Raw genomic sequence first — 112,854 nt, 5'->3', positions numbered from 1 at the left:
CACTGACCCTGGGCGTCGATCTCGGTGCGGGCATTCTCGCCTTCGATGCTGCTGGCGATCTTGACGATGCGCCCATGGTCTACCAGCAGGTCGGCGTCGAACTCGCGTCCTTCATTGACCAGCCGGGCGTTGCGAATCAGCACGCTGTTCATGTTCAGAACTCGTTCTGCAGGGCTTTGTAACCGCGCACCAGATCGACGTTGGTGCGCGCCACGTCTTCGGAAAACTCCGAGGCGCTGACGCTGACCGGCGGGAACTGCGAGAGGTCGGTATTGGGCCCGATACGGGTGGTGGAGGGCACGTAGAAGCCTTGCGGCAGGTCGCGGCCATCGACCACCGAGTTGTGTCGCACCACGCTGCCGCCGCCGACCGCGCAGTTGAACAGCACGCTGTTGAAGCCGATGAAGACCCGGTCGCCGACCGTGCACGGGCCATGGACGATCGAGCGGTGGGCGATGGAGGTGAACTCGCCGATGGTCACCGCCGCGCCGGATTTGGAGTGGATCACCACGCCGTCCTGGATGTTCGAATTGGCGCCGATGACGATCGGGTCCATGGCGCCTTGCTCGTTGACTTCGTCGGCACGGATCACCGCGTAGGGGCCGACGAATACGTTCTCGCCGATCACCACCTTGCCGCAGATGATGGCGGTCTTGTCGACATAGGCCGACTCGGCGATGACCGGCAGATCACCGGAGGGGTTCTTGCGAATCATGCTGGGGTTTCCTGTAGCGGCGCGCTGATGACCTGCACCGCACCGTCGCGAATGGCGTTGTAGAAACAGTTGGGGCGCCCGGTGTGGCAGGCCGGGCCTTGCTGGTCCACCAGCAGCAGGACGGCGTCGCCGTCGCAGTCCAGGCGCGCTTCGAGCAGACGCTGGCGATGCCCCGAGCTTTCGCCCTTGCGCCACAGTTGCCGGCGCGAGCGCGACCAGTAGCAGACCTGCCCGCTGGCCAGGGTCTCGGCCAGCGCCTTGCGGTTCATCCAGGCCAGCATCAGCACCTCGCCGCTGTCGTGCTGTTGGGCGATGGCGGCGATCAGGCCGTCGGCGTTCCATGGCAGAGCATCGAGCACGCTGGTGAGCGGCCAACGGCTGCCCAGGGGCGCGCTTTCCAGGTCGAGCATCGACAGCGGTGGGCGCTTGTTCATGGTTGGCTCAGGGCGTCGTACAGGGTGTTCAGGTTGTATTCGAACAACCCGGTGAAGGTGCTGGCTGGCCCTGCGCAGCGAGGGCGTCGGAGTACAGGGTGCCGCCGATATGGGCGCCGCTTTCGTCGGCGATCTGCTTGAGCAGGCGCGCGTCCTTGATGTTCTCCATGAACACCGCCTTGACCTTGGCGTTGCGGATCTGGGTGATCAGCGCCGCGACTTCGGCGGCCGAGGGTTCGCGTTCGGTGGACAGGCCTTGCGGGGCCATGAAGTCGATGCCATAGGCCTGCCCCAGGTAACCGAAGGCGTCGTGGGAGGTGACGATCTTGCGATTGCCCGGCGGCAGCGCGCCGAACTTGGCCTTGGCTTCGGCCAGCAGCGCGTAGATCCGTTTCAGGTAGGCCTGGCTGTTGCGTTCGTAATCAGCTTTGTTCGCCGGGTCGGCGGCGACCAGCGCCTTGGTGATGTTGCTCACATAGAGTTTGGCGTTCGCCAGGTTGTGCCAGGCGTGCGGGTCGGGAACGGTCTCGCCGTCCTCATCCAGCGAGCGCGGGATCACTCCGCGACTGGCGGTGATCACCGGGGCCCGGGTGCCGGTACTGGCCACCAGGCGATCCAGCCAGGGCTCGAAACCCAGGCCGTTCTTGATGATCAACCGGGCCTTGAGCAGGGCCTTGGCATCGTCCGGTGTCGGTTCGTAGGTATGGGCGTCGGCGTCCGGACCGACCATGTCGGTGATCTGGATATGCTCGCCGCCGACCTGGCGGGTGATGTCGGCGAGGATGCTGAAGCTGGTGACCACAGCGAGTTTGTCCGCGGCCTGGGCGGGCGACAGCGACAACGGCAGCAACAGACTGAAGAGCACGAGTAGGGCGCGCATCGGGGAACACCTCATGGGGATGTGAGCAAAGGCGGGCGGCGCAGCAGACCGTGCACCGGACCGAACACCACGGACAGCAGGTACAGGCCGCCCGCCACCAGGACGATGGCCGGGCCGCTGGGCAGCGAGTAGTGGAACGACAGCAACAGGCCGAGCCACACCGAGAGGCAACCGAGCAGCGCGGCAATGCCGATCAGCACCGGCAGGCGCCGACTCCAGAAGCGCGAGGCGGCGGCCGGCAGCATCATCAGGCCGACCACCATCAAGGCGCCGATGGCCTGGAAACCGATCACCAGGTTCAGCACCACCAGGGTCAGGAACAGGCCGTGGGCGAGGGGGCCGAGGCGGCTGACGCTGTTGAGGAACAGTGGGTCGAGGGTGTCCAGCAGCAACGCTTTGTAGATCAGCGCCATGGCCAGCAGGCTGAACCCGGAGACCCAGAGCATGCCCTCCAGGGTCGGCCCATCCACCGCCAGGGCCGAGCCGAACAGCAGGTGCAGCAGGTCCAGGCGTTTGCCGGCGAGGCCGAGAATCAGCACGCCGCTGGCCAGGGAAATCGGGTAGATCGTGGCCAGGCTGGCGTCCTCGCGCAAGCCGGTGCGCCGGGTAATCCAGGCGGCCAGGCCGGCCATGCCGAGTCCGGCGCCAAGGCCGCCGAGCGTCAGTGCCGGCAGGCTCAGCCCGGCGAACCAGAAGCCCAGCGCCGCGCCGGGGAGAATGCCGTGGGCCACGGCGTCGCCGATCAGGCTCATGCGCCGCAGGATCAGGAACACCCCCAACGGTGCGGTGCTGCATGCCAGCGCCAGGCCGCCGAGCAATGCCCGGCGCATGAACACGAACTCGTGGAAGGGCTGCCAGAGCTGGGCGGCGGCGAGCATCAGGCCACCTGCATCTGAATGGGCTGGACGATCAGTTCCTCGCTGCTGCCGAACCGGCAACCGCTGGCTTTGATCAGCAGGGTCTGGGGGATGTGCTGGCGCACGGCGGCGAGGTCATGGCAGACCACGATTTGCGTGCGACCTTGCTGCTGCCAGGTGTGGATGTGTTTCCACAGCAGGGCCTGGCCCAGTTCGTCCAGGGCGGCGTGGGGTTCGTCCAGCAGCAACAGCGGGGCATCGGCGAGGCTCAGGCGGGCGAGCAGGGCACGCTGCAATTCGCCGCCGGACAAGGCCATCAACGGGCGTTGTTCCAGGCCGCTCAGGCACCAGTCTGCGAGCACCTGCTGCAAACGTCCGGCACGCTGTTGCGCGCTTTGCCGATCGCCCCAGAAACCGGCGGCCACCAATTCCTGCAGGGTGATGGGGAACTGCCGGTCAAGGTACTGCTGCTGCGGCAGAAAGGACAGGCCGCCACGGCGAGGGACCTGCAACTTGATCTTCCCGGCCAAGGGCTTTTGCAGGCCGGCGATGACTTTCAGCAGGCTGCTTTTGCCCGAGCCGTTGGCGCCGATGATGGCGGTCAGGCTGCCGGGCTCCAGCTCAAGGTCGAGTGCTGGCGTCAGCGGTTGGCCGGGCGCGCCCCAACGTAGCGATTGCAGGCTGATCATGCGAGCTCCCAGTTCCAGCGGCTCTCGGCCACGGCGTCATGGGCGTGCAGGCTTTCGGCGTGAACCACGCGCACCTGGAAGGCGCGGATGCCTGGCGAACGTTGCAAGGCGAGGTTCAGGCGGCGCGCGGCGTCTTCGCAGAACATCAGGTTTTGCCCGTTGGCCAGGGCGAAGGCTTGTTCGTCGGCGCGTTTCACCGCGGTTTGCACGGCGGTGCCGAGGGCGGCTTCGGCGTCGTTGATCGCCGCCATCAACGGCAACTCGTCGAGAAAGTCATCCAGGCGCAACTGCAATTGCGCGGTGCTGCGCTGGCTGTGGGGCGTGGCGACTATGCCTTTCGAGGAACCGAGCCAGGTCAGGATGTCTTCATGGTGCAGCGCCCGGTTGGCGAAATCATCGATGAATTGTTGCTGAATCAGCTGCCTGGAAAGCGCGGCGGAACAGGGGCATGTCGAGGAATAAGGCACCTCGATTTTTAGTTCCACGTGGAACATTGCGTTTTTCAGGTGCGCTTCGATGCTCACCGGATAGGTTTTCCAGCCGGCCAACGGGCTGATCAAGGCGGGGCGTTTCAGTAGCAGATCGGCATGAATTCGTAGGTAGGCACTGCTGGACAGCCCGTCGTGGCTGTCGAGAAAGCGTTGCAGTACCTGGCGCATCAGGGCCGGGGTGAGATTTTCCTGTTCGAGCATTTCCAGCGCCAGATACAGGCGCGACATATGAATGCCGCGGGCTTCGCCGTCGTCGAGGCTGACGCCGGCATCCGCTGTTGCGCCAATCCGCTGGCCATCAAACAACACAGGTAAGGCAATGCCACACATGCCCACCCACTCAAGGGGCAGGGCCTGGCGTGCGGCCTGCGCGGCGATATCCGGCAGAGTCAGCGCATTCATGAGCAGGTCCATCGTTGGAAACAATTTGCCATGTTATATTATAACAATGCAGTCAATGAAACCTTTTTCCTGAACGTTTTTTCACCAAGCCTTTCGAGTACGGATGCTCCTCAATCTGCGGTGTAAGTCATGCACAGACGTCAGTTGCTCAACCTGCTGTTGGCCAGCGCGGCCTTGGTTCTGCCTTTGGGGGTGTCCGCCACCCAGATTCGCAACCTGCGTTTATGGAACTCGGCCGACAAGCTGCGCCTGGTGCTCGATCTGAGTGGGCCGGTGCACTACAAGACCTTCTCTCTCAGCGCGCCGGAACGGCTGATCATCGACCTTCGCGGCGCGCAGCTCAGTGGCGATTTCAGCCAACTGGCCCTGGCCAATACGCCGATTCGCTCGATCCGTTCCGGGCACTTTGGCCAGGGCGATACGCGGATCGTCCTCGACCTGGCCGAACCGCTGCGGCTCGACAGCTTCTTGCTGCCGCCCCAGGACGGCCAGGGCCACCGCCTGGTGCTCGATCTGAGCAACGCCAGCCGCGTCCCGCAGCAGATCGCGGCGGTCGCCGCTCCCGCTTTGCCGCGTGAAACACCGGCGGACCGGGCGCATCCCAAGCGCGACATCATCGTCGTGGTCGACCCGGGTCACGGCGGCAAGGACCCGGGGGCGGTCGGCGCCCGTGGCGAACGGGAGAAGGATGTGGTGCTGGCGATCGCCCAGCTGTTGGCCAAGCGGTTGAAGCGTGAGAAGGGCTTCGATGTGAAGCTGGTGCGCAACGACGATTTCTTCGTGCCGCTGCGCAAGCGGGTGGAGATCGCCCGCAAGCACAAGGCCGACATGTTTATCTCGGTGCATGCCGATGCGGCGCCACGCCTGACGGCGTCCGGGGCTTCGGTTTACGCGCTGTCGGAAGGTGGTGCGACGTCGGCCACCGCACGCTTCATGGCGCAGCGGGAGAACGGCGCCGACCTGCTGGGCGCCACCAGCCTGCTCAACCTGAAAGACAAGGACCCGATGCTCGCCGGGGTGATTCTCGACATGTCGATGAACGCCACCATCGCCGCCAGCCTGCAGTTGGGCGGCACTGTATTGGGCAGCCTGGCGGGCATCACCACCCTGCATCAGAAGCGCGTGGAACAGGCCGGTTTCGCGGTGCTCAAGTCCCCCGATGTGCCCTCGATCCTGGTGGAGACGGGCTTCATCTCCAACAGCCGCGACAGCCAGCGCCTGGTCACCGCGCGGCACCAGCAGGCGATTGCCGATGGGCTATTCGCGGGCTTGCAGAGCTACTTCCAGAAGAATCCGCCGGTGAACAGCTACATGGCCTGGTTGCAGGAACAGAAAAAAGCCCAGGCCTGACGCGGCCCAGCCTTCTATAGGAGCACAGCTTGCGTGCGATGAAGACGCTGCGGTGTATCAGCTATACCGCGTAAGCGTCGATCGCGGGCAAGCCTCGCTCCTACAAAATGCTTTGCTCAGCAGCCGCTGATCCGGCTGCAAGTGAACTTGCCGCTGCTGCCGCCGGAGCTGGAAAAGCGGTTGCGGGTGGTCCAGCCGACGCGCTGGCTATAGCCGACCCAGGCTTCGCCGTCGGAGGCCAGGCCGGTAAAGAAGGTCAGCTGGCCATAACGGCTGTTGGTCTGCGCCCAATAACGTTTGCCGGCGACCTCGAAACCCCGCAGATAGGTTGTACTGCCCGCGGCCGCGACGCTGTAGGCGTTGCCTTCGGCATCCACGCAGGCCAGCAGGTTGGCGCTGCGGGTGCAGGTGGCCAGGGCGCTGGGCACTTGCGCGATGGCGGTGTCCGCGACCAGCAGGGACAGGCTCAGCAGCGTGTATTTCAAGGCGTGGCGCATGGGGTTTCTCGGCAGGGGAGGCTCAAGCATCCCGCCCTTCGTCGCGGGCGGCAAGAGAGGGTTGGCTTATTTGTATTGTTATGCTATAACATTAAATAAAGCCTGACCCGTGACCCACCATGACTGAACGCCCGATGACCGAAGCGCAACTTCTCGCCCAGCCCGAGGCGGACTACATGAACGACGTCCAGCAGGCCTATTTCCGTGAGCTGCTGCTGGCGCAGCGCGTCGAGCTGCAAGAACGCATCGATGGCGAGTTCGAGGTGCTGCGCGAGCAGGAGCCCCACAGCGACCTAGCCGATATCGGCAGCGCCGAAGAGCAGCGTCAGTGGCAACTGCGCCTGCTGGAGCGGGAAAAGAAGCTGCTGGACAAGATCGACGAAGCCCTCGAACGCCTGGCCCGTGGCGAGTACGGCTGGTGCCGTGAAACCGGCGAGGCCATTGGCCTCAGGCGCTTGCTGCTGCGGCCCACCGCCACCCTGTGTATCGAAGCCAAAGAACGCCAAGAGCTGCGCGAACGCCATCAACGGGCGATCTGACCCAGCCACCCAGCCCCCGATGAGGATCACCTGATGACCGACCGTCTTCCCGTTACCGTGCTGTCCGGCTTTCTCGGCGCCGGCAAAAGCACGCTGCTCAACTACGTTCTGCGCAACCGCGACAACCTGCGGGTGGCGGTGATCGTCAACGACATGAGCGAAATCAACATCGACGGCAGCGAGGTGCAGCGCGATGTCAGCCTCAACCGCGCCGAAGAAAAACTGGTCGAAATGAGCAACGGCTGCATCTGCTGCACCCTGCGCGAAGACCTGCTGGAAGAGGTCGGCAAGCTGGCCAGGGACGGGCGTTTCGATTACCTGCTGATCGAGTCCACCGGCATTTCCGAGCCGCTGCCGGTGGCCGAGACCTTCACCTTTCGCGACGAAGCGGGGCAGAGCCTGGCCGATATCGCGCGGCTGGACACCATGGTCACCGTGGTCGACGGCATGAACTTCCTGCTCGATTACCAGGCCGCGGAAAGCCTGGCGTCCCGCGGCGAAACCCTGGGCGAGGAAGATGAACGTTCGATCACCGATCTGTTGATCGAGCAGATCGAGTTCGCCGACGTGATCCTGATCAGCAAGATCGACCTGATCGGCAGCGACGAGCGCCAGGAACTGATCGCCATCCTCGAACGCCTCAATTCCCAGGCGGAAATCATCCCCATGGTGATGGGCGAAGTGCCGCTGGCGAAGATACTCAATACCGGTCGTTTCGACTTCGAGCGCGCTGCCCAGGCGCCGGGCTGGCTGCAGGAGCTGCGCGGCGAGCACGTGCCGGAAACCGAAGAATACGGCATCGCCTCCAGCGCCTATCGGGCGCGCCGACCTTTCCATCCACAGCGCTTTTTCGACTTCATCAACCGCCCCTGGAGCAACGGCAAGTTGCTGCGTTCCAAGGGCTTTTTCTGGCTCGCCAGCAAGCACCAGGAGGCCGGCAGCTGGTCCCAGGCGGGGGGGCTGATGCGTCATGGTTTCGCCGGACGCTGGTGGCGTTTCGTGCCGAAGCAACACTGGCCGCAGGATGCGGAAAGCACCGCGGCGATCATGCAGAACTGGACCGCCGCCACCGGCGACTGCCGCCAGGAACTGGTGTTCATCGGCCAGAACATCGACTTCGCCCGGCTCACCGCCGAGCTCGACGATTGCCTGCTGACGGACGACGAAATGGCCCTGGGCACGGAAGGCTGGCGCCTGATGCGCGACCCGTTCGGCCCCTGGCATGAAGAGGCCGCCGCCTGATGCTCTACCAACCACTGTCCCCTGTGGGAGCGCACCTGCTTGCGAAGCCGCTCCTGCGGCCAACCCTGCAAAAACCGATACGCCGCGAGGCTTGCGGCCCGGCCCCTATCGTCCTCGCCGAGGTGCTGGACGACGAGGTCAACCTGGCCCTGTGGCAGCGCCAGTTGCCGGCGCATATCGCCGATTTCGGTGCCTTGCTGCTGTCGCTGAACGAGCCGCTGGCCGAGTCGCTGTCGCTGGAACTCGACACCGAGGACGCCGAGCCGAACCTGCGCGGCCTGGCTTCTGGCTTCAGCGATCTGCAGGGCTACGATGGCTTTATCGCCGATGTCGCCTGGCTGGTCAGCGCCTTTGCCTGCCTGCTGGGCGCCAAGCGCGTCGGCCTGCGCCTGCGGGTGCTGGATAAGGCCATGTGCCCGCGTTTTCATGTCGACCATGTGCCGGTACGGCTGATCACCACCTATGCCGGCGCCGGTAGCCAATGGCTGCGCGAGGGCGCGATGGATCGTCGGCAACTGGGCCAGGCCGAGGCCGAACCCACGGATGCCGCGCTGATCCAGCAGATGGCCAGCGGCGAGGTGGCCCTGTTCAAGGGTGAGAAATGGCTGGGCAACGAGGGTTTCGGCCTGATCCACCGCTCGCCGCAACCGGCCCCCGGCGAGCGCCGGCTGATCCTCACCCTGGACTGGCTCGGCTGACCCTGTAGCTGCCGCAGGCTGCGATCGGCTCCGCAGGAGACGTGCTCTTGAGGCCCTCGGAAGGCGCTGCGCGCCTTATCGCAGCCTGTGGCAGCGGCTACGGGAATTTCGCTGCCGCGGGTTAGCGCGTAGGATCAATCACCTCCTTTCCGAGCGTTCCCCCCATGCTGCACAACATCCCCACCCACGTCATCACCGGCCCCCTCGGCGCGGGCAAGACCAGCCTGATCCAGCACCTGTTGGTGCAGCGTCCGGCCCATGAGCGCTGGGCGGTGTTGATCAACGAGTTCGGCCAGATCGGCCTGGACGCGGCGCTGCTGGCCCGGGACGAGGACGGTATCGCCCTGGGCGAAGTGGCCGGCGGCTGCCTGTGCTGTGTCAACGGCGCGCCATTCCAGGTGGGCCTGGGGCGCCTGCTGCGCAAGGCCCGGCCCGACCGCCTGTTTATCGAACCTTCCGGCCTGGGGCACCCGGCGCAACTGCTCCAGCAATTGCGCGAGGCGCCCTGGCAAAAGGTCCTGGCCGTGCAACCTTGCGTGCTGGTCCTCGATGCCCAGGCGCTGGCGGCCGGCAAGCCGCTGCCGCAGGCCCAACAGGAGGCGCTGCCCAGTGCCGGCCTGTTGCTGCTGAACAAGGACGAAGGGCTCGACGCGGCGCAGCGTCAGGGCATTCTCGAGCAGTTGCCGGCCTGTCCGCTGCTCTGGACTACCCGCGGGACCTTGGCGCTGGAGCGCTTGCCTGGCCTGGAGGCTCGCGCGGGGGCTGCCATTGAGGCCTTCGAAGTACCCAAGGGATTGGCACAGCTGCCGGCGATCTGGACCGATCCGGCCCGGCCCATCTGCCTGAGCCAGGCCCAGGAGGGCGGCTGGAGCATCGGTTGGCGCTGGCACCCGAGCCGGGTGTTCGAGGTCGGGCACGTCGAGCAATGGCTGGCGAGCCTTGATTGGCGCCGGGCCAAGCTGGTGATCCACGGTGCGCAGGGCTGGGTCTCGGGCAACGCCCTGGATAACGCCGCGCTGCACTGGCAAGCCAGCGAGTGGCGCCGCGATTCACGTATCGAGTTGATCTTCAGCGAGCCGCAGGACGTGGCCACCCTGCAACAGTCCCTGGCTGAGTGCTGCCAATAATCCAACCCCTGCTTCTGTAGGAGCGGCCGGTCGACGCTCGATTGCCCGCGAAAAACTCGTCAACGATGACGCGTTTTGCCAGGAAAAACCGCCGCTTCGCGGCTATCGCGGGCAAGCCTCGCTCCTACAGGAGTGCATAGGCGGTTGGCCTTACTTGCTGCGTCCTTCGCGCCATTGGCTCAGTTCGATCACTTCGGCGCTGTGTGTCGGCACGGGTGGCGGCGCGGGCGTTGCAATCGGGTAGGGCGCCAGCTCGATCTGCGCGCTGTGGGCGCCGAACTGGGTGATGGTCCCTGCATGGCGGGTTTCGCCGGTGACGGTGAATTCGAAGGTGTAGATCCGGGCCAGGCGCCGGCGACCACTGGCGTCCCTGACGAAACCGATGCGCTTCAACGCCACGTTGCCGTCCAGCAGCTCGATATCGAGCCGCGCGCAATGCTGCTTGACCCTCTCCAGCGCCCGCTCGCGCAGGCCGTGGTTGTGCCATAGCCAGGCGGCGCCGGTCGCCAGCAGCATCAGCACGAAAATGTTTCCAAGGGTCAGCATGAGGTGCGCTCCAACGAAGTCGCACCAGCTTAACTGCGTCTTCGGTCTGTCGTACAGGTTGCGTTTAGTCGCATACTGCGCGGCTCGAATTTCAATCGTTTTACGGAATGACCCGAATGAAACGTACGCCTCATCTGCTTGCGATCCAGTCCCATGTGGTCTTCGGCCATGCCGGCAACAGCGCCGCGGTGTTTCCCATGCAGCGGGTCGGGGTGAATGTCTGGCCGCTCAATACGGTGCAGTTCTCCAACCACACGCAATACGGCCAGTGGGCCGGCGAGGTGCTGTCACCGCACCAGATCCCGGAGCTGGTGGAAGGCATTGCCGCCATCGGCGAACTGGGCAACTGCGACGCGGTGCTGTCCGGCTACCTGGGCAGCGCGGCGCAGGGGCGGGCGATCCTCGGTGGCGTGGCGCGGATCAAGGCGACCAACCCCAAGGCCCTGTACCTGTGCGACCCGGTGATGGGCCACCCGGAAAAGGGTTGCAGCGTGCCCCAGGAGGTCAGCGACTTCCTGTTGGAAGAGGCGGCGGCCGTGGCGGATTTCCTCTGCCCCAACCAACTGGAGCTGGACAGTTTCGCCGGGCGCAAGCCGCAGTCGCTGTTCGACTGCCTGGCCATGGCCCGGGCGCTGCTGGCGCGTGGTCCGAAAGCGGTGCTGGTCAAGCATCTGGATTACCCGGGCAAGCTGCCGGACGGCTTCGAGATGTTGCTGGTGACCGCCGAAGGCAGCTGGCACCTGCGTCGTCCGCTGCTGGCATTCCCGCGTCAGCCGGTGGGTGTGGGCGACCTGACTTCGGGCCTGTTCCTGGCCCGGGTGCTGCTGGGCGACAGCCTGGTGGCGGCGTTCGAGTTCACCGCCGCGGCGGTGCATGAAGTGCTGCTGGAAACCCAGGCCTGCGCCAGTTACGAACTGCAACTGATACGGGCCCAGGACCGGATCACCCATCCACGGGTGCGGTTCGAGGCGGTACCGATCGAGCTGTAACGGGTTGCGCAGGGGTTTATCGCCAACAGGCTCGCTCGGTAAAAGCGAGCCTGTCTCGGACGATCAGGCGTCGGCCTTGATTTCCTGATAGCGCTTTTCCAGCTCCTGGCGGATCTGCCGGCGTTGCTGGGCCTGCATGAAGCGGCGCTTGTCTTCGCTGGTTTGCGGTTGCAGTGGCGGCACGGCGGCGGGTTTGCGCTGGTCGTCCACGGCCACCATGGTGAAGAAGCAACTGTTGGTGTGGCGCACCGAGCGCTCGCGGATGTTCTCGGTGACCACCTTGATACCGACCTCCATCGAGGTGTTGCCGGTGTAGTTGACCGAGGCCAGGAAGGTCACCAGTTCGCCGACGTGGATCGGCTCGCGGAAGATCACCTGGTCCACCGACAGGGTCACCACATAACGGCCGGCATAACGGCTGGCACAGGCGTAGGCGACTTCATCGAGGTACTTGAGCAGGGTGCCGCCGTGGACATTGCCTGAGAAGTTGGCCATGTCAGGGGTCATCAATACCGTCATCGACAGCTGGGCGTTTCCGGGTTCCATAGCACACTCACGGGTTAAGGCAGGGGTTGCGGGGCGCACCTCTGCGGGTGCTTGGTCAGCGTTTCAAACCATCGATAACGGGACGCTGCGCCCGCGATCGCCGTCACGCGGCGATCTATCTGTTTCCATATATTGCACCGCCTTTCTGGCACAAGTCGCGATGTTAACCTTCAAAAGCCCGTCCCAAGGGCTTTTCCCGCTGGCCGGCAGGCTGCGCAACGCCTCCGCGCCGCCCGCAAGAACACGACCCCAAGGAGCCCCACGCCATGCATGCCATCAGCTTTATTCAGGACCTGGCAGTGATCATGCTGGTCGCAGGCGTGGTGACCATTCTCTTCCACCGGCTCAAGCAGCCGGTGGTCCTCGGCTATATCGTCGCCGGCTTCATCATCGGCCCGCACACCCCGCCGTTCGGCCTGATCCACGACGAAGACACGATCAAGACCCTGGCCGAGCTGGGGGTGATTTTCCTGATGTTCTGCCTGGGCCTGGAGTTCAGCCTGCGCAAGCTGTTCAAGGTCGGCGCCACGGCCTTTATCGCGGCGTTCATGGAAATCGTGCTGATGATCTGGATCGGCTACGAGATCGGCCGCTGGTTCGGCTGGAACACCATGGACTCGCTGTTCCTCGGCGCGATCCTGGCGATTTCCTCGACCACCATCATCGTCAAGGCGCTCAACGACCTGAAGATGAAGAACCAGCGCTTCGCCCAGCTGATCTTCGGTGTGCTGATCGTCGAAGACATCCTCGGCATCGGTATCATCGCCTTGCTCTCGAGCATCGCGGTCAGCGGCACCGTCAGTTCCGGGGAAGTGTTCTCCACCGTCGGCAAGCTCTCGCTGTTCATGATCGTCGCCCTGGTCATCGGCATCCTGCTGGTCCCGCGGCTGCTGGCCTACGTGGCCAGGTTCGAAAGCAACGAGATGCTGCTGATTACCGTGCTGGGGCTGTGCTTCGGCTTCTGCCTGCTGGTGGTCAAGCTGGAGTACAGCATGGTGCTCGGCGCCTTCCTGATTGGCGCGATCATGGCCGAGTCGCGGCAATTGCTGAAGATCGAGCGGCTGATCGAGCCGGTACGCGACATGTTCAGCGCCATCTTCTTCGTCGCCATCGGCCTGATGATCGACCCGCAGATCCTCTTGCAATACGCCTGGCCGATCGCGGTGATCACCGTCGCGGTGGTGCTGGGCAAGATGTTGTCCTGCGGCCTGGGCGCCTTTATCGCCGGCAACGATGGCCGCACCTCGCTGCGGGTCGGCATGGGCCTGTCACAGATCGGCGAGTTCTCCTTCATCATCGCGGCGCTGGGCATGACCCTGCAGGTCACCAGCGACTTTCTCTACCCGGTGGCGGTCGCCGTATCGGCCATTACCACCTTGCTCACGCCTTACCTGATCCGCGCCGCCGACCCGCTGTCGCTGAAGCTCGCCGCCGTGATGCCGACCCGCCTGAGCCGGGTGCTGGGCATGTACGGCGAATGGTTGCGCAGTATCCAGCTCCATGGCGAGGGGGCGCTGCTGGCGTCGATGATCCGGCGGATCCTGTTGCAGGTCGGGGTCAATCTGGCGCTGGTGGTGGCGATCTTCTTCTCCGGCGGTTATTTCGCCGCGCGCATTGGCGAATACCTGCAGGACTGGATCAGTGATCCGAGCTGGCAGAAGGCATTGATCTGGGGCGGGGCGCTGCTGCTGTCGCTGCCGTTCCTGATCGCCGCCTATCGCAAGCTCAAGGCCCTGTCGATGCTGCTGGCGGAGATGGGGGTGAAGCCGGAAATGGCCGGGCGTCACACCCAGCGCGTGCGCCGGGTGATCGCCGAGGTGATTCCGGTGCTGTCGCTGCTGGTGATCTTCCTGCTGCTGGCGGCGCTGTCTTCGAGCATCTTGCCGACCACCGAGCTGCTGGTGCTGATTGCGGTGGTGACGGCGGCGGTGGCCGCGCTGCTGTGGCGCTGGTTCATCCGCGTGCACACCCGCATGCAGGTGGCCTTGCTGGATACCCTGGATAACCACAAGGAAGACAATGGGCACTAATTGCCCGGTGATGCACAACTCAGCGGTTGGTCGCGCCAGTGTCGCCAGGCTTCGACCCAGCCCTGGTCGTGGGTGACCCCGGGCAGGCTGACGGATTGTACGCAGAAGGCTTTCGTCCCCAGCGCCTGTCGGTAGGCGGGGTAGAGGCTGGCAGGCACGCTGCGGTCGGCCTGGCCGAGCAGATGCCGTTGCGCTACCAGGGCCAGCTTGGGAGCCTGGTCCAGCGGCTCGAGGGAGCCGTGCAACGGGCTCAGCCCCAGCGCACTGACCCATAGCCGAGGGCTCAGGTTGCCGGCCAGGGTTTGCACCTGGGCAATATCGTCTCGCCGCGCGGCCAGCAACAGGGCCAGTGCCGCGCCACCTGAATAGCCGATCAGCTCGAAATCCTGATTGCCATAACGCAGCTTGAGGCGGTCGAGGGCCTGGTCGAGGCTGCGCAGTACCGCTGGGGAAAAGCGCTGGTCGGTCCAGATGGCCGCCGTGCAGTCGGCCGCGCTGACGAATTGGCAGGGGCGGGCCAGATAGACGCTGGGACGGGGATCGCTCAGCGCCAGTTGCACCATCAGCAGGTGCTGCGGACTGGGGTCGAGGCTGGGTTGGCGGGCTGTCGCCCAGGCATGGCCGTCGCCTTCAAGGTAGACGCGCAGGCGGGGTTGTTTGGACAAATGCAGGGGTAGGCTGCTGGCGAGCGGGAAGGGTGAAGTGGGCAGGACTTCGACCTGATGGGCGTACTGCGTGCTCAGGTTTTGCAACTGAGCCATGGGCGACTGACAACCCGCCAGCAGGCTGCTGGCGAGTAGTGTCAATGCGGCGATCGACCGGGTGGCGCGACCGCTTGTGAACGTCATGCAACGGGTGGCAGTCGATCCATGCGCCCGCGCCCGCGGGGCGAAACCGCGCAAGGCCGATCAGCTTTCCAGCCAGACGTCTCGCGCCCAGTGCCACACCGATTCCCAGGATTCTTCGGTGATCAGCTCTTCTTCGCCGGACCACAGCACCACGGTGCCGTCTTCCTCGACGCAGTAGTAGTCATCACCGTCCTGGCAGATCGGGATCAGCTCGCGCGGCACGCCCATGTCCCAGGCGGTGGCGGCCACTTCCGGCAGGTAGGTGTGGGACTGCGGGTCGGTCACGGTGACCGGCTCCAGGCTGCCGTAGACGACATCGCTCACGGTCAACAGGAACTCTTTGAAGACGAACGGGATATTGATGAACAGCTGTTCTTCGATTTCCACCAGCAGGTCTTCATCCGGCAGTTCCAGGGGAACGGGTACCGGTTCGTTTGCTTCACGGAGTTGCTCGATGACTTCTTCCACGGCCTGGGTCCTCTTAGCTCTATGGCGCGGTTTAATAGACGGCGGTTTATACAGTAGCTCGCTATAAGTGCAATCGTGAAATGCAAAACCCCGACCTGAGCCGGGGTTTTGCGATTACCGATGTGACACTGGAGAGAATCAGCCGTTCTGGCGGATACCTGCAACCAGCCAAGGCTGATTTTCGCCCTGGGCGCGCTCCATGTTCCAGCTTTCGCTGAACACTTCGCCCTGGTCGAAACGCGAGGTCTTCGACACGCCGGTGAAGGTCAGGGTTGCGATGGTCTTGTCGGCGCGGTCGTCGACGCCTTCCAGTTGCACATTGAGGTTGTCGATGTAGGTCGACTGGAAGCCGTCGCCCAGATCGGCACGTTCCTGCTTCAGGAATTGCAGCATCTGCGGGGTCACGAACTCGGCGATCTTGTCCATTTCGTTGGCGTCCCAGTGTTGCTGCAGGGACTGGAAGTGGTTGCGCGCGGCTTCGACGAAACGCTCTTCGTTGAACCAGGCTGGCGCGTTGATTACCGGACGGGCCGCGGCGGCAGGTGCAGCCGAACCACCGAAGATCGAACCGGAGGCAGGTTTTGGCTCGAAGGCTTCACGCTGCATCGGTGCGTGGCCGGCTGGAGCGTACTGCTCCTGCTGCTTGCGACGACGGGCGGCGATAAAGCGGAAGACCAGGAAGGCGATGACCGCCATGATCAGGATGTCGAAGATCTGCATGCCCTGGAAGCCGTCGCCCATGAACATGGAGGCCAGCAAGCCGCCTGCGGCGATACCGGCCAATGGGCCGAGCCAGCGCGAAGCGCCGCTGGCCTTGGTGGCAGCGCCCGCGGCACCGGCAGCGCCGGCGGTCGCGGCAGTGGAACCCATGCCGGAAGAGGACGGAGCCATCTGGCTGGTCTGGTGGGTCGGCGCGGCGCCAGCGCTTTTGCCGCCACCGAAGCGCTTGGCGTTGGCGTCGAGGCTCATCGTCAGGCCGATGCACAACGCCATGGCGATGCTAAGAAAACGTTTCATAAAGGGAATTCCCATTTGTGGATGGCACGCGCGCCATGTTGCACAGGTGAAGTGTCACTGGCTAGCGGCAGAGTGTTTCGGGCTTTTGCCTGACAGCCACGGTTCAGCTTGGGTCGAGGCAAGTGGGCCCTGTACAGGTTTGTCCGTTGGGCGGATGCAACGGCTCAGTGGCCGGTCAGCCCGATTTTGCCCCATGCCGCGGGGCATGCTTCTGGTTCAGAAGCATCGCCCCGGCATGGCGAAGGAGGTCAAGGCGTCAGATGGCTTCGAGCTTGGCGTAGCCGAGCATCAGCCACTTGCTGCCTTCGCTGAAGTTCACCTGGACCCGGGCCTGGGCGCCGGCGCCTTCGAAGTTGAGGATCACACCGTCGCCGAATACCGAGTGGCGTACCGCCTGGCCGAGGCTGAGGCCGGTGTCCGGGATCTCGCTGCCGCCGAACAGGCTGCTGGTGCTCTGCGACTGGCCACCGCCGAACGGACGGCTGACGCTGTTGGACAGGCGCACTTCCTGGATCAGCCCCTTCGGCACCTCCCGTACGAAACGCGACACCTTGTTGTAGGTCTCGCTCCCGTACAGGCGTCGGGTTTCGGCGTAGGTCATCACCAGGTTCTGCATCGCCCGGGTGATGCCGACGTAGGCCAGGCGACGTTCCTCTTCAAGGCGGCCGGGCTCTTCCAGGCTCATCTTGTGCGGGAACAGGCCTTCTTCCATGCCCACCAGGAACACGTAAGGGAATTCCAGGCCCTTGGCGCTGTGCAGGGTCATCAGCTGGATGCTGTCTTCGTGCTCGTCGGCCTGGGTGTCGCCGGCTTCCAGCGAAGCGTGGCCGAGGAAGGCCGCCAGCGGCGTCAGTTCCTGGTCTTCTTCGGTGTGCTCGAAGTTGCGCGCGGCGCTGACCAGTTCCTCGAGGTTTTCTACCCGAGCCTGGCCTTTCTCGCCTTTTTCCGCTTCGTGGTAGGCGATCAGGCCGGACTGCTCGATAACGGTCTGGGTCATCAGGTGCAACGGCATCTCGGCGGTTTTCGCCGCCAGGTGCTCGATCAGCTCCATGAAGGCGCCCAGGGCACCGGCGGCGCGCCCGGTCACGCCTTTATTGGCCACCAGTTGGCGCATCGCTTCCCACATCGACACATGGCTGTGGCGCGCGTGTTCGCGAATCGCTTCGACGGTCTTTTCGCCAATGCCGCGGGTCGGCACGTTGATCACCCGCTCCAGGGCCGCGTCGTTGCCGCGACCTTCGAGCAGGCGCATGTAGGCCATGGCGTTCTTGATTTCGGCGCGTTCGAAGAAGCGCTGGCCGCCGTAGATGCGGTACGGAATGCGCTCGCGCAGCAGCGCTTCTTCCAGCACCCGCGACTGGGCGTTGGAGCGATAGAGGATGGCGATATCGCTGCGGGCCAGGCCGGTTTTCAGGGCGCTTTCGATGGTTTCCACCACGTAGCGCGCTTCATCGTGTTCGTTGAAGGCGGCGTACAGGTTGATCGCTTCGCCTTCGCCGCCGTCGGTCCACAGCTCCTTGCCCAAGCGCCCGGTGTTATTGGCGATCAGGGCGTTGGCGGCCTTGAGGATGCCGGCGGTGGAGCGGTAGTTCTGCTCCAGGCGGATCACTTCGGTGTCCGGGAAGTCTTCGGAGTACTGGTGAATGTTCTCGATCTTCGCGCCGCGCCAGCCGTAGATCGACTGGTCGTCGTCGCCCACCACCATCAGGCTGTCGCCGCCCTTGGCCAGCAGGCGCAACCAGGCGTACTGCACGGCGTTGGTGTCCTGGAATTCGTCCACCAGCACGTGGCGGAAACGCTTCTGGTAGTGCGCCAGCAGGCCCGGATGGTCGCGCCACAGGTCCAGGGCACGCAGCAGCAGCTCGGAGAAGTCGATGACCCCGGCGCGCTGGCAGGCGGCCTCGTAGGCTTCGTAGATGCCGCGCATGGTGGCCAGGAACAGGTCGCCGCTGGCCTGAATGTGTTGCGGACGCAGGCCTTCGTCCTTCTGCCCGTTGATGAACCACTGGGCCTGCCGGGCCGGCCAGCGCTGCTCGTCCAGGCCGAGGTCGCGGATCACCCGCTTGACCAGGCGTTGCTGGTCGTCGCTGTCGAGGATCTGGAAGGTCTGGCTCAGGCCGGCCTCTTGCCAGTGCGCCCGCAGCAGGCGGTGCGCCAGGCCGTGGAAGGTACCGACCCACATGCCGGCCGGGTTGATACCCATCAACTGCTCGATGCGCTGGCGCATCTCGGCAGCGGCCTTGTTGGTGAAGGTCACCGACAGGATGGAGTGGGGTGAGGCGTTCTCGACCTGGATCAACCAGGCGATACGGTGCACCAGCACTCGGGTTTTACCGGAGCCAGCACCGGCCAGGACCAACTGACGACCCAAGGAGGCGGCTACGGCCTGGCGTTGGGCATCGTTGAGGGAGTTCAGCAGAAGGGAGAGATCATCGCGCATCGGGGCATTCTAGGGGGCTGGCGCACACCGGGCAAACCAAGCTTTGGTTTAGCCGATAAAAGAACGCCGGGGACGACCGGTCGGTCACGGGCTGCAGCCGTTGGCCGGGCTTGGCTGGAGGAATTTCGCAGGGATCGGCGCTCGCGCGGATTTGCCGATTTTATGATTCCAGGCAGTTTGGTCCGGGCGGTTGCTTGTGTATGCTCCGGCGACGTTTCGGGCTCAATCATTATAAGAACACTGCCTATGACACTCAGCACTGGCCCGTCCGGACCCTCCGTGGAGCCTCGGGTTGTTCGCAAGCAATACGCCATGGAGATGGCGGTAGAGCGCACGCGCCTGCTTTATCAGGGCTCCCTGTTGCCCACCCTGTTCATGCTGCTCAACGGCCTGGTCTGCGCCTGGCTGCTGTGGAGCCCCGAGCGTTATTGGCTGGTCAGCGTGTGGATGGTCTGGTTGCTGGCCCTGGTCGCCCTGCGGGTGATCCAGGTGGCGGCGTTCGACTCGGCGATTCCCAGCCGCCAGGCGCAGCCGGTCTGGCGCCGCATGTTCCTGCTCGGCTCCGCCGTCAGCGGCCTGACCCTGGCCTGCGCCGGCATTGCCCTGATGCCCACCGACAATTTCCTGCAGCAGGCCTGGGTCTTCGGCCTGATCGGCGCGGCGATCCTCTCGGCCAGCGTGGCCTACGCGGTCAGCCTGCCGGCCTTCCTGTCCTTTACCTTGCCCTGCCTGTTGCCGGCGATCGGCTACCTGTTCTGGGGCGGCGACGAGCAGCAGCGAGGCTGGGGCTGGCTGGGCTTGATCCTGCTGGTGTCGCTGAGTGTGGTGGCCTGGCAGGTCAACCGCCTGATCCAGATGGGCTTGCTGAGGCGTTTCCAGAACCAGGCCCTGATCGAACACCTGCAACAGGCGCAGAGCCGCAGCGAGCAGCTCAACAGCGAGCTGCTGCGGGAAGTCGAGCAGCGCCGCCGCGCCGAAGAAGAACTGCGCGAAGCCCAGGTCGGCCTGGAAAGCCGGGTGGCCCAGCGCAGCCTCGAGCTGGATGCGGCCAACCAGGCCCTGAGCAAGAGCGAAGCGCGCCTGGCCCTGGCTCTCAAGGCCAGCCAGCTGGGGCTGTGGGACTGGAACCTGCAGACCGACGAGGTCCATCACAGCCATATCAAGGAGCTGTTCGGCCTGGAGCCGGAGTTCGTGCGGGCGATGCTCAGCCACCTCAAGCCGCTGCTGCATCCCGAAGACCTGCCGCTGCTCAAGCGCGCGCTGGTGGAGCACCTGAAGGGGCGCACCGAGGATTACCTGGTGGAATATCGCGTGCGGCATGCCGATGGCCACTGGGTCTGGATCGAGGACCGTGGGCGCGCCGTGGAGCGCGGCCCAGGCGGGCGGGTGCTGCGCATGGTCGGCACCCGGCGCGATATCAGCGCCAGCAAGCAACAGGAAGAGCAGCGCCGCCTGGCGGCGATGGTGTTCGAGGCGGCCAGCGAGGGCATCGTGATCCTCGACCCCGATTACGTGCTGCTGGCAGTCAATCAGGCGTTCAGCCGGGTTACCGGTTACCAGATCGAGGACATGCTCGGGCGCAATGTGGTCGACCTGCCGTGCAGCCGCGACGCACGGCGGCACTTTCCGGTGATTCATCAAGCCCTCGAACAGCATGGCAGCTGGCAGGGCGAACTGGTGGAGGCGCGCAAGAACGGCGAGCTGTACCCGCAGTGGCTGCAATTGAACGTGGTGCGAGATACGCGGGGAAAGGTCAGTCATATTGTGGGCTTCTTCGCCGATCTGTCGGCGCGGCGCGAATCCGAGGAGCGCATGCGCTACCTGACCCATTACGACGAACTCACCGGCCTGGCCAACCGTTCGCTGTTTCGCGAACGCTTGCGCGAAGCCCATCAACGGATGCGCCAGGGCGGCCGCAGCCTGGCCCTGGTGCATATCAACCTGGACCGTTTCAAGCTGCTCAACGACAGCCTGGGCCACGACATCGCCGACCAGCTGTTGCAGAAAATGGCGCGGCGACTGGTCAACGCGCTGCCGGAAGCCGACACCATTGCCCGCTTGTCCGGCGATGAGTTCGCGGTGCTGTTCGATGCCTATGGCAGCCTGTCGAGCCTGACCCGGGTGGCCACCCGCTTGTCGGCGAAGCTGCGCCTGCCGATCACCGTGGAAGGCCACGAGCTGGTGGTCAGCGCTTCCATGGGCATCAGCATGTTGCCCGACAGCGCGCGGGAAATTCCGGCGCTGATCAGCCAGGCGAACATCGCCATGCAACACGCCAAGCACCTGGGCGGCAACAACTTCCAGTTCTACACCGCCAGCCTGCAAGCCAGCACCCTGGAGCGCCTGCAACTGGAGAACCAGCTGCGCAAGGCGGTCGAGGAGCATCAGCTGAAGGTGTTCTACCAGCCGAAACTGTGCCTCGCCACTGGGCGCTTGAACGCCGCCGAAGCCTTGGTGCGCTGGGACCATCCCGATCTGGGTCGGGTGCCGCCGGGGGACTTTATCGGCCTGGCGGAAGAGATCGGGCTGATCGGCCCGATCGGCGAATTCGTCTTGCGCCAGGCCTGCTGGCAAGCCTGCGAGTGGCAGCGCCAGGGGCTGCCGGCGATTCGGGTCTCGGTGAACCTGTCGGTGCATCAACTGCGCCAGGGCAAGCTGGTCAGCCAGGTGCGCAGCGTGCTGGAAGAGACCGGGCTGGCGCCGCACTTCCTCGAGCTGGAGCTGACCGAAAGCCATCTGCTCGACAGCGTCGAACACATCGTTTCCACCTTCCAGCAACTGCGTGACCTGGGGGTGAAACTGGCCATCGACGACTTCGGCACCGGTTATTCCTCGTTGAGCTACCTCAAGCGGATTCCGGTGGACTACGTGAAGATCGACCAGGCGTTCATCCGCGGCCTGAGCGAAGGCGGCGCCGACGCGGCGATCACCCGGGCGATCATCGCCATGGCCCACGGGCTGTCGCTGAAGGTGGTGGCCGAAGGGGTGGAGCATCCGGAGCAGCTGGCATTTCTCAAGGAGCAGAAATGCGATGAGGTGCAGGGCTACCTGATCAGTCGGCCGGTGGAAGCCGAGGGGCTTGCGGCGCTGTTGCGGGCCGAGACCCTGTAGCCGCTGCCGCAGGCTACGATCGGCTGCGCAGCGGCCGCAAAAGGCCAGGAATATCTGAAGTTTTTACGAATACCGGCTGCCCGGCTCCAGCAGCTACAAAGAGCAGGCGAGGCTAAAACAGTGGGGCGCAAAGGTGATTCAGTTACGCATTGAGCAGGCAAAAAGCGAATTCATGTAGTATAACTACAAAATTGCTACATCCTTGGGCGTCTGCCCCATAACAATGAGTCCAGCCCTTTGAATCTGTTGCAGCACATTGCCCAATCACGCCATCTCTTGCGCAAGTCGGAGCTCAAGGTCGCCGATCATGTGCTGCTCGACCCTGCGGCTGTGATGCACAGTTCCATGGCCGACCTGGCCCACAGCGTGGGTATCAGCGAGCCGACCATCGTGCGCTTCTGCCGCGCCATCGGTTGCTCGGGGTTCCAGGACCTGAAACTCAAGCTGGCCCAGAGCCTGGCCGCCGGGGCGAGCTTCGGCCAGTTCGCGATTCATGAAGACGACTCGGTCGCCGACTACAGCCTGAAAATCTTCGACACCACCCTGCACACCCTGATGGAGGTTCGCGAGAAGCTCGATCCGGTGGAGTTGCAACGGGCTGTGACCCTCATGTCCCAGGCCCAGCGCGTGGAGTTCTACGGCTTCGGCGCCTCGGGTGCGGTGGCGGCGGACGCCCAGCACAAATTCTTCCGCCTGCTGCTGACCGCGGCGGCCTATTCCGACCCGCATATGCAGGCGATGTCGGCGGTGACCCTCAAGCCCACCGACGTGGCGATCTGCATTTCCCAGTCCGGGCGTTCCAAGGACCTGCTGATCACCGCCAACCTGGTGCGTGAAAGCGGTGCCTCGCTGATCACCCTGTGCCCGAGCCAGACACCGCTGGCCGAGCTGTCGACCGTCAACCTGGCGATCGACGTGCACGAAGACACTGAGATCTACACCCCGCTGACCTCGCGTATCGCCCACCTGGTGGTGATCGACGTCCTGGCGATGGGCGTGGCCATGGCCCGCGGCCCGAGCCTGGTCAACCACCTCAAGAGCGTCAAGCGCAGCCTTCGCAGCCTGCGCCTGTCGCCCAAGTCGGTAAAAGCCCTGGACGACTAGCCCGGTCTTCCGTAGGAGCGAGGCTTGCCCGCGAAGAATGATGACGCGGTGGGCCAGAAGCCCAGCGGCGGGGCCTTCGCGGGCAAGCCTCGCTCCTACAGGCGGTGGGGGCAACTTTCATCATCCTGTAACCGACCCGCAGCCAAATCGTCATTGGCAGGCGTCATCGTGAAGCTCCCGTACTCGCATTGGGAGACTCGAAATGGCCCGGCCTTACGAAGAGAGCAGCAGCGCAGTCAAGACCCGTCGTCAACAGGAAGACCAGCGCCGCATGGAATTTCGCCGCGCGATCGAACATCGCTGTGAGCTGCGCCGTCTGCAGCAGGAAATCAACGACTACCCCGAGCTGGACGCCGTCAATTACTGGCAGGCAGCCTCGGCAGCTTCCCGTCAAAACGTTCAACAAGCCCGCTGATCTGCACCCGTTCGCTGCGGATAAACCCCAGGAACGCATGCGCTACCGGTGACAGGCGTTTAGCCTTGGCCTGCACCAGGCACCAGCTGCGATACAACGGCAGCTCTTCGACCGGCAACTCGATGAGTCCCCCGGTCGCCAACTCAAGGTTCAGGGCGTGGCGCGTCAACAGCGCCACGCCCAGACCCGCCAGCACACACTCGCGCTGCGCCTCGGCCGACGACACTTCCAGGGTCTGGGTGAAGTGCACGCGCTTTTCCTTGAAATACTCCTCGCAGGCCAGGCGCGTGCCCGAACCCTGTTCGCGCACCAGCAGGTTGTAGGGTTCCAGGTCCTGCAGGCGCAGCGGCCCGAGGTGGCACAGCGGATGGTCGGGCGGCGCCACGGCGACGATCGGGTTATTGAGAAACGGCAGGAATTCCAGGCCCATGTCCTGCGGGACCATGGACATGATCACCAGGTCGTCGCGGTTGTCCGAGAGGCGGCGGATCACCTGGCCCCGATTGACCACCGTCAGTTGCAGGTTGACCTCCGGGTGCTGGCGCTTGAAGGCGGCGAACAGGTGCGGCACGAAGTACTTGGCGCTGGATTCCACCGCCAGTTTCAGCTGGCCCTGCAAGGAGCCCTGCATGTCCGACAGTTGCATGTCGAGGTTTTCCAGGCGCCCGAAGATGTCGCGGCTGGCCCGTTGCAGCGCCTCGGCGGCCTCGGTCATATAGAGCTTCTTGCCGACGTAATCGAACAGGGGCTGGCCGATCAGCTCCTCCAGCTGGCGAATCTGCAGGCTGACGGCGGGCTGGGTCAGGGACATTTCGTCGGCCGCCCGGCTGTAGGAGCGCAGGTCGCAGACCTCATTGAAAATCTGCAATTGGCGTAATGTCATACGCATCAAGGACTTACGCATTATCTAAGGTCTCGCGCCGAAGGCTGTCGGATCAACTATAAGTCTTTGCTTATGAGCGACCCAATAATTATTGATTTTTGTTAATTCATCGACAGGAATAGTGTGGGCCTGCGACTGGCTTGAAACATTTGGTCACGCGCCGACCCGGTCTAGCGGGTCTTTTGTTCCAACGGCTCAAGGGTACCTCCAAGTGATAAAAAAGATCCTGATCGCCAACCGTGGTGAGATTGCCGTACGAATCGTGCGTGCCTGCGCCGAGATGGGCATTCGCTCGGTCGCGATCTTCTCCGACGCCGATCGCCATGCCCTGCATGTGAAGCGCGCGGATGAAGCCCACAGCATCGGTGCCGAACCCCTGGCCGGCTACCTGAACCCACGCAAGCTGGTGAACCTGGCCGTGGAAACCGGCTGCGACGCGCTGCACCCCGGGTACGGCTTCCTTTCGGAAAACGCCGAGCTGGCGGACATCTGCGCCGAACGTGGGATCAAATTCATCGGCCCATCGGCTGAAGTGATTCGCCGCATGGGCGACAAGACCGAAGCCCGCCGCAGCATGATCAAGGCCGGCGTGCCGGTCACCCCGGGCACCGAAGGCAACGTCGCCGATATCCATGAAGCCCTGAGCGAAGGCGACCGCATCGGTTACCCGGTGATGCTCAAGGCCACTTCCGGCGGTGGCGGCCGCGGCATTCGTCGCTGCAACAGCCGGGACGAACTGGAACAGGCGTTCCCACGGGTGATTTCCGAGGCGACCAAGGCGTTCGGTTCCGCCGAAGTGTTCCTGGAAAAGTGCATCGTCAATCCCAAGCACATCGAGGCGCAGATCCTCGGCGACAGCTTCGGCAACGTGGTGCACCTGTTCGAGCGCGACTGCTCGATCCAGCGCCGCAACCAGAAGCTGATCGAGATCGCCCCCAGCCCGCAATTGACCCCGGAACAGCGCGCCTACATCGGCGACCTGTCGGTGCGCGCGGCCAAGGCCGTGGGCTACGAGAACGCCGGTACCGTGGAGTTCCTGCTCGCCGACGGCGAGGTGTACTTCATGGAGATGAACACCCGGGTGCAGGTGGAACACACCATCACCGAAGAAATCACCGGCATCGACATCGTTCGCGAGCAGATCCGCATCGCTTCCGGCCTGCCGCTGTCGGTGAAGCAGGAAGACATCCACCACCGTGGTTTCGCCCTGCAGTTCCGGATCAACGCCGAAGACCCGAAGAACAACTTCCTGCCGAGCTTCGGCAAGATCACCCGTTACTACGCGCCCGGGGGCCCCGGCGTGCGGACCGACACGGCGATCTACACCGGCTACACCATTCCGCCGTTCTACGACTCTATGTGCCTGAAGCTGGTGGTCTGGGCCCTGACCTGGGAAGAGGCGATGGACCGTGGCTTGCGCGCCCTGGACGACATGCGTCTGCAAGGGGTCAAGACCACTGCTGCCTATTACCAGGAAATCCTGCGTAACCCGGAATTCCGTAGCGGCCAGTTCAACACCAGTTTTGTGGAAAGCCACCCTGAGCTGACCAACTACTCGATCAAGCGCAAACCCGAAGAGCTGGCCCTGGCCATCGCCGCCGCCATCGCCGCCCACGCAGGCCTGTGAGGAAAAGAACAATGAGCAAGAAGATCTTCGTTACCGACACCATCCTGCGCGACGCCCACCAATCGCTGCTGGCGACCCGCATGCGCACCGAAGACATGCTGCCGATCTGCGACAAGCTCGACAAAGTCGGCTACTGGTCGCTGGAAGTCTGGGGCGGCGCGACCTTCGACGCCTGCGTGCGCTTCCTCAAGGAAGACCCGTGGGAGCGCCTGCGCAAACTGCGCGCCGCGCTGCCCAACACCCGCCTGCAAATGCTCCTGCGCGGGCAGAACCTGCTGGGCTACCGCCATTACAGCGACGACGTGGTCAAGGCCTTCGTCGCCAAGGCGGCGGTCAACGGCATCGACGTGTTCCGCATCTTCGACGCCATGAACGATGTGCGTAACCTGCGGGTGGCCATCGAAGCGGTGAAAGCCGCCGGCAAGCACGCCCAGGGCACTATCGCCTACACCACCAGCCCGGTGCACACCATCGAGGCGTTCGTGGCCCAGGCCAAGCAAATGGAATCCATGGGTTGCGACTCGGTGGCGATCAAGGACATGGCCGGCCTGCTGACCCCTTATGCCACTGGCGAACTGGTCAAGGCGCTGAAGGCCGAGCAGTCGCTGCCGGTGTTCGTCCATTCCCATGACACCGCCGGCCTGGCCGCGATGTGCCAGCTCAAGGCCATCGAGAACGGCGCTGACCATATCGACACCGCGATCTCCAGCTTCGCCTGGGGCACCAGCCACCCGGGCACCGAGTCGATGGTCGCCGCCCTCAAAGGCAGCGAATTCGACACCGGCCTGGACCTGGAACTGCTGCAGGAGATCGGCCTGTACTTCTATGCCGTGCGCAAGAAGTACCACCAGTTCGAAAGCGAATTCACCGCGGTCGACACCCGGGTGCAGGTCAACCAGGTGCCGGGCGGGATGATTTCCAACCTGGCCAACCAGCTCAAGGAGCAGGGCGCCCTGAACCGCATGAACGAAGTGCTGGCGGAGATCCCGCGGGTGCGTCACGACCTCGGCTACCCGCCGCTGGTGACCCCGACTTCGCAGATCGTCGGCACCCAGGCGTTCTTCAACGTGCTGGCCGGCGAGCGCTACAAGACCATCACCAACGAAGTGAAGCTGTACCTGCAAGGCGGCTACGGCAAGGCACCGGGCGAGGTGGACGAGAAGCTGCGGCGCCAGGCCATCGGCAGCGAAGAAGTGATCGACGTGCGCCCGGCCGACCTGCTGAAGCCGGAAATGACCAAGCTGCGCAATGACATCGGCGCCCTGGCCAAATCCGAAGAAGACGTGCTGACCTACGCCATGTTCCCGGACATCGGGCGCAAGTTCCTCGAAGAACGCGAAGCCGGCACCCTGACTCCGGAAGTGCTGCTGCCGATTCCGGAAGCGGGTGGTGTGACCTCGGCCGGCGGCGAAGGCGTACCGACCGAGTTCGTCATTGACGTGCACGGCGAGACCTACCGCGTCGACATCACCGGTGTCGGCGTGAAGGCCGAAGGCAAGCGCCACTTCTACTTGTCCATCGACGGCATGCCGGAAGAAGTGGTGTTCGAGCCGCTCAACGAGTTCGTCGGCAGCGGCAGCAGCAAGCGCAAGCAGGCCAGCGCGCCGGGCCATGTCAGCACCACCATGCCGGGCAACATCGTCGACGTGCTGGTCAAGGAAGGCGACACCGTCAAGGCCGGCCAGGCGGTGCTGATCACCGAAGCCATGAAGATGGAAACCGAAGTCCAGGCGGCCATCGCCGGCAAGGTCACCGCCATCCACGTGGCCAAGGGCGACCGGGTCAATCCGGGCGAAATCCTGATCGAGATCGAAGGCTGATTTTCAATCCTTCATCGGTAACGTTTTACCTCGGGGGGGCACATGCCCCCCTTTTTTTGCCTGTTGCCCGGGGGCGGCGGGGAGCGATGCGCGTGCCGCTACAGGCGGCTTGAGGGACATTTCCAGGCTGGAACGAACATCATGCGAGTGTATTTTAATGCACTTATTCCGTTATAAATTTTATATATCTGTATTACAATGCATTTAAATGCCTTATGGTTCATTAAAAGTGCACTAAAATGCAGGTGACAAAGTGCTTCGGCTGACTTTGCAGCTCTACTGCGCAGGGGCATGGAACGACGCCATGACCCTGACCTTCGACAGGCCCGAAGAGGGCTTCGCCAGCCCCTGCCGTTTTGGTTATGTCCAGCAGTACCTGGTGGATAACCTGGAGGCTGTCGCCAGCCCGCTGGCCAGGTCGGTCAGTGCGCAGATCCCATTGGGCTGGGAGTCGTGGCGGGAAGAACGGGCCCCGGCCTTTCTCTATGACCTTGCCCCGGCGGCAGCGACCGGGCGCTTCCTGCTGCGCCAGATTGGCCACGAGCGGCCGGACGGCATGGGCGTCGAGTTGTTCCTCTTGAGTCGGTCCACCGCGGCGCCCATCGGTAACTTGCGGATCAAGGAATCGCTGGCGGGCTTGCGCAGGCGTCCGGCGCTGGGGTTTTCCCGGGACCAGGTGATCGTCCTCGATAATCGCTTTCTCGAGTACGCCCACGAGCAGGGCGCGGCGTTCGGCGGTACTGCGAGCATCGGCGGCGAAGCGCCCAAGCTGCTGCTGACTCAAAACCGCGAGGGCTTGCTGTACCCCGATGCGCTGCTCGACGACGCCTCGGCGGCGCGCCACTGGTGGGTGAAGTTTCCCCGTAACCCGGCCACGCAGAATGACGGCGACATCCTCAGGAGCGAATTCCACTATTACCGGGCGCTGCAACAGTTGGGCATCGATACGCTGCCGGCCGAGGGCCTGGCCCTGGAAGAAGGACCCAGGCCCAGCCTGTGGATGCAGCGCTTCGACCGTCGGGTAACGCCGATGGGGGTGGAGCGCCTGGCGGTGGAGTCGATCTATTCCCTGGCGGGGCTGGTGGGCCATGGCCAGGGCATGCGGCACACCGAGGTGCTGGGGATCCTCGCCGAACTGTGGCGAGCCACGGGCCAGGAGTCGGCGATCCCCGAGCTGGTGGCGGATTACCTGCGCCGGGACCTGCTCAACAAGATCCTCGGCAACTCGGACAATCATGGACGCAACCTCTCGATCATCCGCACCGACAGTCGGGTGCAGCTGGCGCCGATCTACGATCTGGCACCCACGGTCATGGACGATGAGGGCATTACCCGGACCATCAAATGGCCCGGGCGCATGGAAGTGGCGGGTGATGTGGACTGGCGCCTGGTATGCGCGAGCCTGAAGCCGCTGCTCGACCCTGAAGCCGCCCTGACGCGCCTGCGGGAGGATGCCGAACGGCTACGGGCCTTGCCGGACCTGTTGCACGCCAGCGGCTTGCCCGACGCCACCCTGAATCACCCGCGCATTCACTTGCGCCACTTGGACCGACGCCTGCAGGAGTGGGGACTGCGATGAGTACAACCCTGGAAGAACGCGGCGCGCTGATCGACAACATCCAGCAGGAGCTGGCGGCCGGCCGCTTGCCGCTTGGCGATGCGGTCAGGCGCCTGCGCAGCGAAGTCACGGGGCTGCACCAGAGCCAGTTCGCCAGGATGTGCCGGATTTCCCTGCGCACCCTGATCCACATCGAACACGGTGACGGCAACCCGACCCTCAAGTCGTTGAACGCGGTGTTCAAGCCCTTCGGTTTGCAGATGGGGGTACTGGCCGTGCAGAAAACCAGTCGCGCCCGCTCGCTGCTCAGTGATCTCGATCGCCTGGAAAAGGGCCCGGGTACGCCCGGGCCCTCGGCACCCCACTGAGCCTCAGTCGAGCTCGGCGTAAGCCTTGCCGTAATGCCGCTCCATCCGCGCCTGGATCAGTTCCAGGCCGATCGACAGCAGCCAGTAGATGATCGCCGCGGTGCTGAGCATTTCGATGTAGCGGTAGCTGGAGCGGCCGTAGGACTGGGCCAGGAACATCACTTCCCAGACGCCCATCACCGAGATCAGCGACGAGTCCTTGAGCATCGAGATGAACTGGTTGGTGGCCGGCGGGATGATGGTGCGCATGGCCTGGGGCAGGGTCACCTGCCAGAAGATCACGCTGTCACTCATGCCCAGGGCCAGGGCCGCCTGGCGTTGGCCGTGGGGCACGCCGAGGATGCCGGCGCGGAAGATCTCGCTGAGGTAGGCGCCGTAGTTCAGCGACAGGGCGATGATCCCCGCGGCGATGGCGCCTGGCACCACGCCCAGTTGCGGCAGGCCGAGGTAGATCAGCAGGATCTGGATCAGCAGCGGCGTGCCGCGAAAGAACGAGGCGTAGAAGCTGGCGATGCCAAAGGCCACGGCGCTTTTCGACAACCGGGCCAGCGCGGTGACGAAGCCCAGCAGCGACGACAGCACGATCGAGCAGAGGCAGAGGAACAGGGTCAGCGCCGCGCCTTGCAGAAAACCGTTGGGGGCCAGGGTGATGCCGAGCAGGTTGGGCAGCTTGTCGAGGATGATCGAGAACTTCAGGTCGAAGCTCAGGAAGAAACTGGCGAACAGGCCGAACAGCACCGCCCAGGTCAGGTACAGGCGGGTGCGGAAACCGAAGAGGCGTTTGACCAGCGGCTCGGCCAGCGTTTGCGGTGGCCGGGGCGGTTGCGAAAGAGAAGTCATTGGCTGATGTCGGCGCCGATCCATTTCTGCGAGAGCTTGCTCAGGGTGCCGTCCTGCTTCAGTTGGGCGAACACTTCACGGACCTTGGCATGCCACTGGGCGTCGCCTTTCTCGATGGCCACCGAGTTGGGTTCGGCGTACAGCGGCTCGCCGGCGAGCTTGAAGCGCGGGTCCTGGGCCAGGCGCGGCTGGGCCGTTACCAGGTTGGTGAGGATCGCGTCCAGGCGCACGCCAGCGCCCAGGCCGAGGTCCTGGAAGGCCACATTGTCGGTGTCGTACGGAGCGATCTGCACGTTGTCGAACGGGTACTGCAACCGGGTGTCCTCGGCACCCTCGATCACCAGGTTCTTGTTCAGGTAGCTCTCGTAGCTGGACGCGCTGGTCAGGCCGACCTTCTTGTCGCTCAGGTCCTTGGCGCCGTGGATACGATCGTCCTTGGCGTTGACTACGATCACCGCTGGCGAGGCGTAGTACTGCACCGGAAAGTCGAAGACTTCGGCGCGGGCCTTGCTCGGGGTCATGGAGCAGATGCAGATGTCGTAGCGGCCGCTCCAGCGGCCGGCGGCGATCACGTCCCAGGACGGCGTTTCCAGGCGCAGCTTCACCCCCAGTTTGTCGGCCACGGCCTTGGCCACGTCGACGTTGAAGCCATCGAGCTGGTTCTGATCGTTGAGGAAGGAGAAGGGCGGGTAGCTTTCCATCAGCACGCCGACCAACTCTTTTTTCTGTTCGATACGGTCCAGGGTGGCGCCGGCAAAAGCCTGGCTGGAGGCAGCGAGAATCGTCAGGCCCAGGGCCAGCAGCGGTTTGAATTTCATTGGAATCCCGGGCAGAAAAAAGGTTGTTATTAACTGAACGGTGCGTATTAAATAGTTATAAGAACGACTCAGATAGTGAGTTATTTTCATAAGCATATGAGTAAAGAGCATATGGGCGCAGGCAGCAGGGTAATTCTGGATGGCGGCATGGGTCGTGAACTGCAACGCCGTGGGGCGCCGTTCAGGCAGCCCGAGTGGTCGGCGCTGGCCCTGAGCGAAGCACCGCAGGCAGTGGAAGCGGTGCATGCGGCTTATATCGAAAGCGGTGCCAACGTCATCACCAGCAACAGCTACGCGGTGGTGCCGTTCCACATCGGCGAAGCGCGTTTTGCCGCCGAAGGCCAGGCGCTGGCGGCCTTGGCCGGCGAACTGGCGCGGCGCGCGGTACAGGCTTCCGGCAAACCGGTGCGGGTAGCCGGTTCGCTACCGCCGCTGTTCGGCTCCTATCGCCCGGACCTGTTCGAGGCCGATCGCGCCGCCGAGTTGCTGGCACCGCTGGTCAACGGCCTGGCCCCGCATGTCGACCTGTGGCTGGCGGAAACCCAGAGCTCCACGGTCGAGGCGCGGGCGATCCACGCCGGCCTGCCCAAGGACGGCAAACCTTTCTGGCTATCGTTCACCTTGCACGATGAGAACCCTGACCAGGTGCCACGCCTGCGCTCCGGCGAGCCGGTGGCGGACGCGGCGGCGGTGGCCGCCGAGCTGGGGGTGGAAACCCTGCTGTTCAATTGCAGCCAGCCGGAAGTGATAGGCGCGGCGATCGACGCGGCGCGGGCAACCTTCGAGCGGTTGGGGGTGACGATCCATATCGGCGCCTATGCCAACGCCTTCCCGCCGCAACCGAAAGAAGCCACGGCCAACGATGGCCTCGACCCGCTGCGCGACGACCTAGACCCGCCGGGTTACCTGCAATGGGCGGCCGACTGGCGGCAACGCGGCGCCAGCCACCTGGGCGGTTGCTGCGGTATCGGGCCGGAGCACATTGCAGTGCTGGCGCGGCAGCTGACTTAAAAGCCTCGCGGGCAATCGAGCGTCGACCGGCCGCTCCTACAAGGCCGGATGCTGAACCTGTAGGAGCGAGGCTTGCCCGCGATGACGTCGGATCAAACACCGCCTGACAAGGGTGTTACCCCCGGCACTCAGCCAACCCCTTCAACTGCCCTGAGCCGCTCTGGTTGTCCTCGCTCAACCAGCGCTCGAACCCGGCGCCGACCTTTGGCCATTCGGAATCGAGGATCGAATACCAGGCGGTATCGCGGTTCTCGCCCTTGACCACCATGTGCTGGCGGAACACCCCTTCGAAACTGAAACCCAGGCGCTCGGCCGCATAACGCGAGCGGGCGTTGGCGTTGTTGCACTTCCACTCCAGGCGGCGATAACCGAGGGCGAAGGCTTCCTTGGCCAGCAGGTACACCGCTTCGGTGCTCTTGGGCGAGCGTTGCATGGGCGCGCCGAAGGTGACGTGGCCGATCTCGATGCGGCCCTGGGCCGGGACGATCGACATCAGGCTGAGCAGGCCCTGCACCTGGCCGCTGGCCCGGTCGACCACGCTGAAGAAATACGGGTCGCTGTTGGCCGCATGGTTGTTCAGCCAGTCATTGAAGGCGCTGCGCTCGGTAAAGGGCCCGTAGGGTAGGTAGTCCCACAGCTTGGGGTCGGCGCCCGGGCCCTGGAAGGCGTGCCACAGGTCGTCGGCGTGGCGCGCCGGGTCGAGTTTTTCCAGGCGGATAAAGCGCCCTTCGAGCAGGGTGGTGGACGGCGGCGGTACGCCTTTCCAATCGGCGAGTGAGGTCGGCATGGGTTCTCCTTGAACGCTTAAAGGGCTTTGCGAAATTGAATGAAACCCGGGCGTTCAGCGATCCGCTCGTAGAGCTGGATGGCAGTGGCGTTGGTTTCGTGGGTCAGCCAGTGGACCTTGCAGCAGCCGTCGGCCTTGGCGGTGGCGTAGACGAATTCGATCAGTTGGCGACCGACGCCGGTACCGCGTTGCTCCGGGACCACCAGCAAGTCCTGCAGGTAGCAGGAGTTCTCGATGCTCCAGTTGGAGCGATGGTAGATGAAATGCACCATGCCCACCGCCTGCTCGCCGTCCCAGGCCAGGGCGGCGTGGGTCGGCTCGGCGGGATCGAGGAAGCGCTGCCAGGTGCTGCGGGTGACCGCGTCGGCCAGCTCGGTCTCGTAGAAACGCAGGTAGGCCTGCCACAGCGGCAGCCAGGCTGCGTGGTCAGCGGCGGTGACGGGACGAATCTGGATCTGGCTCATGGCTGCTCCTGGCGCATCAGTTGGGAAATGCTCTGGTCATGGGGATCGGCGCTGGCGGCCAACCCTTCGCGCACGCCGGCGATGTCGGCGGCGGTGCGGTTCTGGCTGAGTTTGCGCTTGCCCTCCAGGCGCTGGATCGGCAGGGCGAAGCCGACGATGGCGCGCAGCATGCTGTCCATGAACTCGGCGGGGGCGTCCTCGAATTTCCAGGGGCTGGCGCGGCCGGCTTCATGCTGGTCGGTCAGGGCGCTGACCACTTCGCGGATGCGCTGCGGATCGTGGAACACCTCGGCCACGCCGTAGGCATGCACGCTCACGTAGTTCCAGGTCGGCACCACTTTGCCGTGCTCGGCCTTGCTCGGGTACAGCGACGGGCTGACGTAGGCTTCGGCGCCCTGGAAGATCAGCAGCGCCTCGGCGCCGCTGGCCAGTTCCTGCCATTGCGGGTTGGCCCTGGCCAGGTGGCCGTAGAGGGTGCCGTACGGGCCCTGGTCCGGGGCGAACGACAGCGGCAGGTGATTGGCCTGCAGACCGCGCTCCCCGTAGGTCACCAGGGTGGCAAGGCGGGTTTCCCCGATCAGCTGGTGCAGGGTAGGCAGGTCTTCTTCGGCGAAAGCGCGGGGTAGGTACATGGAAAAATATCCTTGGCGAATGGCTGCATCCTAGGCAGGCTATTGGTCTGTTGTAAGAGCCATCTTCAGTCATTTTCATAGGTCCATTGGCGGGTCCATTCAGCCGGCCGGGGGGAGTCCATGAACAGCCCGACATTGCCGCTTTCCTTCAACCCCGCCGGTATCGAGCTGGACCGCGGCCAGGGGCTCAGCCGCCAGCTGTACCATGCGCTGCGCCAGCGGGTGCTGGACGGCCGGCTGGCCAGCGGCACGCGCCTGCCGGCCAGCCGCGACCTGGCGGCGGCCCTGGAGATTTCCCGCAACAGCGTGGTGCGCGCCTATGACCAGCTGTACGCCGAAGGTTTTATCGAAGGCCGGGTGGGCGATGGCACCTACGTGGCGCAATTGCCCGAGAGCCGGCTACCGATCAAAAAGTCGGCGAGAAATTTATCCACAAAAGTATCCACAGGGTTATCACCAGGCTTATCCACAGGGTTATCCACAAAATGCCTGGATTTACCTGGGATTACATCCAGTAAAGTTATCCACAGCGAGGCGTTGGAACGGGTCGAACAGCACCATTTGGCGACTCCGCAAAGCGGTCCGCCACGGGCTTTTCGGGTGGGGATTCCGGCCTTCGATCTGTTTCCGTTCGAGGTCTGGGCCAAGCTGAATGCGGCTTTCTGGCGCAAACCGGATCTGGGCCAGCTGTGTTATGGCGATTCGGCCGGTGAGGAGCGCCTGCGCGGATTGATCGCCGCCTACTTGCGCAGTTCGCGCGGCATGCAATGCAGCGCTGAACAAATTGTGATCACCAGTGGTGCACAACAGGGCATAAGCCTTTGTGCACAGTTGCTGGTGAACCCTGGCGACGGGGTGGCGGTGGAAAATCCCGGCTATCGGGCGGCGGGGCATGCCTTCGCGATTGCCGGCGCGCGCCTGCACGGGGTGGCGGTGGATAACGAGGGCTTCGACTGCGGGGCGCTGGCAGCCCTGAGCGATTGCCGACTGGTCTACGTTACGCCGTCCCATCAGTACCCCACCGGGGTCACCCTGAGCCTGGCCCGGCGCCTGGAACTGCTGGCCTGGGCCGAGCGCAGCAACGGCTGGATAGTCGAGGACGACTATGACGGCGAGTACCGCTACAGCGGCGCGCCGCTGGCCCCCCTGGCGGCGCTCGACCGGCAGGGCCGGGTGCTGTACGTCGGCACTTTCGGCAAGGTCGCGTTCCCGGCCTTGCGCCTGGGTTACCTGGTGCTGCCGCCGGCGCTGGTGCAACCCTTCGCTCAGCGCCGGGCGCTGGATGTGCGCCATTCCGAGGTCAGCACCCAGGCGGTGATGGCCGAGTTCATGGCCGCCGGGCATTTCCAGCGGCATATCCGGCGCATGCGCCGCGCCGCCCTGAGTCGGCGCAATGCCTTGCTGGCCGGCTGGCCTGTGGATATCCCCGGGGTGGGCAAGTTACCGAATGTGGCGGCGGGCCTGCACCTGACGATCCCGGTGCAGAGCCTGGCGCGGGAGCGCGAACTGGTGGAAAAGGCCGCCGCCGTGGATGTCGAGATCAACGGCCTGAGCAACTACTGGCTGCCGGACTCGCCCCAGCCGGCGGACCAGCGCGCTGGCCTGGTGCTGGGCTTCGCCGCGGTGCCCGAGGCCGCTATCGCCTGTGCCCTGGAGCGTCTGCGCCGGGCCTGGGGCGTGTGACGGCTATACTCGCGGCCATTGTCTTTGTCGAGAACCCTTATGAGCCTGACTCTTTCCGCGACGCCCGAACGCAAGTTCGGCGCGCCCTTGTTCGCTTTGATCGTGCTGCTGGCCGGCGCTGTATTCCTGCAGGCCCAGGTCGGCTCGCGCCAGGTGTGGCTGTTGCTGCTGGGCGCGGCCCTGGGCCTGACCCTGTATCACGCCGCCTTCGGTTTCACTTCGGCCTGGCGGGTGTTTATCCGCGATCGTCGCGGCGCCGGCCTGCGGGCGCAGATGGTCATGCTGGCGCTGGCGGTGCTGCTGTTCTTCCCGGCTCTGGGCGCGGGCAGCCTGTTCGGTTCGCCGGTCACGGGGCTGGTGGCGCCGGCCGGCGTCTCGGTGATTGTCGGTGCGTTCATTTTCGGCATCGGCATGCAGCTGGGCGGTGGTTGCGCGTCCGGCACGCTGTTCACCGTGGGCGGCGGTAACGCGCGGATGCTGGTGACCCTGCTGTTTTTCATCTGCGGTTCGCTGATCGCCACCCACCATGTGGACTGGTGGTTCGCCTTGCCGTCGCTGCCGCCGGTGTCCATCGTGCAGCGCTTCGGCGTGGCGCCGGCATTGGGGCTCAGCCTCGGTCTGTTCGCCCTGATCGCCCTGGTTACGGTACGCCTGGAGAAGAGCCGCCACGGCACGCTGGAAGCGCCGGTCGACAGCGCGCACCAGGGCTGGCGCCGCCTGCTGCGCGGGCCCTGGCCATTGGTGTGGGGCGCGGTCGCCCTGGCCCTGTTGAACTTCGCCACCCTGGCCCTGGCCGGCCGGCCCTGGGGCATCACCTCGGCGTTTGCCCTGTGGGGCGCCAAGGTCGCCAGCGGGCTGGGGGTGGATGTCGGCAGTTGGGTGTTCTGGCAGGGCGCGGCGAACGCCAAGGCCCTGGCCGCGCCGGTGTGGCAGGACATCACCAGCGTGATGGATATCGGCATCGTCTTCGGCGCCTTGCTGGCGGCGGGCCTGGCCGGGCGTTTCGCGCCAAGCCTGAAGATTCCCGCGCGCTCGCTGGTGGCGGCGGTGATCGGTGGTTTGCTGCTGGGTTACGGTTCGCGCCTGGCCTACGGCTGCAACATCGGCGCCTACTTCAGCGGCATCGCCTCCGGCAGCCTGCACGGCTGGCTGTGGCTGGTGGCGGCCTTTATCGGCAACGGCGTGGGCGTGCGCCTGCGGCCGTGGTTCTTTGCCGAGGAGCGTCAGTCGCAAGGGCTGACGGGCTGCTGAGCTTCCGTAGGCGCGAGGCTTGTCCGCGATGAACGATAACGCGGTGTAGCCGATACACTGCGGCGCCCCTATCGCGGGCAAGCCTCGCTCCTACGGACGCCGGGTAATCAGGTCCCGGCCTTGATCTTGGTCCAGGCCCGGGTCCGCGCCCGTTCCGCGTCCCGTGGCAGCGGCCGCAAGGTGTACAGCGTGCTCATCGCCGCGTCGGTCGGGTACAGGTTGGGGTTGTTGCGGATCGACGGATCGACCTGCTCGGTGGCGTCCCTGTTCGGGTTCGGGTAGCCGACGAAGTCGCTGACCGGGGCGATCACCTTGGGTTGCAGCAGGTAGTTGATGAAGCGGTAGGCATCGTCCGGGTTCTTCGCGCCTTTGGGGATCGCCAGCATGTCGAACCAGATCGGCGCCCCTTCCTTGGGCAGGCGCATGTCTACTACCACGCCGTTCTTGGCTTCCTTGGCGCGGTTGGCGGCCTGGGAGAAGCTGCCGGAATACCCCACCGCCACGCAGATGTCGCCATTGGCGATGTCGGCCATGTACTTGGACGAGTGGAAGTAGGTGACGTAGGGGCGGATCTTCAGCAGCAGCGCTTCGGCCTTGGCGTAGTCCGCCGGCTGCTTGCTGTTGGGGTCCAGGCCCAGGTGCTGCAGGGCCAGCGGCAGGATCTCCGACGGCGAGTCGAGCAGGGCCACGCCGCACTGCTTGAGCTTGCTGATGTTCTCTTCCTTGAAGATCAGGTCCCAGCTGTCCACCGGCGCGCTCTCGCCGAGGGTGGCCTTGACCTTGGCTGGGTTGAAGCCGATCAGGATGGTGCCGTACATGTAGGGCACGGCGAACTTATTGCCCGGGTCGTTGGCCTCGATCAGCTGCATCAGCTTGGGATCGAGGTGGTTCCAGTTCGGCAGCTTGCTGCGGTCCAGCGGTTGGAACACCCCGGCCTCGATCTGCTTGGCGAGGAACACGTTGGACGGCACCACCACGTCGTAGCCGGAGTTGCCGGTCAGCAGCTTGGCTTCCAGCGCCTCGTTGGTGTCGAAGATGTCGTAGACCAGCTTGACCTGGCTGTTCTCGGCCTTGAAGTCTTCCAGGGCCTTGGGGGTGATGTAGTCGAACCAGTTGTAGACGCGCAGGGTGCGTTCTTCAGCCTGTGCGGCACTGCCCAGCAGCGCCGCGCAGAGCGCGGGCAAGAGGTAGCTTTTGAGCCTGTTCATGTGGCGGGTTTCCTTCACTGGGCGTTTTGAAAGCCTTCGAGAACGTTGACGGCGTTGATGCCGATCTCTTCCACGGCGTAGCCGCCTTCCATGACGAACAGCGTCGGCGTGCCCAGGGCGGCAATGCGTTGCCCCATGGCCAGGTAGTCCGGGCTGTCGAGCTTGAACTGTGAGATCGGGTCGTCCTTGAAGGTGTCCACGCCCAGCGATACGACCACTATGTCGGCGCCATAACCGCGGATTTCCTCGCAGGCCTGTTCCAGCGCCGCGCTCCAGCTGTCCCAGCCGCTGCCGGCGGGCAGCGGGTAGTTGAAGTTGAAGCCCTCGCCGGCACCTTCGCCGAGTTCGTCCGCATACCCCAGGAAGAACGGGAATTCGGCTTCCGGGTGGCCGTGGATCGAGGTAAACAGCACGTCACTGCGTTCGTAGAAAATCGACTGGGTGCCGTTGCCGTGGTGGTAGTCGACGTCGAGGATCGCGACCTTCTTGTGGCCCTGGTCGAGGAAGGCCTGGGCGGCGATGGCCGCGTTGTTCAGGTAGCAGTAGCCGCCCATCAGGTCGCCGGCGGCATGGTGTCCCGGTGGCCGGCACAGGGCGAAGGCACTGCGCGCGCCGCGCTGGATCACCGCCTGGGCGGTCAGGGCGACTTGCGCGGCGCTGTAGGCCGCCTGCCAGGTGCCGGCGGTGATCGGCGCGCCGCCGTCGAAGCTGTAGTAGCCAAGCTGGCCGTGCAGGCTGGTGGGGATCACGCTGCGCAGGGTGCGCGCCGGCCAGGTGTAGGGCAGCAGGTCGCCGTCGATGCCCTGGGCGGCCCAGCGGTCCCAGGCGCCCTTGAAGAAGTCCAGGTAGGCGCGGCTGTGGATGCGTTCGATGGGCCCCAGGCCGAAGTCCCTGGGCGCCTCGACCGGGCCCAGGTTGCGATACTTCACGCGGTCCAGCACGTGGTCGGCGCGCGACGGCATTTCGAAGCAGGGCATCAGTTGCCCGTCGATCAGTTCGCAGCGGCCGTGGTGCAGGTGGTGATCGTCCGAGTAGATCGTCAGCATTTCTTGTTCTCCGCAGGCTGGTTCGGTGCTCACAGTCTTGCGGCGCCGGGGCTTTTGGAGAACGGCAGGAGCGGCCAAAAGGGGATCGATATGGCCAAAACCTGTGTCCGCAATTCGCCCCTTGAAACAGCACGGCGCCCCATTGCGGGGCGCCAGCGGGGTCAGCTTGCGGGCGGCGCTTGATCGAAGCGCTGCAGCACCTGGAGCATGTCCTCGCGTTTTTTCCGGGTGAGGATACCCAGCAGCAGGGCGCGGCTGTTTTTCTCGCAGCGCTGGCCGGCATTCGGATCTGCGCCTTTCTCCAGCAGCAGGGTGAACATGTCCAGGGTCTCCTGCTGGCTGACAGTGGGGGACTTGTCGTCGGCGGAGGTCTTGTCGGCGACGAACGTCAGCAGGCTCTGGCCGCCGGGTTGCTGGTTGGAGCAGGTGCCACGACCGTAGTTCAGGTTGAGATTGGCACCGGCTTCGATCAGTTGCCTCATGGCCGTGTAGTTGTTGCCCCAGAACGCCCGGTACAGTGCGGTTTCGTTGTCATCCACGGTGCGCAGTTCGAGGTTCTGCGGGTGTTGCAGCAGCCAGGTGAAGCCTTCGAGGTTGCGTGTCTGCTCGGCCAGTTGCATCAGCGGGGTGTAGCCCCGGCTGTTTTGCTCGTCGACGGCGACCCCGGCTTCCAGGAGGAATTTGAGGCGCCCGCCCTGGTTCAGGTCGGGGCTGTCCTTGAGGTCGCGCTCCATGGCCTGCAGGGCCAGGGTGGTCCATTTGTACTGGCCGCTGGTATGGGCGCCGTGGGCCAGCAGCAGTCGGGCGATCTCCAGGTTTGGCGCATCCAGGGCGTGCAGCAGGGCACTGCGCCCGTCGTCGGCCATGACTTCGCCACTGACGCCGCTGGCCAGCAAGCGCCGGACCTCGGCCGCGTCGCCGGCATCCACGGCGGCCACCAGCGGCCAGAAGCCCTGGCACGCCTGCGGGTTGGCGGACTTCAGGCCCAGGCGCTGCAATACGCGCGGCGGCACGCTCAACTGGCGTTGCAGGCGCAGGCCGCAATACAGCCGATAGCGCTCGATGGCGCGGCCCTGGTGGATGTTGTCCAGCGGCCGTTGTTCGAACTGGGCCCAGTCCAGGTCGGCCAGGTTGAGGTAGGTCGGCATGCGCCCGGGTTCCCGGCGCAGCACCTCCAGCAGCCAGGGGCGGGCGGTTTTCAGCTGGCCGGCCTCGCTGGTCCAGTAGGCGATGTCGTTGAGCAGGCCCGGGTATTCGCTGTGGTCCTGGGCCATGGTGCGAAAGTCATGGGCGGCGAAGAAGTCTTCTACCTGGCGGATGCCCGGCCCCTTGTCCTTGGCTTTGCGCAGTTGCTCGTGGAGTTCGCGGAACCGCGCCCAGACGTCATCCGCCGTGGCCGCTGGCACATAGGCATTGAAGGTGATCGGACCTGCGCCGCTGCTGAAGGGCCGGAACCACGCAGGAAAGCGCTGCAGGGCGTACAACCACTGTTGCTCGATCTCGGTGCCGATCGGTTGCAGTGGCGTGAAGTCCATCTGGGTCAGGTCGCGGCGGTGACTGATGGCCAGCATCGGCTGCTGCGGATAGCGCTGGTCGATCAGCAGATAACGCTGGCTGAGCTGCCAGTCCGGGCTGATGCAATTGAAGCTCAAGGGCGTCAGGCTCAGCCCGACTTCGAGCTGATTGCTCGGCGGCCAGTTGTCCGAGACCTGGATCGGGTCGTCCGGCGAGACGCAGGCCCGCAGTTCCTCGGGACTGAACAGCGGCAAGGGCGGCGACTTGTAGATGCGCTGCTGGTACTGCGCGTCCTGGTAGGCGTTGAGATAAAACAGCCCGCGGTACTGGCTGAGCACGATCCGCGCCGGCAGTTGCTCAAGGCCTGGCAGGGGGAACGGCTTGATCTGCAGGGTGGCGGTTTCCGGCTCGTCCAGGACGATACCGCGGGAGACTTGCCACCATTTGATCTTGGCCAGGTCCAGGTCGAATGCCTGGACGGCGGGGGCGATGGCGAGCATCAGCAGCGCCAGGCCGTTCGCGCAAAAGCGGATGTGCCTGGCAACGATGCCTGTAAAGAAGTTCACGTTTGCAGTCCCTTGCCGGTATGAAAGGCCGGCAATGTAATGCAATCGGCGGTTTTATGCCGGGGTTTGTGTCAGGGCCGGAACTGGCTCGGGGCGACGCCGCTCCAGCGCACGAAGGCATGGCGGAAGCTCGCGGTTTCGCTGAAGCCCAGGGCTTCGGCGATGCGGTAGATCGGCAGGTCGTCCTCGCAGAGCATCTGCTTGGCCCGCTCGAAGCGCAGCTCGTCGAGCAGTTCCTGATAGCTGCACCCCAGGTCCTTGAGGTGCCGGCGCAGGGTGCGGGCCGAGCAGTTCATCTGTTCGGCCAGGCCTTCCAGTCCCGGCGCGGCGTCCAGTTGCGCCGCCAGCAGCTGGCGGATACGCCCCAGCCACGCCTGGCGCCCGGTGAATTCGGTGTTCTGCTTGCGGCAGCGTTCGGCCATGGCCTGGTGGGTGATGGCGTCCGCCAGGGGCAGCGGCTGTTCGAGCCAGCGCCGGTCGAAGGCGAAGGCATTGCAGGTTGCATCGAATTGCAGCGGGCAGTCGAAGCGCTCGGCATAGCGGCGCTGGTAATCGGGGGCGGGGTAGTCGAAGCGGGCACCGCGCAAGGGCAGTGGATGGCCCAGCAGGTCGTCGCAGATGACCTTCATCGACACCAGGCAGAACTCGATATTGAAGGTCGCCAGCGCCGGGTTCTCGCGGTAATCCGCGGCGGTCAGCCAGATCAGCTCGCCATCCGTTTCCAGGCTCAGCTCGAAAAGTGTTCCCAACAGCGCCGGATAACGCAGCGCCAGGCGCAAAGCGTCACCTAAGGTGGCACTGGTGAGCAGGGCATAACCGAGCATGCCGTAGCTGGAGACGTGCATGCGCCGGCCCAGCTCCAGGCCGATATCCCGTTGCAGGGCCACGGCGTTGGCGCACACCAGCATTTCCTGGTTGGTGGTGATGCGGGTGTCGGCGCGGCTCAGGTCGGCGGCGTTGATGCCGCTGCCGGCCAGCAGCGCGTCACTGGGCAGCCCTTGGTCCTTGAAGGTGTTGAGCACCAGCGAGACGGCGTTGAGGGTGGTGAGGTGGGAGTGCAGCATGTCCGTTTCCAGCCCGGGGGATGCTGAAAACGGAGCAATTTGTATGCCGCGCCTGCGACAAATTCCAACGATGGCGTGGGGCGGCGGCTGGATCGCCGCGTTGCGGCTATCGCGAGCAAGCTCGCTCCTACAAGGGACTGTGGAGCTTCTGTAGGAGCGAGCTTGCTCGCGATGAAGGTGAACGATGACGTGCTGTCAGCTCAGCTCGCCGCACAGGTCCAGTTCCACCAGGCGCCGCACTTCGGCGCTGTCCAGGCCGGCGCCCAGCAGGGCGTTGAGCTTGCCGAAGGCCGCTTCGCGGGTCATGCCGCCGCCGGACAGTACGCCGACGCCGCGCAGGCGGCTGCCGGCCTCGTAGATGTCCAGCTCCACGCCGCCTTCATGGCATTGGGTGATGGCGACCACCACGATGCCCTGTTCCCGGGCGCGTTGCAGGCTGGCCAGGAACTGCGGGTTATCGCTCGGCCCGGTGCCGCTGCCGAAGCACTCCAGCACCAGCGCCTGGATGCCGCTGCCCAGCAGGGCGTCGAGTTGTTCGGCGGCGATCCCCGGCACCAGCGGCAATACGCCGACCCTGGCCAGTTGCTTGGCCTGGCGGTAATCCAGCTGCGCTGGAATCGACGTCGCCTTGGCTGCGCCGCCCTGGCGCTGCAACGCCGCGAACGGATGACGGCCGAAGCTGCGGATTTTCGCGCAGCGGGTCGGCGCCAGCAGTTCACCGTGGAAGTACAGATGCACGCCCGGCGCCAGGCCCTGGCCGAGGGCGACCAGGGCGCCGCCGAGGTTTTCCCAGGCATCGCTGTCGGTCACCCCGGCCGGCAGCATCGAGCCGGTGAACACCACGCGGGCGGGCAGGCCCAGCAGCTGGAAGCTCATGGCCGCGGCGCTGTAGGCCAGGGTGTCGGTGCCGTGCAGGATCAGCACGCTGTCGCAGCCTTGCACATCGACCGCATCGACCACGGCTTCGCGCAGGCGCTGCCAGTAGGCGGGGGTCATGTTGGCGCTGTCGATCAGTGGCGCCATCTCGCGAAAGCGCCAGTCGGGCACCACCAGCTCGGGCTGGCTGTGCAGGTAGTCGCGCATCCGCGCCTCGAAACCCGAGGCCGGGGCCAGGCCGTGGGCGCTGGCCTGCATACCGATGGTGCCGCCGGTGTAGAGCACCATGACGTTCTGCGCGGCAGGATAGGTGTTGGCATTCATTGGGGAGTCTCCGGAACGATGACAGCGTGCGGTCGAGCATGAAGCTGACAGCCGCTTGTGTCACGCCGGGCGCAAGACATGCGCCCGGTTTTTACCCGATCAGCGTTGCGCTGCGGGAATACCTTGCGGCTGAACGTCGGCCTCGGCAGCAACCGACGGGCTGGTCGGCCAGGCCTTCAGGTCCAGGTCCAGATCGGTAAATTTGCTGGAGTCGAACACTGGCTGGCTGACGCCGGCGCGGCGCTGCTCGTCGTAGTCGCGCATCACGCGCAGGCCGACCTTGAACAGCATGGCCAGGGCCACCAGGTTGACGAAGGCCAGGCAGGTCATGGTGATGTCGGCGAAGGCGAACACGGTCGACAGGTCCTGCATCGAACCCCAGACCACCAGCGCCAGCACCAGGCCGCGGAAAGTCATCAGCGCAGCGCGGTTGCGGGTGAGGAACTGCAGGCTGTTCTCGCCCAGGTAGTAGTTGTAGAGGATGCAGGTGAAAACGAACAGCGACAGCGCGACGCTGACGAACATGCGGCCCCAGTCACCGACCACGGCGGCCAGCGAGTTCTGGGTCAGGACGATGCCGTCACCTTCGAAGCCCGGGGTGTAGAAGCCCGACAGCAGGATCAGCAGCGCGGTGCAGGTGCAGATCACGAAGGTGTCGAGGAACACGCTGAAAGCCTGGACCACGCCTTGGGCGCCCGGGTGCTTCACGGCGGCCACGGCGGCGACGTTCGGCGCACTGCCCAGGCCCGCTTCGTTGGCGAATACGCCACGCTTCACGCCCATGACAATTGCGCTGCCGAGCAAGCCGCCGAAGGCCGGGTCGAGACCGAAGGCGCTCTTGAAGATGGTTTCCAGCATGGCTGGGACCTGTTCGATCTGGGTGCCGATCACGTACAGGGTCACGCCGATATAGGCCAGAGTCTTGATCGGTACCAGCAGGTCGGACACCGATGCGATGCGCTTGATACCGCCGATGAAGGTGATGGCCAGCAGCACCGCCAGGACGATACCGGTGTGTTGTGGGTCGAAGGCAAAGGCGTTCTGCAGCGAGTGGGTCACGGTGTAGGACTGCAGGCCGATGAAGGCGAAGCCGTAGGTGACCAGCAGCAGGATCGAGAACACCACCGCCATGCCTTTGAGCTTCAGGCCGTGCTGGATGTAGTAAGCCGGACCTCCACGGTACAGGCCGTCGCCATCGGCGCGCTTGTAGACCTGGGCCAGGGTACATTCGAAGAAGCTGCTGGACATGCCGACCAGTGCGGTCACCCACATCCAGAACACCGCACCCGGACCACCGAGGGTCACGGCGATGCCGACACCGGCGATGTTGCCTGCACCGACGCGGCCGGCAAGGCTGAGCATCAGGGCCTGGAACGAGCTGAGTTGCCCGGCGCTGCCTTTGAGGCTGTCGCGGAACACCGCGAACATGTGGAAGAAATGGCGCAATTGAACGAAACGCGAGCGGATCGTGAAGTAGCTACCGAGCCCGACAATGAGCACGATCAGTACTTTCCCTGAGAGGAAGTCGTTGATGACTTCGAGCATGGAGTATTCCTCGCTGTTTTTTGTAAAGGCAGAAGCTGGGCGGTCCGAAACATCGAGTTACACACCGTCGCGCGGGCAGCACGACAGGTGGGGCGAGTGTTCGTCCCGGTTCCAATTCGCGGGTTGTTATTAGTTCGGGTTTCCCATGGGGTTGAGCCTCGTTACCGACGGCTGTCCATGTGAAGAGGGGGCGCACTATACCGGTGCGCGCGCCCGCCGTCTGCATATAGCGCGTCGAGCCGAGGAACGGCAGACGGGGAAAGGGGCTGAATCGAGCGCCTCGGCACGCTTTATCGCCTCCGTAGGAGCGAAGCTTGCTCGCGATGAACGTCAACGAAAATGCGGCGCGGTCCGGCAGGCCTCAGAAGTAGTAGCCGATATTGACGTTGGTCCGGTAGTACCACTGGTTGCTGCCCACCGAGCTGGTGCTGGTGAAGCCGCTGCCGTTCTCCGCGCCACCGTAGGGGTTGGCGTTCCGGGCCCAGGTCAGGTCGACCCAGGCCATGATCGGCATGGCCAGGAACTGCGCGCCCACGGTGTACATCTGCGAGTCGTCCCAGCCGCTCCGGTCTTTCATCATCCGGCTGTAGTCGTTGTACAGCTTGATCTTCTTCAATTGCCCGAGCTTGGGCGTGTAGATGTCGTAGCCGACGTTGAACGAGGCGATGGTGGCCTTGGAGGCGATCAGGTACGCCGGGGTCAGGCCGTTGCCGCCCATCAGCACCGAATCCTGGCTGACGCCGGTCGGGTTCTGGGGATCGAACTCGTAGCGGATGCCCTGGGTGGTGACGGTCCACGGACCCTTGCTGATGACCGCGTGCACGCCCGCGGCCCAGTAGTCGCCATCGTCCCTGGTGGTGGCGTTGTAGAGCTGGGCGGTGGCCAGCGAGGCGCCGATCTCGGTCTTCCAGCCATCGCTGTTGAAGGTCCGCGCCACGCGGGCGTTGAATTGGTTGCGCTTCTCGTTGTCCTGGCGCGACTGGGTGAAGGCAATGGCGTTGTTATCGAGGTCGGCGTAACGCCCGACCTCCGGCGAGTAGCGAATATCCGTGGGCAACATGCGCGGGAAGTAGCCGAGCTGCACGTCCCAGTCCTGATCCTTGTAGGTGTATTTGAGGCCCGAGCCTGCGCTCACGCCGTAGCCCATGAAAAACGGGATGTGATAACTCCAGCCGAACTGCGGATAGGGCTCCAGGCCGAAGGGCTTGAACGGCGCCCCCAGTTGCAGGCTGGCGTTGGCGTTGAGTCGGTAGCCGACGAAGCCGCGATCGATGGAGCGCTTGCCGTCGTCCTGGAACCAGTAGCCGATATCGCTGTAGAGGTTCTTGTAGGTGGCTTGCACATCCAGGCGGAAGGTGTCGAACAGGAACCGGCCGTTATTCTCGGTGGTGTCCCAATGTTCGTCGCGGTAATTGGTGCGCAGCGCGCCGCCGATATCCAGGCTGCTGTCGCCGTCGTCACTGCGCCAGGAAATATGCGGAAAAGGCTTGCTGGCGGCGTTGGCCCGCACGGGGGCGGAAGGAATGGGTTCGACGGCGAAACTTGCGCAACTGACTACCATCAATCCTGCACATAAGACATGACGTTTCATTTTTGACCTCACCTTTAATGCTCGGCGCTACTTGATGATCGGCAACACTTACCCGCTTGCCTGATAAGGCAACTGTGGCGGGAGTGGGTCTTGCCGGATTAAGTGCTGGTTATTGTTGTTTTATCGGTGGAACGCCGTTTGGCCCGTGGATTTACAGGGGGTAGAGCAGGAACTGTGCCAGGCATCCTGCATCTTGGATGTTTATGAAAAGCTTATTGAAAACAATTGTTTATATGGGAAACACAGGCTTCTGTGCAGCCTGTGAAACAGCGGGGAAAGTGGGTAACAAAGTTGCGCGTTATAGGTGCGTCTTTATTGCACGCTGTTAAATAAGCGGGCAGGAAGTTTGTTTTACTGGTGAACAATCAGATGCCTGTCGGTTACAGCGAAAGTTCATTTTTCGCCATAAACCGCGAGCCTAAAAAAGGCCGACATCACTGCCTGTAGCCGCTGCCGAGCCCGCGAGGCGGCGAATGGCACCGCAGGGGCCGCCATCCGGACGCCGGGGTGCATCAATGGAAGTGCGGTTGGCAGGTTTTGCGGCTGCTGCGCAACCGATCGCAGCCTCGCAGGCTCGGCAGCGGCTACAGCGGTCGTTTTGCAGCCTTCCAGCGGTTTTGGCGGTATGTAATAGCCGTACAGCCTTTGCCTGGCAACGATTACGTAGCAATTACGTAACCGTTACGTAGCAATTACATAGCGTGCTAGAGGTCCAACACCAGGCGCCGGCTCTTGCAGCCGGAAACGCAGACCATCATCGATCGGTTGGCCGCCCGTTCGGCCTTGGTCAGCACGCCGTCGCGGTGGTCGATCTCGCCTTCCACCACCCGCGTTTCACAGGAGCCGCAGACCCCTTCGCGACAGCTGTGGTCGATGTCGCAGCCGGCTTCGAGCAGCACATCCAGCAGGCTCAGGCCGGGCTCCACGGACAGGGTCTTGCCGGACTTTTTCAGCTCGACGCTGTAACTGCTCTGGGCGTCTGCGCTGGGCGGCAACTCGGCGGCGGCGAAGCGCTCGATATGGGCATGGGGATAACCCAGGCGCTCGCAGGTGGCTTCGAAGGCATCGAGCATCGGCGTCGGGCCGCAGCAGTAGAAGTGCGTGTCCGCCGGCTGGCCGGCGAGGTAGGCGGCGAGGTCCGGCGGCGCGCCTTTCTCGTCGTTGAAGTGGTAGATCACCCGGGCCTTGAGCCCGCTCAGCTCTTCCACCAGCGCGGCCTCCTGGCGCGAGCGCGCGCAGTAGATCAGCTCGGCGGATTTTCCCAGGGCCAGCAGTTGGCGGAACATGCAGTAGATCGGCGTGATGCCGATGCCACCGGCCACCAGCACGCTGTGGCTGGCGCTCGGTTCCAGTTCGAAGTTGTTGCGCGGCGCGGCGATCGACAGGTGCATGCCGACCCGCAGCTGGCTGTGCACGTATTCCGAGCCGCCGCGGCTGTTGCGGTCGCGCAGGATGCCGACCACATAACGGCCCTGGTCGCTGGGCGAGTTGAGCAGCGAGTAACTGCGCACCAGGCCGTTGGCCAGGTGCAGGTCGATGTGCGAGCCGGCGTCGAACGGCGGGAACACCGTATCGCCCAGGGGCCGCAGCTCGACGCTGATGATGCCTTCGGCTTCGTAGCGTAGGGTGTGGACGCGGGCGGTGAGGAAGGAGGGTTTAGACATCGTTCACCTCTATGACGGTACGCAGGTCGACATCGAGCCGGGCGTCGGCCTCGATTTCGACCCGTAATTCGGGAAACACCAACGCACTGACCGCCACCAGGGTGGAGGTCGGGAACAGCTCCTGCCCGGCAAAGAAATCGCGCCGGGCGCGGCCCACCTGCTCCTTGTCGGCGATGTCGGTGAGGTACACCGTCAGCCGACAGATATTGCCGATGTGGCCGCCGGCGGCTTCCACCAAGGCCTGGATCTTGCCCAGCACCAGCAGGGTCTGGGCGTAGCCATCCAGCGCCGCGCCGGCTTGCACGGCCTCGCGGCTGGCGGGGTGCGCGGTCATGCCGGACAGCAGCACCTCGCGGCCAATCACCAGGGCATTGGACCAACTGGCGCCGGCCGGCTCGGCCACGGCTGCGCTGCGCACCCGGTGCACGGCCCGGTTCATGGCAACTGCTTCGCTTCGATCAGTTCGAGCTGGGCCTTGGCGGCGTTCTTCAGGTAGCGCCGCAGCCGCACCACGCCCAGGTCGTGCTGGTAGAGGTTTTCGCGCTGGTTGGCGTCCGGCTCCATGAACTCCAGCAGCACCCGGTCCTGCTCCAGCACCGCCCAGTGCCGCGCTTCCAGGCGGTTCTTGTAGAGGAAGCGCCAGGTGTCGCGCTGCCAGCCGGTCAGCGGACGGCAGCGCCAGTGGAACACCGCCGCCAGCGAACGGCTGCTTGGGGTGTAGCTGCCGATGATGGTGAAGTTGCCGCCCGGGCCGCCGGTTTTCGGGTAGGGAATTTCCAGGCGCAGCCAGTGGCAGCCGTTGTCCATGAACTCGGTCCAGTCGAAGTTCACCCCGCGCTGGCCTTCCTTCTCGAAGAAGAAGCCGTTGTCGGTATCGCGGGTGACGAACTTGGCGGTGGCTTCGCCTTCGCTCATCGAGTGCGACATCTTGTGCAGGTAGGTGCCGTGCATCGGGTCCATGACGTTGTCGAGCACGTAGCGGTAGTCGCCTTTCCACTCGGTGTAGCAGACGAAGCTGCTCCACTCGGGGGAACTCAGCTGCTCCGGCAGCACCAGTTCCGGCGGGGTTTCCAAGTGCGGGTCGGTGGCGTTGAACAGGAAGATCGCGCCGGCGGCTTCGCGGGTGTGGAACATCCGCGTCGGCCGGCTGCCTTCGAGCTTGCAGCCGGGGCTGCCGGGCACCTTGGTCACGGTGCCGTCGCAGCGCACTTCGACGCCGTGGTAAGGGCATTGCAGGCGATCACCCAGCACCGGCCCCTGGGACAGCGGCGCGCCGCGATGCGGGCAATGGTCTTCCAGGGCATGGACGCTGCCATCGTTGTCGCGCCACAGGGCGATCTTGTAGCCCAGGCGGCGCACCGATACCGGCTTCTCGCCCAGCAGGTCCGAGGGCAATACCGGGAACCAGAGGTCCTTGAGACCATTGGCCAGGTGATTTTCAACAGGGTCGACGGTCAGTTGCGTATTCATCTTGTTATTCCTTCTGCCGGGTCATTCGCCCAGCCGGGCCATCAGGGTTTTATAGGCATCCTCGGTCCACTCGCCGCTGGTCAGCGGGCAGGGCGGCCCGGCCAGGTTGAGGTGGGCGAGCAGCGCCGGCAGCTCGCTCACGCCATTGCCGAAAGCGCGCTCGATGGAATCGCCCAGCAGCTCTTCGAACTGGGTGTTGGGCCGCTTGCGCGCCTGATGGGGTTCGAGGAATCGTTCGTGGGTGTTCATGTCATTGACCTCCGTTGCGTACCCGTTCGCGGATCGTTTCGCGCACCGGGATAAAGTCGTATGTCGGGAAAACCTCAGTGCCGAACACGCCCCAGGCCGAGCGTTCGAGCTCGACGTTGAGGGTCGGCAGCAGGCTCGGCGGCAAGCGCAGGGTGACGATCTGGCCCAGGCCCATGGCCACGGTCCACGACACCAGCTCGACGCCTTGCGGGGGGAAGCGCTCCCACCAGTCCTGCTGCTTCATGTGGCGCTGGATGTCTTCCAGGTTCTTCGATTGGTCGTGCTTGAGCAGCACGGTCACCAGCAATGTCTCGCTCATGTTCAGGCCGCGCTGTCGGTGGGCACGGCCCAGGCGTCATAGCCGTAGACCCAGTCGGCGTTGCCGCCGTCCTTGAGCCACTGGTTGCCCCGCGAGCCGATCTGGATCTGGCTGGTGCGCGCCAGGCGCGCCTGCTGGTAGGCCTGCAAGGCCGCGGCGACCGACGCCGGGCTGTCGAGGTCGTGCAGGTAGCGGGCGAGCACCACCGCGTCCTCGATGGCCTGGCCGGCGCCCTGGGCCATGAACGGCATCATCGGGTGGCAGGCGTCGCCCAGCAGGGTGATCGCGCCCCTGGACCAGAACGGCAGCGGATCGCGTTCGTACAGCGCGGTCTTGAGCACATCGGTGCAGGCGTCGAGCAGGGCGCGGGCGTCCGGGTGGAACGCCCGGTAGTGGCTGCGCAGTTCCTCGGCGTCGCCGGCACTGGTCCAGGACTCCTCGTGCCAGCTGTCCTGGGCGGTAGTGGCGAAGATGAAGATGTCCTTACCCTGGTTCAGCGGGAAGGTGACGATCTGGCTCTGCGGGTTGGGGCCCCACCATTTGGTGAAGGCCTGGATGTTCGGCACCTGGGCCACGCGCTCGGCCGGCACCACCGCGCGGTAGGCCACCACCCCGGTGAAGCGCGGATGTTCTTCGCCGAACAGCGTGTTGCGCACCACCGAGTGGATGCCGTCGGCGCCGATCAAGACATCGCAGCGGTGCTGGCTGCCATCCTTGAAGTGCAGCGCGATGCCGTCGTCGTCTTGCATCACCCGCTCGACGCGCTTGGCGAATTGCACCTGCTCCAGCGGGAACACTTCGGCCAGGGCCGCCAGCAGGTCGGCGCGGTGGATGGTCAGTTGCGGCGCGCCGTATTTGCGCTCGGCGGCGTCGGCCATTTCCAGGCGCGAGGTTTCTTCGCCGCTGTCCCACATCCGGCTGATGCGATGGGTCGGCCGGGCGGCCGGCAGGCGCACCGCGGCACCTATGCCCAGGCCGTCCAGTGCGCGCACCGCGTTGGGCGTGAGGTTGATGTCGGCGCCGACCCGCAGGAAGGCTTTCGACTGTTCGAACACGGTGACCCGGTGGCCGGCGCGCAGGGCGATGGCGGCGGTCAGGCCGCCGATACCGGCGCCGGCGATGGCAATGTTCAGGGAAGGCATGGACGACTCCTGCTCAGGGTTTCGGTTTGTCGGTGAGGAATTTGCCTTGCGGCGCCTCGACGTTCTGCTGGCGCCGGGTATGGCCGTCGATGCCGCCGGCAATCGCCCATTCGGCGAACACCGTGGGCCCCGGTTCGAAGGTGCGTGGCTGCCATTCGCCGGTCAGTTGGTCTTCGTCGGCGTAGTACTCCACCAGCGCGCCGGCGGGGTTCTTGAAGTACCAGAAGAACGCCGAAGACACCGGGTGCCGCCCCGGGCCGATCTCGGTGGTCCAGCCGCTGCGGGAGATGTGCATGCCGCCGCCGAACACTTCGTGCACGTCGCGCACGGTGAACGCCACGTGGTTGAGCCCGGCCCGCGGCGCCGGCAGTTGCAGCATGAACAGGTCGTGGTGGCCGCCTTCCTCGGCGGTGCGCAAGAACGCCCCGCGGTCCGGGTAACGGTCCGAGGCCTGGAAGCCGAAACGCTCGTGGTAGAAGGCTTCGCAGGCGTTCACGTCCTTGACGAAAAACACCACGTGGCCGACTTCGATCGGCGTCGCGCGTTCATAGACCGGCGCCGCCTTGTTGATCCGGCCCTTGGTCTGCCAGGTGTTGTGGCCGCTGCACTCGATGTCGATCTCGCGCTTGCGGGTCACTTGCAGGCGGATCGCCAGGCCGTTGGGATCGGTGCAGCCGATGCGCCCGTCGGCCTCGACAAACCCCGGGTCATGGGCGATGCGCTGGCGGTACAGCGCCAGGTCCGCCGCACTGGCCACGCCCCAGACCACTTCGCGCACGGTGGAGCCGGCCTCGATGGCGGGCGGCAGGCCCGGCTTGTCCAGGTCGGCGAGCACCACGCGGCAGCCGTTGAGGGTTTCGAAGATCACCTCGTCGGGCTGCGCGCTGACCTGCTTGAGGCCCCAGTCGCTGAAAAACCGCACGCAGGTGTCCAGATCCTCGACGCCATAGGTGACTTCATCGATGCCTAACACGCTCATAGCGCTACCTCTCGTGGCACACCGGCCCAGGCCAGTGGCTGTTCGTTCATGCCCCAATAGAGGCTCTTCTGTTCCATGTACTGCAGGATGCCCAGGCGGCCTTTTTCGCGGCCCAGGCCGCTGTCGCGCCAGCCGCCGAAGGGCGTGGAGATCGAGAACTGCTTGTAGGTGTTGATCCACACCGTGCCGGCCTGCAGGCGCCGGCCCAGGGCCCAGGCGCGCTTGTAGTCGCGGCTCCAGATCCCGGCCGCGAGGGCGTACAGGCTGTCGTTGGCCTGCTCCAGCAGCTGCGCTTCGTCATCGAAGGGCATGGCCACCAGCACCGGGCCGAAGATTTCTTCCTGGCAGGTCTGCTGGCTGTTGCTCAGGCCTTCGAGGATGGTCGGCGGGTAGAAGTAGCCTTGATCGTAGATGCCGCCGGTTGGGCGCTGGCCGCCGAGCAGCAGGCGGCCGCCCTCGGCCAGCCCGAGGGCCACGTAGCGCTCCACCGATTCGCGATGGCCGGCGCTGATCAGCGGGCCCATCTGGGTGTTTTCGTCGGCCGGGTCGCCGACCCGCAGGTTGGCCGCGGCCGCCACCAGGCGCTGCATGAACGGCTCGTACAAGGCACGGGCGACGAACAGCCGGGAGCCGGCGATGCAGGCTTCACCCGAGGAACTGAAGATGCCGTACAGCACCCCGGCCACGGCGTGGTCGAGGTCGGCGTCGTCGAGGACGATGGTCGGCGACTTGCCGCCCAGTTCCAGGGACACCGGCATCATCTTGTCGGCGGCGATATGGGCGATGTGCTTGCCGGTGCGGGTGCCGCCGGTGAACGACACGCGCTTGACCAGCGGATGCCGGGTCAGGGCGTCGCCGAGCAGCGAACCCTTGCCGGGCAGCACGCTGACCAGGCCCTTGGGCAGGCCGGCTTCTTCGCACAGGCGGGCCAGGCGCAGGGCCAGCAGCGGGGTGATTTCCGCCGGCTTGATCACCACCGCGTTGCCCGCCGCCAGGGCCGGCGCGACCTTCTGCGCCTCGCTGGCGATCGGCGAGTTCCACGGGGTGATCGCGGCGACCACGCCCATTGGCTCATACACGCTCATGCTGACGAAATCGCCGCGCGACGGGGTGATGGTTTCTTCCAGGGTTTCGCAGGCCGCGGCGAAGAACTGGAAGGTGCCGGCGGCGCTGGCCACCAGGGCGCGGGTCTCGTTGATCGGCTTGCCGTTGTCCTGGCGCTGCAATTGCGCAAGCTCTTCGCCGCGCTCACGGATCAGTTCGGCGATGCGGTACAGCACGCCGGCCCGCTCGTGGGGTTTGCGCTGGGCCCAGCCGCTGTGCAGGAACGCCTGGTGCGCGCCCTGGATGGCGTCTTCGACATCCTGCAGATCGGCGGCGTTGAGCCAGGCCACGGCTTCGCCGGTGGCCGGGTAGCGGCTGGCGTAACGCTCGCCGCGGCCCAGGCGCCACTCGCCGGCGATGCAGATCGGTAAAGTCTGTTCGAGGGTCATCGACCGGCTCCTTAAATGGATATCGCGTGGGCGTGGTTGCCCAGGGCGCGGACCACGCTGTACACGGTCAGCGCCGAAGTCTTGGGGTTGGCCAGCAGCGGCTTGCCGCGCAAGCTCAACTCGAAACCGCCGAAGGCGCCCCGGGCTTCGAAGTGGTGGACGTTTTCCTCGCTGTGGGGGTCGGCGATCAGCGTCACCTGGGTGCGATCCAGGCCCAGCCCGGCCAGCGACAGGGTGGCGGCGACGTTGGCGTTCTTCGGGTACAGCCGCGCCGCTTCGCGGGCGCTGCCCTGGAAGATCACCGTGGCCTCGCTGATGCTGTCGAGGTCGCAGGCCTGCTCGCCGGGGGTGTTCTTCCAGGCGCGGGCCGGCTTGCGCCCGGTGTAGTTGACCGAGTCCAGCCCGCCGACCTTGGCCGCCGACAGCGCATCGATGCCGCCGATGGCGCCGGGCAGCAGTTCGATGCGGGTCTGGCCGCGTTCGGCGGCGGCTTCCAGGCGCTCCACCAGGCCGACTTCGGACAGCGCGCCGACCGAGACGATCAGGCAGGCGATGCCGCGCTCCAGGGCCGGCAGCACGTGCTCTTCAATGGCCCGGTGGCCGGCGCATTCCACCAGCAGGTCCGGACGGGCGTCGGCCGGCAGCGCGGTGAGTACCTGCGGCGGCTGCTTGAAGCTGGCCAGGCGCTGGCGCACCAGGGCTTCGGAACCCTGGGAGGCGATGACGTAGTCCACGCACAACTGCGGGTCCTGCTCCAGCAGTTCGAGCACGCCGACGCCAATGGCGCCGCAGCCGATCATGGTGATATGCAACATGGCGCGATCCTCAGGCGGTGGCCTTCTGGGCTTTGGTTTCGCTGTTGGGCGGGCCGGCGAACTGGGTGGCGAAGTTGCCGACGCTGAGCATGTCGACTTCCAGCAGGAACGGGCCGGGCTGGCTCAGGGCGCTGTCCACCACCTTGCCGAAGTCCTTGAGGTCGGTGACCAGGCCGTGGCGCAGCCCCAGGGACTCGGCGAGCTTGGTGTAGTCCGGGGTGTGCAGGTCGACGTAGCAATGGCGGCTGCCGTAGACCGCGTCCTGGATATTGCGGATCACCCCGTAGCGCTGGTCGTTCATCAGCAGGATCACCAGGTTGGCGCGCTCCTGGACCAGGGTCGCCAGCTCACCGAGGTTGAGGATGAAACCGCCGTCGCCGGCCAGGGCGAAGACCTTGCGCCCGGGCGCGGTTTCGGCGGCGGCCACAGCCGCGCCGATGCCCATCGCCAGGCCCTGGCCGATGCCGCCACCGAGGGCGTGGACCCCGGCGCGCGGATGGTAGAGGGTCAGCAGGCGGTTGCCCCAGATGCTGTTGGACAGGGTCACGTCGCGCACCCAGGAGAAGTTGCGGCCGGTGCTGGCCTGCAACTGCTCGACCATCGCCGAGTACGGCCCCAGGTCGGCCACCAGCTGGCTGCGCGATTGCTCGCGGACCGCCTTGAGTTCGGCGAGGAAGTCCGGGTCGGTCTGCAGGCGGCCTTCGAGGCGGTCGGCCAGGCCCTCCAGGGCCAGCGCGGCGTCGCCGCAGATAAACAGTTCGCTGGCGTAGCTGCGGCCTTCGATGGCCGGGTTGGCGTCGATGCGCAGGGTGTTCTGCGGCAGCTTCAGGGCGTACTTGAAGGTCTCGTTGCTGCGCAGCCGCGAGCCGGCGATCAGCAGCGCGTCGCAGGTTTGCAGGAACTGCTCGACCCGCTTGTTCTGCGAGAAGGCCCCGAGGCAACGCTCGTCGTCTTCGTTGACCACGCCGCGGCCCTGGGTCGAGGTGATGACGCCCACGCCCATGGCCAGCAGGCGCTTGACCTGCGCCCCGGCATGCCGGGCGCCACCGCCGAGCCAGAGCAGCGGACGCTTGGCCCCGGCCAGGCGTTCGGCGACCAGGTCGAGGGCTTCCGGCGCCGGCACCGCGACCGGGATCGGCAACGGCGACAGGTCGGTGGGCATCGGGATAAAGGTCGACTGGATATCGATCGGGATTTCCACGCTCACCGGCCCGGTCGGCGCGGTCAGGGCGGTCTGCACCGCCAGCTTCAGGGTGCTGATGGCGGTCTCGACGCTGCGCACGCGGAACGCCGCCTTGGACACCGCCTTGAGCATGTTCAACTGGTCGCGGGCTTCGTGGATGTAGGCCAGTTCCTGGTCGAGGTACGGCGTTTCGATCTGCCCGGTGATGTGCAGCAGCGGCGTGCCGGCGGTCTGCGCTTCGACCATGGCGCCGGCGGCGTTGCCGGCCGCGGTGCCGGTGGAGGTCAGGCACACGCCGAGGCCGCCGGTGGTGCGGGCGTAGGCGTCGGCCATGTTGGCGGCGCCGGCTTCGCCGCGGGCCATGACGAAGCGGATATTGCCGCGCACGGCAAAGGCATCGAGGATCGGCATGTTGTGGATCGAGATCACGCCGAACGCGGCCTTGACCTCGCATTGTTCGAGAAAGGCGGTGATGGCAGCGCCCACGGTGACAGTGTTTTCGTTACGCATGGCGGGACAGGCCTCCGGATACATCGATATGGCTGCCTGTGGTGTAAGCCGACAGAGGCGAGGCCAGGAACAGGATCGCGCGGGCCGCTTCCAGCGGCAGGCCCAGGCGCCCCAAGGGAATGTGTTTGCGTTGCGCCAGCTGGGCGGTCCATTGCGCCCAGTCGAGGTCGCGTTCTTCGCGGGCCTCGAAGCGCCGGCGCCATTGCCCGGACTCCACCAGGCCAATGAGAATGCCGTTGACCCGGATGCCCTGCGGGGCGAATTCGGTGGCCATCGAGCGCACCAGGTTCATCACCCCGGCGCGGGCGGCCGAGGTGGCGACCATGTGCGGTTCCGGCTGGCAGGCCAGCAGCGAGTTGACGCAGACGATGGCGGCCTCGCGCTGGCTTTCCAGCTGGGCCTTGAAGGCGCGGACCGGGTTGATCACCGAGAAGAACTTCAGGTTCAGCTCTTCGCTCCAGGCGGCGTCGCTGGTGTCGGCGAAGGTCGAGACCCGGCCTTGCCCGGCGTTGTTGATCAGCACGCTGGCCTCGCCGAGCGCGGCCTGGCTGGCATGGGCGAAGGCGCTGACCGATTCGGCGTCGAGCACGTTGCACACCTGGGCCAGCATCCGGGCCTGGGGGAAGCGCTGGCGCAGGCCGGCTTCGGCGCTGTGCAGGCGCTCGCCGTCGCGTCCGCAGAAGGCCACGGCGGCGCCGGCTTCCAGCAGCAGCTCGACGCAGGCCAGGCCGATGCCCGAGGAGCCGCCGGTGACGATCGCGGTGCGACCTTGCAGTTGATAAAGGCTCATCTCAATCCCTCATCAAGGCGGTCACGCGCTGTTGCCCGTCGTGGGCCACGCCGTTGTAGTTGAGCAGGCGTGACAGCTCGTCGGCGCTGCGGCGGACCTGCGACAGCAGTTCCTCGAAATTGACGTGGCCGATCTGCGTGGTGGGGATGGTCACGCCCAGCGCCGCGGCGATGCGCCCGCTCTGGTCGCGCACTGGCGCGGCCACCGTGGAGATCGCCGATTCGAAGAAACCTTCGCCGCTGATAAAGCCGCGCTGGCGGTCGGCCTGGACCATGTCGAACAGCTCCAGCACGGTTTTCGGCGTGCTATGGGAGTACTGCTCCAGATGCTCTTCGGGGTACAGCTCGCGCAGTTCGGCCAGGGACAGGTCTTCCAGGAGGATGCGCCCCAGCACCGTGGCGTGGGCCGGCAGGCGGGTGCCGACGTTGACCGCGTTGGAGAACACCGAGGGCGGCGAGACCTTGGCCACGTAGACGATCGAGCGGCCGTCGCGCACCACCAGGTTGCTCGGGTAGTTGAGGCGGTCGCACAGGCGCGCCAGCAGCGGCTGGCCGAGCTCGGTCAGCTCCAGCGACGCCAGGTATTCGAAGCCCAGGCGCAGCACCGACATGCCGAGGCGGTATTCGTTGCCGCTGCGGGTGACGAAACCCATGGTTTCCAGGGTGGTGAGCAGGCGGAAGATGGTCGAGCGCGGCAGGGCCAGGCGGCGGGCCAGTTCCGGCGCGGTCAGGGTGCGGTTGCGCCGGCTGAACTCGCAGAGCAGCAACAGGCCACGCTCCAGGCCCGGCACTATGTATTTGTCCTGAGCGTCCTTCAGCGGATCGGAGTCGTTCATAGGGTTCTACCTGTCAGGGATTCTTTGATGGCAAAGGCCAGGCGGCCCGCGACCACCAGCGGTTGTTCGATGGGGCTGGCGTGGCCCGCGTCGGCGATCAGGTTGAAGCTGGCGCCCAGCGCCTTGGCCAGGGTCAGGCAGGTCTCGGCCGGGGTGATGCGGTCGGCTTCGCCGCAATGCACTTCGCAGGGCATGCCGGGTTGGCCGTGGCGCAGCAGGTCGTCGCCGCACAGCAGCTCGATGGCCTGGCGATAACCCGCGGGGTTGAGCCGCGCCATGTTCCAGCGCACCCAGGCCAGGGCCTGCGGCGCGGCGTTGGGCGAGAGCATGTGGGCACTGCGTTGTTCGGCCAGGCCGGCGATCCCCAGATGCTCCAGGTTCTCCAGGCGCTGGCGGCGCACCTGCTGGCGCTGCTCGCCGCGTTCCGGGGCGCCATAACCCCGGGCCGGGCTGATCAGTAGCAGGCGACTCACCCGGCTCGCCTGTGAACTGCGAGCGAAGGCCAGGGCCGGCAGCGCGCCGAGGGAATGCCCCACCAGCACGCATTCCTCGACGTCCAGGGCATCGAGCATCTGCACCAGGCGGGCGGCGTAGTGCTCGGCCTTGGGCGCGGGGGATTCCAGGGGGCTGGAATCGCCGTAGCCGGGCGCGTCCCAGGCGATGACCCGGGCCTGGGGCGCCAGTTGTCGGGCCACCTGCAGCCAGGACGCCGCCCCGGAACCGATGCCGTGCAGCAGCACGATCGCCGGGCCCGCGCCGCATTCGCGCAGGGCCTGCCGGCCGCCGGCCACGGGCACCAGGCGCTGGGCAAAGTCGCGGGCCAGTCGGGCCTGGAGGTCCGCCGTCGATACGGGTTGAGAGAGGCCTGGCAACATGGGCTTATCCGCGCTTGATCGAGGCCAGAGGGTGCTCTGGCGGATAGGTCGGGGTGATCGGCTTTTTCGCGCCGAGCATCACGCACATCAGCGCGTCTTCGTCGCCGATGTTGATCTCTTCGCGGTACACGCCCGGCGGCACGGAAATCACGTCGCGGTCGGTGAGGATGGTCTCGAAGCGCTCGCCGTCCTTTTCCAGCACCACCTTGAGCTTGCCGCGCAGCACGAAAAACACTTCCTCGACGTCGATGTGCAGGTGCGGCGGGCCTTCGTGGCCGGCCGGGATGACCATGGTGGAAAAGGTGAAGTGCTCCGACGCAATGGTGTTCATGTCACTGCTGACACCAGTGCCGCCGGTGCCGATGTAGCGCATTTGCGCGCGGCGGAATTTCGGGTCGTAGTCGGCCTGGAACTTCAGCGCGTCCCAGTCGTACTTGCGTGTCTGGTAGCGGGCGATCCGCGTGTTCATCCAGCTTTCCAGGCTGGCGCCGGCAGGGCGGTCCCAGCTTTTCGGGGTGGCGTTTTGGGCAGATAGATCGGTCATGACAGTCTCCAGATCAAGGCATGACGAACCCGCCGTTGACCGGCAGGGTTTGTCCAGTGATGAAGCGGGCAAGGTCGGACAGCGCGAACAGCACGGCGCCGCTGACGTCTTCGGGCAGTTGCGGGCGCTGGATGGCCCGCTGGTCGTTGTACAAACGGTGGCGTGCCTCGGGCACGTAGGCGGTGGCCTCCACCAGCACCAGGCCGGGGGCGATGGCGTTGACCGTGATGTTGTCGGCGCCCAGCTCGCGGGCCAGGCTGCGGGTCATGGCGATGATCGCGCCCTTGCTGGCGACGTAGGCCAGCAGGTTCGGCGCGCCCCACAGCGGGGTGTCGGAGGCCAGGTTGACGATGGCGCCGTGGCCGCTGGCGCGCAGGGCCGGCAGGCAGGCGGTGGTCATCAGCCAGGTGCCGCGCACGTTGACCTGCATCACCTGGTCCCAGGTGTCGATGCTCAGCTCTTCGCAGCCTTTGCCGCCGGAGTTGGTGATCGAGGCGTTGTTCACCAGGCCGTCGAGGCCGCCGAGCAGGTTTAGGGTGGCGGCGATGCAGGCGTCGATGGAGGCCGGTTGGGCCAGGTCCAGGGTCACGGCCTGGACGTCCAGGCCCTGGGCCCGCAGTTCGCTGGCGGCTTGCTGCACGCGCTCTTGCAGCACGTCGGCGATCACCACCCGGGCACCGGCCCGGCCGATGGCCTGGGCGAAGGCGTAGCCCAGGCCACGGGCGCCGCCGGTGACCAGCACCCGGCGCCCTTCAAGCAGAAGATTCTGGCTGTTCATTATTGGGTGCTCAGCATGGCTTTGGGCATGTAGTGCAGGACGCGTTTTTCCGCCCAGACCACGGCGCCGTAGGCGATCACCCCGATCAGGGTGAGCATGACAATGGCGACGAACACCCCGGCGGTGTTGCCCTGGCCCTCGGCGTCCACCAGCAAGAAGCCCAGGCCCTGGTTGCCGCCGACCAGCTCGCCGACGGTGACGCCGATCACCGCCAGGGTCGAGGCGATGCGCAGGCCGGAGAACAGCGCGGCCATGGCCGAGGGGAACTCCACCAGGCGGAAGATCTGCCAGCGGCTGGCGTTCATGGTGCGCACCAGGTTGATCATGTCCGGATCGACGGTGCGGATCGCCGAGAGCACGTTGATCATCACCGGGAAGAACACGATCAGGATGGCGATCAGGATCTTCGGGTAGATGGTGTAGCCCAGCCACATCACGAACAGCGGCGCGAAGGCGACTTTCGGGGCGATCTGCAAGGCCAGGATGTAGGGCGACAACATGGCTTCGGCGGCGGGCGACAGGCCCAGGGACACGCCGATCACCACTCCCAGCAGGGCGCCGAGGCCGAAGCCGACGATGATCTCCAGCGCGGTGATCAGGGTGTGTTGCAGCAGGCCGCCGCTGTGCCACATCACCAGGCTTTCCTGGGCCACGCGGCTCAGTTGCGGCATGACGAATTCGGGCATGCCGAGCAGGCCCGGGCCCCATTGCCAGAGCACCAGGAACAGGACCAGCAGCGCGGCGCTGCCGAGCATGGAGTTATTCAGGCTTTTCATCGTGTGCGTACCTTGTTGTCCCGGTGGCTCATTGCGCGGCGACCGGGCTGTCGACGAATTGGTTGGTGAACAGGTCCTCGAGCTTGGGCTCCTGGCTGACGATGCCTTCGCTGACGTATAACTGGCGGACCTTGTCCAGGCGCTGCGGATCGATGTGGCCGAGCACGCGCTGGTTGGCGTAGACATGCTCGACGTAGAGCTTGAAAACCTTCTCCAGCGAGTCTTCCTTGCCGGCGTAGGCCGGCACGGCCTTGGCGAAGGTCACGGCGGCGGCGCGCGGGTCCTGGATAATGTCGCGCATGCCTTGCAGGGTGGCCTGGACCACGCCGCGCACGACCTTGGGCTGGTTCTTGATGGCGTCGTCGGAGGCGAGGATCGCCTGGGCCATGCTTTCGAAAATCTGCGCCTGGGGAATCAGCTTGATCCGCACCCCGGCCTCTTCGGCGTTGACCACCCAGTCCGGCACGCCCGCCATGGCCTGGGCCTTGTCGGCCGAGAACAGCTGCCAGACCCCGGCCGGCCCGGCGGCCTGGATATTCACGTCGGTCTTGCTCAGGCCGGCTTTGCGCAGCGAGGCGAGCAGGGCGTAGTAGGTGGTGTCGGAGTAGGACATCACCGTCATGGTCTTGCCCTTGAGGTCGGTGATGGACTCGATATTTTCCTTGGCGTTGGTGGCGATCATGGTCACCCCGCCGGAGCCCAGCACCGCCACGGCGCGCACCGGAATACCATTGGCCCGGACCACGATCGGCGTGTCGCCGATGGCGCCGCCGAGCAAGGCATTACCGGCACCGATCTGCTTGGCCACGTCGACCCCGCCCTTGGCGGCGATAAAGGTCAGGTTGAGGTCCTGGTCGGCGTAGTAACCCTTCTCCTTGGCGATGATCCAGGGCGCGAAGGCCGGCGAGTTGGGCGGTGCCGGCAGCAGGTAGGTGACGTCGGTCCGGGCCTGGGCCGTGCAGGCCAGGCCGAGGCCCAGGCTGAATGCACAAAGACGTTGAAACAGAGACTTGAGCATGGGGACTCCTGAATCGGTTGGGGGCCGCGAGGGCGGTGATCAGTGCAGTTCGGTGTCCGCGCCGACTTGCAGCAACTCCATCAGGCGGCCCACCAGCGGGCCGATTTCCGGCAGCTTGCGGCGCTCCAGCGGGTTGTCGCGAAACGGCAGGTCGATGCTGATTTCTTCGATGATGGTGCCGGGGCGGGCGCTCATGACCAGCAACCGGTCGGACATGGCGATGCCTTCGATCAGGTCGTGGGTGATGAACAGGGCGGTCTTCTTTTCGTCGTAGAGCATCCGCGCCATGTCCTGTTGCAGGATCATCTTGGTCTGGGCGTCGAGGGCGGAAAACGGCTCGTCGAGGAACAGCACCTGCGGGTCGATGGCCAGGGTCCGGGCCAGGGCCGCGCGCTGGCGCATGCCGCCGGACAGCTGGAACGGGTAGTGATCGGCGAAGCCCTTGAGGTGGCAACGTTCGAGCAGGTCGTTGGCCACGGTCTGCCGGGTCGCGGCGGGCACGCCCTGGATCTCCAGGCCCAGCTCGACGTTGCGGCGGATGCTGCGCCAGGGCATCAGCAGGTCTTTCTGCAACATGAAGGCGACCTGGCGTACCGGGCCGGTGACCGGCTCGCCGCTGACGAATACTTCGCCTTCGCTGGGGCGATACAGGCCGGAACCCATATTGAGGATGGTGCTCTTGCCACAACCGGAAGGGCCGATGATCGATACCACTTCACCCCGGCGAATCTTGAAGTTCACCTCGCGAATAGCGAATGGCGCTGCGGATTGGCCCTTGGCCGGGAAACATTTGCCGACATTGCGAAATTCAATTTCAGTCGGCTCCAGATCTTCCTTGGGAGCGGGCTTATTCCATTGAGGGGCGACGGCGTACATCTCTTTCACAGCCATTGGGAAGGTACTCTGGTCTGTTTTATAGGTGATACGCCGTTTAGTGCATGAACAATGCCAGTGCTTTATAACGCGGTGTTTTAGTTTAAAAGTCCTTGTTTATTAATGAGTTGTAGTTATTTGGTTGAAAATGAAACGTTCCATATATGAAACATAGTTTCTTATTTGGCACGAAATTGCACACTGCCCGGGCAAAGCCTGGGAAGTTGCAAGAAGTCGGTGCTTGTTCGGGTAACGCAAAAAGCGGGATAAATCGCTTACTTGTTTTGTATATGAAACAGAGCAAGTAAAAGTTGTCGCTTTATCAGGGGAAGAAAGAGGCCTTGGAGGCGTTTGTGGTCCTCAAGGAAAGTATCTGCAAGCGGGATCAGGCCGGCTCGGGGGTTACCGGGCATGTGCTCAAGAACGGTTGCAGTCCTTGTCGATACTCCTGGGGCGGCATGAAGTCACTGTGTTTGGCGATGCGGCAGGCCAGGCCCTTATGTCAGGTAACGCCCCGGCCATTCGCCGCTCAGGCTGGAAACTGCCGTATATGCTGTTCCACCCACTCGAACAGGCGCTCGTCGAGCAGCGCTCGGTAGCGGTTGTAGGCGTCCCGGTGGCTGTTGAAGAGCGGGTCCTGATTGATCCGCGCGGCCAACGCGCTGGGGCTGTCGCTCCCGGCATGGCTCGCCCTCAGGTGTTTCTGTCGCTGATCGGCCTGTTCCAGGGTGTCCGCCAGGGCGTCCAGTTGCAGGTGCCTGAATTGGGCGATGACCTGGGGCAGGTGAAAGTGCAGGGCACTGTCAAAGCCTTCCCAGTCCTCAAAGGCCAGCCACTCGTGGAGCACCATGAAGCAGCGCGGCGCCGGTGCCAGTTGTTCCAGTGGCGCGAAGGCCAGCCAGTACTGGCGCGGCAGTTGCTCCTCGGTTTCGATGGCCTGGGCGATCAGGTCCAGGGCCCGGCCCTTGTCTCGGTGATGTTTGCGCAGGATGCGTTGGGTCAGGGTGAAGCGTGCTTCTTCTATAGCGTGCAGGGCACGGTTCAGGTCGTAGCCGGCGTTGTGCAGGTGTTCGCGGGCTTGCTCGGGAGGCAGGCCGGACTTGTCCACCAGTAACTGCAACAGCTCGGACTTGTAGAGCTCGGCGGCTTGCAGGGGATTGCCCGCGCAGCGGGCCAGTAGGGTTTGGGCGTGGCGCAGGCCGATGGGGATCAGGTTGCGCAGTTGTTGAAGGGCCTGGATGTGCGTCGGGTCCATCGACGGGATGCCTTGGTATTCGTTGCCGGTCGCGGCGGGAGGTCGATTATCTACCCTGATGGCCGGTTGTGCCTGGCCAAAGCCCGGGCGAAGTATCGCGAAGGCCTGGATCTGTAGCCGCTGCCGCAGGCTGCGATCGACCGCGAAGCGGGCGCGGCGGTTTCAAGGGCAGGTAAAGGAGCAGGCAAAAAAAAGGGCTTGGAGAAGAATCTCCAAGCCCTCAAAAGGTGAGAGGTGTCTAGTCCCTCGACCTGGTGAGCGGTGCCCTGTGGCCAGGGCGGGCGTTGGTCAGGCTTTGAGCGGGACCAGACGCGGGGCAATCATGTTTTCCGGGCGCAGGATGTCGGCGAGCATGGCGTCGTCGAGCAAGCCTTCTTCGCGCACCAGTTCCAGTACGCCGCGGCCGCTTTCCAGGGCGATGCGGGCGATACGGGTGGCGTTTTCATAGCCGATGTACGGGTTCAGCGCGGTGACCAGGCCGATCGAGTGTTCGACCAGTTCGCGGCAGCGCTGCTCGTTGGCGGTGATGCCGGTGATGCAGTGCTCGCGCAGCATGTCCATGGCGCGTTGCAGCAGGCGGATCGAGTCGAAGATCTTGAACGCGATCAGCGGCTCCATCACGTTCAGTTGCAGCTGGCCGCCTTCGGCCGCGATGGTCAGGGCCAGGTCGTTGCCGATGATCTGGAACGCCACCTGGTTGACCGCTTCCGGGATCACCGGGTTGACCTTGCCGGGCATGATCGAGCTGCCTGGCTGACGCGCTGGCAGGTTGATCTCGTTGATCCCGGTACGCGGGCCGCTGGACAGCAGGCGCAGGTCGTTGCAGATCTTCGACAGCTTGACCGCGGTGCGCTTGAGCATGCCGGAGAACAGCACGAAGGCGCCCATGTCGGAGGTGGCTTCGATCAGGTCGGCGGCCGGTACCAGCGGCTGGCCGCTGATGGTGGCCAGGCGCTGGACGGCCAGGGCCTGGTAACGCGGGTCGGCGTTGATGCCGGTACCGATGGCGGTACCGCCCAGGTTCACTTCGGTCAGCACTTCCGGCGCCAGGGTCTTCAGGCGGGCCAGGTCTTCGCTCAGGGTGGTGGCGAAGGCGCGGAACTCCTGGCCCAGGGTCATCGGCACGGCGTCTTGCAGCTGGGTACGGCCCATCTTCAGGACGTGGCTGAATTCTTCACCCTTGGCGGCGAACGACTGGATCAGGCTGTCGAGGCTGGCCAGCAGCGCGTCGTGGCCCAGCAGCAGACCCAGGCGGATCGCGGTCGGGTAGGCGTCGTTGGTCGACTGCGCCATGTTCACGTCGTTGTTCGGGTGCAGGTACTGGTATTCGCCCTTGCTGTGGCCCATGGCCTCCAGCGCGATGTTGGCGATGACTTCGTTGGCATTCATGTTGGTCGAAGTGCCAGCGCCGCCTTGAATCATGTCCACCACGAATTCTTCGTGGAAGTCGCCGCGGATCAGACGGGCACAGGCTTCGCTGATGGCAGCGTGCTTGGCTTCGCTCAGGTGACCCAGCTCGCGGTTGGCGTCAGCAGCTGCCTGCTTGACCATTGCCAGGGCCACGACCAGTTTTGGGTAGTGCGAAATCGGAACGCCGGAGAGGCGGAAGTTGTTCACCGCTCGCAGGGTCTGGATGCCGTAATACGCTTGAGCAGGTACTTCGAGTACGCCAAGCAGGTCTTTTTCTGTGCGGAAAGATGCAGCGGAGGACATGATAGAAATCATCTCGATATGGACCCGGTCTGTGCCGGAACGCTGCGAATCCTAGGCCTGCGGGAAAATTTGGGCCAATGCTGTTAAACACTGGCCTATGCATAAACGGCATAATGCCCGTGTGACGCCGCTTGCGCGGCAAGCGTGTGACCTAAAATGGTGCGTTCCCCGGGAGGACGTGATGAATCTGGAAAGCAAATGGCTCGAGGACTTCAGTGCCCTGGCCGCCACCCGCAGCTTCTCGCAGGCCGCCGAACGGCGCTTCGTGACCCAGCCGGCTTTCAGCCGACGGATCCGCAGCCTGGAAGCGGCGCTGGGGCTGACCCTGGTCAACCGCTCGCGCACGCCGATCGAACTGACGGCGGCGGGGCAGCTGTTCCTGGTGACCGCGCGCACGGTGGTCGAGCAACTGGGCGAAGTGCTGCGGCACTTGCATCACCTCGAAGGCGGGCAGGGCGAAGTGATGCAGGTCGCCGCGGCGCACTCCCTGGCCCTGGGTTTCTTCCCGCGCTGGATCGCCCAGTTGCGTAACGAAGGCCTGAACATCGCCACGCGGCTGGTGGCGACCAACGTCGGCGAGGCCGTGCATGCCCTGCGCGAAGGCGGCTGCGACCTGATGCTGGCCTTCTATGACCCGGACTCGGCCATGCAGATGGACCCGGAAATCTTTCCTTCACTGCACCTGGGCCAGACCGAGATGCTGCCAGTGTGCGCGGCGGATGCCGCCGGCAAGCCGCTGTTCGACCTGGAAGGCGAGGCCAGCGTGCCGCTGCTGGCGTACAGCGCCGGGGCGTTTCTCGGGCGTTCGGTGAACCAGCTGCTGCGCCAGCGCAACCTGCGCTTCACCACGGTCTATGAAACCGCCATGGCCGACAGCCTCAAGAGCATGGCCCTGGAAGGCCTGGGGATTGCCTGGGTGCCGCACCTGAGCGTGCGCGCCGAACTGGCCCGCGGCGAACTGGTGGTCTGTGGCGGCGCGCAATGGCATGTGCCGCTGGAGATCCGCCTGTACCGCTGCGCCCTGGTGCGCAAGGCCAACGTCCGGCTGCTATGGCGCAAGCTCGAAGGTGGCGCGGCGCAGGGCACAGGCAACACCTGACCTGTAGCCGCTGCCGAAGGCTGCGCTCGCTCTGGGCGGCACTCCGTCGCAGGGGCCGCAAAACCTGGCGACGCGGTCTGTCTGAAGGAGTGGGAATACCCCCTTTGCGCCGGCTTCGCCGTCGATCGCAGCCTGTGGCAGCGGCTACAGGAATCTGGCAACGATCCTGGCCCATGCTGACTGACCCAAAAGTCAATAAAACCGCCGCTTTGCGCCTGAAACATGGTGTATGACAGATGGTCGGCAAAAGTGCGTTTAATGCACCTTTTTCGGTATACTGCGCGGCCTTCGGCCGGTTCGTCCGGCCATAATTCGCACATTCAAGCCACGCACTCCGCGTGGCTTGTTGTTTTTGACGCGCCCGCGGGCGCCCAGAGAGAAGAGGCACGACGATGAGTGCATTGGTTGGCGTGATCATGGGCTCCAAGTCCGATTGGTCCACCCTTAGCCACACCGCCGATATGCTGGAAAAGCTCGGCATCCCTTACGAGGTGAAAGTGGTCTCTGCCCACCGCACCCCGGACCTGCTGTTCCAGTACGCCACCGATGCCGAAGCGCGTGGCATCGAGGTGATCATCGCCGGTGCCGGTGGCGCGGCCCACCTGCCAGGCATGTGCGCGGCCAAGACCCACCTGCCGGTGCTGGGCGTTCCGGTGCAGTCGTCGATGCTCTCGGGCGTCGACTCGCTGCTCTCCATCGTGCAGATGCCCGCGGGCATTCCGGTCGCCACCCTGGCCATCGGCAAGGCCGGCGCGATCAACGCCGCGCTGCTGTCGGCGAGCATCCTTGGCGCCAAGCATCCGCAATTTCATACTGTGCTGAAAAAATTCCGCGCTGAGCAGACAGACAGCGTCCTGGACAATCCAGACCCACGCATCGCCTGAGGTTTTTGACGATGAAGATCGGTGTAATCGGTGGCGGCCAACTGGGTCGCATGTTGGCTCTGGCGGGCACTCCGCTGGGGATGAACTTCGCTTTCCTCGACCCGGCTCCGGACGCCTGTGCCGCTGCCCTGGGCGAACACCTGCGAGCCGATTACGGCGATCAGGATCACCTGCGCCAGCTGGCTGACGAAGTGGACCTGGTGACCTTCGAGTTCGAAAGCGTGCCGGCGGAAACCGTGGCCTTCCTGTCGCAGTTCGTCCCGGTCTACCCGAGCGCCGAAGCCCTGCGCATCGCCCGAGATCGCTGGTTCGAGAAGAGCATGTTCAAGGACCTGGGGATTCCGACCCCGGCGTTCGCCGACATCCAGTCGCAAGCCGACCTGGAGGCCGCCGTGGCCAGCATCGGCCTGCCGGCCGTGCTGAAAACCCGCACCCTGGGTTACGACGGCAAGGGCCAGAAAGTCCTGCGCAGCCCTGAAGACGTGGTCGGCACTTTCGCCGAGCTGGGCAGCGTGGGGTGCCTGCTGGAGGGCTTCGTGCCGTTCACCGGCGAAGTCTCGCTGATCGCTGTGCGCGCCCGCGATGGCGAAACCCGCTTCTACCCGCTGGTGCACAACACTCACCACAGCGGCATCCTCAAGCTGTCCGTGGCCAGCAGCGATCACCCGCTGCAGGCCCTGGCCGAAGACTATTCCAGCCGCGTGCTCAAGCAGCTGGACTACGTCGGCGTGATGGCGTTCGAGTTCTTTGAAGTCGACGGTGGCCTCAAGGCCAACGAGATCGCGCCACGGGTGCACAACTCCGGGCACTGGACCACCGAAGGCGCCGAGTGCAGCCAGTTCGAGAACCACCTGCGGGCTGTCGCCGGCCTGCCGCTGGGTTCGACCGCCAAGGTCGGCGAGAGCGCGATGATCAACTTCATCGGCGAAGTGCCGGCGGTGGAGAAAGTCATCGCCATCGACGATTGCCACCTGCATCACTACGGCAAGGCCTTCAAGGTCGGGCGCAAGGTCGGTCACGCAAACCTGCGCTGCAAGGACAAGGCAACCCTCGAGGCGCAGATCCTCAAGGTCGAAGCGCTGATCGCCGAATAACTTCCTGAGGCTGTGGTGGAACCAATCGGGGCCGCCGTTCTCTGATGGCAGGATGCCAATGCGCTAACTAGGCTTTGGCATACCTAACTCATACAGAGGGAAATGCCATGGGAATTATTGGAACCATCTTTATCGGCTTGATCGTTGGCCTGCTGGCTCGCTTCCTGAAACCGGGCGATGACAGCATGGGCTGGATCATGACCATCCTGCTCGGTATCGGCGGTTCGCTGGCAGCCACCTACGGCGGCCAGGCCCTGGGCATCTACCAGGCGGGCCAGGGCGCGGGCTTCATCGGCGCGCTGGTTGGCGCGGTCGTGCTGCTGGTGATCTACGGCCTGGTCAAAAAGAACTGATTTAGCGACAAAGCCCTCTCTGCTGCGCAGGTAGAGAGGGCTAGAATGCCCGGCGTTGTCTTGTCCCTTTCTTGCCGAGCTCCTCCATGCGCCGTCTTCTGTTGACTCTTGTTCTGCTGGGCCCGGGCCTGGCCCATGCCGGCGAACTGCCGGAAACCGACTGGCTCGAACTGATGCCCAAGTCGGACCAGAAAGCCCTCGAGCAAATGCCGGAAATCGATCACAACTCCCCCGAAGCCAATGGCACCTTTACCGAAAAGGGCGGCCTGAAGCAGAGCAAGGGGTTGCCGGCGGTGATGTATTCGACCAAGACCGTGCCGGCCATGAACGGCAAGGACATCCGCATCGGCGGTTATCCGGTGCCGCTGGAGTCCGATGCCAAGGGGCGCAGCACGCTGTTTTTCCTCGTGCCTTACCCGGGCGCCTGTATCCATGTGCCGCCACCGCCGCCCAATCAACTGGTGCTGGTGCGTTTCCCCAAGGGCGTGAAGCTGGACGATATCTACACGCCGCTGTGGGTCACCGGCCACCTGAAGGTCGAGGCGGTCAGCAACGACCTGGCCGACGCGGCCTATGCGCTGGATGCGCAGAAAGTGCGGGTGGTGCAGGAGTCGGATCTGTAGGACGGCGTTACAGCGCTACGCTGGTAACGCTCACGCCCAGGGTATGACTGGCGCCCGGCGCCAGGGTCACCACGTCATCCATCACGTTGGCGGTCTCGATGCACAGCATGCGTTGCCAGCCATCGTCGGCCATGTCGCTGAACTGCTCGGCGCGAGCGATCCACGGGTTCCAGATCACCGCCGAGCGCGAGCCGTTGCTGGTCAGATGGATGCGCCGCTCCCAGGCCGGGTCGACGATGCTCAGCTGTGGCGGAGGGTCGAGGTAGATACGGTCGGTTTCGCCGGTGAAATGCAGGTCGCCGGACTGCTGTGCAGTCTTCCAGTCATCCAGGGTCTCGATGTACTTCAGGCCGTCCAACCCTTCGACATGCACCTTGCGCACATCGCTGACCGCGAAGTAGCTGTGCAGCGCCTGGCTAATGGTGACCGTGTCGTCGCCCAGGTTGTGGCTGGTGAGGTTGATGTGCAGTTGCTCATCGAGGCGGATGCTCAGCTTCAGCTCGACCTGGTGCGGCCAGCCTGGCAGCCCGCCTTCGGGGATCGGCAGTTGCAGTTCCACCAGCAGGCTTTCGCCTTCGGCCTGGATGCCCAGCAGTTCCCAGTCGGTGGCGCGGACCAGGCCATGGGCGCCGGCCGGCTCGCTGCCCTGGCGCATGGCCTGGACGCTTTGCGGGTTGCGCGCGAAGTTGCCGAACCACGGCCAGCACACCGGAACGCCGGCGCGGATGCTTTTGCCGGTCTTGAACACGGCCTCGTCGTTGAGCCAGATCAGCGGCGGTTGCCCGGCCAATTGATAGCTGAGGATGTGCGCGCCTTGCTGGGCCACCAGCAGTTCGGCCTGACCGTGGCGGATGCGCCAGCAGTTCAGTTCATCCAGTTTCACCGTTTCAACGTGAGGGGTAGGCATGGTGCTGTTCTCGTTCAAAAGCAGGGCTGCTATGGACCACGTAACAGCCGCCGGGTTTAACCCACGCCGAATTTAACGGGCCCTGGGTGGAACCGAGCGGGTGCGGCCACTGCCGTCGATGGCAACGAACACGAACACCGCCTCGGTGACCTTGCGCCATTCGCTGGACAGCGGATCGTCGCTCCAGACCTCGACCATCATCTGGATCGAGCTGCGACCGATTTCCAGGGTCTGGGTATAAAAGGAAAGCTGCGCGCCGACCGCGACCGGCACCAGGAATGCCATGCGGTCGATGGCGACCGTGGCGACACGCCCGCCGGCCACGCGACTGGCCATGGCGGTACCCGCCAGGTCCATCTGGGCCACCAGCCAGCCGCCGAAAATATCGCCAAAGCCGTTGGTTTCGCGGGGAAGCGCGGTGATTTGCAAGGCCAGGTCGCCTTGCGGGATCGGATCTTCTTGTTCGAGCTCTATCATGCCGGGGGTGCCTCTGACCCGTGACTCTTCATTGGTACTTCAGGTGAATAGCCGTCTTGAGGAAAAACGATTCAGCCCGAACATACTACGTTCGTCACGTTCTTCGTAAGGCGTACTAAAGGGAAACTCTGCGAAACCGGCTGGCCCAGTCGGCGCCTGGGGCGCCCAGCGGCGTTTTCGCACAGCAACCCTTGCCGGGGCGGCGTTGCTCCAATGCCTGCGAGTATATCGGTCGACAGGCCCGGCGACGACCATCCGGTTCTGATTTTGATTGTCAATTGTGCCCGTCTATGTGCTTTTTCGAACAATTTGCTATCGTGCCGAACCTGCCAGGCCACAACCAGCGCTGTTGCGGCTTCCAGAACCGACTATAAGAGAAGCCCTTGCCATGACCACTGTGCCTTCGAGCGTCGCGCAGCCCGCGCAACCTGCTCGTCCGTTGACCCGCAATGACTACAAGACCCTGTCGCTGTCCGCCCTGGGCGGCGCGCTGGAGTTCTACGACTTCATCATTTTCGTGTTCTTCGCCACGGTGGTCGGCAAGCTGTTCTTCCCGGCGGATATGCCCGAGTGGCTGCGCCTGATGCAGACCTTCGGCATCTTCGCCGCCGGCTATCTGGCCCGGCCCCTGGGCGGGATCGTCATGGCGCACTTCGGTGACCTGCTCGGGCGCAAGAAGATGTTCACCCTGAGCATTTTCATGATGGCGGTGCCGACCCTGATCATGGGCCTGCTGCCGACCTACGCGCAGATCGGCATGTGGGCGCCGATCCTGTTGCTGCTGATGCGGGTGATCCAGGGCGCGGCCATCGGCGGTGAAGTGCCGGGCGCCTGGGTGTTCGTTTCCGAGCATGTGCCGCAGCGACATATCGGCTACGCCTGCGGCACCCTGACCTCGGGCCTGACGGCCGGCATTCTCCTGGGGTCGCTGGTGGCCACCGCGATCAACAGCATCTATACCCCGGGCGAAGTCGCCGATTACGCCTGGCGGATTCCGTTCCTGCTCGGCGGCGTGTTCGGTCTGTTCTCGGTGTACCTGCGCCGCTGGCTGCACGAAACCCCGGTGTTCGCCGAGCTGCAGCTGCGCAAGGCCCTGGCCGAGGAAGTGCCGCTGCGCGCGGTGCTGCGCGACCACCGCAGCGCGATCATTCTCTCGATGCTGCTGACCTGGCTGCTGTCCGCCGGGATCATCGTGGTGATCCTGATGACTCCGACCGTGCTGCAGACGGTCTATCACTTCACCCCGACCACCGCGTTGCAGGCCAACAGCCTGGCGATCGTGTTCCTGAGCCTGGGTTGCGTGGCGTCCGGCGCGCTGGCCGACCGTTTTGGCGCCGGCCGGGTATTCGTGTTCGGCAGCGCGCTGCTGCTGGCGACATCCTGGACCTTCTACCACAGCCTGCTGGATCACCCGGACTGGCTGTTCCCGTTGTACGCGCTGACCGGCCTGCTGGTGGGCACCATCGGCGCGGTGCCGTATGTGATGGTCAAGGCCTTCCCGGCGGTGGTGCGCTTCAGCGGCCTGTCGTTCTCCTACAACCTGGCCTACGCGATCTTCGGTGGCCTGACGCCGATGGTGGTGACCGCGCTGCTCAAGGAGAGCCCGATGGGCCCGGCCTATTATGTTGCAATTATTTGCAGCATCGGGATCCTGGTCGGCCTGTACCTGTGGAAAAAGGGCCGCTGATCCCGGCCTTGCGCACGCCCCTGTAGCCGCTGCCGCAGGCTGCGATCGACCCGAAGGGGCGCGTCGGTCTTCTACGCGCAGAAGGGCCTGCGGCCCTATCGCAGCCTTCGGCAGCGGCTACAAAACGCTCTATAAAGAAAGGCCAGCCTTCCATCGCGAATGCTGGCCTTTCATCTAATTGTCATATTTCAGCCATAGAGTGTTCACACGGCCTACAGATACTTGGCCCGACTTAACACACCCTATCTGCTAGGAGTAAGGCATGAAACTGAAGCGTTTGATGGCGGCAATGACTTTTGTCGCTGCTGGCGTTGCGACTGCCCACGCGGTTGCCGCTGTTGACCCTGCTATCCCGAGCTACACCAAGACCACTGGTGTGTCGGGCAACCTGTCCAGCGTCGGTTCCGATACCCTGGCCAACCTCATGACCCTGTGGGCCGAGCACTACAAAAAAGAATACCCGAACGTAAACATCCAGATTCAGGCCGCTGGCTCCGCCACCGCGCCACCTGCGCTGACCGAAGGCACCTCCAACCTGGGCCCGATGAGCCGCAAGATGAAGGACACCGAACTGGCTGCCTTCGAGCAGAAGTACGGCTACAAGCCAACCGCCATCCCGGTTGCCGTGGACGCCCTGGCGGTGTTCGTGCACAAGGACAACCCGATCCAGCACCTGACCATGGAACAGGTTGATGCGATCTTCTCGTCGACCCGCCTGTGCGGCGCCAAGGCCGACGTCAAGACCTGGGGCGACCTGGGCGTGACCGGCGACCTGGCCAACAAGCCGGTCCAGCTGTTCGGTCGTAACTCGGTATCCGGCACCTACGGCTACTTCAAGGAAGAAGCCCTGTGCAAAGGCGACTACAAGCCTAACGTCAACGAACAGCCTGGTTCGGCTTCGGTGGTCCAGTCCATCAGCTCCTCGCTGAACGGCATCGGCTACTCGGGCATCGGTTACAAGACCGCTAGCGTGAAGACCGTGGCCCTGGCCAAGAAAGGCAGCAGCGACTTCATCGAAGACACCGAAGAAAACGCCCTGAACGGCAAGTACCCGCTGTCCCGCTTCCTGTACGTGTACATCAACAAGGCCCCGAACAAGCCTCTGGCCCCGCTGGAAGCCGAGTTCGTGAAACTGGTTCTGTCGAAACAGGGCCAGGAAGTGGTAGTGAAAGACGGCTACATCCCACTGCCAGCCAAAGTCGCCGCCAAGGCACTGGCTGACCTGGGCCTGCAGGAAGGCGCTGCAGTCGTAAAGAAGTAACACCCTAGGTCCGGGCCTGTCCCGGACCTTGTAGGAGCGAGCTTGCTCGCGACATGATGGCGAGGCCAACGCAGCATCTGTGTCTGGCGGCTCCCATCGCGAGCAAGCTCGCTCCTACACCCCTCAATTTTCGATCCGCTGCCAGCTCTGCTCCGCGGCGGATTTGTTGCGTCACTGCATTGTCATCTTTCTGTCATACAGGATCGCTAGGGTGTGCGCATGAATGATCTGGCCAACTCCACCATGACTCCGACTTCTCCCCCCAAGCGCATTGACTTCAATACGCCTGAGCTGCAACGCAAGCGCCGCATCCGCGCGCTGAAAGATCGCCTGACCCGCTGGTACGTCCTCGTTGGCGGTCTGGCCGTGCTGGCCGCGATCACCCTGATCTTCTTCTTCCTCGCCTATGTCGTGCTGCCCCTGTTCCAGGGCGCCGACCTGACCGCCAAGGACCCGCTGACGCCAGCCTGGATGCAGGACGCCGGCAAGCCGCTGATGTTCTCCCTGGAAGAGCAGAACCAGGTCGGCATGCGGGTTTCCGACAAGGGCCAGGCGCTGTTCTTCGACATCGACAACGGTGCCGAGCTGCGCCGCGTCGACCTGCCGATCCCGGCCGGCACCACCGTCACCGCTATCGGCAAGGATCAGCCGGGCAGCCCGCTGGTGGTGGTTGGCCTGTCCAACGGCCAGGCGCTGGTGTTCCGTCACACCTATAAGGTCAGCTATCCGGAAGGCAAGAAAACCATCTCGCCGGCCATCGAATACCCCTACGGCGAAACCCCGATCGTGCTGAATGAGCAGGGCGGTGCCCTGGAGCACGTCAACCTCAACGCCACCGATTCGGCGCTGGTGGTGGCCGGTTCCAGCGGCGCGCAACTGCACGTGCTGCAACTGACCCGCGAAGAAAACATGATGACCGGCGAGGTCACCAGCGAGCAGAACCGCATCGAGCTGCCGCAGATGACCGAACCGGTCAAGGCCATGTACATCGACCCGCGCCAGCAGTGGCTGTACGTGATCAACGGGCGTGCCCAGGCCGACGTGTTCAGCCTGCGCGACAAGAGTCTCAACGGTCGCTACAAGCTGCTGGAGGATGCCAATGCCGAAGTGACGGCCAGCACCCAGCTGGTGGGCGGTATCTCGCTGATCATCGGTACTTCCAAGGGCGGCCTGGCCCAGTGGTTCATGGCCCGCGACCCGGACGGCGAACTGCGCCTGAAGCAGATCCGTACCTTCCAGATGGGTACCACGCCGATTATCGAAATCACCGCCGAAGAGCGCCGCAAGGGCTTCGTCGCCCTGGACGCCTCGGGCAAGCTCGGCGTGTTCCACAGCACCGCGCACCGCACCCTGCTGGTGGACCAGGTGGTCGAGGGCGAAGGCCTGTTCGGCCTGTCGCCACGGGCCAACCGGGTGATCGTCGAAGCCGGCGGCAAGCTGCAACCGCTGGTGCTCGACAACCCGCACCCGGAAGTGTCCTGGAGCGCGCTGTGGAGCAAGGTCTGGTACGAGAACTACGACGAGCCTAAATACGTCTGGCAATCGACCGCGGCCAACACCGACTTCGAACCCAAGCTGAGCCTTTCGCCGCTGACCTTCGGTACGTTGAAGGCAGCGTTCTACGCGATGCTGCTGGCAGCCCCGCTGGCGGTGGCCGCGGCGATCTACACCGCTTACTTCATGGCTCCGGGCATGCGCCGCAAGGTCAAGCCGGTGATCGAGCTGATGGAAGCGATGCCGACGGTGATCCTCGGCTTCTTCGCCGGCCTGTTCCTCGCGCCTTACGTCGAAGGCCATCTGCCGGGCATCTTCAGCCTGCTGATGCTGCTGCCGATCGGCATCCTGGTGGCCGGTTTCGTCTTCAGCCGCCTGCCTGAGTCGGTGCGCCTCAAGGTGCCGGATGGCTGGGAAAGCGCGATCCTGATCCCGGTGATCATCCTGGTGGGCTGGTTCTCGCTGTACATGAGTCCGTTCATGGAGAACTGGTTCTTCGGCGGCGACATGCGCATGTGGATCTCCCATGACCTGGGCATCACCTACGACCAGCGCAACGCCCTGGTGGTCGGCCTGGCCATGGGGTTTGCGGTGATCCCGAACATCTACTCGATCGCCGAAGACGCCGTATTCAGCGTGCCGCGCGGCCTGACCCTGGGTTCCCTGGCCCTGGGCGCCACGCCGTGGCAGACCATGACCCGCGTGGTGATCCTCACCGCCAGCCCGGGCATCTTCTCGGCGCTGATGATCGGCATGGGCCGCGCGGTCGGCGAAACCATGATCGTGCTGATGGCCACCGGCAACACCCCAGTCATGGAAATGAACCTGTTCGAAGGCCTGCGCACCCTGGCGGCCAACGTCGCGGTGGAAATGCCGGAGTCGGAAGTCGGCGGCAGCCACTACCGCGTGCTGTTCCTCTCGGCGCTGGTGCTGCTGCTGTTCACCTTCGTCATGAACACCCTCGCCGAGCTGATCCGTCAGCGTCTGCGCAAGAAATACTCGTCGCTTTAAGAAAGGTAGAAGTCTGTGAAACAGAACTCCCTGAATGGATGGTTCAAGAGCGGCGCCCCGGGCGTCTGGATCAGCGGTGGCGCGGTGTCCATCGCGGTCATCATGACTATCGGCCTGTTGGCGGTGATCGCCGTGCGCGGTCTGGGCCACTTCTGGCCGGCGGACCTGGTGCATGCCCACTACGACGTGCCGGGCCAGGCCAACCACCTGGTCATCGGCGAAGTGGTGCAGAAAGAAGAAGTGCCGCGGGCACGCCTCAAGAGCGCTGGCCTGCCGGTGCCGGACGAAGGCCCCGAGTTCATGACCCGCGAGCTGATCAAGGTCGGCAACCGTGACCTGAACGGCAACGACTTCACCTGGATCGTCGGCGACTGGCTGACCAACCAGACCACGCCGCCGGAGCTGATGGCCATCGAGCGGCGCGAGTGGGGCAACTTCTACGGCTACCTGGTCAACGTCAAGCAGGATGGCAAGGTCATCGCCGAAGGCGAAGCGGCCTGGCCGGAACTGCAGGCGCGGATCGAGCGAGTGAACAAGCTGGCGGCCCAGCTCAAGACCCTGGAGAAAGTCGACATCGGCGCGATCAACGCCGGCCTCGAGCGCATCCGCCTGCACGGTCGCAAGCTGGAACTGGACGGCAAGCTCGATGCCGCCGCCCAGGCCGACATGGAAAGCGAACGCGCCGAGCTGAACGCCCGTTACCAGGACGTCGAGGCCCGCCTGAGCGACCTGCACGCGCAGTTCAACCGCGACAGCCTCACCGCCCGCGACGCCAACGGCAAAGAGATCGAGATCAGCCTGGGCAAGGTGGTGCACGCCTACCAGCCGAACGCCATGGGCACCTTTACCAAGCTGGGTTTCTACTTCAGCAAGGTCTGGGAATTCCTCAGCGACGACCCACGTGAAGCCAACACCGAGGGCGGTATCTTCCCGGCGATCTTCGGTACCGTGATGATGACCCTGATCATGGCGATGATCGTCACCCCGTTCGGCGTGCTGGCGGCGGTGTACCTGCGCGAATACGCCAAGCAGAACACCCTGACCCGGGTGATCCGCATCGCGGTGAACAACCTGGCGGGCGTGCCGGCCATCGTCTACGGCGTGTTCGGCCTGGGCTTCTTCGTCTATGTGCTGGGCGGTTCCCTCGATCGCTTGTTCTTCCCCGAAGCGCTGCCGGCGCCGACCTTCGGTACCCCGGGCCTGCTCTGGGCCTCCCTGACCCTGGCGCTGCTGGCGGTGCCGGTGGTGATCGTGGCCACCGAGGAAGGCCTGGCGCGGATTCCCCGCACCGTGCGTGAAGGTTCCCTGGCCCTGGGCGCGACCAAGGCGGAAACCCTGTGGAAGATCGTGCTGCCAATGGCCAGCCCGGCGATGATGACCGGCATGATCCTCGCGGTGGCCCGCGCCGCCGGTGAAGTGGCGCCGCTGATGCTGGTGGGTGTGGTGAAACTGGCGCCGTCGCTGCCGGTGGACGGCAACTACCCGTACCTGCACCTGGACCAGAAGATCATGCACCTGGGCTTCCATATCTATGACGTCGGCTTCCAGAGCCCCAACGTCGAGGCCGCGCGGCCGCTGGTGTACGCCACGGCGCTGCTGCTGGTGCTGGTGATCGCGACGCTCAACCTGTCGGCAGTGTGGATTCGTAACCACCTGCGCGAGAAATACAAGGCGCTGGATAGTTAATACCGCTCCTACAGAACGGCAACACCGCTGGCCCATTTTGTGAGGCCAGCGGCTCATTGAAACGAATTTGTTAGCGTAGGGAGTGACCCATGCAGCAAGAAGCACATACCCATGGCATCAACATGTCGGCCCTGGGCCGCGACAAGCAGAGCCTGAACCTGGACCAGGAAACCGTGGCCATCGAAGTCCCGGGCCTGAGCCTGTTCTACGGTGAGAAGCAGGCGCTGTTCGACGTCAGCATGAACATTCCGAAGCAGCGCGTGACCGCCTTCATCGGCCCGTCCGGCTGCGGCAAGTCGACCCTGCTGCGTACCTTCAACCGGATGAACGACCTGGTGGACGGCTGCCGCGTGGAAGGCGAGATCAACCTCTACGGCAACAACATCTACCGCAAGGGCGAAGACGTGGCCGAGCTGCGCCGCCGCGTGGGCATGGTGTTCCAGAAGCCCAACCCGTTCCCGAAAACCATCTACGAGAACGTGGTCTACGGCCTGCGCATCCAGGGCATCAACAAGAAGCGCATCCTCGACGAAGCCGTCGAGTGGGCCCTCAAAGGCGCGGCGCTGTGGGACGAGGTCAAGGATCGCCTGCATGAATCGGCACTCGGCCTGTCCGGTGGTCAGCAGCAGCGTCTGGTGATCGCCCGCACCATCGCCGTGGAACCGGAAGTGCTGCTGCTCGACGAACCGTGCTCGGCGCTCGATCCGATCTCCACCTTGAAGGTCGAAGAACTGATCTACGAACTGAAATCGAAGTTCACCATTGTGATCGTGACCCACAACATGCAACAGGCCGCGCGTGTCTCCGACTACACGGCGTTCATGTACATGGGCAAACTGGTGGAATTCGGCGACACCGACACGCTGTTCACCAATCCGGCGAAGAAGCAGACCGAAGACTACATCACCGGTCGTTACGGCTAGGAAGCTGTTGTTGCTCACTGAACTGACGCTGCGGTCCACCGCACCTTACCGGACGCTCCAAGGACGCCAACCATGATTAGTAAAGAAGGCCTCACGCATCACATCTCCCAGCAGTTCAACGCCGAGCTCGAGGAGGTGCGCAGCCACCTCCTGGCGATGGGCGGGCTGGTCGAGAAACAAGTCAACGACGCCGTCACCGCGCTGATCGAAGCCGACTCGGGGCTCGCCCAGCAGGTGCGCGAGATCGACGACCAGATCAACCAGATGGAACGCAACATCGACGAAGAATGCCTGCGCATTCTCGCCCGTCGCCAGCCGGCGGCTTCCGACTTGCGCCTGATCATCAGCATTTCCAAGTCGGTGATCGACCTGGAGCGCATCGGCGACGAATCGACCAAGATCGCCCGTCGCGCCATCCAGCTGTGCGAAGAAGGCGAAGCCCCGCGCGGCTATGTGGAAGTGCGGCATATCGGCGACCAGGTGCGCAACATGGTCCGCGATGCGCTGGATGCTTTTGCCCGCTTCGACGCCGACCTGGCGCTGTCGGTGGCCCAGTACGACAAGATCATCGACCGCGAGTACAAGACCGCGCTGCGCGAGCTGGCCACCTACATGATGGAAGATCCGCGCTCGATCTCGCGCGTTCTGAGCATCATCTGGGTCCTGCGCTCCCTGGAGCGGATCGGCGACCACGCGCGCAACATCTCGGAGCTGGTGATTTACCTGGTGCGCGGCACCGATGTGCGCCATCTGGGCCTGAAGCGGATGAAGGAAGAAGTTGAAGGCACCAGTGCCGAAAGCGCTAATGTTCCGGGTGAAGCTGACGATAAGTAAGGTTGCCCGAGAGAAGCGCCCGGCCCTTTGGCCGGGCGTTTTCGTTTATGGGGATTTAACTTGAAAAGCAGCGCCCGCGAACGAAAAGTCCCGGCGTGACTGAAGAGTTTTGGCAAAGTGCCATCAGTAAAGCGTTATGCTAGCCGGGATTTTTAAAGGGGTGGTCGATGAGTAAGGTAAGTGTGTTGGTGGTGGATGACGCTTCGTTCATTCGTGACCTGGTGAAGAAATGTCTGCGCAACTACTTCCCTGGCATCAATATCGAGGACGCCATCAACGGTCGTAAAGCCCAGGCCCTGCTGGCCCGTGAAGCCTTCGACCTGGTCCTGTGCGACTGGGAAATGCCGGAAATGTCCGGCCTGGAGCTGCTGACCTGGTGCCGCGGCCAGGAGGCGATGAAGGCCATGCCGTTCATCATGGTCACCAGTCGCGGCGACAAGGAGAACGTGGTGCAGGCGATCCAGGCCGGCGTCTCCGGCTACGTCAGCAAGCCGTTCACCAACGAGCAACTGCTGACCAAGGTCAAGCAGGCGCTGAACAAGGTCGGCAAGCTCGACACCCTGATGAACAGCGCGCCGACCAAGATGAACTCGGCGTTCGGCAATGACTCCCTGAGTGCCCTGACCGGCGGCAAGGCCGAAGTCATCGGCGCCGCGCCGGCGGCTGCGGCGGTCAATCCGTTTGCCAAACCTGCCGTGGTGTCCGCTCCTGCTCCCGCTGCAGCCCCGTCTCGTGGGTTGCTCAACAGTCCTCCGGTGAAGGCGCCGGCTCCTGCCGCCGCTGCGTCTGCTGGTGGTCGTGGCCAGGGGCAGTTGCGCCTGCCCAACGGTACTCAGCAATGCGTGATCAAGGCGCTGAGCATCAAGGAGGCGCTGTTGGTGGTGAAGCGCACCGATACGCTGCCGCAGGTGCTCGACAGCGCCGTGCTGGACCTGGAGCAGGGCGACAATGCCGAAGTGGCGCGCCTGAACGGCTACCTGCATGCGGTGGTGGCCTATGAGCCGAAGCCGGACAGCGAGTGGTTGCAACTGACCTTCCGCTTCGTCGACCAGGATGCGCAGAAGCTCGACTACATCTCCCGCCTGATCGCCCGCGGCACGGCGCAGAAGCACTTCGTCCCCGGCGCCTGACGGGTTCCTGCCCCCTGTTTCGCGGGTAGCCACGCTTGCGTAGGAGCGAGGCTTGCCCGCGATAGCGTCCGCTCTGACGCTGCAGACCGCTGGCCCGACCCCTGTAGCCGCTGCCACAGGCTGCGATAAGGCCGAAGGCCTTCAACGATCTCAAACCTCAGCGCCCGTTTCGTCGGAGTGCTGTCCCACTCCAGCATCAGTCCGCGTTTGAATGTGGCGCGAAACCTGCTGCAAACACTTTCCTGTACCACGCTTTTGCATGCTGACGAGGGTGATCTGGGGCGTGTCACTCAGGCGCTGCATCTGTTGCTGGATGATGGTTGTGATGTGTTGCAGGCTGCGCAGAGCAAGGCGTTGGGGGAAAGGGCAGTGGTTTGATGCCGTGTGTCCGATTCTCGGTTTTTCAGGTTGATTTATATCTGTACTGATATAGGTTGTGGTCTGTGCTTTTGGCTTTTCTTATGCCTGGCCACGCTTTGAAACAACCCGGTCGCGCGCTGTGGCGGTCGGGTTGTTTAACCTCTCTGGGGTCAGTAACGGGAGAGGTTCGATGTCTAGGCACAAGGATGTGGTGTTTGTCGGGAGCGCGCTCCGGGACCTCCGGGCTTTTCCGCTGGATGCGCGAAGGGCCGCGGGTTTTCAGCTGGATCTGTTGCAGCAGGGCGAGCCGCCCTATGACTGTCGGTCGATGAAAACCGTGGGGCCGGGGGTGTTCGAGATCAGGATCAGTGAGGATTCAGGAGCGTTTCGGGTGTTTTACGTGGCCAACCGGCCCGCGGCCATTTATGTGCTGCACGCCATGCGCAAGACCACCCGCAAGACCGAAGCGCGGGACATCGAGCTGGCTCGGGCCAGACTTCAGGAGATAAGTGCACGCCATGACCGATCACATGCATACCGAGCGTTTCGCCAGTGTCTGGGACGCGCTCGAAGGTTCGCCTCAGGAAGCCGCCAATATGCGCCTGCGCTCCAAGCTCATGCTGGAGCTGGGCAAGACCATCAAAGCCTGGGGTGTTTCGCAGAAGGAGGCCGCCAGGCGGCTCAATATCACCCAGCCGCGGCTCAACGACGTGCTCAGCGGCAAGATCAACAAGTTTTCCCTGGATGCGCTGGTCAACCTCTCCGACGCCGCGCACCTGGGGGTCGATATCAGTTTCAGTCCGTCGGCAATGGAACCTCTGGTGCAGGGTTGATTCATACAAAGTCCACGTCGGGCTGCTAGCCTGACTTCAGGCTTTCCTCAGAATCTTGCCCATGTTCATGCACCTGCTGTTTTCCTGCGGTCTGTTGCTGGCTGCCACCTCGGCCATGGCCATGACCATCTACAAGTCCACCGACGCCAACGGCGTGGTGTCCTACAGCGACCGTCCGTCGCCGGGCGCCCAGGTGTTCGTGTTTCGCGATCGCATGGTCGAGCACCTGGAACGCCAGGTGCGTCTGGACGTCGAGAAGAGCTGGGGCGTGGACAGCGTCTTTGTGCGTAACGACCTGTATGCGCCGGTGGAGATCGAGCTGGGGTTTACCGGCCTGAAGAACATCCGCAGTGCCCCCAGGCAGCCGATTCGCCGGGTACTGCCGGCCCGCAGCCGACAGCGCCTGGCACAGCTCACGGCCATGCAGGCGGGCAAGCCGCTGATCTATGTCCCGCAGTTTCGTTACTCCCTGGGCGACCCTGCAGGCGCCGCCCAAGCCTATCGTTACCCGCTGCCCTGGCGTGGCGGCCCCTTTCGCCTGACCCAGGGCGCCAACGGCCGGTACAGCCATTTCGGCCCCAAGAGCCGCTATGCCATGGACATCGCCATGCCCGAGGGCACGCCGATCATCGCGGCGCGTGGCGGGGTGGTGGTGAAGACCGAGAACCGCCAGAGCGGGCGCGGCACCGACCCTTCCGGCAATTTCGTGCGGGTGTTGCACAACGACGGCACCATGGGGGTGTACCTGCACCTCAAGCGCGGCTCGGTAAGCGTGCGTGAAGGCCAGCGGGTCGTGGTGGGCAGCCCGCTGGCGTTGTCGGGCAACACCGGCAACAGCAGCGGCCCGCACCTGCACTTCGTGGTGCAGCGCAATACGGGGCTGGGGCTGGTGTCGATTCCCTATCAGTTCAACCAGCCCATCGGCAGCCTGCCGAACTTCGCGCTGGGCAAAAAGTAGTCATGTAGCCGCTGCCGAAGGCTGCGATAAGGCCGAAGGCCTTCAGCGATCTCAAGATCCTGCGCCCGCTTCGTCGGAGTGCCGCCCAGGTGATCGCAGCCTTCGGCAGCGGCTACAGGGTGATCGGCGGAACAGGTGATAATCGGGGGAGGGGATCGCGAGCAATCGAGCCTCGACCGGCTGCTCCTACAGATGAACGCGGTTCATTTGTAGGAGTGAGCTTGCTCGCGATGAGGTGTCAGACCGTGCTCAATCGAGCATCAACACCTTGGCCAGGACGATTTTCGGGCCTTTCATCTTCTTGATGATGATGCGCAGGCCTTCGACCTCCATGACCTCTTCTTCTTCCGGTACCCGTTTCAGGGTCTCGTAGACCAGGCCGGCAAGGGTTTCGGCCTCGATATGGTCCAGGTCGATGCCCAGCAGGCGCTCCACCTTGAACAGCGGGGTATCGCCGCGCACCAGCAACTTGCCGGGCTGGTAGGCGAGGATGCCGCGCTCGGCCTTGCGGTGTTCGTCCTGGATATCGCCGACCAGCACTTCCAGCACGTCTTCCATGGTCAGGTAGCCGATGATCTTGCCGTCGGCTTCTTCCACCAGGGCGAAGTGCGAACCGCCTTTGCGGAACTGTTCCAGCAGCTGCGACAGCGGCATATGGCGGGAAACGCGCTCCAGCGGGCGGGTCAGCTCGGCCAGGTTGAACGATTCGGGGATGTGGTCCAACGCCGCCAGTTCCAGCAGCAGGTCCTTGATGTGCAGCAGGCCGACGAACTCGTTGCGCTCGCTGTCGTAGACCGGGTAGCGGCTGAACTTGTGGCGGCGGAACAGGGCGAGGATCTGCTTCAGCGGCGCGTTGAATTCCACGCTGATCAGGTCTTCCCGGGAGTTGGCCCAGTCCACCACTTCCAGCTCGCCCATTTCCACGGCCGAGGCCAGTACGCGCATGCCCTGGTCGCTGGGGTCCTGGCCCCGGCTGGAGTGCAGGATCAGCTTCAGTTCTTCGCGGCTGTAGTGGTGCTCGTGATGCGGGCCGGGCTCGCCCTGGCCGGCGATGCGCAGGATGGTATTGGCGCTGGCGTTGAGCAGGTAGATCGCCGGGTACATCAGCCAGTAGAACAGGTACAGCGGCACCGCCGTCCACAGCGACAGCAGCTCGGGCTTGCGGATGGCCCAGGACTTGGGCGCCAGTTCGCCGACCACGATGTGCAGGTAGGAAATGATGAAGAAGGCGGTAAAGAACGACACGCCCTTGACCACTTCCGCCGAATCCACGCCCACGGCGCTGAGCAGCGGCGCCAGCAAATGCGCGAAGGCCGGCTCACCGACCCAGCCCAGGCCGAGGGAGGCCAGGGTGATCCCCAGCTGGCACGCGGAAAGGTAGGCATCCAATTGGCTGTGTACGGTGCGCAGGATCTGCCCGCGCCAGCCGTTCTTGTGGGCGATGGCCTCGACCCGGGTCGAGCGCAGTTTGACCATGGCGAACTCGGCGGCTACGAAAAAGCCGTTGAGCAGAACCAGGAGCAGTGCAAAAAGAATCATGCCGAAGTCGGCGAAAAGAGACGCGAGGGTAAAACCAGGGGAAGGGTCCATGATGGAGTTTTGCGGGTTCCGTGTATTCGAAAAAGAGAGAAATGCGCGGCGCAATGGCCGGCGCAAGCCAGCCAATGTAGCGGCTGGCAGGGCGATTGCCTAGTGGCGCGTGGCTGTCACCGCTGGTCGGTCAGGGTGTCGGCACGCAATCTTTTCACCTGGGCCGGGGCGAAATGGCAGGTAAAAGTGCTGCCGTGGCCCGGTACGCTGCTGATCTCCAGGCGCGCCCGATGGCGCAGCAGCACATGCTTGACGATGGCCAGGCCCAGGCCAGTGCCGCCGGTGTTGGAGTTGCGGCTGGAGTCGACCCGGTAGAAGCGTTCGGTCAGGCGTGGCAAGTGCTTGCTGTCGATGCCGATCCCCGAATCCTGCACGCTCAGGTGCGCGCCTTGCTCGTCGCCCCACCAGCGGATGCGGATGTTGCCCTCGGCCGGGGTGTATTTCACGGCGTTGAACACCAGGTTGGAAAAGGCGCTGCGCAGTTCCGCCTCGCTACCCTTGAGCTGGATCTGCGCATCGGCTTCCAGGGTGATGCGCTGGTTGCGCTCCCCGGACAGCGCCTGGGCATCGCTCTTGATCGATTGCAGTAGCACATCGATCGGCACCGGCTGGTTGTCCGATGGGTAGTCGGTGGCTTCCAGCTTGGCCAACAGCAGCAGGTCGTTGAGCAGGGTCTGCATGCGCCCGCCTTGCTGCTGCATCTGCTGCAGGGCGCGGCTCCAGCGCGGATTCACTTCCTCGACGTTGTCGAGCAGGGTTTCCAGGTAGCCGCAGATCACCGTCAGCGGCGTGCGCAGCTCGTGGGAGACGTTGGCGATGAAGTCTTTGCGCATCTGTTCCAGCTGGTGGATGCGGGTCACGTCGCGCACCAGCATCAGGTGTTCGTTGTTGCCATAGCGGGTGATGTACAGCTGGATGCGTACCCGGTCGTTGGTCGGCGAGGGGATTTCCAGCGGCTCGTTGTAATTGTCCTGCTCGAAATATTCCTTGAAGCGTGGATGGCGCACCAGGTTGGTCACCGGCTGGCCGCTGTCCTGCGGGGTCTTCAGGCCCAGCAGGGTTTCCGCGGCGCGGTTCCACCACTCCAGGTTGCCGTCGCTGTCGAGCATGATCACCGCGTCTTTCAGTGCCGCGGTGGACTCCTGGACCCGGTCGATCACCGCTTGCAGGCGCCCGCGCACCCGTTGGTCGCGGCGTTGCAGGTGGTAGATGCTGTCGAACACCTCGCCCCACAGGCCGTAGCCATCGGGCGGTGCTTCATCGGGTTGGTGCAGGCGCAGCCATTCGTGCAGGCGCAGCAGTTGCTTGAGGGTCCAGGCCAGGTAGATCCCCAGGCCGATGGCCAGGCTCCAGCCGTAGTAGCCGCTGATCAGGCCCACCAGCAGGCAGCCGGTGACCAACAGCAGCATGTGGCGAATCAGGGTGCCATGCCAGTTCTGGTTCACTTAACACGCGTCCTTGTAAGCGTCTGGCGAATAAGGGGCCGGCTTCAGGCCTTGGTGGAAAAACGGTAGCCGGTGCCGCGCACGGTTTGTACCAGATTCTCGTAGGCATCGCCCAAGGCTTTGCGCAGGCGGCGGATATGCACGTCGACGGTACGCTCTTCGACATAGACGTTGCCGCCCCAGACCTGGTCCAGCAACTGGCCGCGGGTGTAGGCGCGTTCCTGGTGGGTCATGAAGAATTGCAGCAGGCGGTATTCGGTCGGGCCCATCTCGGCCGGTTTGCCATCGATGGTCACGCGGTGGCTGATCGGGTCCAGCAGCAGGCCGCCGACTTCGATCGGTGCCTCGCCGTCGGTCGGGCCAGCGCGGCGCAGCACGGCCTTGAGGCGCGCGACCAGCTCGCGAGGGGAGAATGGCTTGGTGATGTAGTCGTCGGCGCCGACTTCCAGGCCCTGGATCTTGTTGTCCTCTTCGCCCTTGGCGGTGAGCATGATGATCGGGATGTCACCGGTCAGTTCATCGCGTTTCAGGCGCCGCGCCAGCTCGATGCCGGAGGTGCCGGGTAGCATCCAGTCGAGCAGGATCAGGTCGGGCTTGCGGTCGACGATGATGGCATGGGCCTGCTGGGAGTTCTCCGCCTCCAGGCAGTCGTAGCCGGCCATTTCCAACGCAACGGCGATCATTTCGCGAATGGGCGCTTCGTCGTCAACGATCAGAATGCTCCTGCCAACCATGCTTAATCCTCTTGTCATTTAACTGTCTTGCGCCGCATTAGATAACGGAATTATTGCAGTCGTGTGACAGTATTTTAGGTGCTGGTGCGAGGGCTGCATTCGTGGACTAAGCTTTGGGTCCGAATCCTGACAACCACCAAAGAAGGTTTCCATGACTCAACACACGCAATCCTGGAAAGCCCTGTTGCTGAGCGCTGCGCTGGCCCTGCCGGGGTTGGCGTTCGCTGCGGAACCGGCGATGACCAAAGACGGCATGTTCGTCGACCACAAGGGCATGACCTTGTACACCTTTGCCAAGGACAGCGGCGGCAAGTCCATGTGCAACGACAAGTGCGCCGCCAACTGGCCGCCGCTGATGGCCGCCAGCGGTGACAAGGCGATGGGCGAGTGGACCGTCATCAAGCGTGACGACGGCTCCATGCAGTGGGCCTACGACGGCAAGCCGCTGTATACCTTCGTGATGGACAAGAAAGCCGGTGACATGACCGGCGACGGCAAGATGGATGGCGCCTGGAAAGTGGCCAAGCCTGATTGATCGTAGTGTTTCTTCGCGGGCCAGCCTCGCTCCTACAGAAGCGGTAGGAGTGAGGCTGGCCCGCGATCACGATCTTCAGCGCACCGCGTAATCCACGACTATCCCCAGGAAAATCGCCAACCCCGCCCAGTGGTTATGCAGGAAGGCCTTGAAGCACTTCATCCGGTCGCGATCGCGGGTGTACCAGAACTCCCAGGCAAAACACCCGGCCGCCACCAGCAGGCCCAGGTGGAACCAGATACCCAACTCGAAACGCGCACCCGCCAGCAGCAGGCACACCAGCGCCAGGCCCTGCAGGGTCAGGATGATTACCCGGTCGGCTTCGCCGAACAGGATCGCGGTGGATTTCACCCCGATCTTCAGGTCGTCGTCGCGGTCGGTCATTGCGTAATAGGTGTCATAACCCACGGTCCACAGCAGGTTGGCGATGTACAGCAGCCAGGCGGTGGCCGGCAGCTCGCCGGTCTCGGCGGTAAAGGCCATCGGGATGCCCCAGGAGAACGCTGCGCCCAGCACCACTTGCGGGTAATAGGTGTAACGCTTCATGAAGGGGTAGCTGGCCGCCAGGGCCAGGCCGCCCAGCGACAGCCAGATGGTCGTCGCGTTGGTGCACAGCACCAGCAGGAAGCTGATGAACATCAGCACGGCGAAGAACACCAGGGCCTCCCTGGAGCTGATCTTGCCGCTGACCAGCGGGCGCTGTTCGGTGCGTTTCACGTGGCCGTCGACCTTGCGGTCGGCCCAGTCGTTGATCACGCAGCCGCCAGCGCGGGTGAGGGTCACGCCGAGGACGAAAATCACGATATTGGCCAGCGATGGCGAGCCTTCGCCGGCAATCCACAGGGCCCAGAGGGTCGGCCAGAGCAGCAAGTAGATGCCGATCGGCTTGTCCATGCGGGTCAGCTGAATGAAGTCCCAGGCACGCGGATTCAGGCGGTTGAGGGATTTGAGCAGGCTCTGATACATCAGCGGTTCTCCGGCTGGGCGCCGACGGCGCTCCACAGGGACGGCAGGAAGATTTCGGCGACCAGCACGCTCAGGGCTGCGCGATCGAAGCGCGAACGGCGGGCCCAGAGGTCATCGGCCTGCACCTCGTCGGGCAGCCACGGGCGTGGGTAATGGCAGACCTCGATGGGGCGGCGCTGAAAGGCCTGGTCACAGAACAGCAGCTCGCCCAGGGAGCGGCTGCCCAACTCGTCCATGTTCAGCCCGCCATCCTGCAGGGCGCTGCGGGCCGCCACGCTGCGGGCGAATACCCAGGCCTGGCCGTGACCGCGCAGATACACCTCGCGTACCCAGCCCTGGCTGCCCGGCGGCAGGTCCAGCGCGGCGCATTCGTCGGCGCGCAGGGTCTGCCAGCCCTCGACCAGCGGCGTCACGCTGAAACCGTCATTGGAGAGACGGGTCAGGCGCCGGGTCAGCGAACCTTCATCGAACAGCCAGTCGAGGGTCTGTACGTCGGGGAGGGGTGTCAGCCGGCTTTGCGAGAGCCAGTCCGGGGTGGAAAATGCAGAGATTGAGTGCGGCACAGTGGGTCATTATTGGCAGCAAATGAGGCCGCGAGCTTAGCATGGTGCCAGGCGATTTTTCCGCAATGGAGCGGCCGCCTGCAGCGAACGTGCTTGCATCCGTCGGTGCTCATCAGTACAAAACGCGCTGGGCCGGACGCGCCCCCTGGCGTCATCCAGAGTCGATTCATCGACCATCCCGCCGGCAACAGCCTGAGAACCTGAGGAAACGCGTAAATGAAAAAGTGGCAATGTGTGGTCTGCGGCCTGATCTACAACGAAGCCGATGGCTGGCCGGACGACGGAATCTTGCCCGGTACCCGCTGGGAAGACGTGCCTGAAGACTGGCTCTGCCCGGATTGCGGCGTCGGCAAAATGGATTTCGAAATGATCGAAATCGGCTGATCACACCCTGTGATCCCCTGAACCTGAAGGAGTAAGGAATGAACGCACCTGTCGTCATCGTGGGCACCGGGCTGGCCGGCTACAACCTGGCCCGGGAGTTTCGCAAGCTCGATAGCGAAACGCCGCTGCTGCTGATCACCGCCGATGACGGGCGTTCCTATTCCAAGCCGATGCTGTCCACCGGCTTCGGCAAGAACAAGGAAGCCGACGGCCTGAGTATGGCCGAGCCCGGCGCCATGGCCGAGCAATTGAAGGCCGAGGTGCGCACCCATACCCGCATCAGCGGCATCGACCCTGGCCACAAGCGCCTGTGGATGGGTGAAGAAGCGGTGAACTACCGCGACCTGATCCTGGCCTGGGGCGCGGAAACCGTGCGCGTACCGGTGGAGGGCGATGCTGGCGACCTGATCTTCCCGATCAATGACCTGGAAGACTACGCGCGCTTTCGCGCGGCTGCGGCCGGCAAGCGCCGGGTGCTGCTGCTGGGCGCCGGCCTGATCGGCTGCGAGTTCGCCAACGACCTGATCCTCGGCGGTTATGCAGTGGACCTGGTGGCGCCTTGCGAGCAGGTCATGCCGACGTTGCTGCACCCTGCGGCCGCCGCCGCGGTGCAGGCCGGGCTGGAAAGCCTGGGCGCGCGCTTCCATCTGGGGCCGGTACTCAATCGCTTGCAGCGCACGGCGGATGGCCTCGAGGCACATCTGTCCGACGGTGAAGTGATTGCCTGCGATCTGGTGGTGTCGGCGATCGGCCTGCGTCCGCGCATTGACCTGGCCGCCGCCGCGGGGGTGATGGTCAACCGTGGGGTGGTGGTCGACCGGCATCTCAAGACCTCCCACGCCAACATTTATGCCTTGGGCGACTGCGCCGAGGTCGATGGGCTGAATCTGTTGTACGTCATGCCCCTCATGAGCTGTGCGCGAGCGCTGGCGCAGACCCTGGCGGGTAACCCGACGGCGGTCAGCTATGGCCCGATGCCGATCACCGTGAAAACCCCGGTCTGCCCGCTGGTGGTTTCGCCACCGCCACGCGGCCTGGAGGGCGTGTGGACGGTCGAAGGGCAGGGCGCCGACATCAAGGCGCTGTGCCGCGATGCCAGCGGCAAACTGCTGGGCTATGCGCTGACCGGGGCCGCGGTCATGGACAAACTGGCCCTGAACAAAGAGCTTCCCGGCTTGTTGGCCTAAATACCGGTCGTTCTGTCGGAATAATCATGTGTTTGCCACTACAAAGGTCGCGCAGAGACTGGCGCCACTCCTAACTGCGTGCCATCCTCACACCCGTCTGCCGCAGAGTAGAGCCTGCGGCGCCTTGGGCGCTGTTCCGGAAGAACAGCACGGACATAACAACAAAAAACCGTCAAAGAGGCTTCACTATGCGTAAACCAGAACTCGCCGCTGCAATTGCTGAAAAAGCGGATCTGACCAAAGAACAAGCCAACCGCGTTCTCAATGCCGTTCTCGAAGAGATCACCGGCGCCCTGCATCGCAAAGACAGCGTCACCCTGGTAGGTTTTGGAACCTTCCTGCAGCGTCACCGTGGCGCCCGTACCGGCAAGAACCCGCAAACCGGTGAGCCGGTGAAGATCAAGGCCAGCAACACCGTAGCCTTCAAGCCAGGCAAATCGCTGAAAGACAGCGTCAATCCATAACTGTTGCGAACTCCCTCGATAGTAGGGAGAACCGTATTGAAAAATGGGCAAGCCGATAATTCGGATGCCCATTTTTTATGGATGGTTGTTCGGCATATAAAGAACGGGAATGCATGCAGCAAGTTTCGCGAGGAACTACATCTGTATTGCTCAAAAAACATACAGACTGTTTGATGGCAAACTATCGTCTTGAGTGCCATCATATTGGTGGCACTTTACAAAGTTAGAGGCGTCCGCGACTGCACTCTTTCATAAAAGTTCAGAATTAGGATTTATTTCCGTACCCGGCACTTTCGATTCTGCCTGGCATTACCCCTTAATCATTGAATCGCTCTCTGGTTTATATCGCGCAAGGCTCTGGCCCGCAGCTTCTGGCGTTGCTGGTTGGAATAGGGATTCAACTGGTTGTCTAGGGGGAAACCCTGCCATATATAAGGCAATCTCTTACGAACAGCCGATGACAGTTCGTCTTGTTGTTTGAGGGGATGCTTGCTAGTGGCCATCATACTGATTACGATGCGCGCTCTTGAAAGAGCAGGCTCAATTGGATGAGTACGCTCTTTGATACTGTCAAGCACGCGAAAAATGTCTCGCGGGCGTATAGACCGTAATCTCGAAAAAGGCCATGGATGTCCTACTCAAGTAAACTTTCTGCCCATTACCTCGAACTCGCCAAGGCCTCTGTTTCCAAAGAGAGTTTTGCGGGCGAGGACGTTCGCTTCTCCAGCGAATACGAGGCACTGGAAAGTGAGCTGGGCAAAGCCCAATCCATGCACGAAAGCGGTCAGATCGACTGGCTGAAAATCCTCGAGAACAGTGACGCGCTGCTGCGTACCCAGTCCAAGGATCTGCGGGTGGCCGCCTGGCTCACCTGGGCCTTGTATCAGCGTGAATCCTTCCCCGGCCTGCTGGCCGGCCTTGGTCTTCTGCAGCACCTGTGCGAACAGCATTGGGCGCAGATCCACCCCGCCAAGCTGCGTACCCGGGCTGCCGCCGTCGGCTGGCTGGTGCCGCGTCTCGAGCAGGTGCTGGGCGAAAACGTCGCGATCAAGGAGCAGTTGCCGCTGTTCCGCCGTCTGGTGGAACACCTGGAAGGGCTCGATGCCGCGCTCACCGAGCATCTGGGTGACAACGCGCCCTTGCTGCTGCCGATCTGCCGGCGGCTGTCGACCATGGTCCAGCGCGCCGCCGACAATCAGCCAGAACCCGGCGCCGTGGGCGCGGTGGTGGCCCAGGTCAAGCAGGCCGCGACCCAGCTGTTCACGCCTGGCGCGCCGATCGACAACGAGAAGGAAGCGCAGAAGGCCCTGCGTGCGATGCAGGAAAACGCCCGTCCACTGAGCGCCTGGTGGCTCAAGCAGAAGGCCACTGACGTACGCGCCCTGCGCCTGAACCGCACCATGCTGTGGTTGCCCATCGATGCCGTCCCGGAGCGCAACGCCGAGCAGATCACTGCGTTGCGCGGGCTGCCGGCCGACAAGCTCAAGACCTACCAGGAGCGTTTTGCCAATGGGCAATACGCCGACCTGCTGGTGGAACTCGAAGCCAGCCTGGCCAGGGCGCCGTTCTGGTTCGACGGCCAGCGCATGGTCTGGGAATGCCTGCAGGGGCTGAACGCCGACCAGGCGATGCGCGAAGTGGAGTTTCACTTCGCGCTCCTGTTGCAGCGCCTGCCGGGGGTGGTCGAGTTGCGTTTCCACGACGGCGCGCCTTTCGCCGACCCGGCCACCCGCGGCTGGATCAGCGCCCATGTCATGCCCCATCTGCAAAGCGCCAGCGCGCCGCGCAAGGTCGAAGCGACCGCCAGCCAGCCTGCCTGGGAAGAAGCCCTCGAAGAGGTCTTGCCGATCCTGCGCAAGGACGGCCTCAAGGCCGCCGTGCAGATCCTTAAGCAAGGCCTGCAGAACGCCCATGGCGGGCGGGTGAGGTTTTTCTGGCAGTTCAGCCTGGCGCGGCTGTGCTTCATGGCCAAGAAATACGAGCTGGCCAAGACCCAGCTCGAAACCCTCGATCAAGAATTACTGAGCTCGGGCCTGCATGCCTGGGAGCCGGATCTTGCGTTGGAAGTGCTGCACCTCCTGCATAGCTGCTGTGAGTTGTTGCCGCAGAACCACGCAGTGCGAGAACGCAAGGAAGAGATTTATCGCAGGCTGTGCCACCTCGACCTCGAAGTGGTACTCGAATAGGCCCCAGGGCCAACAACCGCAAGGAGAAAAGCCATGGCCAAAGAAGGCTCGGTAGCCCCCAAGGAACGCATCAACGTCACCTTCAAACCCGCCACCGGCGGTGCTCAGGAAGAGATTGAACTGCCGTTGAAGCTACTGGCAATCGGTGATTACACCCAGCGCGTGGACGAGCGCAAAGTGGAAGACCGCAAGCCGATCAGCATCGACAAAATGACGTTCGACGAAGTGCTGGCCAAGCAGGAGCTGAGCCTGACGCTGAGCGTGCCTAACCGTCTTCAGGAAGAGGGCGACACCGAAGAGCTGGCGGTCAAGCTGCGCGTCAACTCGATGAAGGACTTCAACCCGGCCAGCCTGGTCGAGCAAGTGCCTGAGCTGAAAAAACTGATGGAACTGCGCGACGCGTTGGTGGCCCTCAAGGGTCCGCTGGGTAACGCCCCTGCATTCCGTAAAGCCATCGAAGGCGTACTCGCCGACGACGAATCGCGCGGTCGTGTACTCGGTGAGCTGGGCCTGAACGCCGCAGCCACCGAAGCCTGAGTCTCTATCAGTCAAGGAAGCCAAACACTATGAGCACTAGTGCAGCACAACAGAAAAGCAACGAGAACGGCGAGTACAGCATTCTCGACAGCATCATCGCCGAAACCCGCCTGACTCCGGACGACGAAGCCTACGACATCGCCAAGCGCGGCGTGTCGGCCTTCATCGAAGAGCTGCTCAAGCCTCAGAACGATGGCGAGCCAGTCAAGAAGGCCATGGTTGACCGCATGATCGCCGAGATCGATGCCAAGCTCAGCCGCCAGATGGACGAAATCCTTCACCACGAAGACTTCCAGTCCCTGGAATCGGCCTGGCGTGGCCTGCAGTTGCTGGTCGACCGCACCAACTTCCGCGAAAACATCAAGATCGAAATCCTCAACGTCTCCAAGCAGGACCTGCTGGACGACTTCGAAGATTCGCCGGAAGTGATGCAGGCCGGCCTGTACAAGCACATCTACACCGCTGAATACGGCCAGTTCGGTGGCCAGCCGGTGGGCGCGATCATCGCCAACTACTTCATGTCGCCAAGCTCGCCAGACGTGAAGCTGATGCAATACGTGTCCAGCGTTGCCTGCATGTCCCACGCGCCGTTCATCGCTGCGGCCGGTCCGAAATTCTTCGGTCTGGAAAGCTTCACCGGCCTGCCGGACCTGAAGGATCTGAAAGATCACTTCGAAGGCCCGCAATTTGCCAAATGGCAGAGCTTCCGCCAGTCGGAAGACTCGCGCTACATCGGCCTGACCGTACCGCGCTTCCTGCTGCGCAACCCGTACGATCCGGAAGAGAACCCGGTCAAATCCTTCGTCTACAAGGAAACCGTTGCCAACAGCCACGAGCATTACCTGTGGGGCAACACCGCGTACGCGTTCGGTACCAAGCTGACCGACAGCTTCGCCAAGTTCCGCTGGTGCCCGAACATCATCGGCCCGCAGAGCGGTGGCGCGGTAGAAGACCTGCCGCTGCACCACTTCGAAAGCATGGGCGAAATCGAAACCAAGATCCCGACTGAGGTACTGGTCAGCGACCGTCGTGAATACGAACTGGCCGAGGAAGGCTTCATCTCCCTGACCATGCGCAAAGGCAGCGACAACGCGGCGTTCTTCTCCGCAAGCTCGGTGCAGAAGCCGAAGTTCTTCGGCATCAGCGCCGAAGGCAAGGCCGCGGAGCTGAACTACAAGCTCGGCACCCAGCTGCCGTACATGATGATCGTCAACCGCCTGGCTCACTACCTCAAAGTGCTGCAGCGCGAGCAACTCGGTTCGTGGAAAGAACGTACCGACCTCGAGCTGGAACTCAACAAGTGGATCCGCCAGTACGTCGCCGACCAGGAAAACCCGAGCGCCGAAGTGCGTGGCCGTCGTCCGCTGCGCGCCGCGCAGATCATCGTCAGCGATGTGGAAGGTGAGCCGGGCTGGTACCGCGTCAGCCTGAACGTGCGTCCGCACTTCAAGTACATGGGTGCCGATTTCACCCTGTCGCTGGTTGGCAAGCTGGACAAAGAGTAACCAGGAGCTAGGTCATGACCGGATACGGCAGCCTTTTCGAGCGCCTGAGTGGCGAGGCCGACAAACGTGTCGGCTGGAGCCGCGAGGTTTCCGCCATGGCGTCGGTGGCTGCCCATCTGGGCAAGATGCTCAGCACCCGTGCGGGCAGCGTGCAGACGCTGTCCGATTACGGGTTGCCCGATCTCAACGACATGCGCCTGAGCCTGCACGACGCCCTGAGCCAGGCCCGCCTGGCCATCGAAAGCTTCATCGAAGCCTACGAGCCGCGTCTGAGCAACGTGCGTGTCGTTTCCCTGCCGCGTGATCACGACCAGCTCAAGCTGGCTTTCAATATCGAAGGCCTGCTTGAGGTGGACGGGTTCAAGCGCCAGGTCAGTTTTTCCGCGCGCCTGGATGGCAGCGGTCAGGTCAAGGTCAGTTAAGGAGACGAGGATGTCAGGTAAACCCGCAGCACGCGTCAGCGACCCCACCGCCTGCCCGCTCCCCGGCCACGCAACCAACCCGATCGCCGCCGGTTCCGGCGATGTGTTCTTCGACGGCCTTGCGGCCGCCCGCCAGGGCGATGCCTCGGCGTGTGGTGGTGCGATGTCCGGTGGCCTGGCGACTACCGTGCTGATCAATGGCAAGCCGGCGGCGACTGTCGGCTCGGTGGGCACCCACGGCAACACAGTCACGGCCGGCTCGGGGACGGTGATTATCGGCAATTCGCATTCGCCAGCGCAGTTTGTGCCGCCGTTGCCGGTAGTTATTCCCGGTGTTTTCAATCGAGTGTTTGCCTTTAAAACGGCCAGTGGGAAGGCGGTAGATGGGTTGAGTTACCGAATCACGTCCGAAAGTGGGATAGAAAAGTTCGGTACTGCACAGGCCGGAAAAACTGGCTGTTTTTCTACGGGGCAGAATCCTGAGGCTGTCTCGATTTTTGTAACGTCGGAGTAAGGCCTTGGAAACAATAGTTGAAGTTGATGGTGTGCCTTACACCTTTGTTACGGAAAATGGTACTACTGCATTAAGGCTGGATAATAAAACCACTGCCAGTAATGATACAAATCCTGCGGATCTGCATCTTCCAGATATCTGGTTGGTGACTCGTTCCAATGGCATGCCTTTATTTGCAGTGCGGCCTGATGTCTGTGATAAGCCATTTCGAATTTTAAGTGCTGATAAACTTTACGCTGAAAAGATTCAATGGTTTGAGCCGTTGGCTGACTTCTATCGTGAGCGGCTATGGGTAAATCCTAAGAGTAGTGTTGAAGGCTCGGAGGTGTACGATGCCTACAAACAGCACACATGGCAAACGATTATAGATTTTGCAATTGTTGACCGACCATCTTTTGTTTACTACAGAAATCTGCCAGGGGATTGGAAAAAGCAATCTGAAGGGGGCGCTAAATTTCTACTTTGCTTAGTCGAAGGTGATCCTTATTGGACTGACGGCCTGGGACAGATTCCATTTGCGGTGGATACCTTCCGGAAGTACTGGGAGGAAACCCGCGAGGTTGATGCCGCGATTCTGAAAACAGGTCAGACCGGACTCGACTGGGCTGATGGAACACTCGGTGGAAGTGACAATGGAAGTGAGAACGTATACGACAATTTCATAATCATAAGGGCATGTTTATGGGCGTCCGAAAACTTTGAATTGGTACTTGAGAAAAGGCCGATGAGTGCTCAGAGGTTCGGGCCTAGTGGGGCAACGGTGGCGAGTACAGTATTCAAGCCATCTTCAGCTACGCGACTGAAAACTTTGATTGATTCCGGCACATTGGCGAAATATAAAACGTGGAAGCCATGAAATTGAAAATCTTTGCGGGCGCTGTAGTTTATTTTTTGGCTGGTGTTTTGTATTTCTTTGTTCATGATTTTGGCGTTGCTTACTACAAAGAAAATATGGGCGGGTTTACAGACCGTGGAGCAGCGATAGGTGGTACTGCTGAGTTGACGTTTTATTTTTTTATTTTTGTTAACTTTGTTGTTTTTTTTGTACCGAAGATATATTTGAAAATTTTACTGTTGGTTTTGATGTTGGGTGTTGTGTTGTTCTATTTTCTTCCGGATAACCCGGTAAGGGCAATTGCATATGGTGGGCTTACGGCTTCTATGAGCGGGTTGGCGTTAGTTGCGCGATTGGTTGTGGAACGATGGGGCGGTCGGAATTGAAGTGCGTGCAGCTTTCGAACTAAAAAATTATTGATCAGACAGGTAACCCCCGTGTCCTTTAACCACTACTACCAAAGCGAACTCACCGCGCTGCGCCAGCTGGGTCGCCGTTTCGCCGAGCGTAGTCCGGCCCTGGCGCCGTTCCTGGGCCAGGCCGGACGGGATCCGGATGTGGAGCGCCTGCTCGAAGGTTTCGCCTTTCTCACCGGTCGCCTGCGGCAGAAGCTCGATGACGAGCTGCCGGAACTCAGCCACTCGCTGATGCACTTGCTGTGGCCGAACTACATGCGGCCGTTGCCGGCGTTCAGCATTCTGCAGTTCGACCCGCTGAAGCAGTCCGGGCCGGCCCTGCGCGTGGAACGTGATACGCCGGTGGAGAGCAAGCCCATCGATGACGTGCGCTGCCGCTTCCGCACCTGCTACCCGACCGAAGTCCTGCCGCTGGACCTGACGGCGCTGAACTACTCGGTGAAAGGCGACGGCGCGCTGCTCAGCCTGCGCCTGGAGATGAGCTGCGACGGCCACCTCGGCGAGCTGAACCTGAGCCGCCTGCGCCTGCACCTGGCGGGCGAGCGCTACATCAGCCAGATGCTCTACCTGAGCCTGCTGCGCAACCTCGAAGGCATCGAGCTGGTGCCGCTGGGCATGGACGGCAAGCCGTTCCCGGGTGTCAGCGGCAATGCCATGTCGTTCAAGATGCCCGGCAACCGCGTGCAGCCGGTGGGCTTTGCCGAGGAAGAGGCGTTGATCCCGTATCCGCTGAATACCTTCCGCGGCTATCGCTACCTGCAGGAGTATTTCGCCTTCCAGGACAAGTTCCTGTTCGTCGACCTGAACGGCCTGGACCTGCTCAAGTCGCTGCCGGAGGACACCCTCAAGCAGTTGCACGGCCTGGAAGTGCGCTTCGACATCCGCAAGAGCGGCATCCAGCGCCTGCGGCCGACCCTGGACAACGTGAAGCTGTATTGCACGCCGATCGCCAACCTGTTCAAGCACGACGCCTTGCCGATCCGCCTCGACGGCAAGCAGGACGAGTACCTGCTGCTGCCGGCTGAGTACGACCTGGAAAACTGCGGCGTATTCTCGGTGGAAACCGTGACCGGCTGGAAGCCCGGCGGCCTGGGTTACCAGGAATACGTGCCGTTCGAATCCTTCGAGCACGACCCGAGTTTCGACGTCCCGCAAAGCCGCCCGCACTACAGCATCCGCCAGCGTTCCTCGCTGCTGCACGACGGCCTGGACACTTACCTGAGCTTCGGCATCCGCCACACCGAAGCCCACGAAACCCTGTCCATCGAGCTGACCTGCACCAACCAGAACCTGCCGCGCCGGCTCAAGCTCGGCGAGATCAACCAGGCGTGCGAGGAAACCCCGGAGTTCCTCAGTTTCCGCAACATCACCCCGGCCACCTCGAGCTACGCGCCACCGCTGAACCGCGACTTCCTGTGGAAGCTGATCAGCAACATGTCGCTCAACTATCTGTCGCTGGCCAACGTCGATGCGCTCAAGGTGATTCTCGAAACCTACGACTTGCCGCGCTACTACGACCAGCACCTGGAAAAGGTCAGCAAGCGCCTGCTGGGCGGGCTCAAGTCGATCCGCCACGAGCATGTCGACCGGCTGCATCGGGGCCTGCCGCTGCGCGGTTTGCGCACCGAGCTGACCATCGATCCGGAAGGCTATATCGGTGAAGGCGACATGTTCGTCTTCGCCTCGGTTCTCAACGAGTTTTTCGCTCTTTACGCCAGTCTCAACTCGTACCACGAGCTGCGGGTAAAAAGTACACAGGGAGAGGTGTACCAATGGACACCACGTATGGGTCTACAGCCCCTGCTTTAAGCGGGCTGACCCGGGTCATTCGCGAGTACTCGCTGTTTCAGGCCGTGCTGCTGGTGGTGGACCGGCTGCGCGATTCCCACCCGGGCCTGAGCGAAGAGGATCTCTACGACCAGCTGGAATTCCAGGCCAATCCGAGCCTGGGTTTCCCTGGCAGCGACGTCGATCGCGTGGAGTTTTTCGAAGAGCACGGGCAGATGCGCGCGCGCCTGCGTTTCAACCTGATCGGGTTGTTCGGTTCCGGCTCGCCGCTGCCGGCGTTCTACGGTGAACAAGCCCTGGGCGACAGCGAAGACGGCAACCCGACCCGCAACTTCCTCGACCTGTTCCACCATCGCCTGCAACGGCTGATGCTGCCGATCTGGCGCAAGTACCGCTACCGCGCCAGCTTCAAGAGCGGCGCGCTCGACCCGTTTTCCGCCCAGCTGTTCGCCTTGATCGGCCTCGGCGGCGAAGACATCCGCAAGGCCAAGGAACTGAACTGGAAGCGCCTGCTGCCGTACCTCGGCCTGCTCAGCCTGCGGGCCCACTCGGCGGCATTGATCGAAGCCGTGCTGCGCTACTACTTCAAGCATGCGGACCTGGTGATCGAGCAGTGCATCGAGCGCCGGGTGGAGATTCTCGAAGAGCAGCGCAACCGCCTCGGCCGCGCCAACAGCCAGCTCGGCGAAGACCTGGTGCTGGGCGAACGGGTGCGCGACCGCAGCGGCAAGTTCCGCATCCATATCCGCCAGCTCGACTGGCAACGCTTCCACGAATTCCTGCCGATCGGTTTCGGCTACCAGCCGCTGTGCGCGCTGGTGCGGTTCACCCTGCGTGACCCGCTGGACTACGACATTCGCCTGGTCCTGCGCCAGGAAGAAATCCGCGAACTGCGCATCGGTGAGCAGAACGCCTGTCGCCTGGGGTGGACCAGTTGGCTCGGCCGCGAACGCGCGGACGGCGTGGTGACCCTGGGCAGCAAAATTCATTAAGGACAGATGACATGATCAACGTAGACCTGCAGCAACTGATCCAGGCGCTGGACGCCGAAACCCGCCGTGACCTGGAAAGCTCCGCCGAACGCTGCGTCGCCCGGGGCGGCAGCAAGATCCTGGTCGAAGACCTGCTGCTGGGCTTGCTGGAGCGTCCGCAAGGCCTGCTCGCACGCGCGTTGCAGGACGCCGAAGTGGATGCCGGCGAGCTGAGCGCGGCGCTGCAATCGCGGGTCGAACACAGCGCCTCGCGCAACCCGGTGTTCGCCCCGGAGCTGGTGCAGTGGCTGCAGGACGCCTTGCTGGTGGCCAACCTCGAGCTGGGCCAGAGCCAGGTCGAGCAGGCGGCGCTGATCCTCGCGCTGCTGCGCAATCCGATGCGTTATGCCGGTAGCCGTTACCAGCCGCTGCTGGCCAAGCTGAACATCGAGCGCCTGAAGGATTTCGCCCTGTCACAGAAGGAAGAGCCGGCCAGCGGCAAGCCGGCAGCGCCGGGCGAATCGTTGTTGCAGCGCTTCACCCACAACCTGACCCAGCAGGCGCGCGAGGGCAAGCTCGACCCGGTGCTGTGCCGCGATGGCGCGATCCGCCAGATGGTCGACATCCTCGCCCGTCGCCGCAAGAACAACCCGATCGTGGTCGGCGAGGCCGGCGTCGGTAAGACCGCGGTGGTCGAAGGCCTGGCCTCGCGCATCGCCGCCGGTGAAGTGCCGCAAGTGCTCAAGGGCGTCGAGCTGCTGTCGCTGGACATGGGCCTGCTGCAAGCGGGCGCCAGCGTGAAGGGCGAGTTCGAGCGCCGCCTCAAGGGCGTGATCGACGAGGTCAAGGCCTCGCCTAAGCCGATCATTCTGTTTATCGACGAAGCCCACACCCTGATCGGCGCCGGTGGCAACGCCGGCGGTTCCGACGCGGCCAACCTGCTCAAGCCAGCCCTGGCCCGTGGCGAGCTGCGCACCATCGCCGCCACCACCTGGGCCGAGTACAAGAAGTACTTCGAGAAGGACCCGGCCCTGGCCCGTCGCTTCCAGCCGGTGCAGCTGCACGAGCCGACCGTCAGCGAGGCGGTGACCATCCTGCGTGGCCTGGCCCAGGTCTACGAGAAAAGCCACGGTATCTACCTGCGCGACGACGCGGTGGTGGCCGCGGCCGAACTGTCGGCCCGCTACCTGGCCGGCCGCCAACTGCCGGACAAGGCGGTGGACGTGCTCGACACCGCCTGTGCCCGGGTGCGCATCAGCCTGGCGGCGGCGCCGGAGAGCCTGGAGCGCCTGCGTGGCGAGCTGGCCGAAGGTGGCCGTCAGCGTCAGGCGCTGCGCCGCGACGCCGAGGCCGGCCTGGTGATCGACCAGGAAGCCCTGGACGCGCTGGAGGCCCGCCTGGCCGAGGCTGAGGCCGAGCAGCAAGCCCTGGAAACCCTGTGGAGCGAACAGCGCACCCTGGCCGAGCGCCTGCTCGAACTGCGCCAGCAACTGGCCAAGGCCCGCGAGGCCGCGGCGGTAGAGCCGACCGTCAGCGTTGAAGAAGATGCCGAAGGTACGGTGATCGAAACCCTTGCCGCTGAAGTGGAAGAAGGGCAGAGCGTCGAGGCGCTGGAAGCCGCCCTCAACGAAACCCATCGCGCCCTGAGCGATGCCCAGAGCCAGGAGCGCCTGGTCAGCTTCGAAGTCTGCCCGCGCCTGGTGGCCGAAGTGATCAGTGCCTGGACCGGCGTGCCGCTGACGCAACTGGCCCGCGAGCACAACGCCAAGGTCGCGAGTTTCGCCACCGACCTGCGCGCGCGCATTCGTGGTCAGGAGCAGGCGGTGCACGCCCTGGATCGTTCGATGCGCGCCACCGCCGCTGGCCTGAACAAGCCGGACGCGCCGGTGGGCGTGTTCCTGCTGGTGGGCCCGAGCGGCGTCGGCAAGACCGAAACCGCCCTGGCCCTGGCCGACCTGCTGTACGGCGGCGACCGCTTTATCACCACCATCAACATGTCCGAGTTCCAGGAGAAGCACACCGTGTCGCGCCTGATCGGCGCGCCTCCAGGCTACGTCGGCTACGGCGAAGGCGGGATGCTCACCGAGGCGGTGCGGCAAAAACCCTATTCGGTGATTCTGCTCGACGAGGTCGAGAAAGCCGACCCGGACGTGCTCAACCTGTTCTATCAGATCTTCGACAAGGGCGTGGCCAACGACGGCGAAGGGCGCGAGATCGACTTCCGCAACACGCTGATCCTGATGACCTCGAACCTGGCCAGCGACCGCATCAGCGCGCTGTGCGAGAACGGCGAGCGGCCGAGCGCCGAGACCCTGGAAGAGACCATCCGTCCGGTGCTCAGCAAGCACTTCAAGCCGGCGCTGCTGGCGCGCATGCGCGTGGTGCCGTACTACCCGGTGGGCGGCCCGGTGCTGCGCGAACTGATCGAAATCAAGCTGGGCCGTTTAGGTGAGCGCCTGAACCGTCGCCAGCTGGATTTCACTCACTGCCAGAACCTGGTCGACCATCTGGCCGAGCGCTGCACCCAGAGCGAAAGCGGCGCGCGCCTGATCGATCATTTGCTCGACCTGCACGTACTGCCGCTGGTGGCCGACCGTCTGCTGGACGCCATGGCCACCGGCGAGAACCTCAAGCGCGTGCACGCGACGCTCGACAGCAGCGGCGGCGTGACCTGCGAGTTCGCCTGAGGTGGGTGTGATGTTCACTCGTGTACCGCAACCGCTGATCTACGCCGAGGCGCTGCTGGCGCAGTTCGCCAGCCTGTCGCGGGCGGCCGACGGTGGCGCGCTGCTGGGCGATTTCGTGCGCGGCGTGGCCGGGCTCAGCGGTTGCGAGCTGAGCCAGCTGTACCTGCTCGATGCCACTCATACCCGGCTGGGCCTGAGCGCCGAATGCCTGGGCGGCATCCTGCAACCGCGGGAAGCGGCGAGCCTGCCGGCGGACTACAACGGTGAGCAGCTATTGCAGTTCGCCCTGTGCCAGAACCGCGTGGTGAGCCTGGTGGGGCTGAGCGGCAGCCTGCACGAAACCAGCTTCCTGCCGGCCCGGGATACACCCTGGCAGTCGCTGTTGTGCGTGCCGCTGGTGAACACGCAAAAGGCTGTCGAAGGCCTGCTGCTGTGCGCTAGTCGCGAACATGTCGACCTGCAGGGCTTCGCCGATTCCATGGGGCAACTGGGCTCGTTCGTGCTCGGGCAACTGCATCTGCTGCAACGCCTGCGGCGTCCGGTGGGCGACGCGGCGCCGGTGGCCAGCACCCCGGTCAGCGCCAGCGGCTACGGGTTGATCGGCAACAGCACGGCCATGCGCCAGACCTACCAGTTGATCAGCAAGGTGCTGCACAGCCCCTACACCGTATTGCTGCGCGGCGAGACCGGCACCGGCAAGGAAGTGGTGGCGCGGGCCATCCACGACTACGGCCCGCGGCGCTCCCAGGCGTTCATCGTGCAGAACTGCGCGGCGTTCCCGGAGAACCTGCTGGAGAGCGAGCTATTCGGCTACCGCAGGGGCGCCTTCACCGGCGCCGATCGCGACCGTCCGGGGCTGTTCGACGCGGCCAATGGCGGCACCCTGTTGCTGGACGAGATCGGCGACATGCCGCTGTCCCTGCAGGCCAAGCTGCTGCGCGTGCTGCAGGAGGGCGAGATCCGTCCGCTGGGTTCCAACGACACCCACAAGATCGACGTGCGCATCATCGCCGCGACCCACCGCGACCTGGCGGTGCTGGTCAGCGAGGGCAAGTTCCGCGAGGACCTGTACTACCGCCTGGCGCAGTTCCCGATCGAGCTGCCGGCCCTGCGCCAGCGCGAAGGCGACATCCTCGACCTGGCCCGGCACTTCGCCGACAAGGCCTGCGCCTTCCTCCAGCGCGACCCGGTGAGCTGGTCGGAAACCGCCCTCAATCACCTCTCGGGCTACACCTTCCCGGGCAACGTGCGCGAGCTCAAGGGCCTGGTGGAGCGGGCGGTGCTGCTGTGCGAAGGCGGCGAGCTGCTGGCCGAGCATTTCTCCCTGAGCATCGAAGCGTTGCCGGAGGAACCCGGGCTGAACCTGCGCGAACGCCTGGAGAAGGTCGAGCGTCATCTGCTGCTCGATTGCCTGCGCAAGAACGACGGCAACCAGACCCTGGCGGCCCGCGAGCTGGGGTTGCCCAGGCGCACGCTGCTGTACCGCCTCGGGCGGCTGAACATCAATCTTGGCGACTTCGAGGGTTAGCGCGACATGACTTTCCCCAGCGCCTTTTTCGTTTCGCCAGGCGTCGCCCGCAAGGGTCGGCGCTTTGTGCATTGTCTACCCATGGAGACCCTCTGATGTCTGTTCGTCACTGGCAAGCCGCCCTGCTGGCTCTGATCGTTCTCAGCGGCCTCGGCGGCTGTAGCGGTAATTACAAATTCAACGACAACACCTATCGCCCATTGGGTGATCCGCAGGCGGTCAATCGCGGCAAGTGACCGCAAGGAGCATCATCATGGAACTGGTTTTCGAAATGCTGAACACCAAGCAGTTCGTGCCCACGGAGTTGAGCAGCAAAACCTTCAAGCAGGCCGGCGGGGTGATCGGGCGGGGCGAGGATTGCGACTGGATCATTCCGGACCGCAAGCGTCACCTGTCCAATCACCACGCGATCGTCAGCTACCGCGACGGTACGTTCTTCCTCACCGATACCAGCAGCAACGGTATCCAGGCCAGCGACAGCGGCGCGCGCCTGCGCAAGGGCGAGCCGCAGCGTATCGAGCACGGCAGCATCTATGTGCTGGGGGATTTCGAGATCCGTGCGCGCCTGGTGCGCGATCCGGCGACCTTCGACGCCGAAGTCGGGCGTCCGCAGGCCGCTGGCAGCATCATTCCCGATGACGCATTCCTCGACCTCGACCCGCTCAACGCGCTGGATCAGCAGGAGCGGGTGTATTCGGAAATCGACGAGCTGACCGCGCTCAACACGCCGCGCCAGGAACCACGCCAGCGCGCGGACTATGCGCGCATCGACATGGAAAGCCTGCTGGTGCCGGAACTGGTGGCGCAGCCCGAGGCGCCGGTCGCCGTCGAGCCGGCCCCGGTGGAACGCCAGAGCGAAGGCTTCTGGGAGCATTTCGGCGCGGCGCTGGGGGTGGACCTCAAAGGCCTCGATCACGACGCCCGCGAAGCCCTGGCGATCGATGCCGCGCGCCTGCTCAAGCAAAGCATCGGTGGCCTGCAGCAGAGCCTGCGCACCCGCAGCGAGCTGAAAAACGAACTGCGCCTGGCCCTGACCACCGCCCAGGGCGGCAGCAAGAACCCACTGAAGTTCGCCGTGGACGCCAGCGAAGCGCTGGGCATCCTGCTGCAAGGCAACAAGCCTGGCCAGCTGCCGGCCGAGCAGGCGATCTCCCGTGCCTTCCGCGATCTGCAGGCGCATCAGGTGGCGCTGCTGACCGCCAGCCGCGCGGCCGTGCGCGGCACCCTCGAGCATTTCTCGCCGCAGCAGCTGACCCTGCGTTTCGAGCGTGACAACAAGCCGTTGCTGGCCACCTCCGGCAGCCGCTGGAGAGCCTACAACCGCTATCACCAGGCCCTGCGTCAGGACGATGACTGGAGCGAACGCCTGCTGGCCCGTGACTTCGCCCAGGCCTACGAAGAACAGATCCGCCTGATCTCCACCCTTCACACCGAACACCAAGGATGATGCGCATGTCTCGCTGCTCGACCCTGTTACTCAAGACGCTGGCCATGCTGACCGCCCTGGCGTTGCTGGCCGGTTGCTCGTCGCTGTCGCCGTACTCGACCATGACCAAGCTCAACCTCAAGCTGACCGCCAGCGACCAGCTCAACCCGGACCTCAACGGTCGCCCGTCGCCGATCGTGGTGCGGCTGATCGAGCTCAAGCATCCGGTGGCCTTCGAGAACGCCGATTTCTTCAGCCTCTACGAGCGCGCCAAGGAGTCCCTGGCGCCGGACATGGTGGCCAGCGAAGAACTGGAACTGCGCCCGGGTGAAACCGTGGAACTCAAGCTCAGCGTCGAAGAAGGCAGCCGCTACGTCGGCGTGCTGGCGGCCTACCGCGATATCTCCGAAGCCCAGTGGCGCTATGTGGTGCAGCTCACTCCGGTGGAGCTGACCGAAGCCGATCTGACCCTCGACCAGGCCGGTATCCGCACCAGCAACGCAACGCTCGCCAAGGCGGACAAGTAATCATGAACGTGCATAAAGTCATTTGGCAGGAAGGCATGTTGCTGCGCCCGCAGCACTTCCAGCACAACGATCGCTACTACGACTACCAGATGAAAACCCGCACCCAGTTGCTGGGCAGTTATTCCTGGGGATTCCTGAGTCTGGAGATCGACCTGCAGTTCCTCAACATGGGCAAGCTGGTGATCAGCCAGGCCTCCGGCATCCTGCCCGACGGCAGCCTGTTCGAGCTGGGGGGCAACACCGAACCGCTGGCCCTCGACGTGCCGCCGAACACCGGCAACACCCCGGTCTACCTGGCCTTGCCGCTGGTGACTGGCAACCACATCGAGTCGCGCCGTCCGGAGCAGTCCGACGTGCTGGCGCGCTACACCGCCTACGAGGCGGAAGTGGCCGACTCCAACGCCGGCGACGATTCCAGCAGCCAGGTCAGTTGTGCCCGGCCGGACTTCCGCCTGCTGCTGGGCGAGCAACAGAGCGACCAGGCCTATGTGAAGCTCAAGCTCTGCGAAGTCCTCGACACCACGCCCGACGGGGTGATCAGCCTCGACCCGGACTTCGTGCCGACCTTCATCCACGCCCATGCCTCGAGCTACCTGCTGTCGTGCCTGAAAGAAGTGATCAGCATGCTCAGCCACCGCGGCGACACCATCGCCGACCGGATCCGCTCCAACGGCAAGGTCGGCGGTGCCGAAGTCGGCGACTTCATGATGCTGCAACTGATCAACCGCACCGAACTGCTGCTGCGCCACTACCTGGGCCTGGAGCAGGTGCACCCGGAAGAGCTGTACCGCACGCTGCTGACCATGCTCGGCGATCTGGCGACTTTCGCCAGCGACAGCAAGCGCCCGCGCCTGGACAGCCGCTACCAGCACAGCGACCAGGGCGCGAGCTTTCGCAAGTTGATGGACGCGATCCGCCAGGTGCTGTCGATGGTGCTCGAACAGCACGCCATCGAGCTGGTGCTGCAGGCGCGTCAGTACGGGATCATCGTGTCGCCGTTGCACGACCACAAGCTGCTGGGTTCGGCCTCGTTCGTCCTGGCCGCCAGTGCCAACTGCGACTCCGAAGAACTGCGCCATCGCTTGCCGGCGCACCTCAAGGTCGGCCCGGTGGAGCGGATTCGCCAGCTGGTCAACCTGCACCTGCCGGGGATCAAGGTCAAACCCTTGCCGGTGGCGCCACGGCAGATCGCGTTCCACTCCAACAAAACCTATTTCATCCTCGAACTCAGTTCCGAAGACCTGGCGCAACTGGAGCGTTCCGGCGGTTTCGCCTTCCACGTGTCCGGCGAATTCGCCGAGCTTGAACTGAAATTCTGGGCCATCAGGAACTGACCGACATGATCAAGGACATGGAACACAACCAGGACGACAAGACCGTCCTGCTCGATCGCCAGGGCCATGGCCCGGCGCAGAGTCCGCTGACCGATTTCGCCGCGCCGCCGCGCTTCGAGCAACTGGAAGAACGGATGATCTACGCCGCGCGCCTGCGCCCGGCCGAGGCCTTCAACATCAGCCTGAACGCGCTGGTGGCGGCGGCCTCGGACCTGTTGTCGGAAGTGGTGCGCCTCAAGCACAGCGACACCCGCGAAGACCTGTACGCGCTCAACGAGCGCCTGACCTCGGCCCTGAAGCTGTTCGAGGTGCGCGCCCTGCACAACGGCGCCGAAAGCAGCCAGGTCATGGCCGCCCGCTACGTGCTGTGCACCGTGGTCGACGAGGCGGTGGTCACCACCCCCTGGGGCAATGAAAGCGAGTGGTCGCAGATGAGCCTGCTCAGCAGCTTCCACAACGAGACCTTCGGTGGCGAGAAGTTCTTCCAGCTGCTGGACCGGCTGTCGAAGAACCCGGTCAAGCACCTGCCGATGCTGGAGCTGATGTACCTGTGCCTGTCGCTGGGCTTCGAGGGTAAGTACCGGGTCATGGCCCGCGGCATGCTCGAACTCGAAGGCATTCGCGATGCGCTGTACCGGCAGATCCGTCAGTTGCGTGGCGACGTGCCGCGCGAGCTGTCGCCACACTGGGAAGGCTTGCACGACAAGCGCCGCAGCCTGGTGCGCATCGTGCCGTGGTGGATGGTCGCGCTGTTCACGGTGGTCTGCCTGGTGGTGATGTATTCGGGGTTCGCCTGGGTTCTGGGCGAGCAGCGCGAGACCGTTCTGCAACCTTATCAGCAGCTTGACCCGGCCGTGGTCCAGCCCCAGCCGTAATACAGGGACGTGTGATGAAAAACTTCTTCAAGAAAGTCGGCGCCTTCCTGCGCAAGACGTGGGTCTGGACGCTGTTGCTGGTGCTGTTCGTGGCACTGCTGGTGTGGTTCGTCGGGCCGCTGCTGGCGGTCAACGACTACAAGTTCTGGGAAAGCGCGACCTCGCGCCTGCTGACCATCAGCGTGCTGTTCCTGATCTGGGGCCTGACCATGGTCTTCGTCAGCTGGCGCGCCGGGGTCCGCAAGAAAGAAATGGAAGACAGCGAAGACGGCCAGGAACGCCTGCGCCGCGAAGAGCTGATCGACGAGGAACAGAAAGAGCTGCGCAGCCGCTTCAAGGAAGCCATGCGCACCCTCAAAACCTCCAGCCTGTACCGCGGGCGCAGCGAGCGCTGGCGCAACGACCTGCCCTGGTACCTGCTGATCGGTCCGCAGAGCAGCGGCAAGACCAGCCTGCTGGACTTCTCGGGCCTTGAGTTCCCGATCAACAAGATCGACCGCAAGCTGACCCGCGACACCGTCGGCACCCGGCATTGCGACTGGTACTTCGCCGACCATGGCGTGCTGATCGACACCGCCGGCCGCTACCTGACCCAGCCCGACGCGGAAGTCGACGCCAGCGCCTGGAGCACCTTGCTCAACCTGCTGCGCAAGCGCCGTCGCGGGCGTCCGCTCAATGGCGTGCTGGTGACCATTCCGGTGGAGCTGCTGCTGAGCGGCAACGAGCAGGATCTCGAGACCCTGGCGCGCCAGGTCCGCGCGCGCCTGCAGGACGTGCACCAGAAACTGCATGTCGATGTGCCGGTGTACCTGGTGCTGAGCAAGGCCGACCAGTTGCTGGGCTTCGACGAGTTCTTCGACCAGCTGAGCCGCGAGGAAAGCGACCAGGTGCTCGGCACCAGCTTCCGCAAGGAACAGAACGGCACCGACGTCGCCGTGCTGCGCCAGGAGTTCGAAGAGCTGCTGCGCCGCCTGAACAGCCAGGTGATCATGCGCATGCACCAGGAGCGCGACACCCAGCGCCGTGGCCGCATCCTCGACTTCCCGCACCAGTTGGGCCAGATCGGCGAGCGCCTGTGCCTGTTCGTCGACATGGCGTTCACCGGCAACCGCTACCAGCGGGCCAGCCAGCTGCGCGGTTTCTACCTGACCAGCGCACCGCACCTGACCGAAAAGCTCGACCCCGACACCGCCAGCATCGGCGCCAGCCTGGGCATGGCGGCCGGCGTGCTGCCGACCCTGCGCAGCGGCCGTTCGCGCTTCATTCACCACCTGCTGAGCCGGGTGATTTTCCCCGAGGCCGACCTGGCTGGCCTGGACAAGCGCGAGCGTAATCGCATCCATTGGGGCCAGCGTGCGCTGTACGTTGGCGCGCTGGTGGCCCTGGCCTTGTTCGGCCTGCTCTGGGCCGGCGGTTTCTCCGCCAACTACGAGCGCCTGGAAAACCTGCGCTCCCTGGCGCAGAACTGGAACCAGCAGCGCACCGTGCTGACCGCCCGTGACGATGCGATGGCGGCGCTCAAGACCCTCGACACCAGCTTCGAAGCCACCAAGGTGTTCCCGGCCAAGGGCGACGTCTCGCTGCACGAGCGGGTCGGCCTGTACCAGGGCGAGGAAAGCAACCCGGTGGTGCTCAGCGCCTACGAGCGTGAGCTGCAAGCCCAGCTGTTGCCTCGGGTGGCGCAGATGCTCGAAGGGCAGATCCGCAGCAACATGCGCGACCGCGACCGCCTGCTCAACAGCCTGCGGGCGTACCTGATGCTGAACATGCAGGATCGCCGTGATCCGTCCTGGCTCAAGGATTGGGTGGCCACTGATTGGTCGACGCGCTACGCCGGCAACACCGCGGTGCAGAACGGCCTGGGCGCGCACTTCGAACGCCTGCTCAAGCTGCCGTTCAGCTACCCGCTCAACGACACGCTGGTGGCCCAGGCGCGCCAGGTGCTGCGCAGCGAGTCGCTGGCCAACGTGGTCTATCGCGTGCTGCGCGAACAGGCGCGGAGCCTGCCGGAGTACCGCCTGAGCCAGCACCTGGGGCCGCAGGGCAGCCTGTTCGTCGGCACCGACTATGCGATCCCGGGCTTCTACACCCAGCAGGGTTATCAGCAGTATTTCTCGGTCCAGGGCACGGCGCTGGTCACCGATATCCTGCGTGACAACTGGGTGCTGGGCGAAGGCAGCGGCATCAGCGGCATGGACCTGCGCCGCCTGATGGTGGAGCTGGAGCAGCTGTACTTCCGCGACTACGCCAACTTCTGGAGCGAAGCGGTGGGCCAGGTTGGCCTGCAGCCGTTCAACGATGCCGGCGAAGGCGCCGATCAGGTCGCCGGCTTGACCTCGGCCAACTCGCCGGTGCTGCAACTGTTGGTGGAAGTGCGTGAGAACACCCGCTTCCAGGCCATCGCCGAAAGCGCCGAAGACGTGACCGCCGCGGCGGATAAAGCCGCCGAGAAGGGCGGGGCGCTGGGCAAGGTCGCGGCGGCTGCCGCGGGCAAGGCCCAGGAAGCTTTGGCCAAGAACCTGCCGGACACCGCGAAGAAGTCGCTGCAACGTCGCTTCGAACCGCTGCACCGCCTGCTGGATGACAACAACGGCCCGGCGGCGGACCTGACGCCAGCGCTGCAAGCGTTGAACGACCTGCAACTGCAACTGGCCGGCCTGGCCCGTGCCAGCGCGCCCGAGCAGGCGGCGTTCGAAATGGCCAAGACCCGCATGAGCGGCCAGCGCGATGCCCTGAGCAACCTGCGCAACGCCTCGGTGCGCCTGCCGCGTCCGGTGAGCGTGTGGTTCAACGTGCTGGCGGAAGACACCTGGCGCCTGGTGCTCAACGACTCCTACCAGTACCTGAACCAGCGTTATCAGAGCGAGCTGTACAGCTTCTACGGCAAGGCCATCAGCAAGCGTTATCCGTTCAGTGCCCACAGCACCAGCGATGTCGCGATCAGCGACTTCCGCGAGTTCTTCAAGGCCCAGGGCATCGCCGATCGCTTCTTCGAAACCTACATGCGGCCTTTCGTCAGCGGCGATCCAGGCAACTACCGCCTGCGCAGCATCGACGGCCATAGCCTGCCGATGTCCAAGGTCTACCTCGACCAGATGGCCGCGGCCCAGGTGATCCGCCAGAGCTTCTTCTCGGAGAACCCGGCGGAGCCGCAGGTGCAGTTCAAGCTGGAGCCCTACACCCTGGACCCGGCGGTGAGCCGTTCCGAGTTCCGTTTCGGCGACAAGACCATGGAGTACCGCCACGGCCCGATCGTGCCGGTGTCCTTCAAGTGGCCGACCGATGCCGAAGACGGCCGCACCAGCCTGGTGCTGGACAAGATGGCCGGGCGCCCGGTGGGTATCGAAAAGAACACCGGCCCCTGGTCGCTGTTCCGTCTGTTCGACCTGATGCAGACCGAGTACCTGACCGGCCGTGACGTGCTGGTGCTCAAGGCCGACCTGGGCGGCCTGCGCGCCAACTACCTGCTGATGAGCCAGCGCACGCCGAACCCGTTCGACATGGGTGTGCTGCGTACCTTCCGTATGCCGGTGCAGCTCTGATGCTGGTTGCCAGTACCTGGCGCAGCGCTGCGCGCACCGACCCGGGCAAGGTTCGGGCGCGCAACGAAGATGCCTTCCTCGACTGT

The 112,854-nt window shown here is 64.1% G+C and carries 105 protein-coding genes and 3 pseudogenes (2 of these 108 running past the window's edge); 54 read left to right on the top strand and 54 right to left on the bottom strand.

Annotation, left to right across the window (positions count from 1 at the left end; genetic code table 11):
• The 7 genes and pseudogenes from PMI20_RS02865 to folE2 all read right to left on the bottom strand — a co-directional run.
• Positions 1 to 152 carry the 5' portion of a dihydroorotase gene (locus PMI20_RS02865; protein ID WP_007927618.1) on the bottom strand. 1,186 nt of this gene lie to the left of the window's left edge, so the window shows 152 of its 1,338 coding nt (coding positions 1-152); the start codon lies at positions 150 to 152; the stop codon falls past the left edge of the window.
• A 2-nt stretch (positions 153 to 154) separates the two neighbouring features.
• The gene (locus PMI20_RS02860) at positions 155 to 715 is read right to left on the bottom strand and encodes a gamma carbonic anhydrase family protein (protein WP_007927617.1); all 561 of its coding nucleotides are present in this window, start codon (positions 713 to 715) and stop codon (positions 155 to 157) included.
• Positions 712 to 1,149: a phosphoribosyl-AMP cyclohydrolase gene (gene hisI / locus PMI20_RS02855; RefSeq protein ID WP_007927616.1), complete on the bottom strand. Its 438-nt coding sequence runs from the start codon at positions 1,147 to 1,149 to the stop codon at positions 712 to 714. Before hisI ends, PMI20_RS02860 begins: the two co-directional genes overlap by 4 nt.
• A pseudogene (locus PMI20_RS02850) lies at positions 1,146 to 2,029 on the bottom strand (metal ABC transporter substrate-binding protein). The gene hisI and the pseudogene PMI20_RS02850 overlap by 4 nt, the downstream one beginning before the upstream one ends.
• Positions 2,030 to 2,040: 11 nt before the next feature.
• On the bottom strand, positions 2,041 to 2,907 hold the full coding sequence (locus tag PMI20_RS02845) for a metal ABC transporter permease (RefSeq protein ID WP_007927613.1): 867 nt from the start codon (positions 2,905 to 2,907) through the stop codon (positions 2,041 to 2,043).
• Positions 2,907 to 3,575 carry a metal ABC transporter ATP-binding protein gene (locus PMI20_RS02840; protein ID WP_007927612.1) on the bottom strand — a complete coding sequence of 223 codons (669 nt, stop codon included), beginning with the start codon at positions 3,573 to 3,575 and terminating at the stop codon, positions 2,907 to 2,909. The genes PMI20_RS02845 and PMI20_RS02840 overlap by 1 nt, the downstream gene beginning before the upstream one ends.
• Complete coding sequence (gene folE2 / locus PMI20_RS02835; RefSeq protein WP_007927611.1) at positions 3,572 to 4,468, bottom strand: GTP cyclohydrolase FolE2; 897 nt, start codon at positions 4,466 to 4,468, stop codon at positions 3,572 to 3,574. Before folE2 ends, PMI20_RS02840 begins: the two co-directional genes overlap by 4 nt.
• 129 nt (positions 4,469 to 4,597) lie before the next feature.
• On the opposite strand from folE2, the gene PMI20_RS02830 reads away from it, so the two are divergent.
• Entirely contained in the window at positions 4,598 to 5,818 is a 1,221-nt protein-coding gene (locus PMI20_RS02830; RefSeq protein ID WP_007927610.1) for an N-acetylmuramoyl-L-alanine amidase, read from the top strand.
• A 116-nt stretch (positions 5,819 to 5,934) separates the two neighbouring features.
• On the opposite strand, the gene PMI20_RS02825 is transcribed toward PMI20_RS02830, so the two are convergent.
• Positions 5,935 to 6,315: a hypothetical protein gene (locus PMI20_RS02825; protein WP_007927609.1), complete on the bottom strand. Its 381-nt coding sequence runs from the start codon at positions 6,313 to 6,315 to the stop codon at positions 5,935 to 5,937.
• Positions 6,316 to 6,449: 134 nt separating this feature from the next.
• Between PMI20_RS02825 and dksA the strand changes: the two genes are divergently transcribed.
• The 4 genes from dksA to PMI20_RS02805 all read left to right on the top strand — a co-directional run bounded on the left by dksA (position 6,450) and on the right by PMI20_RS02805 (position 9,921).
• Positions 6,450 to 6,854, top strand: coding sequence for an RNA polymerase-binding protein DksA (gene dksA / locus PMI20_RS02820; RefSeq protein WP_037035045.1), 405 nt, complete (start codon positions 6,450 to 6,452; stop codon positions 6,852 to 6,854).
• A gap of 33 nt (positions 6,855 to 6,887) precedes the next feature.
• A complete protein-coding gene (gene zigA, locus PMI20_RS02815; RefSeq protein WP_007927607.1) occupies positions 6,888 to 8,096 on the top strand; it encodes a zinc metallochaperone GTPase ZigA in 1,209 nt (402 codons plus the stop codon).
• The gene (locus PMI20_RS02810) at positions 8,096 to 8,794 is read left to right on the top strand and encodes a DUF1826 domain-containing protein (protein ID WP_007927606.1); all 699 of its coding nucleotides are present in this window, start codon (positions 8,096 to 8,098) and stop codon (positions 8,792 to 8,794) included. Before zigA ends, PMI20_RS02810 begins: the two co-directional genes overlap by 1 nt.
• Before the next feature lie 164 nt (positions 8,795 to 8,958).
• Positions 8,959 to 9,921, top strand: a complete 963-nt coding sequence (locus PMI20_RS02805; RefSeq protein WP_007927605.1) for a CobW family GTP-binding protein — start codon at positions 8,959 to 8,961, stop codon at positions 9,919 to 9,921.
• 150 nt (positions 9,922 to 10,071) lie between these two features.
• On the opposite strand, the gene PMI20_RS02800 is transcribed toward PMI20_RS02805, so the two are convergent.
• Positions 10,072 to 10,467 (bottom strand): DUF3301 domain-containing protein, encoded by a 396-nt coding sequence (locus tag PMI20_RS02800; protein ID WP_007927603.1) that lies wholly within the window; start codon positions 10,465 to 10,467, stop codon positions 10,072 to 10,074.
• Positions 10,468 to 10,583: 116 nt separating this feature from the next.
• Here PMI20_RS02800 and pdxY point away from each other — a divergent pair, with 116 nt between their 5' ends.
• Entirely contained in the window at positions 10,584 to 11,456 is an 873-nt protein-coding gene (gene pdxY, locus PMI20_RS02795; RefSeq protein WP_007927602.1) for a pyridoxal kinase PdxY, read from the top strand.
• 63 nt (positions 11,457 to 11,519) lie between these two features.
• Here pdxY and PMI20_RS02790 read toward each other — a convergent pair whose 3' ends face one another.
• Positions 11,520 to 12,002 (bottom strand): acyl-CoA thioesterase, encoded by a 483-nt coding sequence (locus PMI20_RS02790; RefSeq protein ID WP_007927601.1) that lies wholly within the window; start codon positions 12,000 to 12,002, stop codon positions 11,520 to 11,522.
• 266 nt (positions 12,003 to 12,268) lie between these two features.
• Here PMI20_RS02790 and PMI20_RS02785 point away from each other — a divergent pair, with 266 nt between their 5' ends.
• A complete protein-coding gene (locus PMI20_RS02785) occupies positions 12,269 to 14,032 on the top strand; it encodes a cation:proton antiporter (RefSeq protein ID WP_007927600.1) in 1,764 nt (587 codons plus the stop codon).
• Here the strand turns inward: PMI20_RS02785 and PMI20_RS02780 are convergent.
• The 4 genes from PMI20_RS02780 to uvrD all read right to left on the bottom strand — a co-directional run bounded on the left by PMI20_RS02780 (position 14,029) and on the right by uvrD (position 18,805).
• A complete protein-coding gene (locus PMI20_RS02780; protein WP_007927599.1) occupies positions 14,029 to 14,793 on the bottom strand; it encodes a hypothetical protein in 765 nt (254 codons plus the stop codon). The two genes, PMI20_RS02785 and PMI20_RS02780, sit on opposite strands and share 4 nt — an antisense overlap.
• Positions 14,794 to 14,940: 147 nt before the next feature.
• The gene (locus tag PMI20_RS02775; RefSeq protein WP_007927598.1) at positions 14,941 to 15,348 is read right to left on the bottom strand and encodes an SMI1/KNR4 family protein; all 408 of its coding nucleotides are present in this window, start codon (positions 15,346 to 15,348) and stop codon (positions 14,941 to 14,943) included.
• A 138-nt stretch (positions 15,349 to 15,486) separates the two neighbouring features.
• Complete coding sequence (locus tag PMI20_RS02770) at positions 15,487 to 16,365, bottom strand: Tim44 domain-containing protein (RefSeq protein WP_007927597.1); 879 nt, start codon at positions 16,363 to 16,365, stop codon at positions 15,487 to 15,489.
• 256 nt (positions 16,366 to 16,621) lie between these two features.
• The gene (gene uvrD / locus PMI20_RS02765; protein ID WP_007927596.1) at positions 16,622 to 18,805 is read right to left on the bottom strand and encodes a DNA helicase II; all 2,184 of its coding nucleotides are present in this window, start codon (positions 18,803 to 18,805) and stop codon (positions 16,622 to 16,624) included.
• A 246-nt stretch (positions 18,806 to 19,051) separates the two neighbouring features.
• On the opposite strand from uvrD, the gene PMI20_RS02760 reads away from it, so the two are divergent.
• From PMI20_RS02760 to PMI20_RS02750, 3 genes are all read left to right on the top strand, one after another.
• On the top strand, positions 19,052 to 21,916 hold the full coding sequence (locus PMI20_RS02760; RefSeq protein ID WP_007927595.1) for a putative bifunctional diguanylate cyclase/phosphodiesterase: 2,865 nt from the start codon (positions 19,052 to 19,054) through the stop codon (positions 21,914 to 21,916).
• 237 nt (positions 21,917 to 22,153) lie between these two features.
• Entirely contained in the window at positions 22,154 to 23,020 is an 867-nt protein-coding gene (hexR, locus tag PMI20_RS02755; RefSeq protein WP_007927594.1) for a transcriptional regulator HexR, read from the top strand.
• Positions 23,021 to 23,222: 202 nt separating this feature from the next.
• The gene (locus PMI20_RS02750) at positions 23,223 to 23,435 is read left to right on the top strand and encodes a PA3496 family putative envelope integrity protein (protein ID WP_007927592.1); all 213 of its coding nucleotides are present in this window, start codon (positions 23,223 to 23,225) and stop codon (positions 23,433 to 23,435) included.
• On the opposite strand, the gene PMI20_RS02745 is transcribed toward PMI20_RS02750, so the two are convergent.
• Positions 23,377 to 24,339 (bottom strand): LysR family transcriptional regulator, encoded by a 963-nt coding sequence (locus tag PMI20_RS02745; RefSeq protein ID WP_007927590.1) that lies wholly within the window; start codon positions 24,337 to 24,339, stop codon positions 23,377 to 23,379. The genes PMI20_RS02750 and PMI20_RS02745 overlap by 59 nt on opposite strands.
• A gap of 190 nt (positions 24,340 to 24,529) precedes the next feature.
• Between PMI20_RS02745 and PMI20_RS02740 the strand changes: the two genes are divergently transcribed.
• The 4 genes and pseudogenes from PMI20_RS02740 to PMI20_RS02725 form a co-directional block, all read left to right on the top strand.
• Positions 24,530 to 25,945 carry an acetyl-CoA carboxylase biotin carboxylase subunit gene (locus PMI20_RS02740; RefSeq protein WP_007927582.1) on the top strand — a complete coding sequence of 472 codons (1,416 nt, stop codon included), beginning with the start codon at positions 24,530 to 24,532 and terminating at the stop codon, positions 25,943 to 25,945.
• An 11-nt stretch (positions 25,946 to 25,956) separates the two neighbouring features.
• Positions 25,957 to 27,765 (top strand): sodium-extruding oxaloacetate decarboxylase subunit alpha, encoded by a 1,809-nt coding sequence (gene oadA, locus PMI20_RS02735; protein WP_007927580.1) that lies wholly within the window; start codon positions 25,957 to 25,959, stop codon positions 27,763 to 27,765.
• Positions 27,766 to 28,069: 304 nt separating this feature from the next.
• Positions 28,070 to 29,344 (top strand): type II toxin-antitoxin system HipA family toxin, encoded by a 1,275-nt coding sequence (locus PMI20_RS02730; RefSeq protein WP_007927578.1) that lies wholly within the window; start codon positions 28,070 to 28,072, stop codon positions 29,342 to 29,344.
• Positions 29,341 to 29,607, top strand: a pseudogene (locus PMI20_RS02725) (helix-turn-helix domain-containing protein); the annotation flags it as partial. The gene PMI20_RS02730 and the pseudogene PMI20_RS02725, both read left to right, overlap by 4 nt.
• A gap of 87 nt (positions 29,608 to 29,694) precedes the next feature.
• On the opposite strand, the gene PMI20_RS02720 reads toward PMI20_RS02725, so the two are convergent.
• Positions 29,695 to 30,531, bottom strand: a complete 837-nt coding sequence (locus PMI20_RS02720; RefSeq protein WP_007927576.1) for an amino acid ABC transporter permease — start codon at positions 30,529 to 30,531, stop codon at positions 29,695 to 29,697.
• A complete protein-coding gene (locus PMI20_RS02715) occupies positions 30,528 to 31,349 on the bottom strand; it encodes an ABC transporter substrate-binding protein (protein ID WP_007927574.1) in 822 nt (273 codons plus the stop codon). The genes PMI20_RS02720 and PMI20_RS02715 overlap by 4 nt, the downstream gene beginning before the upstream one ends.
• Before the next feature lie 111 nt (positions 31,350 to 31,460).
• On the opposite strand from PMI20_RS02715, the gene PMI20_RS02710 reads away from it, so the two are divergent.
• On the top strand, positions 31,461 to 32,360 hold the full coding sequence (locus PMI20_RS02710) for a homocysteine S-methyltransferase family protein (RefSeq protein ID WP_007927572.1): 900 nt from the start codon (positions 31,461 to 31,463) through the stop codon (positions 32,358 to 32,360).
• Between the two features lie 115 nt (positions 32,361 to 32,475).
• Here the strand turns inward: PMI20_RS02710 and PMI20_RS02705 are convergent, their stop codons facing one another.
• From PMI20_RS02705 to PMI20_RS02695, 3 genes are read right to left on the bottom strand one after another with little or no spacing between them, the layout of a single operon-like run.
• On the bottom strand, positions 32,476 to 33,147 hold the full coding sequence (locus tag PMI20_RS02705; RefSeq protein WP_007927570.1) for a GNAT family N-acetyltransferase: 672 nt from the start codon (positions 33,145 to 33,147) through the stop codon (positions 32,476 to 32,478).
• Between the two features lie 17 nt (positions 33,148 to 33,164).
• A complete protein-coding gene (locus PMI20_RS02700; protein WP_007927568.1) occupies positions 33,165 to 33,611 on the bottom strand; it encodes a GNAT family N-acetyltransferase in 447 nt (148 codons plus the stop codon).
• Entirely contained in the window at positions 33,608 to 34,243 is a 636-nt protein-coding gene (locus tag PMI20_RS02695) for an FMN-binding negative transcriptional regulator (protein ID WP_007927566.1), read from the bottom strand. The genes PMI20_RS02700 and PMI20_RS02695 overlap by 4 nt, the downstream gene beginning before the upstream one ends.
• A gap of 120 nt (positions 34,244 to 34,363) precedes the next feature.
• On the opposite strand from PMI20_RS02695, the gene pdxR reads away from it, so the two are divergent.
• Both pdxR and PMI20_RS02685 read left to right on the top strand, forming a co-directional pair.
• Positions 34,364 to 35,926 carry a MocR-like pyridoxine biosynthesis transcription factor PdxR gene (gene pdxR / locus PMI20_RS02690; protein ID WP_007927565.1) on the top strand — a complete coding sequence of 521 codons (1,563 nt, stop codon included), beginning with the start codon at positions 34,364 to 34,366 and terminating at the stop codon, positions 35,924 to 35,926.
• 39 nt (positions 35,927 to 35,965) lie between these two features.
• A complete protein-coding gene (locus tag PMI20_RS02685; RefSeq protein WP_007927563.1) occupies positions 35,966 to 37,177 on the top strand; it encodes a YeeE/YedE family protein in 1,212 nt (403 codons plus the stop codon).
• Positions 37,178 to 37,284: 107 nt separating this feature from the next.
• Here the strand turns inward: PMI20_RS02685 and PMI20_RS02680 are convergent, their stop codons facing one another.
• The 27 genes from PMI20_RS02680 to aspA form a co-directional block, all read right to left on the bottom strand.
• Positions 37,285 to 38,385: a polyamine ABC transporter substrate-binding protein gene (locus PMI20_RS02680; protein WP_007927561.1), complete on the bottom strand. Its 1,101-nt coding sequence runs from the start codon at positions 38,383 to 38,385 to the stop codon at positions 37,285 to 37,287.
• 14 nt (positions 38,386 to 38,399) lie between these two features.
• Entirely contained in the window at positions 38,400 to 39,431 is a 1,032-nt protein-coding gene (locus PMI20_RS02675; RefSeq protein WP_007927560.1) for a histone deacetylase family protein, read from the bottom strand.
• A gap of 161 nt (positions 39,432 to 39,592) precedes the next feature.
• Positions 39,593 to 41,512, bottom strand: a complete 1,920-nt coding sequence (locus PMI20_RS02670) for an ankyrin repeat domain-containing protein (protein WP_007927559.1) — start codon at positions 41,510 to 41,512, stop codon at positions 39,593 to 39,595.
• 71 nt (positions 41,513 to 41,583) lie between these two features.
• Complete coding sequence (locus tag PMI20_RS02665; protein WP_007927557.1) at positions 41,584 to 42,576, bottom strand: AraC family transcriptional regulator; 993 nt, start codon at positions 42,574 to 42,576, stop codon at positions 41,584 to 41,586.
• 195 nt (positions 42,577 to 42,771) lie between these two features.
• Complete coding sequence (locus PMI20_RS02660) at positions 42,772 to 43,776, bottom strand: asparaginase (protein ID WP_007927556.1); 1,005 nt, start codon at positions 43,774 to 43,776, stop codon at positions 42,772 to 42,774.
• A gap of 99 nt (positions 43,777 to 43,875) precedes the next feature.
• On the bottom strand, positions 43,876 to 45,321 hold the full coding sequence (locus PMI20_RS02655; protein ID WP_007927555.1) for an alanine/glycine:cation symporter family protein: 1,446 nt from the start codon (positions 45,319 to 45,321) through the stop codon (positions 43,876 to 43,878).
• A gap of 361 nt (positions 45,322 to 45,682) precedes the next feature.
• Complete coding sequence (locus tag PMI20_RS02650) at positions 45,683 to 46,912, bottom strand: putative porin (protein ID WP_007927554.1); 1,230 nt, start codon at positions 46,910 to 46,912, stop codon at positions 45,683 to 45,685.
• 704 nt (positions 46,913 to 47,616) lie between these two features.
• Positions 47,617 to 48,576 (bottom strand): PDR/VanB family oxidoreductase, encoded by a 960-nt coding sequence (locus tag PMI20_RS02645; RefSeq protein WP_007928482.1) that lies wholly within the window; start codon positions 48,574 to 48,576, stop codon positions 47,617 to 47,619.
• Positions 48,569 to 49,015 carry a RidA family protein gene (locus PMI20_RS02640; RefSeq protein ID WP_007928483.1) on the bottom strand — a complete coding sequence of 149 codons (447 nt, stop codon included), beginning with the start codon at positions 49,013 to 49,015 and terminating at the stop codon, positions 48,569 to 48,571. Before PMI20_RS02640 ends, PMI20_RS02645 begins: the two co-directional genes overlap by 8 nt.
• Positions 49,012 to 50,046: a Rieske 2Fe-2S domain-containing protein gene (locus tag PMI20_RS02635; RefSeq protein WP_007928484.1), complete on the bottom strand. Its 1,035-nt coding sequence runs from the start codon at positions 50,044 to 50,046 to the stop codon at positions 49,012 to 49,014. The genes PMI20_RS02640 and PMI20_RS02635 overlap by 4 nt, the downstream gene beginning before the upstream one ends.
• A 21-nt stretch (positions 50,047 to 50,067) precedes the next feature.
• On the bottom strand, positions 50,068 to 50,295 hold the full coding sequence (locus PMI20_RS02630) for a recombinase-like helix-turn-helix domain-containing protein (RefSeq protein ID WP_007928486.1): 228 nt from the start codon (positions 50,293 to 50,295) through the stop codon (positions 50,068 to 50,070).
• 1 nt (position 50,296) lies between these two features.
• The gene (locus tag PMI20_RS02625) at positions 50,297 to 50,614 is read right to left on the bottom strand and encodes a hypothetical protein (RefSeq protein WP_007928488.1); all 318 of its coding nucleotides are present in this window, start codon (positions 50,612 to 50,614) and stop codon (positions 50,297 to 50,299) included.
• Positions 50,615 to 50,616: 2 nt separating this feature from the next.
• A complete protein-coding gene (locus tag PMI20_RS02620) occupies positions 50,617 to 51,756 on the bottom strand; it encodes an FAD-dependent monooxygenase (protein WP_007928490.1) in 1,140 nt (379 codons plus the stop codon).
• Positions 51,757 to 51,769: 13 nt separating this feature from the next.
• Positions 51,770 to 52,735 carry a VOC family protein gene (locus PMI20_RS02615; RefSeq protein ID WP_007928492.1) on the bottom strand — a complete coding sequence of 322 codons (966 nt, stop codon included), beginning with the start codon at positions 52,733 to 52,735 and terminating at the stop codon, positions 51,770 to 51,772.
• Positions 52,732 to 54,228: an aldehyde dehydrogenase gene (locus PMI20_RS02610; RefSeq protein WP_007928494.1), complete on the bottom strand. Its 1,497-nt coding sequence runs from the start codon at positions 54,226 to 54,228 to the stop codon at positions 52,732 to 52,734. Before PMI20_RS02610 ends, PMI20_RS02615 begins: the two co-directional genes overlap by 4 nt.
• Positions 54,229 to 54,239: 11 nt before the next feature.
• Positions 54,240 to 55,043: an aspartate dehydrogenase gene (locus tag PMI20_RS02605; RefSeq protein ID WP_007928496.1), complete on the bottom strand. Its 804-nt coding sequence runs from the start codon at positions 55,041 to 55,043 to the stop codon at positions 54,240 to 54,242.
• Between the two features lie 10 nt (positions 55,044 to 55,053).
• Complete coding sequence (locus tag PMI20_RS02600) at positions 55,054 to 56,736, bottom strand: thiamine pyrophosphate-binding protein (protein ID WP_007928497.1); 1,683 nt, start codon at positions 56,734 to 56,736, stop codon at positions 55,054 to 55,056.
• Complete coding sequence (locus PMI20_RS02595; RefSeq protein WP_007928501.1) at positions 56,729 to 57,526, bottom strand: SDR family oxidoreductase; 798 nt, start codon at positions 57,524 to 57,526, stop codon at positions 56,729 to 56,731. The genes PMI20_RS02600 and PMI20_RS02595 overlap by 8 nt, the downstream gene beginning before the upstream one ends.
• Before the next feature lies 1 nt (position 57,527).
• Complete coding sequence (locus PMI20_RS02590) at positions 57,528 to 58,361, bottom strand: IclR family transcriptional regulator (protein WP_007928502.1); 834 nt, start codon at positions 58,359 to 58,361, stop codon at positions 57,528 to 57,530.
• Positions 58,358 to 59,236 (bottom strand): alpha/beta fold hydrolase, encoded by an 879-nt coding sequence (locus PMI20_RS02585; RefSeq protein WP_007928503.1) that lies wholly within the window; start codon positions 59,234 to 59,236, stop codon positions 58,358 to 58,360. Before PMI20_RS02585 ends, PMI20_RS02590 begins: the two co-directional genes overlap by 4 nt.
• 4 nt (positions 59,237 to 59,240) lie before the next feature.
• Complete coding sequence (locus PMI20_RS02580; protein ID WP_007928504.1) at positions 59,241 to 59,780, bottom strand: cupin domain-containing protein; 540 nt, start codon at positions 59,778 to 59,780, stop codon at positions 59,241 to 59,243.
• A gap of 13 nt (positions 59,781 to 59,793) precedes the next feature.
• Positions 59,794 to 60,558 (bottom strand): SDR family oxidoreductase, encoded by a 765-nt coding sequence (locus PMI20_RS02575; protein ID WP_007928505.1) that lies wholly within the window; start codon positions 60,556 to 60,558, stop codon positions 59,794 to 59,796.
• The gene (locus tag PMI20_RS02570) at positions 60,558 to 61,334 is read right to left on the bottom strand and encodes an ABC transporter permease (RefSeq protein ID WP_007928506.1); all 777 of its coding nucleotides are present in this window, start codon (positions 61,332 to 61,334) and stop codon (positions 60,558 to 60,560) included. The genes PMI20_RS02575 and PMI20_RS02570 overlap by 1 nt, the downstream gene beginning before the upstream one ends.
• A 28-nt stretch (positions 61,335 to 61,362) precedes the next feature.
• The gene (locus PMI20_RS02565) at positions 61,363 to 62,352 is read right to left on the bottom strand and encodes an ABC transporter substrate-binding protein (protein WP_007928507.1); all 990 of its coding nucleotides are present in this window, start codon (positions 62,350 to 62,352) and stop codon (positions 61,363 to 61,365) included.
• Between the two features lie 39 nt (positions 62,353 to 62,391).
• Positions 62,392 to 63,228, bottom strand: coding sequence for an ABC transporter ATP-binding protein (locus PMI20_RS02560; RefSeq protein ID WP_052034491.1), 837 nt, complete (start codon positions 63,226 to 63,228; stop codon positions 62,392 to 62,394).
• A gap of 526 nt (positions 63,229 to 63,754) precedes the next feature.
• Positions 63,755 to 64,480 carry a hypothetical protein gene (locus PMI20_RS02555; protein WP_007928509.1) on the bottom strand — a complete coding sequence of 242 codons (726 nt, stop codon included), beginning with the start codon at positions 64,478 to 64,480 and terminating at the stop codon, positions 63,755 to 63,757.
• A gap of 288 nt (positions 64,481 to 64,768) precedes the next feature.
• Positions 64,769 to 66,193, bottom strand: a complete 1,425-nt coding sequence (aspA, locus tag PMI20_RS02550; RefSeq protein WP_007928510.1) for an aspartate ammonia-lyase — start codon at positions 66,191 to 66,193, stop codon at positions 64,769 to 64,771.
• 181 nt (positions 66,194 to 66,374) lie between these two features.
• Between aspA and PMI20_RS02545 the strand changes: the two genes are divergently transcribed.
• The 5 genes from PMI20_RS02545 (at position 66,375) to PMI20_RS02525 (ending at position 70,246) form a co-directional block, all read left to right on the top strand.
• Positions 66,375 to 67,292 carry a LysR substrate-binding domain-containing protein gene (locus PMI20_RS02545; RefSeq protein ID WP_007928511.1) on the top strand — a complete coding sequence of 306 codons (918 nt, stop codon included), beginning with the start codon at positions 66,375 to 66,377 and terminating at the stop codon, positions 67,290 to 67,292.
• Between the two features lie 392 nt (positions 67,293 to 67,684).
• Complete coding sequence (gene purE, locus PMI20_RS02540; RefSeq protein WP_007928512.1) at positions 67,685 to 68,176, top strand: 5-(carboxyamino)imidazole ribonucleotide mutase; 492 nt, start codon at positions 67,685 to 67,687, stop codon at positions 68,174 to 68,176.
• A gap of 11 nt (positions 68,177 to 68,187) precedes the next feature.
• The gene (locus tag PMI20_RS02535; protein WP_007928513.1) at positions 68,188 to 69,270 is read left to right on the top strand and encodes a 5-(carboxyamino)imidazole ribonucleotide synthase; all 1,083 of its coding nucleotides are present in this window, start codon (positions 68,188 to 68,190) and stop codon (positions 69,268 to 69,270) included.
• 107 nt (positions 69,271 to 69,377) lie between these two features.
• Positions 69,378 to 69,623 carry a GlsB/YeaQ/YmgE family stress response membrane protein gene (locus PMI20_RS02530; RefSeq protein WP_007928514.1) on the top strand — a complete coding sequence of 82 codons (246 nt, stop codon included), beginning with the start codon at positions 69,378 to 69,380 and terminating at the stop codon, positions 69,621 to 69,623.
• An 86-nt stretch (positions 69,624 to 69,709) separates the two neighbouring features.
• Entirely contained in the window at positions 69,710 to 70,246 is a 537-nt protein-coding gene (locus tag PMI20_RS02525; protein WP_007928516.1) for a DUF3299 domain-containing protein, read from the top strand.
• A gap of 7 nt (positions 70,247 to 70,253) precedes the next feature.
• Here the strand turns inward: PMI20_RS02525 and PMI20_RS02520 are convergent, their stop codons facing one another.
• Positions 70,254 to 71,153 carry a D-hexose-6-phosphate mutarotase gene (locus tag PMI20_RS02520; protein WP_007928517.1) on the bottom strand — a complete coding sequence of 300 codons (900 nt, stop codon included), beginning with the start codon at positions 71,151 to 71,153 and terminating at the stop codon, positions 70,254 to 70,256.
• Between the two features lie 72 nt (positions 71,154 to 71,225).
• On the bottom strand, positions 71,226 to 71,630 hold the full coding sequence (locus tag PMI20_RS02515; protein WP_003229628.1) for an acyl-CoA thioesterase: 405 nt from the start codon (positions 71,628 to 71,630) through the stop codon (positions 71,226 to 71,228).
• A gap of 388 nt (positions 71,631 to 72,018) precedes the next feature.
• Here PMI20_RS02515 and PMI20_RS02510 point away from each other — a divergent pair, with 388 nt between their 5' ends.
• From PMI20_RS02510 to PMI20_RS02465, 10 genes and pseudogenes are all read left to right on the top strand, one after another.
• Positions 72,019 to 73,317 (top strand): MFS transporter, encoded by a 1,299-nt coding sequence (locus tag PMI20_RS02510; RefSeq protein WP_007928518.1) that lies wholly within the window; start codon positions 72,019 to 72,021, stop codon positions 73,315 to 73,317.
• A gap of 262 nt (positions 73,318 to 73,579) precedes the next feature.
• Entirely contained in the window at positions 73,580 to 74,578 is a 999-nt protein-coding gene (locus PMI20_RS02505) for a phosphate ABC transporter substrate-binding protein PstS family protein (RefSeq protein WP_007928520.1), read from the top strand.
• 471 nt (positions 74,579 to 75,049) lie between these two features.
• The gene (locus PMI20_RS02500) at positions 75,050 to 77,083 is read left to right on the top strand and encodes an ABC transporter permease subunit (RefSeq protein ID WP_177323805.1); all 2,034 of its coding nucleotides are present in this window, start codon (positions 75,050 to 75,052) and stop codon (positions 77,081 to 77,083) included.
• A 15-nt stretch (positions 77,084 to 77,098) separates the two neighbouring features.
• Entirely contained in the window at positions 77,099 to 78,769 is a 1,671-nt protein-coding gene (gene pstA / locus PMI20_RS02495; RefSeq protein ID WP_007928524.1) for a phosphate ABC transporter permease PstA, read from the top strand.
• A gap of 89 nt (positions 78,770 to 78,858) precedes the next feature.
• Positions 78,859 to 79,692, top strand: coding sequence for a phosphate ABC transporter ATP-binding protein PstB (pstB, locus tag PMI20_RS02490; protein WP_007928526.1), 834 nt, complete (start codon positions 78,859 to 78,861; stop codon positions 79,690 to 79,692).
• Positions 79,693 to 79,764: 72 nt separating this feature from the next.
• Positions 79,765 to 80,526, top strand: coding sequence for a phosphate signaling complex protein PhoU (gene phoU, locus PMI20_RS02485; RefSeq protein WP_007928528.1), 762 nt, complete (start codon positions 79,765 to 79,767; stop codon positions 80,524 to 80,526).
• Between the two features lie 167 nt (positions 80,527 to 80,693).
• A complete protein-coding gene (locus PMI20_RS02480) occupies positions 80,694 to 81,656 on the top strand; it encodes a response regulator (protein WP_007928530.1) in 963 nt (320 codons plus the stop codon).
• Positions 81,657 to 82,206: 550 nt separating this feature from the next.
• A pseudogene (locus PMI20_RS02475) lies at positions 82,207 to 82,527 on the top strand (type II toxin-antitoxin system RelE/ParE family toxin); the annotation flags it as partial.
• Positions 82,528 to 82,534: 7 nt separating this feature from the next.
• Positions 82,535 to 82,849, top strand: coding sequence for a helix-turn-helix domain-containing protein (locus tag PMI20_RS02470; RefSeq protein WP_037004383.1), 315 nt, complete (start codon positions 82,535 to 82,537; stop codon positions 82,847 to 82,849).
• 61 nt (positions 82,850 to 82,910) lie between these two features.
• On the top strand, positions 82,911 to 83,807 hold the full coding sequence (locus tag PMI20_RS02465; protein ID WP_007928535.1) for a peptidoglycan DD-metalloendopeptidase family protein: 897 nt from the start codon (positions 82,911 to 82,913) through the stop codon (positions 83,805 to 83,807).
• A 249-nt stretch (positions 83,808 to 84,056) separates the two neighbouring features.
• Here PMI20_RS02465 and PMI20_RS02460 read toward each other — a convergent pair whose 3' ends face one another.
• From PMI20_RS02460 to phoB, 3 genes are all read right to left on the bottom strand, one after another.
• Positions 84,057 to 85,397 (bottom strand): hemolysin family protein, encoded by a 1,341-nt coding sequence (locus tag PMI20_RS02460; protein ID WP_007930300.1) that lies wholly within the window; start codon positions 85,395 to 85,397, stop codon positions 84,057 to 84,059.
• Positions 85,398 to 85,513: 116 nt separating this feature from the next.
• Positions 85,514 to 86,806 (bottom strand): phosphate regulon sensor histidine kinase PhoR, encoded by a 1,293-nt coding sequence (gene phoR / locus PMI20_RS02455; RefSeq protein ID WP_238543455.1) that lies wholly within the window; start codon positions 86,804 to 86,806, stop codon positions 85,514 to 85,516.
• An 80-nt stretch (positions 86,807 to 86,886) separates the two neighbouring features.
• Positions 86,887 to 87,576, bottom strand: coding sequence for a phosphate regulon transcriptional regulator PhoB (gene phoB, locus PMI20_RS02450; protein WP_007896474.1), 690 nt, complete (start codon positions 87,574 to 87,576; stop codon positions 86,887 to 86,889).
• A 151-nt stretch (positions 87,577 to 87,727) separates the two neighbouring features.
• Between phoB and PMI20_RS02445 the strand changes: the two genes are divergently transcribed.
• Positions 87,728 to 88,111 (top strand): COG4315 family predicted lipoprotein, encoded by a 384-nt coding sequence (locus tag PMI20_RS02445; RefSeq protein ID WP_007930297.1) that lies wholly within the window; start codon positions 87,728 to 87,730, stop codon positions 88,109 to 88,111.
• Between the two features lie 75 nt (positions 88,112 to 88,186).
• Here PMI20_RS02445 and ubiA read toward each other — a convergent pair whose 3' ends face one another.
• Both ubiA and PMI20_RS02435 read right to left on the bottom strand, forming a co-directional pair.
• Complete coding sequence (ubiA, locus tag PMI20_RS02440; RefSeq protein WP_007930295.1) at positions 88,187 to 89,077, bottom strand: 4-hydroxybenzoate octaprenyltransferase; 891 nt, start codon at positions 89,075 to 89,077, stop codon at positions 88,187 to 88,189.
• The gene (locus PMI20_RS02435) at positions 89,077 to 89,640 is read right to left on the bottom strand and encodes a chorismate--pyruvate lyase family protein (RefSeq protein WP_007930293.1); all 564 of its coding nucleotides are present in this window, start codon (positions 89,638 to 89,640) and stop codon (positions 89,077 to 89,079) included. The genes ubiA and PMI20_RS02435 overlap by 1 nt, the downstream gene beginning before the upstream one ends.
• A gap of 216 nt (positions 89,641 to 89,856) precedes the next feature.
• Between PMI20_RS02435 and PMI20_RS02430 the strand changes: the two genes are divergently transcribed.
• From PMI20_RS02430 to PMI20_RS02330, 21 genes are all read left to right on the top strand, one after another.
• Positions 89,857 to 90,024 carry a rubredoxin gene (locus tag PMI20_RS02430; RefSeq protein ID WP_007930291.1) on the top strand — a complete coding sequence of 56 codons (168 nt, stop codon included), beginning with the start codon at positions 89,857 to 89,859 and terminating at the stop codon, positions 90,022 to 90,024.
• A gap of 38 nt (positions 90,025 to 90,062) precedes the next feature.
• Positions 90,063 to 91,211 (top strand): NAD(P)/FAD-dependent oxidoreductase, encoded by a 1,149-nt coding sequence (locus PMI20_RS02425; protein WP_007930289.1) that lies wholly within the window; start codon positions 90,063 to 90,065, stop codon positions 91,209 to 91,211.
• A gap of 188 nt (positions 91,212 to 91,399) precedes the next feature.
• A complete protein-coding gene (locus tag PMI20_RS02420) occupies positions 91,400 to 91,675 on the top strand; it encodes an HU family DNA-binding protein (protein ID WP_003213368.1) in 276 nt (91 codons plus the stop codon).
• Between the two features lie 629 nt (positions 91,676 to 92,304).
• Positions 92,305 to 93,861 (top strand): type VI secretion system protein TssA, encoded by a 1,557-nt coding sequence (gene tssA, locus PMI20_RS02415; protein WP_007930288.1) that lies wholly within the window; start codon positions 92,305 to 92,307, stop codon positions 93,859 to 93,861.
• Positions 93,862 to 93,894: 33 nt separating this feature from the next.
• Positions 93,895 to 94,398, top strand: a complete 504-nt coding sequence (tssB, locus tag PMI20_RS02410) for a type VI secretion system contractile sheath small subunit (protein ID WP_007930286.1) — start codon at positions 93,895 to 93,897, stop codon at positions 94,396 to 94,398.
• 29 nt (positions 94,399 to 94,427) lie between these two features.
• A complete protein-coding gene (gene tssC, locus PMI20_RS02405; RefSeq protein WP_007930285.1) occupies positions 94,428 to 95,903 on the top strand; it encodes a type VI secretion system contractile sheath large subunit in 1,476 nt (491 codons plus the stop codon).
• A gap of 14 nt (positions 95,904 to 95,917) precedes the next feature.
• A complete protein-coding gene (gene tssE, locus PMI20_RS02400) occupies positions 95,918 to 96,325 on the top strand; it encodes a type VI secretion system baseplate subunit TssE (RefSeq protein WP_007930282.1) in 408 nt (135 codons plus the stop codon).
• A gap of 10 nt (positions 96,326 to 96,335) precedes the next feature.
• The gene (locus tag PMI20_RS02395; protein ID WP_007930280.1) at positions 96,336 to 96,839 is read left to right on the top strand and encodes a PAAR domain-containing protein; all 504 of its coding nucleotides are present in this window, start codon (positions 96,336 to 96,338) and stop codon (positions 96,837 to 96,839) included.
• Positions 96,840 to 96,843: 4 nt separating this feature from the next.
• On the top strand, positions 96,844 to 97,695 hold the full coding sequence (locus tag PMI20_RS02390; RefSeq protein ID WP_007930279.1) for a hypothetical protein: 852 nt from the start codon (positions 96,844 to 96,846) through the stop codon (positions 97,693 to 97,695).
• The gene (locus PMI20_RS02385) at positions 97,692 to 98,060 is read left to right on the top strand and encodes a hypothetical protein (RefSeq protein WP_081502476.1); all 369 of its coding nucleotides are present in this window, start codon (positions 97,692 to 97,694) and stop codon (positions 98,058 to 98,060) included. Before PMI20_RS02390 ends, PMI20_RS02385 begins: the two co-directional genes overlap by 4 nt.
• 51 nt (positions 98,061 to 98,111) lie before the next feature.
• Positions 98,112 to 99,899, top strand: a complete 1,788-nt coding sequence (tssF, locus tag PMI20_RS02380; RefSeq protein ID WP_007930278.1) for a type VI secretion system baseplate subunit TssF — start codon at positions 98,112 to 98,114, stop codon at positions 99,897 to 99,899.
• Positions 99,863 to 100,870 carry a type VI secretion system baseplate subunit TssG gene (gene tssG, locus PMI20_RS02375; protein ID WP_007930277.1) on the top strand — a complete coding sequence of 336 codons (1,008 nt, stop codon included), beginning with the start codon at positions 99,863 to 99,865 and terminating at the stop codon, positions 100,868 to 100,870. Before tssF ends, tssG begins: the two co-directional genes overlap by 37 nt.
• Positions 100,871 to 100,881: 11 nt before the next feature.
• Positions 100,882 to 103,536, top strand: coding sequence for a type VI secretion system ATPase TssH (gene tssH / locus PMI20_RS02370; RefSeq protein WP_007930275.1), 2,655 nt, complete (start codon positions 100,882 to 100,884; stop codon positions 103,534 to 103,536).
• Positions 103,537 to 103,546: 10 nt separating this feature from the next.
• Complete coding sequence (locus PMI20_RS02365) at positions 103,547 to 105,064, top strand: sigma-54 interaction domain-containing protein (RefSeq protein ID WP_007930274.1); 1,518 nt, start codon at positions 103,547 to 103,549, stop codon at positions 105,062 to 105,064.
• Positions 105,065 to 105,159: 95 nt separating this feature from the next.
• Entirely contained in the window at positions 105,160 to 105,300 is a 141-nt protein-coding gene (locus PMI20_RS02360; RefSeq protein WP_007930271.1) for a hypothetical protein, read from the top strand.
• Between the two features lie 17 nt (positions 105,301 to 105,317).
• A complete protein-coding gene (gene tagH / locus PMI20_RS02355) occupies positions 105,318 to 106,511 on the top strand; it encodes a type VI secretion system-associated FHA domain protein TagH (protein WP_007930269.1) in 1,194 nt (397 codons plus the stop codon).
• 5 nt (positions 106,512 to 106,516) lie between these two features.
• Entirely contained in the window at positions 106,517 to 107,017 is a 501-nt protein-coding gene (tssJ, locus tag PMI20_RS02350; protein WP_007930268.1) for a type VI secretion system lipoprotein TssJ, read from the top strand.
• A 2-nt stretch (positions 107,018 to 107,019) separates the two neighbouring features.
• Complete coding sequence (tssK, locus tag PMI20_RS02345) at positions 107,020 to 108,351, top strand: type VI secretion system baseplate subunit TssK (RefSeq protein WP_007930267.1); 1,332 nt, start codon at positions 107,020 to 107,022, stop codon at positions 108,349 to 108,351.
• 5 nt (positions 108,352 to 108,356) lie between these two features.
• Positions 108,357 to 109,226: a type IVB secretion system protein IcmH/DotU gene (icmH, locus tag PMI20_RS02340; protein ID WP_007930266.1), complete on the top strand. Its 870-nt coding sequence runs from the start codon at positions 108,357 to 108,359 to the stop codon at positions 109,224 to 109,226.
• A 14-nt stretch (positions 109,227 to 109,240) separates the two neighbouring features.
• On the top strand, positions 109,241 to 112,768 hold the full coding sequence (gene tssM / locus PMI20_RS02335) for a type VI secretion system membrane subunit TssM (RefSeq protein WP_007930265.1): 3,528 nt from the start codon (positions 109,241 to 109,243) through the stop codon (positions 112,766 to 112,768).
• Positions 112,768 to 112,854, top strand: partial view of a PP2C family protein-serine/threonine phosphatase gene (locus tag PMI20_RS02330; protein ID WP_007930264.1) — the start only. Its footprint extends 642 nt past the window's final position; the window shows 87 of its 729 coding nt (coding positions 1-87); its start codon is at positions 112,768 to 112,770; the stop codon falls past the right edge of the window. The genes tssM and PMI20_RS02330 overlap by 1 nt, the downstream gene beginning before the upstream one ends.

Source organism: Pseudomonas sp. GM17, from assembly GCF_000282175.2.
GTDB lineage: Bacteria > Pseudomonadota > Gammaproteobacteria > Pseudomonadales > Pseudomonadaceae > Aquipseudomonas > Aquipseudomonas chlororaphis.
The sequence above is the reverse complement of the archived record's forward strand: the minus strand, read 5'-3'. Positions and strand labels throughout refer to the sequence as shown.

Coding starts and splice junctions, on each gene's coding strand:
- PMI20_RS02860 (WP_007927617.1), bottom strand. CDS start 715: ATGATTCGCAAGAACCCCTCCGGTGATCTGCCGGTCATCGCCGAGTCG.
- hisI (WP_007927616.1), bottom strand. CDS start 1,149: ATGAACAAGCGCCCACCGCTGTCGATGCTCGACCTGGAAAGCGCGCCC.
- PMI20_RS02845 (WP_007927613.1), bottom strand. CDS start 2,907: ATGCTCGCCGCCGCCCAGCTCTGGCAGCCCTTCCACGAGTTCGTGTTC.
- PMI20_RS02840 (WP_007927612.1), bottom strand. CDS start 3,575: ATGATCAGCCTGCAATCGCTACGTTGGGGCGCGCCCGGCCAACCGCTG.
- folE2 (WP_007927611.1), bottom strand. CDS start 4,468: ATGAATGCGCTGACTCTGCCGGATATCGCCGCGCAGGCCGCACGCCAG.
- PMI20_RS02830 (WP_007927610.1), top strand. CDS start 4,598: ATGCACAGACGTCAGTTGCTCAACCTGCTGTTGGCCAGCGCGGCCTTG.
- PMI20_RS02825 (WP_007927609.1), bottom strand. CDS start 6,315: ATGCGCCACGCCTTGAAATACACGCTGCTGAGCCTGTCCCTGCTGGTC.
- dksA (WP_037035045.1), top strand. CDS start 6,450: ATGACCGAAGCGCAACTTCTCGCCCAGCCCGAGGCGGACTACATGAAC.
- zigA (WP_007927607.1), top strand. CDS start 6,888: ATGACCGACCGTCTTCCCGTTACCGTGCTGTCCGGCTTTCTCGGCGCC.
- PMI20_RS02810 (WP_007927606.1), top strand. CDS start 8,096: ATGCTCTACCAACCACTGTCCCCTGTGGGAGCGCACCTGCTTGCGAAG.
- PMI20_RS02805 (WP_007927605.1), top strand. CDS start 8,959: ATGCTGCACAACATCCCCACCCACGTCATCACCGGCCCCCTCGGCGCG.
- PMI20_RS02800 (WP_007927603.1), bottom strand. CDS start 10,467: ATGCTGACCCTTGGAAACATTTTCGTGCTGATGCTGCTGGCGACCGGC.
- pdxY (WP_007927602.1), top strand. CDS start 10,584: ATGAAACGTACGCCTCATCTGCTTGCGATCCAGTCCCATGTGGTCTTC.
- PMI20_RS02790 (WP_007927601.1), bottom strand. CDS start 12,002: ATGGAACCCGGAAACGCCCAGCTGTCGATGACGGTATTGATGACCCCT.
- PMI20_RS02785 (WP_007927600.1), top strand. CDS start 12,269: ATGCATGCCATCAGCTTTATTCAGGACCTGGCAGTGATCATGCTGGTC.
- PMI20_RS02780 (WP_007927599.1), bottom strand. CDS start 14,793: ATGGCTCAGTTGCAAAACCTGAGCACGCAGTACGCCCATCAGGTCGAA.
- PMI20_RS02770 (WP_007927597.1), bottom strand. CDS start 16,365: ATGAAACGTTTTCTTAGCATCGCCATGGCGTTGTGCATCGGCCTGACG.
- uvrD (WP_007927596.1), bottom strand. CDS start 18,805: ATGCGCGATGATCTCTCCCTTCTGCTGAACTCCCTCAACGATGCCCAA.
- PMI20_RS02760 (WP_007927595.1), top strand. CDS start 19,052: ATGACACTCAGCACTGGCCCGTCCGGACCCTCCGTGGAGCCTCGGGTT.
- PMI20_RS02750 (WP_007927592.1), top strand. CDS start 23,223: ATGGCCCGGCCTTACGAAGAGAGCAGCAGCGCAGTCAAGACCCGTCGT.
- PMI20_RS02745 (WP_007927590.1), bottom strand. CDS start 24,339: ATGCGTAAGTCCTTGATGCGTATGACATTACGCCAATTGCAGATTTTC.
- oadA (WP_007927580.1), top strand. CDS start 25,957: ATGAGCAAGAAGATCTTCGTTACCGACACCATCCTGCGCGACGCCCAC.
- PMI20_RS02730 (WP_007927578.1), top strand. CDS start 28,070: ATGACCCTGACCTTCGACAGGCCCGAAGAGGGCTTCGCCAGCCCCTGC.
- PMI20_RS02720 (WP_007927576.1), bottom strand. CDS start 30,531: ATGACTTCTCTTTCGCAACCGCCCCGGCCACCGCAAACGCTGGCCGAG.
- PMI20_RS02715 (WP_007927574.1), bottom strand. CDS start 31,349: ATGAAATTCAAACCGCTGCTGGCCCTGGGCCTGACGATTCTCGCTGCC.
- PMI20_RS02710 (WP_007927572.1), top strand. CDS start 31,461: ATGGGCGCAGGCAGCAGGGTAATTCTGGATGGCGGCATGGGTCGTGAA.
- PMI20_RS02705 (WP_007927570.1), bottom strand. CDS start 33,147: ATGCCGACCTCACTCGCCGATTGGAAAGGCGTACCGCCGCCGTCCACC.
- PMI20_RS02700 (WP_007927568.1), bottom strand. CDS start 33,611: ATGAGCCAGATCCAGATTCGTCCCGTCACCGCCGCTGACCACGCAGCC.
- PMI20_RS02695 (WP_007927566.1), bottom strand. CDS start 34,243: ATGTACCTACCCCGCGCTTTCGCCGAAGAAGACCTGCCTACCCTGCAC.
- pdxR (WP_007927565.1), top strand. CDS start 34,364: ATGAACAGCCCGACATTGCCGCTTTCCTTCAACCCCGCCGGTATCGAG.
- PMI20_RS02685 (WP_007927563.1), top strand. CDS start 35,966: ATGAGCCTGACTCTTTCCGCGACGCCCGAACGCAAGTTCGGCGCGCCC.
- PMI20_RS02680 (WP_007927561.1), bottom strand. CDS start 38,385: ATGAACAGGCTCAAAAGCTACCTCTTGCCCGCGCTCTGCGCGGCGCTG.
- PMI20_RS02675 (WP_007927560.1), bottom strand. CDS start 39,431: ATGCTGACGATCTACTCGGACGATCACCACCTGCACCACGGCCGCTGC.
- PMI20_RS02665 (WP_007927557.1), bottom strand. CDS start 42,576: ATGCTGCACTCCCACCTCACCACCCTCAACGCCGTCTCGCTGGTGCTC.
- PMI20_RS02660 (WP_007927556.1), bottom strand. CDS start 43,776: ATGAATGCCAACACCTATCCTGCCGCGCAGAACGTCATGGTGCTCTAC.
- PMI20_RS02655 (WP_007927555.1), bottom strand. CDS start 45,321: ATGCTCGAAGTCATCAACGACTTCCTCTCAGGGAAAGTACTGATCGTG.
- PMI20_RS02650 (WP_007927554.1), bottom strand. CDS start 46,912: ATGAAACGTCATGTCTTATGTGCAGGATTGATGGTAGTCAGTTGCGCA.
- PMI20_RS02645 (WP_007928482.1), bottom strand. CDS start 48,576: ATGTCTAAACCCTCCTTCCTCACCGCCCGCGTCCACACCCTACGCTAC.
- PMI20_RS02640 (WP_007928483.1), bottom strand. CDS start 49,015: ATGAACCGGGCCGTGCACCGGGTGCGCAGCGCAGCCGTGGCCGAGCCG.
- PMI20_RS02635 (WP_007928484.1), bottom strand. CDS start 50,046: ATGAATACGCAACTGACCGTCGACCCTGTTGAAAATCACCTGGCCAAT.
- PMI20_RS02630 (WP_007928486.1), bottom strand. CDS start 50,295: ATGAACACCCACGAACGATTCCTCGAACCCCATCAGGCGCGCAAGCGG.
- PMI20_RS02625 (WP_007928488.1), bottom strand. CDS start 50,614: ATGAGCGAGACATTGCTGGTGACCGTGCTGCTCAAGCACGACCAATCG.
- PMI20_RS02620 (WP_007928490.1), bottom strand. CDS start 51,756: ATGCCTTCCCTGAACATTGCCATCGCCGGCGCCGGTATCGGCGGCCTG.
- PMI20_RS02615 (WP_007928492.1), bottom strand. CDS start 52,735: ATGAGCGTGTTAGGCATCGATGAAGTCACCTATGGCGTCGAGGATCTG.
- PMI20_RS02610 (WP_007928494.1), bottom strand. CDS start 54,228: ATGACCCTCGAACAGACTTTACCGATCTGCATCGCCGGCGAGTGGCGC.
- PMI20_RS02605 (WP_007928496.1), bottom strand. CDS start 55,043: ATGTTGCATATCACCATGATCGGCTGCGGCGCCATTGGCGTCGGCGTG.
- PMI20_RS02600 (WP_007928497.1), bottom strand. CDS start 56,736: ATGCGTAACGAAAACACTGTCACCGTGGGCGCTGCCATCACCGCCTTT.
- PMI20_RS02595 (WP_007928501.1), bottom strand. CDS start 57,526: ATGAGCCTTTATCAACTGCAAGGTCGCACCGCGATCGTCACCGGCGGC.
- PMI20_RS02590 (WP_007928502.1), bottom strand. CDS start 58,361: ATGAACGACTCCGATCCGCTGAAGGACGCTCAGGACAAATACATAGTG.
- PMI20_RS02585 (WP_007928503.1), bottom strand. CDS start 59,236: ATGTTGCCAGGCCTCTCTCAACCCGTATCGACGGCGGACCTCCAGGCC.
- PMI20_RS02580 (WP_007928504.1), bottom strand. CDS start 59,780: ATGACCGATCTATCTGCCCAAAACGCCACCCCGAAAAGCTGGGACCGC.
- PMI20_RS02575 (WP_007928505.1), bottom strand. CDS start 60,558: ATGAACAGCCAGAATCTTCTGCTTGAAGGGCGCCGGGTGCTGGTCACC.
- PMI20_RS02570 (WP_007928506.1), bottom strand. CDS start 61,334: ATGAAAAGCCTGAATAACTCCATGCTCGGCAGCGCCGCGCTGCTGGTC.
- PMI20_RS02565 (WP_007928507.1), bottom strand. CDS start 62,352: ATGCTCAAGTCTCTGTTTCAACGTCTTTGTGCATTCAGCCTGGGCCTC.
- PMI20_RS02560 (WP_052034491.1), bottom strand. CDS start 63,228: ATGTACGCCGTCGCCCCTCAATGGAATAAGCCCGCTCCCAAGGAAGAT.
- PMI20_RS02555 (WP_007928509.1), bottom strand. CDS start 64,480: ATGGACCCGACGCACATCCAGGCCCTTCAACAACTGCGCAACCTGATC.
- aspA (WP_007928510.1), bottom strand. CDS start 66,193: ATGTCCTCCGCTGCATCTTTCCGCACAGAAAAAGACCTGCTTGGCGTA.
- PMI20_RS02545 (WP_007928511.1), top strand. CDS start 66,375: ATGAATCTGGAAAGCAAATGGCTCGAGGACTTCAGTGCCCTGGCCGCC.
- purE (WP_007928512.1), top strand. CDS start 67,685: ATGAGTGCATTGGTTGGCGTGATCATGGGCTCCAAGTCCGATTGGTCC.
- PMI20_RS02535 (WP_007928513.1), top strand. CDS start 68,188: ATGAAGATCGGTGTAATCGGTGGCGGCCAACTGGGTCGCATGTTGGCT.
- PMI20_RS02530 (WP_007928514.1), top strand. CDS start 69,378: ATGGGAATTATTGGAACCATCTTTATCGGCTTGATCGTTGGCCTGCTG.
- PMI20_RS02525 (WP_007928516.1), top strand. CDS start 69,710: ATGCGCCGTCTTCTGTTGACTCTTGTTCTGCTGGGCCCGGGCCTGGCC.
- PMI20_RS02520 (WP_007928517.1), bottom strand. CDS start 71,153: ATGCCTACCCCTCACGTTGAAACGGTGAAACTGGATGAACTGAACTGC.
- PMI20_RS02515 (WP_003229628.1), bottom strand. CDS start 71,630: ATGATAGAGCTCGAACAAGAAGATCCGATCCCGCAAGGCGACCTGGCC.
- PMI20_RS02510 (WP_007928518.1), top strand. CDS start 72,019: ATGACCACTGTGCCTTCGAGCGTCGCGCAGCCCGCGCAACCTGCTCGT.
- PMI20_RS02505 (WP_007928520.1), top strand. CDS start 73,580: ATGAAACTGAAGCGTTTGATGGCGGCAATGACTTTTGTCGCTGCTGGC.
- PMI20_RS02500 (WP_177323805.1), top strand. CDS start 75,050: ATGCAGGACGCCGGCAAGCCGCTGATGTTCTCCCTGGAAGAGCAGAAC.
- pstB (WP_007928526.1), top strand. CDS start 78,859: ATGCAGCAAGAAGCACATACCCATGGCATCAACATGTCGGCCCTGGGC.
- phoU (WP_007928528.1), top strand. CDS start 79,765: ATGATTAGTAAAGAAGGCCTCACGCATCACATCTCCCAGCAGTTCAAC.
- PMI20_RS02480 (WP_007928530.1), top strand. CDS start 80,694: ATGAGTAAGGTAAGTGTGTTGGTGGTGGATGACGCTTCGTTCATTCGT.
- PMI20_RS02470 (WP_037004383.1), top strand. CDS start 82,535: ATGACCGATCACATGCATACCGAGCGTTTCGCCAGTGTCTGGGACGCG.
- PMI20_RS02465 (WP_007928535.1), top strand. CDS start 82,911: ATGTTCATGCACCTGCTGTTTTCCTGCGGTCTGTTGCTGGCTGCCACC.
- PMI20_RS02460 (WP_007930300.1), bottom strand. CDS start 85,397: ATGGACCCTTCCCCTGGTTTTACCCTCGCGTCTCTTTTCGCCGACTTC.
- phoR (WP_238543455.1), bottom strand. CDS start 86,806: ATGCTGCTGTTGGTCACCGGCTGCCTGCTGGTGGGCCTGATCAGCGGC.
- phoB (WP_007896474.1), bottom strand. CDS start 87,576: ATGGTTGGCAGGAGCATTCTGATCGTTGACGACGAAGCGCCCATTCGC.
- PMI20_RS02445 (WP_007930297.1), top strand. CDS start 87,728: ATGACTCAACACACGCAATCCTGGAAAGCCCTGTTGCTGAGCGCTGCG.
- ubiA (WP_007930295.1), bottom strand. CDS start 89,077: ATGTATCAGAGCCTGCTCAAATCCCTCAACCGCCTGAATCCGCGTGCC.
- PMI20_RS02430 (WP_007930291.1), top strand. CDS start 89,857: ATGAAAAAGTGGCAATGTGTGGTCTGCGGCCTGATCTACAACGAAGCC.
- PMI20_RS02425 (WP_007930289.1), top strand. CDS start 90,063: ATGAACGCACCTGTCGTCATCGTGGGCACCGGGCTGGCCGGCTACAAC.
- PMI20_RS02420 (WP_003213368.1), top strand. CDS start 91,400: ATGCGTAAACCAGAACTCGCCGCTGCAATTGCTGAAAAAGCGGATCTG.
- tssA (WP_007930288.1), top strand. CDS start 92,305: ATGTCCTACTCAAGTAAACTTTCTGCCCATTACCTCGAACTCGCCAAG.
- tssB (WP_007930286.1), top strand. CDS start 93,895: ATGGCCAAAGAAGGCTCGGTAGCCCCCAAGGAACGCATCAACGTCACC.
- tssC (WP_007930285.1), top strand. CDS start 94,428: ATGAGCACTAGTGCAGCACAACAGAAAAGCAACGAGAACGGCGAGTAC.
- tssE (WP_007930282.1), top strand. CDS start 95,918: ATGACCGGATACGGCAGCCTTTTCGAGCGCCTGAGTGGCGAGGCCGAC.
- PMI20_RS02395 (WP_007930280.1), top strand. CDS start 96,336: ATGTCAGGTAAACCCGCAGCACGCGTCAGCGACCCCACCGCCTGCCCG.
- PMI20_RS02385 (WP_081502476.1), top strand. CDS start 97,692: ATGAAATTGAAAATCTTTGCGGGCGCTGTAGTTTATTTTTTGGCTGGT.
- tssG (WP_007930277.1), top strand. CDS start 99,863: ATGGACACCACGTATGGGTCTACAGCCCCTGCTTTAAGCGGGCTGACC.
- tssH (WP_007930275.1), top strand. CDS start 100,882: ATGATCAACGTAGACCTGCAGCAACTGATCCAGGCGCTGGACGCCGAA.
- PMI20_RS02365 (WP_007930274.1), top strand. CDS start 103,547: ATGTTCACTCGTGTACCGCAACCGCTGATCTACGCCGAGGCGCTGCTG.
- PMI20_RS02360 (WP_007930271.1), top strand. CDS start 105,160: ATGTCTGTTCGTCACTGGCAAGCCGCCCTGCTGGCTCTGATCGTTCTC.
- tagH (WP_007930269.1), top strand. CDS start 105,318: ATGGAACTGGTTTTCGAAATGCTGAACACCAAGCAGTTCGTGCCCACG.
- tssJ (WP_007930268.1), top strand. CDS start 106,517: ATGTCTCGCTGCTCGACCCTGTTACTCAAGACGCTGGCCATGCTGACC.
- tssK (WP_007930267.1), top strand. CDS start 107,020: ATGAACGTGCATAAAGTCATTTGGCAGGAAGGCATGTTGCTGCGCCCG.
- icmH (WP_007930266.1), top strand. CDS start 108,357: ATGATCAAGGACATGGAACACAACCAGGACGACAAGACCGTCCTGCTC.
- tssM (WP_007930265.1), top strand. CDS start 109,241: ATGAAAAACTTCTTCAAGAAAGTCGGCGCCTTCCTGCGCAAGACGTGG.